Origin of the sequence: Nonomuraea sp. NPDC049695, from assembly GCF_040674955.1 — a bacterium.
Lineage (GTDB): Bacteria > Actinomycetota > Actinomycetes > Streptosporangiales > Streptosporangiaceae > Nonomuraea > Nonomuraea helvata.
Map to the genome: position 1 here is coordinate 1 of NZ_JBFANV010000034.1, position 106,482 is coordinate 106,482.

General features: G+C 69.2%; 110 protein-coding genes, 3 tRNA genes and 3 pseudogenes. 66 read left to right on the top strand and 50 right to left on the bottom strand.

The features are described from left to right. The first annotated feature begins 175 nt into the window (after positions 1-175). Both AB0J64_RS27175 and mptB read left to right on the top strand, forming a co-directional pair. Entirely contained in the window at positions 176-910 is a 735-nt protein-coding gene (locus AB0J64_RS27175) for a glycosyltransferase (protein WP_364032374.1), read from the top strand. Positions 911-1,032: 122 nt separating this feature from the next. Then, positions 1,033-2,196, top strand: a pseudogene (gene mptB / locus AB0J64_RS27180) (polyprenol phosphomannose-dependent alpha 1,6 mannosyltransferase MptB); the annotation flags it as partial. A gap of 490 nt (positions 2,197-2,686) precedes the next feature. On the opposite strand, the gene AB0J64_RS27185 reads toward mptB, so the two are convergent. After that, entirely contained in the window at positions 2,687-5,050 is a 2,364-nt protein-coding gene (locus AB0J64_RS27185) for a hypothetical protein (protein WP_364032377.1), read from the bottom strand. Positions 5,051-5,241: 191 nt separating this feature from the next. Here AB0J64_RS27185 and AB0J64_RS27190 point away from each other — a divergent pair, with 191 nt between their 5' ends. From AB0J64_RS27190 to serS, 4 genes are all read left to right on the top strand, one after another. Further along, positions 5,242-6,447 carry a glycosyltransferase 87 family protein gene (locus tag AB0J64_RS27190; RefSeq protein ID WP_364032380.1) on the top strand — a complete coding sequence of 402 codons (1,206 nt, stop codon included), beginning with the start codon at positions 5,242-5,244 and terminating at the stop codon, positions 6,445-6,447. Positions 6,448-6,469: 22 nt separating this feature from the next. After that, positions 6,470-6,889: a DUF4446 family protein gene (locus tag AB0J64_RS27195; RefSeq protein ID WP_364032383.1), complete on the top strand. Its 420-nt coding sequence runs from the start codon at positions 6,470-6,472 to the stop codon at positions 6,887-6,889. A gap of 51 nt (positions 6,890-6,940) precedes the next feature. Beyond that, positions 6,941-7,864 carry a prephenate dehydratase gene (gene pheA / locus AB0J64_RS27200; protein WP_364032386.1) on the top strand — a complete coding sequence of 308 codons (924 nt, stop codon included), beginning with the start codon at positions 6,941-6,943 and terminating at the stop codon, positions 7,862-7,864. 74 nt (positions 7,865-7,938) lie between these two features. After that, positions 7,939-9,201, top strand: a complete 1,263-nt coding sequence (serS, locus tag AB0J64_RS27205; protein WP_364032389.1) for a serine--tRNA ligase — start codon at positions 7,939-7,941, stop codon at positions 9,199-9,201. Here serS and AB0J64_RS27210 read toward each other — a convergent pair. Both AB0J64_RS27210 and AB0J64_RS27215 read right to left on the bottom strand, forming a co-directional pair. Beyond that, positions 9,165-10,523, bottom strand: coding sequence for a hypothetical protein (locus AB0J64_RS27210; protein WP_364032392.1), 1,359 nt, complete (start codon positions 10,521-10,523; stop codon positions 9,165-9,167). The genes serS and AB0J64_RS27210 overlap by 37 nt on opposite strands. Before the next feature lie 139 nt (positions 10,524-10,662). Beyond that, a complete protein-coding gene (locus AB0J64_RS27215; RefSeq protein WP_043619750.1) occupies positions 10,663-10,866 on the bottom strand; it encodes a cold-shock protein in 204 nt (67 codons plus the stop codon). A 250-nt stretch (positions 10,867-11,116) separates the two neighbouring features. On the opposite strand from AB0J64_RS27215, the gene AB0J64_RS27220 reads away from it, so the two are divergent. Then, positions 11,117-11,887 (top strand): HAD family hydrolase, encoded by a 771-nt coding sequence (locus AB0J64_RS27220; protein WP_364032395.1) that lies wholly within the window; start codon positions 11,117-11,119, stop codon positions 11,885-11,887. 72 nt (positions 11,888-11,959) lie between these two features. Here the strand turns inward: AB0J64_RS27220 and AB0J64_RS27225 are convergent, their stop codons facing one another. Continuing rightward, positions 11,960-12,475 (bottom strand): bacterial proteasome activator family protein, encoded by a 516-nt coding sequence (locus AB0J64_RS27225; protein ID WP_344999351.1) that lies wholly within the window; start codon positions 12,473-12,475, stop codon positions 11,960-11,962. A gap of 5 nt (positions 12,476-12,480) precedes the next feature. Further along, positions 12,481-13,437 (bottom strand): NAD(P)H-quinone oxidoreductase, encoded by a 957-nt coding sequence (locus AB0J64_RS27230; protein WP_364032399.1) that lies wholly within the window; start codon positions 13,435-13,437, stop codon positions 12,481-12,483. 114 nt (positions 13,438-13,551) lie between these two features. On the opposite strand from AB0J64_RS27230, the gene AB0J64_RS27235 reads away from it, so the two are divergent. After that, complete coding sequence (locus AB0J64_RS27235) at positions 13,552-15,390, top strand: AAA family ATPase (protein ID WP_364032402.1); 1,839 nt, start codon at positions 13,552-13,554, stop codon at positions 15,388-15,390. 1 nt (position 15,391) lies between these two features. Here the strand turns inward: AB0J64_RS27235 and AB0J64_RS27240 are convergent. Further along, a tRNA-Ser gene (locus tag AB0J64_RS27240) sits at positions 15,392-15,478 on the bottom strand. A gap of 51 nt (positions 15,479-15,529) precedes the next feature. Between AB0J64_RS27240 and AB0J64_RS27245 the strand changes: the two genes are divergently transcribed. After that, positions 15,530-15,856, top strand: coding sequence for an STAS domain-containing protein (locus AB0J64_RS27245; RefSeq protein WP_364032405.1), 327 nt, complete (start codon positions 15,530-15,532; stop codon positions 15,854-15,856). 14 nt (positions 15,857-15,870) lie between these two features. Here AB0J64_RS27245 and AB0J64_RS27250 read toward each other — a convergent pair whose 3' ends face one another. From AB0J64_RS27250 to AB0J64_RS27275, 6 genes are read right to left on the bottom strand one after another with little or no spacing between them, the layout of a single operon-like run. Then, positions 15,871-16,716 carry an NUDIX domain-containing protein gene (locus tag AB0J64_RS27250; protein WP_364032408.1) on the bottom strand — a complete coding sequence of 282 codons (846 nt, stop codon included), beginning with the start codon at positions 16,714-16,716 and terminating at the stop codon, positions 15,871-15,873. A 12-nt stretch (positions 16,717-16,728) separates the two neighbouring features. Beyond that, positions 16,729-17,436: a M15 family metallopeptidase gene (locus AB0J64_RS27255; protein ID WP_364032411.1), complete on the bottom strand. Its 708-nt coding sequence runs from the start codon at positions 17,434-17,436 to the stop codon at positions 16,729-16,731. A gap of 47 nt (positions 17,437-17,483) precedes the next feature. After that, a complete protein-coding gene (locus tag AB0J64_RS27260) occupies positions 17,484-17,960 on the bottom strand; it encodes a universal stress protein (RefSeq protein ID WP_364032414.1) in 477 nt (158 codons plus the stop codon). 13 nt (positions 17,961-17,973) lie between these two features. Beyond that, positions 17,974-18,210, bottom strand: a complete 237-nt coding sequence (locus AB0J64_RS27265; protein WP_364032417.1) for a hypothetical protein — start codon at positions 18,208-18,210, stop codon at positions 17,974-17,976. Then, positions 18,207-18,620, bottom strand: a complete 414-nt coding sequence (locus AB0J64_RS27270; protein ID WP_364032420.1) for a hypothetical protein — start codon at positions 18,618-18,620, stop codon at positions 18,207-18,209. Before AB0J64_RS27270 ends, AB0J64_RS27265 begins: the two co-directional genes overlap by 4 nt. Further along, a complete protein-coding gene (locus AB0J64_RS27275; protein ID WP_364032423.1) occupies positions 18,617-20,422 on the bottom strand; it encodes an MDR family MFS transporter in 1,806 nt (601 codons plus the stop codon). The genes AB0J64_RS27270 and AB0J64_RS27275 overlap by 4 nt, the downstream gene beginning before the upstream one ends. Before the next feature lie 96 nt (positions 20,423-20,518). Here AB0J64_RS27275 and AB0J64_RS27280 point away from each other — a divergent pair, with 96 nt between their 5' ends. The 3 genes from AB0J64_RS27280 (at position 20,519) to AB0J64_RS27290 (ending at position 23,632) form a co-directional block, all read left to right on the top strand. Then, the gene (locus AB0J64_RS27280; protein ID WP_364032426.1) at positions 20,519-21,088 is read left to right on the top strand and encodes a TetR family transcriptional regulator; all 570 of its coding nucleotides are present in this window, start codon (positions 20,519-20,521) and stop codon (positions 21,086-21,088) included. Between the two features lie 131 nt (positions 21,089-21,219). Beyond that, entirely contained in the window at positions 21,220-22,548 is a 1,329-nt protein-coding gene (locus tag AB0J64_RS27285; RefSeq protein ID WP_364032429.1) for a glycoside hydrolase family 6 protein, read from the top strand. 103 nt (positions 22,549-22,651) lie between these two features. Then, positions 22,652-23,632 (top strand): LLM class flavin-dependent oxidoreductase, encoded by a 981-nt coding sequence (locus AB0J64_RS27290; protein WP_364032432.1) that lies wholly within the window; start codon positions 22,652-22,654, stop codon positions 23,630-23,632. On the opposite strand, the gene AB0J64_RS27295 is transcribed toward AB0J64_RS27290, so the two are convergent. Together AB0J64_RS27295 and AB0J64_RS27300 are read right to left on the bottom strand one after the other, a co-directional pair. Continuing rightward, positions 23,633-24,070, bottom strand: a complete 438-nt coding sequence (locus AB0J64_RS27295) for a hypothetical protein (protein ID WP_364032435.1) — start codon at positions 24,068-24,070, stop codon at positions 23,633-23,635. 10 nt (positions 24,071-24,080) lie between these two features. Continuing rightward, positions 24,081-25,151, bottom strand: coding sequence for a DUF6745 domain-containing protein (locus AB0J64_RS27300; protein WP_364032437.1), 1,071 nt, complete (start codon positions 25,149-25,151; stop codon positions 24,081-24,083). A gap of 123 nt (positions 25,152-25,274) precedes the next feature. Here AB0J64_RS27300 and AB0J64_RS27305 point away from each other — a divergent pair, with 123 nt between their 5' ends. Together AB0J64_RS27305 and AB0J64_RS27310 are read left to right on the top strand one after the other, a co-directional pair. Further along, positions 25,275-25,553, top strand: coding sequence for a hypothetical protein (locus AB0J64_RS27305; protein ID WP_364032440.1), 279 nt, complete (start codon positions 25,275-25,277; stop codon positions 25,551-25,553). A gap of 96 nt (positions 25,554-25,649) precedes the next feature. Then, positions 25,650-26,090: a cell division protein CrgA gene (locus tag AB0J64_RS27310; RefSeq protein ID WP_364032443.1), complete on the top strand. Its 441-nt coding sequence runs from the start codon at positions 25,650-25,652 to the stop codon at positions 26,088-26,090. Positions 26,091-26,092: 2 nt separating this feature from the next. On the opposite strand, the gene AB0J64_RS27315 is transcribed toward AB0J64_RS27310, so the two are convergent. From AB0J64_RS27315 to rsgA, 4 genes are all read right to left on the bottom strand, one after another. Then, positions 26,093-27,715, bottom strand: a complete 1,623-nt coding sequence (locus AB0J64_RS27315) for a thiamine pyrophosphate-binding protein (protein ID WP_364032446.1) — start codon at positions 27,713-27,715, stop codon at positions 26,093-26,095. A gap of 16 nt (positions 27,716-27,731) precedes the next feature. Next, complete coding sequence (locus AB0J64_RS27320) at positions 27,732-28,820, bottom strand: FAD-dependent oxidoreductase (RefSeq protein ID WP_364032449.1); 1,089 nt, start codon at positions 28,818-28,820, stop codon at positions 27,732-27,734. A 140-nt stretch (positions 28,821-28,960) separates the two neighbouring features. Continuing rightward, entirely contained in the window at positions 28,961-29,473 is a 513-nt protein-coding gene (locus AB0J64_RS27325) for an N-acetyltransferase (protein ID WP_364032452.1), read from the bottom strand. Between the two features lie 50 nt (positions 29,474-29,523). After that, positions 29,524-30,651, bottom strand: a complete 1,128-nt coding sequence (gene rsgA, locus AB0J64_RS27330) for a ribosome small subunit-dependent GTPase A (RefSeq protein ID WP_364032455.1) — start codon at positions 30,649-30,651, stop codon at positions 29,524-29,526. Between the two features lie 365 nt (positions 30,652-31,016). Between rsgA and AB0J64_RS27335 the strand changes: the two genes are divergently transcribed. The 3 genes from AB0J64_RS27335 (at position 31,017) to AB0J64_RS27345 (ending at position 33,604) form a co-directional block, all read left to right on the top strand. After that, the gene (locus tag AB0J64_RS27335) at positions 31,017-32,417 is read left to right on the top strand and encodes an MFS transporter (RefSeq protein ID WP_364032458.1); all 1,401 of its coding nucleotides are present in this window, start codon (positions 31,017-31,019) and stop codon (positions 32,415-32,417) included. Beyond that, on the top strand, positions 32,414-32,896 hold the full coding sequence (locus tag AB0J64_RS27340; protein WP_364032461.1) for a pyridoxamine 5'-phosphate oxidase family protein: 483 nt from the start codon (positions 32,414-32,416) through the stop codon (positions 32,894-32,896). Before AB0J64_RS27335 ends, AB0J64_RS27340 begins: the two co-directional genes overlap by 4 nt. Positions 32,897-33,046: 150 nt before the next feature. Further along, positions 33,047-33,604, top strand: coding sequence for a hypothetical protein (locus AB0J64_RS27345; RefSeq protein WP_364032464.1), 558 nt, complete (start codon positions 33,047-33,049; stop codon positions 33,602-33,604). 13 nt (positions 33,605-33,617) lie between these two features. Here the strand turns inward: AB0J64_RS27345 and AB0J64_RS27350 are convergent, their stop codons facing one another. From AB0J64_RS27350 to AB0J64_RS27365, 4 genes are read right to left on the bottom strand one after another with little or no spacing between them, the layout of a single operon-like run. Next, the gene (locus AB0J64_RS27350; RefSeq protein WP_344999313.1) at positions 33,618-34,217 is read right to left on the bottom strand and encodes an ATP/GTP-binding protein; all 600 of its coding nucleotides are present in this window, start codon (positions 34,215-34,217) and stop codon (positions 33,618-33,620) included. Further along, positions 34,198-34,596, bottom strand: a complete 399-nt coding sequence (locus tag AB0J64_RS27355) for a DUF742 domain-containing protein (protein ID WP_364032466.1) — start codon at positions 34,594-34,596, stop codon at positions 34,198-34,200. Before AB0J64_RS27355 ends, AB0J64_RS27350 begins: the two co-directional genes overlap by 20 nt. Beyond that, positions 34,593-35,024, bottom strand: a complete 432-nt coding sequence (locus AB0J64_RS27360) for a roadblock/LC7 domain-containing protein (protein WP_364032674.1) — start codon at positions 35,022-35,024, stop codon at positions 34,593-34,595. Before AB0J64_RS27360 ends, AB0J64_RS27355 begins: the two co-directional genes overlap by 4 nt. After that, on the bottom strand, positions 35,024-37,327 hold the full coding sequence (locus AB0J64_RS27365) for a nitrate- and nitrite sensing domain-containing protein (protein ID WP_364032468.1): 2,304 nt from the start codon (positions 37,325-37,327) through the stop codon (positions 35,024-35,026). Before AB0J64_RS27365 ends, AB0J64_RS27360 begins: the two co-directional genes overlap by 1 nt. Before the next feature lie 296 nt (positions 37,328-37,623). Here AB0J64_RS27365 and AB0J64_RS27370 point away from each other — a divergent pair, with 296 nt between their 5' ends. From AB0J64_RS27370 to AB0J64_RS27385, 4 genes are all read left to right on the top strand, one after another. After that, on the top strand, positions 37,624-38,298 hold the full coding sequence (locus tag AB0J64_RS27370) for a hypothetical protein (RefSeq protein WP_364032470.1): 675 nt from the start codon (positions 37,624-37,626) through the stop codon (positions 38,296-38,298). Positions 38,299-38,371: 73 nt separating this feature from the next. Next, positions 38,372-39,289: a phosphotransferase gene (locus tag AB0J64_RS27375; protein ID WP_364032472.1), complete on the top strand. Its 918-nt coding sequence runs from the start codon at positions 38,372-38,374 to the stop codon at positions 39,287-39,289. 83 nt (positions 39,290-39,372) lie between these two features. Then, the gene (locus AB0J64_RS27380; RefSeq protein ID WP_364032474.1) at positions 39,373-40,398 is read left to right on the top strand and encodes an ATP-binding cassette domain-containing protein; all 1,026 of its coding nucleotides are present in this window, start codon (positions 39,373-39,375) and stop codon (positions 40,396-40,398) included. Further along, a complete protein-coding gene (locus AB0J64_RS27385; protein WP_364032476.1) occupies positions 40,395-41,231 on the top strand; it encodes an ABC transporter permease in 837 nt (278 codons plus the stop codon). The genes AB0J64_RS27380 and AB0J64_RS27385 overlap by 4 nt, the downstream gene beginning before the upstream one ends. A 1,689-nt stretch (positions 41,232-42,920) precedes the next feature. Here the strand turns inward: AB0J64_RS27385 and AB0J64_RS27390 are convergent. Beyond that, positions 42,921-44,291: pseudogene (locus AB0J64_RS27390) on the bottom strand (BTAD domain-containing putative transcriptional regulator); the annotation flags it as partial. Positions 44,292-44,661: 370 nt separating this feature from the next. Here AB0J64_RS27390 and AB0J64_RS27395 point away from each other — a divergent pair. The 6 genes from AB0J64_RS27395 to AB0J64_RS27420 all read left to right on the top strand — a co-directional run bounded on the left by AB0J64_RS27395 (position 44,662) and on the right by AB0J64_RS27420 (position 48,407). After that, entirely contained in the window at positions 44,662-45,501 is an 840-nt protein-coding gene (locus tag AB0J64_RS27395; RefSeq protein WP_364032478.1) for a helix-turn-helix domain-containing protein, read from the top strand. A 67-nt stretch (positions 45,502-45,568) separates the two neighbouring features. Beyond that, on the top strand, positions 45,569-46,150 hold the full coding sequence (locus AB0J64_RS27400; RefSeq protein ID WP_364032480.1) for a dihydrofolate reductase family protein: 582 nt from the start codon (positions 45,569-45,571) through the stop codon (positions 46,148-46,150). Positions 46,151-46,435: 285 nt separating this feature from the next. Then, a complete protein-coding gene (locus tag AB0J64_RS27405; protein WP_364032482.1) occupies positions 46,436-46,717 on the top strand; it encodes a hypothetical protein in 282 nt (93 codons plus the stop codon). 155 nt (positions 46,718-46,872) lie between these two features. Further along, the gene (locus AB0J64_RS27410; protein ID WP_364032485.1) at positions 46,873-47,337 is read left to right on the top strand and encodes a hypothetical protein; all 465 of its coding nucleotides are present in this window, start codon (positions 46,873-46,875) and stop codon (positions 47,335-47,337) included. A 186-nt stretch (positions 47,338-47,523) separates the two neighbouring features. Next, a complete protein-coding gene (locus AB0J64_RS27415) occupies positions 47,524-48,099 on the top strand; it encodes a GNAT family N-acetyltransferase (RefSeq protein WP_364032488.1) in 576 nt (191 codons plus the stop codon). Further along, positions 48,033-48,407, top strand: a complete 375-nt coding sequence (locus AB0J64_RS27420; RefSeq protein WP_364032491.1) for a tyrosine-type recombinase/integrase — start codon at positions 48,033-48,035, stop codon at positions 48,405-48,407. Before AB0J64_RS27415 ends, AB0J64_RS27420 begins: the two co-directional genes overlap by 67 nt. Before the next feature lie 285 nt (positions 48,408-48,692). Here AB0J64_RS27420 and AB0J64_RS27425 read toward each other — a convergent pair whose 3' ends face one another. After that, positions 48,693-48,959, bottom strand: a complete 267-nt coding sequence (locus AB0J64_RS27425; RefSeq protein WP_364032494.1) for a hypothetical protein — start codon at positions 48,957-48,959, stop codon at positions 48,693-48,695. Between the two features lie 340 nt (positions 48,960-49,299). Here AB0J64_RS27425 and AB0J64_RS27430 point away from each other — a divergent pair, with 340 nt between their 5' ends. The 7 genes and pseudogenes from AB0J64_RS27430 to AB0J64_RS27460 all read left to right on the top strand — a co-directional run bounded on the left by AB0J64_RS27430 (position 49,300) and on the right by AB0J64_RS27460 (position 53,438). Continuing rightward, a complete protein-coding gene (locus AB0J64_RS27430; RefSeq protein WP_364032497.1) occupies positions 49,300-49,746 on the top strand; it encodes a hypothetical protein in 447 nt (148 codons plus the stop codon). Between the two features lie 24 nt (positions 49,747-49,770). Then, a pseudogene (locus tag AB0J64_RS27435) lies at positions 49,771-49,980 on the top strand (DUF2283 domain-containing protein); the annotation flags it as partial. Positions 49,981-50,078: 98 nt separating this feature from the next. Next, positions 50,079-51,404, top strand: coding sequence for a WD40 repeat domain-containing protein (locus tag AB0J64_RS27440; RefSeq protein WP_364032499.1), 1,326 nt, complete (start codon positions 50,079-50,081; stop codon positions 51,402-51,404). A 176-nt stretch (positions 51,405-51,580) separates the two neighbouring features. Then, a complete protein-coding gene (locus AB0J64_RS27445; RefSeq protein WP_364032502.1) occupies positions 51,581-51,775 on the top strand; it encodes a hypothetical protein in 195 nt (64 codons plus the stop codon). Further along, positions 51,751-51,906, top strand: a complete 156-nt coding sequence (locus AB0J64_RS27450) for a replication initiator (protein WP_364032505.1) — start codon at positions 51,751-51,753, stop codon at positions 51,904-51,906. Before AB0J64_RS27445 ends, AB0J64_RS27450 begins: the two co-directional genes overlap by 25 nt. A 132-nt stretch (positions 51,907-52,038) precedes the next feature. After that, positions 52,039-52,224 carry a helix-turn-helix domain-containing protein gene (locus AB0J64_RS27455; RefSeq protein ID WP_237101692.1) on the top strand — a complete coding sequence of 62 codons (186 nt, stop codon included), beginning with the start codon at positions 52,039-52,041 and terminating at the stop codon, positions 52,222-52,224. Beyond that, complete coding sequence (locus AB0J64_RS27460) at positions 52,221-53,438, top strand: site-specific integrase (RefSeq protein WP_364032508.1); 1,218 nt, start codon at positions 52,221-52,223, stop codon at positions 53,436-53,438. The genes AB0J64_RS27455 and AB0J64_RS27460 overlap by 4 nt, the downstream gene beginning before the upstream one ends. A 102-nt stretch (positions 53,439-53,540) precedes the next feature. Here AB0J64_RS27460 and AB0J64_RS27465 read toward each other — a convergent pair. Further along, a tRNA-Arg gene (locus tag AB0J64_RS27465) sits at positions 53,541-53,613 on the bottom strand. A gap of 280 nt (positions 53,614-53,893) precedes the next feature. On the opposite strand from AB0J64_RS27465, the gene AB0J64_RS27470 reads away from it, so the two are divergent. The 6 genes from AB0J64_RS27470 (at position 53,894) to AB0J64_RS27495 (ending at position 58,874) form a co-directional block, all read left to right on the top strand. After that, on the top strand, positions 53,894-55,159 hold the full coding sequence (locus tag AB0J64_RS27470) for a histidine kinase (RefSeq protein WP_364032511.1): 1,266 nt from the start codon (positions 53,894-53,896) through the stop codon (positions 55,157-55,159). A 4-nt stretch (positions 55,160-55,163) separates the two neighbouring features. After that, positions 55,164-55,805 (top strand): response regulator transcription factor, encoded by a 642-nt coding sequence (locus AB0J64_RS27475; RefSeq protein WP_364032514.1) that lies wholly within the window; start codon positions 55,164-55,166, stop codon positions 55,803-55,805. 283 nt (positions 55,806-56,088) lie between these two features. After that, a complete protein-coding gene (locus AB0J64_RS27480) occupies positions 56,089-56,382 on the top strand; it encodes a hypothetical protein (RefSeq protein ID WP_364032517.1) in 294 nt (97 codons plus the stop codon). Next, positions 56,375-57,115 carry a prolipoprotein diacylglyceryl transferase family protein gene (locus AB0J64_RS27485; RefSeq protein ID WP_364032520.1) on the top strand — a complete coding sequence of 247 codons (741 nt, stop codon included), beginning with the start codon at positions 56,375-56,377 and terminating at the stop codon, positions 57,113-57,115. Before AB0J64_RS27480 ends, AB0J64_RS27485 begins: the two co-directional genes overlap by 8 nt. Continuing rightward, a complete protein-coding gene (locus AB0J64_RS27490; protein WP_364032523.1) occupies positions 57,112-58,614 on the top strand; it encodes a radical SAM protein in 1,503 nt (500 codons plus the stop codon). Before AB0J64_RS27485 ends, AB0J64_RS27490 begins: the two co-directional genes overlap by 4 nt. Then, positions 58,611-58,874: a hypothetical protein gene (locus tag AB0J64_RS27495; RefSeq protein WP_364032526.1), complete on the top strand. Its 264-nt coding sequence runs from the start codon at positions 58,611-58,613 to the stop codon at positions 58,872-58,874. Before AB0J64_RS27490 ends, AB0J64_RS27495 begins: the two co-directional genes overlap by 4 nt. Here the strand turns inward: AB0J64_RS27495 and AB0J64_RS27500 are convergent. The 3 genes from AB0J64_RS27500 to AB0J64_RS27510 are packed head-to-tail and all read right to left on the bottom strand — an operon-like array spanning position 58,864 to position 61,046. Then, positions 58,864-60,075: a hypothetical protein gene (locus AB0J64_RS27500; RefSeq protein ID WP_364032529.1), complete on the bottom strand. Its 1,212-nt coding sequence runs from the start codon at positions 60,073-60,075 to the stop codon at positions 58,864-58,866. The genes AB0J64_RS27495 and AB0J64_RS27500 overlap by 11 nt on opposite strands. Next, the gene (locus tag AB0J64_RS27505; protein WP_364032532.1) at positions 60,072-60,539 is read right to left on the bottom strand and encodes a SigE family RNA polymerase sigma factor; all 468 of its coding nucleotides are present in this window, start codon (positions 60,537-60,539) and stop codon (positions 60,072-60,074) included. Before AB0J64_RS27505 ends, AB0J64_RS27500 begins: the two co-directional genes overlap by 4 nt. Positions 60,540-60,587: 48 nt before the next feature. Further along, complete coding sequence (locus AB0J64_RS27510) at positions 60,588-61,046, bottom strand: MaoC family dehydratase (RefSeq protein ID WP_364032535.1); 459 nt, start codon at positions 61,044-61,046, stop codon at positions 60,588-60,590. A gap of 321 nt (positions 61,047-61,367) precedes the next feature. Here AB0J64_RS27510 and AB0J64_RS27515 point away from each other — a divergent pair, with 321 nt between their 5' ends. Continuing rightward, a complete protein-coding gene (locus tag AB0J64_RS27515; RefSeq protein ID WP_357614026.1) occupies positions 61,368-62,549 on the top strand; it encodes an ATP-binding protein in 1,182 nt (393 codons plus the stop codon). A 103-nt stretch (positions 62,550-62,652) separates the two neighbouring features. Here the strand turns inward: AB0J64_RS27515 and AB0J64_RS27520 are convergent, their stop codons facing one another. Both AB0J64_RS27520 and AB0J64_RS27525 read right to left on the bottom strand, forming a co-directional pair. Next, on the bottom strand, positions 62,653-63,444 hold the full coding sequence (locus AB0J64_RS27520; protein ID WP_364032542.1) for a MauE/DoxX family redox-associated membrane protein: 792 nt from the start codon (positions 63,442-63,444) through the stop codon (positions 62,653-62,655). 7 nt (positions 63,445-63,451) lie between these two features. Next, positions 63,452-64,396, bottom strand: coding sequence for a hypothetical protein (locus tag AB0J64_RS27525; protein WP_364032545.1), 945 nt, complete (start codon positions 64,394-64,396; stop codon positions 63,452-63,454). Between the two features lie 217 nt (positions 64,397-64,613). Between AB0J64_RS27525 and AB0J64_RS27530 the strand changes: the two genes are divergently transcribed. Beyond that, entirely contained in the window at positions 64,614-65,105 is a 492-nt protein-coding gene (locus AB0J64_RS27530) for a SigE family RNA polymerase sigma factor (RefSeq protein ID WP_364032548.1), read from the top strand. A gap of 5 nt (positions 65,106-65,110) precedes the next feature. On the opposite strand, the gene AB0J64_RS27535 is transcribed toward AB0J64_RS27530, so the two are convergent. After that, complete coding sequence (locus AB0J64_RS27535) at positions 65,111-65,596, bottom strand: MarR family transcriptional regulator (RefSeq protein ID WP_364032677.1); 486 nt, start codon at positions 65,594-65,596, stop codon at positions 65,111-65,113. 106 nt (positions 65,597-65,702) lie between these two features. Here AB0J64_RS27535 and AB0J64_RS27540 point away from each other — a divergent pair, with 106 nt between their 5' ends. From AB0J64_RS27540 to AB0J64_RS27550, 3 genes are all read left to right on the top strand, one after another. Continuing rightward, entirely contained in the window at positions 65,703-66,266 is a 564-nt protein-coding gene (locus tag AB0J64_RS27540; RefSeq protein WP_364032551.1) for a YceI family protein, read from the top strand. 185 nt (positions 66,267-66,451) lie between these two features. Continuing rightward, positions 66,452-66,541: transfer RNA gene (locus AB0J64_RS27545), tRNA-Ser, on the top strand. A 383-nt stretch (positions 66,542-66,924) separates the two neighbouring features. Beyond that, the gene (locus tag AB0J64_RS27550) at positions 66,925-67,689 is read left to right on the top strand and encodes an alpha/beta hydrolase (protein ID WP_364032680.1); all 765 of its coding nucleotides are present in this window, start codon (positions 66,925-66,927) and stop codon (positions 67,687-67,689) included. Positions 67,690-68,104: 415 nt separating this feature from the next. Here the strand turns inward: AB0J64_RS27550 and AB0J64_RS27555 are convergent, their stop codons facing one another. From AB0J64_RS27555 to AB0J64_RS27565, 3 genes are read right to left on the bottom strand one after another with little or no spacing between them, the layout of a single operon-like run. After that, a complete protein-coding gene (locus AB0J64_RS27555) occupies positions 68,105-70,078 on the bottom strand; it encodes a WD40 repeat domain-containing protein (protein ID WP_364032554.1) in 1,974 nt (657 codons plus the stop codon). Further along, a complete protein-coding gene (locus AB0J64_RS27560) occupies positions 70,056-70,568 on the bottom strand; it encodes a tyrosine-type recombinase/integrase (protein ID WP_364032557.1) in 513 nt (170 codons plus the stop codon). The genes AB0J64_RS27555 and AB0J64_RS27560 overlap by 23 nt, the downstream gene beginning before the upstream one ends. Beyond that, positions 70,486-70,854, bottom strand: coding sequence for a hypothetical protein (locus tag AB0J64_RS27565; RefSeq protein WP_364032560.1), 369 nt, complete (start codon positions 70,852-70,854; stop codon positions 70,486-70,488). Before AB0J64_RS27565 ends, AB0J64_RS27560 begins: the two co-directional genes overlap by 83 nt. A gap of 223 nt (positions 70,855-71,077) precedes the next feature. On the opposite strand from AB0J64_RS27565, the gene AB0J64_RS27570 reads away from it, so the two are divergent. The 3 genes from AB0J64_RS27570 (at position 71,078) to AB0J64_RS27580 (ending at position 73,295) form a co-directional block, all read left to right on the top strand. Next, positions 71,078-71,614, top strand: a complete 537-nt coding sequence (locus tag AB0J64_RS27570) for a hypothetical protein (RefSeq protein WP_364032563.1) — start codon at positions 71,078-71,080, stop codon at positions 71,612-71,614. Then, positions 71,611-72,528: an NAD(P)-dependent oxidoreductase gene (locus tag AB0J64_RS27575; protein WP_364032566.1), complete on the top strand. Its 918-nt coding sequence runs from the start codon at positions 71,611-71,613 to the stop codon at positions 72,526-72,528. The genes AB0J64_RS27570 and AB0J64_RS27575 overlap by 4 nt, the downstream gene beginning before the upstream one ends. Positions 72,529-72,626: 98 nt before the next feature. Then, complete coding sequence (locus tag AB0J64_RS27580) at positions 72,627-73,295, top strand: sensor domain-containing protein (protein ID WP_364032569.1); 669 nt, start codon at positions 72,627-72,629, stop codon at positions 73,293-73,295. 268 nt (positions 73,296-73,563) lie between these two features. Here AB0J64_RS27580 and AB0J64_RS27585 read toward each other — a convergent pair whose 3' ends face one another. From AB0J64_RS27585 to AB0J64_RS27605, 5 genes are all read right to left on the bottom strand, one after another. Beyond that, positions 73,564-73,956, bottom strand: a complete 393-nt coding sequence (locus tag AB0J64_RS27585) for a hypothetical protein (RefSeq protein ID WP_364032572.1) — start codon at positions 73,954-73,956, stop codon at positions 73,564-73,566. Between the two features lie 179 nt (positions 73,957-74,135). Continuing rightward, positions 74,136-75,542: a xylulokinase gene (gene xylB, locus AB0J64_RS27590; RefSeq protein ID WP_364032575.1), complete on the bottom strand. Its 1,407-nt coding sequence runs from the start codon at positions 75,540-75,542 to the stop codon at positions 74,136-74,138. Continuing rightward, the gene (locus AB0J64_RS27595) at positions 75,539-75,754 is read right to left on the bottom strand and encodes a hypothetical protein (protein WP_364032578.1); all 216 of its coding nucleotides are present in this window, start codon (positions 75,752-75,754) and stop codon (positions 75,539-75,541) included. The genes xylB and AB0J64_RS27595 overlap by 4 nt, the downstream gene beginning before the upstream one ends. 30 nt (positions 75,755-75,784) lie before the next feature. Further along, positions 75,785-75,973 (bottom strand): hypothetical protein, encoded by a 189-nt coding sequence (locus AB0J64_RS27600; protein ID WP_364032581.1) that lies wholly within the window; start codon positions 75,971-75,973, stop codon positions 75,785-75,787. 89 nt (positions 75,974-76,062) lie between these two features. Beyond that, positions 76,063-76,512, bottom strand: coding sequence for a MarR family transcriptional regulator (locus AB0J64_RS27605; protein ID WP_364032584.1), 450 nt, complete (start codon positions 76,510-76,512; stop codon positions 76,063-76,065). Between the two features lie 62 nt (positions 76,513-76,574). On the opposite strand from AB0J64_RS27605, the gene AB0J64_RS27610 reads away from it, so the two are divergent. Then, complete coding sequence (locus tag AB0J64_RS27610) at positions 76,575-77,084, top strand: VOC family protein (RefSeq protein ID WP_364032587.1); 510 nt, start codon at positions 76,575-76,577, stop codon at positions 77,082-77,084. A gap of 44 nt (positions 77,085-77,128) precedes the next feature. After that, positions 77,129-77,359 carry a hypothetical protein gene (locus tag AB0J64_RS27615; protein WP_364032590.1) on the top strand — a complete coding sequence of 77 codons (231 nt, stop codon included), beginning with the start codon at positions 77,129-77,131 and terminating at the stop codon, positions 77,357-77,359. A gap of 108 nt (positions 77,360-77,467) precedes the next feature. Here the strand turns inward: AB0J64_RS27615 and AB0J64_RS27620 are convergent, their stop codons facing one another. Further along, positions 77,468-78,040 carry an NAD(P)H-dependent oxidoreductase gene (locus tag AB0J64_RS27620; protein ID WP_364032593.1) on the bottom strand — a complete coding sequence of 191 codons (573 nt, stop codon included), beginning with the start codon at positions 78,038-78,040 and terminating at the stop codon, positions 77,468-77,470. Between the two features lie 83 nt (positions 78,041-78,123). On the opposite strand from AB0J64_RS27620, the gene AB0J64_RS27625 reads away from it, so the two are divergent. Further along, positions 78,124-78,456, top strand: a complete 333-nt coding sequence (locus tag AB0J64_RS27625) for a helix-turn-helix domain-containing protein (protein ID WP_364032596.1) — start codon at positions 78,124-78,126, stop codon at positions 78,454-78,456. A gap of 25 nt (positions 78,457-78,481) precedes the next feature. Here the strand turns inward: AB0J64_RS27625 and pip are convergent, their stop codons facing one another. After that, a complete protein-coding gene (gene pip / locus AB0J64_RS27630; protein WP_364032599.1) occupies positions 78,482-79,414 on the bottom strand; it encodes a prolyl aminopeptidase in 933 nt (310 codons plus the stop codon). Between the two features lie 29 nt (positions 79,415-79,443). Beyond that, the gene (locus AB0J64_RS27635) at positions 79,444-79,956 is read right to left on the bottom strand and encodes a hypothetical protein (RefSeq protein WP_364032602.1); all 513 of its coding nucleotides are present in this window, start codon (positions 79,954-79,956) and stop codon (positions 79,444-79,446) included. Positions 79,957-80,138: 182 nt separating this feature from the next. Between AB0J64_RS27635 and AB0J64_RS27640 the strand changes: the two genes are divergently transcribed. From AB0J64_RS27640 to AB0J64_RS27660, 5 genes are all read left to right on the top strand, one after another. Continuing rightward, positions 80,139-81,266 (top strand): S1 family peptidase, encoded by a 1,128-nt coding sequence (locus AB0J64_RS27640; RefSeq protein WP_364032605.1) that lies wholly within the window; start codon positions 80,139-80,141, stop codon positions 81,264-81,266. 157 nt (positions 81,267-81,423) lie between these two features. Next, positions 81,424-81,789 (top strand): VOC family protein, encoded by a 366-nt coding sequence (locus AB0J64_RS27645; RefSeq protein ID WP_364032608.1) that lies wholly within the window; start codon positions 81,424-81,426, stop codon positions 81,787-81,789. 81 nt (positions 81,790-81,870) lie between these two features. Further along, positions 81,871-82,557: a DUF998 domain-containing protein gene (locus AB0J64_RS27650; protein WP_364032611.1), complete on the top strand. Its 687-nt coding sequence runs from the start codon at positions 81,871-81,873 to the stop codon at positions 82,555-82,557. Between the two features lie 56 nt (positions 82,558-82,613). Beyond that, complete coding sequence (locus tag AB0J64_RS27655; protein WP_364032614.1) at positions 82,614-84,935, top strand: nitrate- and nitrite sensing domain-containing protein; 2,322 nt, start codon at positions 82,614-82,616, stop codon at positions 84,933-84,935. Further along, positions 84,932-85,306, top strand: coding sequence for a DUF742 domain-containing protein (locus AB0J64_RS27660; protein ID WP_364032617.1), 375 nt, complete (start codon positions 84,932-84,934; stop codon positions 85,304-85,306). Before AB0J64_RS27655 ends, AB0J64_RS27660 begins: the two co-directional genes overlap by 4 nt. Before the next feature lie 34 nt (positions 85,307-85,340). Here the strand turns inward: AB0J64_RS27660 and AB0J64_RS27665 are convergent, their stop codons facing one another. The 5 genes from AB0J64_RS27665 to AB0J64_RS27685 all read right to left on the bottom strand — a co-directional run bounded on the left by AB0J64_RS27665 (position 85,341) and on the right by AB0J64_RS27685 (position 90,542). Continuing rightward, a complete protein-coding gene (locus AB0J64_RS27665; protein WP_364032620.1) occupies positions 85,341-85,913 on the bottom strand; it encodes an ATP/GTP-binding protein in 573 nt (190 codons plus the stop codon). Beyond that, entirely contained in the window at positions 85,894-86,256 is a 363-nt protein-coding gene (locus AB0J64_RS27670) for a DUF742 domain-containing protein (RefSeq protein ID WP_364032623.1), read from the bottom strand. The genes AB0J64_RS27665 and AB0J64_RS27670 overlap by 20 nt, the downstream gene beginning before the upstream one ends. Further along, on the bottom strand, positions 86,253-86,660 hold the full coding sequence (locus AB0J64_RS27675; RefSeq protein ID WP_364032626.1) for a roadblock/LC7 domain-containing protein: 408 nt from the start codon (positions 86,658-86,660) through the stop codon (positions 86,253-86,255). The genes AB0J64_RS27670 and AB0J64_RS27675 overlap by 4 nt, the downstream gene beginning before the upstream one ends. 13 nt (positions 86,661-86,673) lie before the next feature. Beyond that, complete coding sequence (locus AB0J64_RS27680) at positions 86,674-88,836, bottom strand: nitrate- and nitrite sensing domain-containing protein (RefSeq protein ID WP_364032629.1); 2,163 nt, start codon at positions 88,834-88,836, stop codon at positions 86,674-86,676. Positions 88,837-89,012: 176 nt separating this feature from the next. Further along, complete coding sequence (locus AB0J64_RS27685; protein ID WP_364032632.1) at positions 89,013-90,542, bottom strand: hypothetical protein; 1,530 nt, start codon at positions 90,540-90,542, stop codon at positions 89,013-89,015. Positions 90,543-90,675: 133 nt separating this feature from the next. On the opposite strand from AB0J64_RS27685, the gene AB0J64_RS27690 reads away from it, so the two are divergent. From AB0J64_RS27690 to AB0J64_RS27705, 4 genes are all read left to right on the top strand, one after another. Beyond that, positions 90,676-90,876, top strand: a complete 201-nt coding sequence (locus AB0J64_RS27690; protein ID WP_364032635.1) for a hypothetical protein — start codon at positions 90,676-90,678, stop codon at positions 90,874-90,876. Between the two features lie 13 nt (positions 90,877-90,889). Next, positions 90,890-92,392 (top strand): SPFH domain-containing protein, encoded by a 1,503-nt coding sequence (locus tag AB0J64_RS27695; RefSeq protein WP_364032638.1) that lies wholly within the window; start codon positions 90,890-90,892, stop codon positions 92,390-92,392. A 79-nt stretch (positions 92,393-92,471) separates the two neighbouring features. Beyond that, complete coding sequence (locus AB0J64_RS27700) at positions 92,472-93,815, top strand: SPFH domain-containing protein (protein WP_364032641.1); 1,344 nt, start codon at positions 92,472-92,474, stop codon at positions 93,813-93,815. A 108-nt stretch (positions 93,816-93,923) separates the two neighbouring features. After that, the gene (locus AB0J64_RS27705; RefSeq protein ID WP_364032644.1) at positions 93,924-94,574 is read left to right on the top strand and encodes a hypothetical protein; all 651 of its coding nucleotides are present in this window, start codon (positions 93,924-93,926) and stop codon (positions 94,572-94,574) included. A gap of 30 nt (positions 94,575-94,604) precedes the next feature. Here the strand turns inward: AB0J64_RS27705 and AB0J64_RS27710 are convergent, their stop codons facing one another. After that, positions 94,605-96,641 carry a glycosyltransferase gene (locus AB0J64_RS27710; RefSeq protein ID WP_364032647.1) on the bottom strand — a complete coding sequence of 679 codons (2,037 nt, stop codon included), beginning with the start codon at positions 96,639-96,641 and terminating at the stop codon, positions 94,605-94,607. A 54-nt stretch (positions 96,642-96,695) separates the two neighbouring features. Continuing rightward, positions 96,696-97,826, bottom strand: coding sequence for a UDP-N-acetylglucosamine 2-epimerase (non-hydrolyzing) (gene wecB / locus AB0J64_RS27715; RefSeq protein ID WP_364032650.1), 1,131 nt, complete (start codon positions 97,824-97,826; stop codon positions 96,696-96,698). A gap of 176 nt (positions 97,827-98,002) precedes the next feature. Between wecB and AB0J64_RS27720 the strand changes: the two genes are divergently transcribed. The 5 genes from AB0J64_RS27720 (at position 98,003) to AB0J64_RS27740 (ending at position 104,566) form a co-directional block, all read left to right on the top strand. Then, complete coding sequence (locus tag AB0J64_RS27720) at positions 98,003-99,553, top strand: glycosyltransferase family 4 protein (RefSeq protein ID WP_364032653.1); 1,551 nt, start codon at positions 98,003-98,005, stop codon at positions 99,551-99,553. 118 nt (positions 99,554-99,671) lie between these two features. Further along, on the top strand, positions 99,672-100,934 hold the full coding sequence (locus AB0J64_RS27725) for a nucleotide sugar dehydrogenase (RefSeq protein ID WP_364032656.1): 1,263 nt from the start codon (positions 99,672-99,674) through the stop codon (positions 100,932-100,934). Between the two features lie 19 nt (positions 100,935-100,953). After that, on the top strand, positions 100,954-102,042 hold the full coding sequence (locus tag AB0J64_RS27730) for a glycosyltransferase (RefSeq protein ID WP_364032659.1): 1,089 nt from the start codon (positions 100,954-100,956) through the stop codon (positions 102,040-102,042). A gap of 21 nt (positions 102,043-102,063) precedes the next feature. Further along, positions 102,064-103,854, top strand: coding sequence for a DUF4434 domain-containing protein (locus AB0J64_RS27735; protein WP_364032662.1), 1,791 nt, complete (start codon positions 102,064-102,066; stop codon positions 103,852-103,854). Positions 103,855-103,900: 46 nt separating this feature from the next. Further along, positions 103,901-104,566, top strand: coding sequence for an NUDIX domain-containing protein (locus AB0J64_RS27740; RefSeq protein WP_364032665.1), 666 nt, complete (start codon positions 103,901-103,903; stop codon positions 104,564-104,566). Positions 104,567-104,722: 156 nt separating this feature from the next. Here the strand turns inward: AB0J64_RS27740 and AB0J64_RS27745 are convergent, their stop codons facing one another. Continuing rightward, positions 104,723-105,370, bottom strand: coding sequence for a GNAT family N-acetyltransferase (locus AB0J64_RS27745; RefSeq protein WP_364032668.1), 648 nt, complete (start codon positions 105,368-105,370; stop codon positions 104,723-104,725). Between the two features lie 109 nt (positions 105,371-105,479). Here AB0J64_RS27745 and AB0J64_RS27750 point away from each other — a divergent pair, with 109 nt between their 5' ends. After that, entirely contained in the window at positions 105,480-106,385 is a 906-nt protein-coding gene (locus AB0J64_RS27750) for a glycerophosphodiester phosphodiesterase family protein (RefSeq protein ID WP_364032671.1), read from the top strand. The last annotated feature ends 97 nt before the right edge of the window (positions 106,386-106,482 follow it).

The window sequence follows — 106,482 nt, forward strand, 5'->3', positions numbered from 1 at the left end:
GCCCCGACTCGGACCGGCCGAGCACGGCGTGGTAGCCGCGGGCACCGGCGCTCGGACGGGGCCGTGTTCAGGACGCCGGCTGTGGCGCTCGGAGCAGGTCGCGTTCGGGGTCGGCCATGGTGCTCGGCCCTGGTGCTCGGCTTCGGGAGGGTGTGGTGTGCGGAGGTGATGCTCGGTGAGCAGTGGCGGTGACACAGCGGTGGTCATCCCGGCCGTCAACGAAGCCGACCGCATCGCGGCCACCATCGCGGCCGCCGCGGATCTGCCCGGCGTGGATCTGGTCGTGGTCGTCGACGACGGCTCGACCGACCAGACCGGCAGGGTGGCGCGTGCGGCAGGAGCCCGCGTGGTGCGTCACAGCCGCAACAAGGGCAAGGCCGCCGCGATGGAGACAGGAGCGGAGGCGGTCCGCCTCCTTGACGAGGACCGCAGCCCTCGCCACCTGCTCTTCCTGGACGCCGACCTGGGCGCGACGGCCGCCGCCGCCGCGCCTCTCATCGAGCCCGTACGCGCGTCCAAGGCCGACATGACCGTCGCGGTCTTCACGACGAGGGTGAAGCTGGGCGGCCACGGCTTAGTCGTACGCCTGTCGAAGGAGGGCATCCGCCGCGCCACCGGCTTCGAGCCGGCGCAGCCCCTCAACGGTCAGCGCTGCCTCACCAGAGCCGCCTTCGAAGCGGCGCGCCCGCTGGCGCACGGGTTCGGGGTGGAGACGGCCATGACGATCGACCTGCTGCGCAAGAGGTTCCGGGTGGTCGAGGTCGAGGTCGAGATGGCTCACCGCGCCACGGGGACGGACTGGCGGGCACAGCTCCATCGCGCCAGACAACTTCGGGACGTGGCGCTCGCCCTGGCCACCAGAGACCCGCTTGTCGTCCAAAATCTCGACAAACTCCGCCCCAATCGCTGACCATCTCCACACCCTTCGACCGTCGATCTGATCATCCGGGCTGTGCGGCGCGGGGCCGCGGGTTATCCACAGCCACGCCTCGCCCGTCCAAGGCCGCCTGGCGAGTGTGCTGGAATTTGCCGGTGACTTCGGAGAAGCGGCACGACAAGGCACGAGGCCGGCTCGCGGGGGCGGCCACGGCGGCGATCGGCGCCTCGATCCTGCTGACGATCGCCATAGGCCTTCTGGGCCCGTCGCCGATGGTGCCCGCGCTGACCGGCCCGAGCCGGCACCCGCCGTACTCTCTGGACGTCCACCCCGAGCCCCACCTGGTGATCGCCCTCGCCGCGAGCGCGCTCATCCTGGGCGGACTCGGCCTCCTGACCGCCCTCGCCTTGATCCGCACCCCTGACCCAGGGCTGCTCGGCTCAAGGAGAGGCGTATGGGGCCATCGGCGGGTGCCCAGCGCCCGCATCCTCGTGCTCACGGGCTGTGTGACCGCCGCGATCCTCGCGTTCCTGCCTCCCTCCGGCTCCGGCGACCACCTCAACTACGCCGCCTACGGCCGCATGGTGACGCTCGGCCTGAGCCCCTACACCCATGGGGCGGTCGACCTGCCGGGCGACCCCATCGCCGACGCGGTCGAGGATCCGTGGCGTGAGGAGCCGAGCGTGTACGGCCCCGTGGCGACGGCTCTGCAAGCTGTGGCGAGCTGGATCGGCGGCGATTCGCTCCGCCTGACGATATTCGTGCTGGCCCTGTTCAACGCCGCCGCCTTCATCGTGACGGGCCTCCTCATAGATCGCTTCACCCGGGACGACCCGATCAGGCGGCTGAGGGGCGCTCTCCTGTGGACAGCCAACCCGCTCCTGCTCTACCAGCTGGTGGCGGGCATGCATGTCGACACCCTGGCCATCGCCTGCATGGTCGCCGCCCTGCTGGCCAGAAGCCGCCCCATGGGCTCCGGTCTCCTGCTGGGGCTGGGCGTGGCGATCAAGGTCAACGCCGGTCTGGTGGCGCTCGGTCCGGCCTGGGAGCTACGGCGACGACCCGGCCGCCTGGCTCTCATGGCGGCGTGTGCGCTCGTGGTGGTGGCCGCCGGGTACGCGATCGTCGGCCCGGAGGCGATCGCCCCGGTGACCCGCACCAGCAAGTCGATCTCCCACGTCTCGTTCTGGAAACTCGTCCAGGGCTGGCTCCAGGCCATCGTGGGCACCGGCAGCGCTTACCGGGCGGAGATCCAGATCGGCTCACTCCTCGTCCTCGTACTCATCGCCTGGTCCCTGCTCCGCCTGGCCTCACGACGCTCAGGTGAGCTCGCAGCGCGCGCGCCGGGCGTCGAGCCGGTCGGGGAGGGCGGCCACGCCGCTCCAGCGCTGGGACGCACCACGCGCGAGACAGGCACCGCCGCGGCGTCTGACGAGACCGGAAACCACGCAGGGGAGGTGGCCGGCGACGCGACCGCATCGAGCGAGGTGGGTCCTCATGCGGAGCGTGGTCCCGGCGATGCCGTGCAGGGCGAGGCGCGTCACCATGCGGCGGGCGGGGCAGGCGACTCCCGTGGAACCGGCGGGCTCGCGGCGCCGGTTGTCGCGGTGGGGCTGGTGGTGGCGTACCTGTTCGCCACGCCGTACATCCTGCCCTGGTACGACGGCCTGGCGCTCGGGTTGCTGGCGCTGGTGGGGGCCTCCGCGGTGGACGGGTTCGTGGTCGCGCACCTGCTGGTCCTGTCGCTCGCGTACCTGCCGGCCAGGGTGGTGGGACCGCCACAGGACCTCGACTGGCTCAGGAGCGAGCTCAGGCCTCAGCTCGCGTGGGCGCTGCTTGCTCTGACGGCGGGGCTGCTCCTGTGGGCCTGGCGAGCTGCAGGGCGCGGACGCAGGCCGCCAGCGTCAGAGGCACGCTCACCGTCAGGGCCATAGCGGGGATGGCGATGCCGGAGTCGTTCATCAGGAAGCCGACGAAGGCACAGGTGAGAGCGCCGAAAAGGCCCGCCCGGAGCGTCGGGGCCAGGTGGTACGCCTGGCTGAGCGCCGAGACGCCCCAGCGTGACGGACGGGCGAGCACCAGGAAGAGGAAGGCCAGCGCGACCAGCGAGAGGAGGGTCAGTGACCAGTTCCCTACGGTTACGCCGATCATGGCACTGAACTTGCGCCAGACCACGGTCCACGCCTGGCCGTCGATGATCTGCTGGACGAAGTTGCCCAAATGAGTCCGCTGGTCATCGGGACGCAGCCAGTCGACGACGGAGAGCGTGCCCACGAGCCCGGCCCCCACCAGACCGACGAGCAGCAGCCTCAGCAGGGACACCCGCTTGCCGGAGAGCAGCATGAGGAAGACCGCCAGGCCGATCACGAACGCCGGGACACCGCCGAAGTCCGCCCCCCACGAAGGCCACCCGTCAGCGAAGACCGCGATCCCTCCGTACACGGCGCACACCCCGACGACCACGGTCCTGGACACGCCCCGGCCGAGCAGCCACTGCGACACCCCGGCCAGCCCGAGGATGGTGCCTGTGGCGTAGACGGCGAAGGCGATGTTGCTGAATCCGTAGAACCGTCCTCCGGTCACGGGCTCGTAGCCGGTCACGGCGTTCACCTGGAGCTTGGAGCCGGTCATGACGTCGATGAGGAGAGCCAGGGAGGTCACGGCGGCGACCACGGTGAGCGGGCCCAGCACGTGGGCCCGCCAGGGGCCGGCGAAGGCCAGGGCGGTGACCAGACCGGCGATGGCCACGATCGTCACGATCACCGACAGCATCGGCACCGGCAGCGTCCACCACGGCACCAGCTGGGCCAGGAATGTGGAGACGGCGATGGAGCCGCTGACCACCGCCACGATCTGGACGGCTTTCAGGAGCTTGGAGGTCGCCGCGAAGTCGGCGGGCAAGGGAGCGTGAGTCGTTGCAGTAGCGGTGGCGGGGGGCGCTGAGCCGGCCGTTTCCGGAGCGGTGGCGGGGGGCGCTGAGCCGGTCGTTTCCGGGCTGTTCGAGGAGCGGCGGCGGCGGAGGACCAAGGCGGCGAGGGCGTAGAAGAGGAGCTGGACCGTAACCAGGACGGTGAAGAACGGGCCGCGGACCTCCCGCAGCACCTGGCTGGCCAGGTCGCCGTCCGCCAGCTCCGACACCGTGTCGGCCGGTGCGGCGGAGGCGGTGCCGTCGGGTTGCCAGGGGCGGCCCACCACCTGGCGCGGGACGGGAAGGCCGAGGAGCTGGATGGTGGTGGCGGTCAGGTCGGTGATCGTGACCAGGGCGTCCTGGCGGGTGGAGGTGGCGGTCAGATAGCCGTGGCCGTACGGCCGGCCGCTCGGGGACTTGGCGATCGCCACGTGGAGGTGGGCGTTCGGGGTCACGTCAGAGACGCCTGCCACCAGGACGGTGGTGTCGGGGGGCAGCTTGGCGAGCAGGGTGCCGATCTGCTGGTCCGCTCGGGCCGCGGCTGCCTGGCGGTCGGCGGTCGGCAGCGGGGTGGGGACGCCGTACTCGTCCAGGGGCTGCCTGGCCCAGGCGGTGGCCAGGTCGGCGGCCTCCATGATGATCAGGTTGTACGGGTTGAGGTCGCCGATGGAGTCGACAGCGTCGACGGCGGGGGCGTATTTGGCAATATTTCCGGACTTGTCGGCCGCGGCGATCGCGGCGCCCGGGCCTACGGCGGCGACCTTGCCCCCGTTGTCCGCCACCAACTGGCCCAGAGTGCCGAGCTGGGCGTCGTAGCCGGTTTCGGATTGGTACGCGGTCAGGGCCTGCCAGTTCGGGATCCTGGCGGCCTCTCCCGCGGATTGTGGGACCGGGGGCTGAGGGCAGCCCTTGCCCGCGGTGCCCGCTCGCTGGCCTGCCGAGATGGTCAGCCAGCCCGCTGTGGGGCAGGTGGTGCCGCGGTCCGGGGGCGGTACGGCACGCGTCGAGAGGGAGCCCGAGGCGCCCTGGCCGACGAGGGCCCACAGGTTGGGGGTTCGTGACGGGTCCAGGTCGCTCCATTCGAGGCCTGGCACGCCGATGAGCGCGACCCGAGCCGCCTGGGCGACCGGCTCTTTCCTGGCGACTCGCAGGGCCGCGGGGGCTGGTGCCCGGGTGTCGGTCGTAAGCCCGTGCGCGTGGAGATCAGTGCTGGTGAGAGGGGTGGCGGCGGCCGCCGATGGGAGGAGGCAGGTCGCCGCGGCCATGCTGAGAATGAGCGCGGCGAACGCCCGTCGGCTCGTCCGGGTGGCGAGGGCGCGCCTGCTTGCCCGGGTCGCGAGAGCCCGTGCGCGCGTCCGAACGTCGAGGACGTGCTCCGGCGTTGGCGCATGTGGCATGGACGGAACCCCCAGTGATTGCCCCTCGATCAATAACAGCCACGGTAACGTGCCACATCGTGACAAGTGGCGAGGTACGCGTGATGCGGCGGCAGTGGTGGGCGTGGGTGGTCGCGGGGCTCGTGGTCGCCGCGGCCGTCGTGCCCCTGGTGCACATGTGGCTCACCAATCCCGACGATCAACGCCTGGTCGACCTCGACGTTTACCGTACCGGCGGGCAGATGCTGCTCGAGGGCCGGCCGGTGTACGAGTACGTCACGCCGGCCCCGCAGCTGTTGCCGTTCACCTATCCTCCCATCGCGGCGATGATGGCCGTGGCGCTGGCCGAGATGTCCTGGGGGACGGCCCAGTGGGTGTGGACGGCCGGGATCTTCGTGGCACTGGCCGTGACCGTGGGGTTCTCGTTCAGGGAGGTCCTGCGAGGAGAGGCGCTGCGGAAGTACGTGCCGTGGGTGTTCGCGGCGCTCATGGTGGCCTGCACGTACCTGATGCCGATCAGGGACCAGGTGCGGTTCGGGCAGGTGGACATCCTGCTGGTCGCGCTCTGCGCGGCCGACTGCCTGGCGAAGAGGCCCTGGTGGCCGCGGGGGTTCCTGATCGGGTTGGCCACGGCGGTGAAGCTCACGCCGGGCGTCTTCCTGATCTACCTGCTGCTCACGCGGCAGTGGCGGACGTTCTCCATGGCGGCTTTCACGGCGGCGCTGCTGACGTTGCTGCCGTTCGCGGTCATCCCGCGGGACGCGGCCGACTTCTGGTTCTGGGCGCTGCTCGATCCCGGCCGCGTCGGCGCGAACGAGGCCACCACGAACCAGTCCATCCGCGGCATGCTGCTCCGCCTCTACCTGCCCGATCCGGCGACGTCCCTGATCTGGATCGTGGTGGTGGCCGTGGTCGCGTGGTACGGCTTCCGCGGCGCGCGGGACGCGTACCAGGCGAACGACCGGTTGACCGCGGTCGCGCTGACGGGGCTGATGGCCGTGCTGCTCTCCCCGGTCGCCTGGATCCACCACCTGGCCTGGGTGGTCGTGGTGCTCGCCGCGATCGTGGGGGACGGGCGGGACCCGGTCAGGCTGCGGGCGGCGGCGGGCGTGTGGCTCTTCTACGTCCTCCCCATCCCCTGGTGGGGGGTCTCGTTGAAGGCGGCCGACATCCCGGGGGTCAGCCTGGTGCTGGGGAAGATCGTCCAGAACGGGTTCGGGCTGGGGGCGCTGGCTCTCGTGTGGATGTTGGCGACCTGGTTGCCGAAACGGCGCGAGATCACATGACCGAACCATTACCCTCTGTCCCGTGCTCGTTACCACATGGGTGATCGTGGGCTTCATCGCCGGGGTCAGCGGCGTGTTCATCGGGTATAGGGCGCTCCGGCAGGCCAGAGCGGCCGTTGAGGACTGCCAGCGGATGCTCGCCCGGCAGATCAGCGAGGGCATGGGCGATCTCAAGGCCATCAGGGACGTGGCCGTCTGCCGGTACGACGCGCTCTCCGAGATGACCGGGCGGCTGTCGTTCTCCGTGGCGATGATCAACGGCCTCGGTGACGGCATCGTGCTGACCTCGATCAACGGGCGGAGCGAGACCCGTACGTACATCCGCCCTGTGGTCGGCGGGAAAGGGCGGGAGCCGCTGTCGCCGGAGGAGGAAGAGGCGGTGCGGGCGGCCAGGCTGGGGCTCGGGCCGATGATCGCGTCACGGGCCTCAGAGGCGCTGTAGACACACCCCGAATGGGCGCATGGGCGGTCCACCTGCGGATACTCTTGATGCATGCCCAGACTCGCCTATCTCGGACCGGAAGGCACCTTCACCGAAGAGGCCCTGCGGCTCCTCGACCCGACGGCCGAGCGTCTGCCCTGCGCGTCCGTGAGCGCCGCGCTCAACGCCGCGCGCGCCGGCGACGCCGACGGCGCCGTCGTCCCGCTGGAGAACTCCATCGAGGGCGCGATCACCTCGACGCTCGACGAGTTCGCCTGGGGCGAGCCGTTGCTGATCACGGCCGAGCTGCTGCTGCCGGTGCAGTTCTCGCTGCTGGCCCGGCCCGGCACCGGGATCCCCCAGATCAAGCGGGTCTACACGCATCCCGCGGCCATCACGCAGTGCCGCGCCTACGTCGCGCGCGAGCTGCCCGAAGCCGTCGTGGTCGCCGCCCCTTCGACCGCGGCGGCGGCGCAGGAGGTGTCGCTGCCCGGCTCGCCGTACGACGCCGCCATCGCCGCCCGCATCGCCGGGGAGCACTACGGGCTGGTGCAGCTGGCCGCCGACATCGGCGACAGGTCCGACACCGTGACCAGGTTCATCAAGGTGAGCCGGCCGGGCGGTCCGCTGCCCGAGCCGACCGGCTCCGACCGCACCACGCTGGTCGTCTTCCTCGCCGACGACCACCCGGGCGCGCTGCTGGAGATGCTGACGGAGTTCTCCGTGCGCGGGGTCAACCTGACGCGCATCGAGTCGCGGCCGACCGGTGACGGCATCGGGCGCTACTTCTTCCACTTCGACTTCGAGGGCCACATCGCCGACGCCCGGGTCGGTGAGGCCATCGCCGGGCTGCACCGCATCTGCGGCGACGTGCGCTTCCTCGGCAGCTACCCGCGGGCCGACGGGATCGCGCCGCAGATCAAGCGGGGCACGTCCGACCCTGAGTTCGCCGAGGCGGGCGACTGGCTAGCGCGCATCCGGGCAGGCCAGGTCTGAGCGGCAGGCAAGCATCCGCATGTACGCGGTAATCCGGGGGCGAGGAGCCGCCGCGCGCCGGTAGCCTTTGGCTTGTGATTGACCTGCGTACCCTTCGTGAGGATCCCGACCGGCTACGGGCGTCGCAGCGTGCCCGCGGTGAGGACGACTCCGTCGTCGACACGCTGCTCGACCTCGACGAGCGCCGCCGATCCGCGCTGACCTCGTTCGAGTCCATGCGCGCCGAGCAGAAGAGCATGGGCAAGTCGGTTTCCAAGGCGCAGGGCGAGGAGAAGGTCGCGCTGCTCCAGCGGGCCAAGGACCTCGCGAGCCAGGTCAAGGCCGCGGAGGCGGAGGCGGAGAAGCTCGGGGCCGAGCTCGACGAGCTCCTGCAGGCGGTGCCCAACATCGTCGAGGAGGGCGCGCCGGAGGGCGGCGAGGACGACTACGTCGTGCTCGAGACCCACGGTGAGCCGAGGACGTTCGACTTCGAGCCCAAGGACCACCTGGAGCTGGGCGAGGCGCTCGGCGCCATCGACATGGAGCGGGGCGCCAAGGTGTCCGGCTCGCGGTTCTTCTTCCTCAAGGGCGTCGGCGCCCGCCTGCAGCTCGGCCTGCTCAACATGGCCATGCAGCAGGCGATCGAGGCCGGGTTCACGCCGATGATCACGCCGGTGCTCGTCAAGCCGGAGACCATGCAGGGCACCGGCTTCCACGTGGCCCACGACAAGGAGATCTACCGCCTCCCCGAGGACGACCTCTACCTCGTCGGCACCTCGGAGGTGGCGCTGGCCGGATACCACGCCCAGGAGATCCTGGACGCCGGTGACCTGCCGCTGCGCTACGCGGGCTGGTCGTCGTGCTTCCGCCGCGAGGCCGGCTCGTACGGCAAGGACACCAGGGGCATCATCCGGGTCCACCAGTTCGACAAGGTCGAGATGTTCTCCTACGTGCGCCCCGAGGACGCCCACGAGGAGCACCTGCGCCTGCTCGCCTGGGAGAAGGAGATGCTGGCCAAGATCGAGGTCCCGTACCGGATCATCGACACGGCGGCGGGCGACCTCGGCATGTCGGCCGCCCGCAAGTTCGACTGCGAGGCGTGGATCCCCACCCAGGGCCGCTACCGCGAGCTGACCTCGACCTCCAACTGCACGGAGTTCCAGGCGCGCCGGCTCGCCGTCCGCTACCGCGACAAGGACGGCAAGCCGCAGCACCTGGCCACGCTCAACGGCACCCTGGCCACGACCCGCTGGATCGTCGCGATCCTGGAGAACCACCAGCAGGCCGACGGCTCCGTGGTGATTCCCGCGGCGCTGCGGCCCTACGTGGGCCTCGACGTGCTGGAGCCGTCCAAGTAGGCGCGGCGGGCGTCGTTCCTGATGAGGACGGCGCCCCCCGCCAGCACCAGGGCGGTCAGCACCACGGCCAGGACGACGGCCACCCAGTACGGGCCCGGGATGCCCGTTGACCAGCCGTAGAAGGGCGTGTAGACGCTCGCGAACACGAGCGGCGCGGACAGCACCCCGACGGCGGCGGGCACCGGCCGGGCCTGGCCGGCCGCCGCCAGCACGAGGCAGACCACGCCGCCCGCCAGGGCCGCGAGCGCGCCGACGAGGGCCAGGACGGGCGCCATGTCCATGCTCATCGACCACGTCCCCGTCCAGCCGATGAGAGCGGCGAGCACGCCCAGGGAGGCGAGCGCCGCGAAGCCCGTGTAGGCACGACTGAACTGCCGCAGCCCCGCTCCGGCGCCGCCGAACAGCATGCACGCGGCCAGGAAGAGCGCGACGTTGCGCTCCGGGGACAGGTCCACCGCGCCGATCTCGGGCGAGCCGGGCCAGCCGACCCGCCGCCACTCACCGGACACGTCGCGGATCAGGATGCCGTCCAAGCCGTTCGCGACGACCACGACGTGTCCGCCCGGACGGGCCTGCACGGCCAGCGCCATCGCGGCCCGCCCGTCCCTGCGCGAGTACCGCCGCTCGAGCCGCTCGCGGTCGCCGCCGGTCAGCGCCCACGACGGGCCCCATGTCTTGCCGCCGTCGTCGGACTGCTCGACGGCCATCCGGTTGGGCATCACCCGGTAGCACCGCGTCGCCTGCATGGGCACGCAGGCGGCGCTCTGGAGCGGCTGTCGCTCCTTCTCGTTCCAGGTGTCGCCCTCCGACCACGTGACCCCGCCGTCCTCGGAGATCCGCGCGACGCCGTCCCGTACATGGACGACGATCCGGTCACCGTCCACCTCGACGGAGCGGGCGGTGGGAGAGGGCGCGGCCGAGGTGGCGGTGACCGCCAGCACGGCCAGCGGCATCGTGACTATCACTCGCCAGCGCGAGGAGTGCGCCTGCAGGCTGTGGTGGCGGACCCACCAGGCCAGGGCGAGCGCGGGAAGGGCCAGGAGGTCCGTGGGATCGGCCAGGACGCGCGACGGGCCCGCCACGAGGGTCCAGACATGGGAGGCGAGCTGAGCGCCCGTCTCCGTGCTTTTCACGAGCGTGAAGAGCACTCCGGTCAGTACGGTGGCCGCCAGGTCGGCCCGCCGCCGGAAGAGCAGCGCCACCAGCGCGGGTGCCACGACGAGCCCCGCGACGTCACTGAGCTTGCCCGTGAGGAACCCGGGCCAGGCCTGTTTGAGCAGGTGGTCGTTGACCAAGAGCAGGAAAACCCCGGCAACGGTCACGGGGTGACATAACCAGGCGTACCTCATGTAGAGGTGGATGGCCGGGAAGCGGGGAAGGTTCGCGGCCGTGACCAACCTGGAACAAGCAAAAGACCGAGGCCCGCTGGAAGCGAACCCCGGCCTCTCTAGCTGCTACAGGTCAGATGGCTCGGACCTGAGAGGCCTGCGGCCCCTTCTGGCCCTGCGTGATCTCGAACTCGACCCGCTGGCCGTCTTCAAGGCTGCGGTAGCCGTTGCCGACGATCTCAGAGAAGTGCACGAACACGTCCGGCGCACCGCCGTCCGGGGCGATGAAGCCGAAGCCCTTCTCAGCGTTGAACCACTTGACGGTTCCCTGAGCCATAAAAGCTCTCCCTCAGGATGTGAATCTATGGGACCCACACCTCGTGGGTCCCGGTGTGTCGTACAGCAAGCACCCGGGGTGGCTCAGACAAAGTCATGCTGGTTTTCACTACGGGATCAGCTAATACAACGCCATCACATCTAACACCATTCTGGAGCGTTGGTGTTCCCGTACCTACAAAGATTTCTGTCAGACGGCATCACCGGGCAAACTGGAACCTGTTATGCAGAGCCTTCCCACACCCCGCCTAGTGGCCACCGACCTCGACGGGACCGCGTTGCGCACCGACGGAACCGTGTCTCCCCGCACGGCGGCGGCCTTCGGCAAAGTCGAGGAATCGGGAGCCATGCTCGTGTTCGTGACGGGGCGTCCGCCCCGGTGGATGGGTGAGGTCGCGGGTGCCGTACGTCACCGTGGGCTCGCAATCTGTGCGAACGGGGCACTGATCTACGATCTCCATACCGAACAGATAGTGGAATCTCACCTGATCACGGTGGACGTGCTCCAGGAAGTCGTGGATCAGCTAAGAGCGAACGTGTCCGATCTCGCATTTTCGGTCGAGTATGAAGTGGGTTTTGCGCATGAGTCCGATTTCCTGCTCGGCGGCCTGGACAAGGAGGCCCGAGCGGTACGTGTCGATTCCGTGACGATGCGTCCATGCGTGAAGCTGCTCGCCCTGCACCCCGTCATGGGTCCGGACGAGCTGCAGGCCGCCGTGCACGAGCTGGTCGGCCATCTGGTGACCGCGACCCACTCCAGCCGCAGGGGCCTGATCGAGATGAGCGCTCAGGGCGTGACGAAGGCGTCGGCCCTGGCGGCCTTCGCCGGGCAGCACGAGATCAAGCCCTCGGAGTCGATCGCGTTCGGTGACATGCCGAACGACCTGCCCATGCTGAGCTGGGCAGGCACGTCGTACGCGGTCGCGAACGCGCATCCCGACGTGCTGGCGGCGGTCGACCATGTGACCGCGGCCAACGACGAGGACGGCGTCGCCCAGGTGATCGAGCGGCTCTACCGGTAGCTGCCTGCGTCCAGCAGCTACCGGCAGCAGGCGCTTGCGCCGCTACAGACAGCCGCAGTCGGCGGCTGCCCCCTACAGGTACGGGCCCGAGCCGCCGGGCGGCCGGTGCTGGTCGTCGCCCTGCGGCACGCCGGGCAGCGCCCTGCGCATCTGCTCCAACTGGGCACGGGCGGCCATCTGCTGCGCGAACAGCGTGGTCTGGATGCCGTGGAACAACCCTTCGAGCCAGCCGACCAGCTGGGCATGCGCGATGCGCAGCTCCGCCTCGCTCGGTGGCGCGCCGTTCTCCTCCGTGAACGGCAGCGACAGGCGCTCCAACTCGTCGACCAACTCCGGTGCCAGGCCGTCCTCGAGCTCCTTGATGGAGGACTCGTGGATCTCCTTCAACCGCTTGCGGCTGGCCTCGTCGAGGGGAGCCGCCCGGACCTCGTCGAGGAGCTGCCTGATCATGCTGCCGATGCGCATCACCTTGGCGGGCTGCTCGACCAGGTTCGTGACCGATCGATCATCTTCACCGCTATCGCCCTGACCTTGGAAGTCAGGGCCCACCACCACGATGTGGGGGGTGTTGTTGTCCTCAGCATTCATAACACTCACCGTACTAGCAGGATCTTGCCGACGTGCTCTCCCGAATCCAACATTCGGTGCGCTTCAGCGGCATCCGGCATCGGCACTTCCGCGTGCACCACAGGGCGCACCGCTCCCGCGCTGACCAGGGGCCAGACGTTCTCCACGACACTACGGACGATCGCGCCCTTCTCGTCCACGGAACGCGAGCGGAGCGTCGTGCCGTGGACGGCGGCGCGCTTGGCGAGCAGCGCTCCCAGGTCGAGCTCGGCCTTGCGGCCGCCCTGCAGCCCGATGATCACCAACCGGCCGCCGGTGCGCAGCGCCCGGATGTTTCCCGCCAGGTATTTCGCCCCCATGATGTCGAGGATCACGTCGGCCTGCACCTTGTCGGCGAAGTCCTCCTCGCGGTAGTTGACGACCTCGTCCGCGCCGAGCTCCCTGACCCGCTCTCCCTTGGCCGCGCTGCCGACGGTCGCGACGACGTACGAGCCGAGCGCCTTGGCCAGCTGCACCGCGAACGTGCCGATCCCGCTCGCGCCGCCGTGCACGAGGAGCGTCTCGCCCCTGCGCAGCCGCCCGACCATGAAGACGTTGGACCACACCGTGCACGCCACCTCCGGCAGCCCGGCGGCCTCCACCAGCGGCACCCCGTCAGGCACCGGCATGACCTGCTGCCAGGGCACGGCTACGCGCTCAGCGTAACCGCCGCCTCCGAGCAGGGCGCACACCTCGTCACCCGGCTTGAAGTGCTCGACGTCCGAGCCGACCTCGGCCACCACGCCGGAGACCTCCAGCCCGGGGTAGGGCGGCGCGCCGGGCGGCGGATCGTAGAATCCCTGTCTCTGCATGACATCGGCCCGGTTGACCGCCGAGGCGGCCACGTCGATGAGCACGTCTCCGCGCTCGACACGCGGCTCCGGCACCTCGCGCCACTCCAGCACTTCGGGTCCGCCCGGCTCGGCGATCTCAATGGCTCGCATGCGAACTACGGTAGCCGGGCAAAGAAGTTGTGGGTTGCCGAGCTCCGCGGTGGCCTATGGCGTTAACCTGCAAGATGTTTGCTGCCCCTTTAGACCCACCCGAGGGGGAACACGGTGGCAAGACACGATCGAGAGGAATCGCTAGAGGAACAGCTGGCCTGGCTCGACGCGATCAAGGAGACGGAGGAGTCTCCCGTTCCTGTCAGCGCCTCGACGGCTGTTCCTGACGAGCCGATCGCCTCGCCGTACCCCCAGGACCCGTGGCGGCTGGTCCCGGCACAGCAGGACACGCCGACGCCACCGCTGTTCCGGGCGGCCGTCGACTCCGTGTACGGCGCCGAGGCGGCCGAGGATCTCCCCGACGGAGAGACCGAGGCGGCCGAGTGGCTCGGCACGGCCCGCGCGGCGACGAAGGAGCCGGCGGCGCCGAGCGTGGAGGACGATCCGTTCCACGCTCCGCTGAAGCCGTTGCCGCGCCCTGACGACACCGACACGTACACGCTGTCGTTCACCCCGCCCGAGGCCCCCGAGCAGGCCGCCGGCGAGGCGGAGGACACGTCCTGGTCGACGGTGCCCGAGTGGGCGCGCGCCCCCGAGCCGGCCCCCGAGGAGCCGGAGGCGTCCGCCGCCGAAGCCGAGGAGGAATCCGCCGAGGAGGACGACGACGAGGAAGAGGCCGCCTGGGCCGACACCTCGCCGAAGAACGAGCGCCCGCAGTGGACGGAGCCGTCCGACACCCTCCCGACGATCCAGCCTCCTCAGTGGCGTGACAGCTCCGCGGAGGACGAGCGTCCCCAGCACACCGAGCCCGAGGAACGGCACTCGTGGGCGGAGCCGACCAAGCCGTCGTGGGCGGAGCCCCTCCCACGGGAGGAACGGGAGGAGCCGGTCCACGAGCCCGAACGTCCTCAGCAGCACGAGTGGCGCCCTGCGGAGCGCGAGATCCCGCCGCCTCCCCAGCGGCACCGCCGCCCGGCCCCGATCCCGGTGTTCACCGCCCCTCCGCGGCCCCCGGTCACCGGACGCCCCACGGCGGACAGCCTGGACCCGGAGTCCCTGCTACGCGGACGGCGTAACGCCCCCTCCAAGGGCTGGCGCCGCCTCGTCTACAAGGCGTCGGGAGGCTGGATCAAGCCCGGCGAGCCCCCGGAGGCGCGTCGCCGCCGCGAACTGCTGACCAGGGCCCGCACGCCGGTCACCGCCGGTCATCACCGGGTGGCCGTGCTGAGCCTGAAGGGCGGCGTGGGCAAGACCACGACCACGGTCGGACTCGGCGCCACCCTGGCCTCGATTCGCGGCGACCGCGTCATCGCCGTGGACGCCAACCCCGACAGGGGCACCCTGTCCGACAAGCTCGTCCTGGAGACCTCGGCGACCGTGCGCGACCTGCTCAACGAGCGCGACCAGGTCAAGCGCTACGTCGACATCAGGGCGTTCACCTCACAGGCGCCCTCGCGCCTCGAGGTGCTCGCCTCCGACCGCGACCCGTCGGTCTCCGAGGCGTTCAGCGGCGCCGACTACCAGGCCGTCTCCCAGGTGCTGGAGAACTTCTACTCGATCTGCCTCACCGACTGCGGCACCGGCCTGCTCCACTCGGCGATGGGCGGCGTGCTCGGGCTGGCCGACCAGATCGTGCTGGTCAGCTCCCCGTCCGTGGACGGCGCCAGGGCTGCCTCGGCGACGCTCGACTGGCTGGAGGCGCACCACTACGCCGACCTGGTGAAGAACGCGACCGTGGTGCTGTGCAGCGTCCGGCCGCGCTCGAAGTCGGCGGTCGACGTCAAAAAGCTGGAGGCCCACTTCGCCGCCAGGTGCCGCGCGGTGATCAGGGTGCCGTACGACCCGCATCTGGAGGAGGGCGCGGAGATCGACCTCGACCGGCTAGAGGAGCCGACCAGGGACGCCTTCCTGCAGCTCGCCGCCTACGTGGGCGATGGCTTCGCACCCAAGTGAGCGGAGGGTGTGGGATTCGAACCCACGAGGCCATCGCTGACCTGGCCGCTTTCAAGGCGGCTGCACTCGTCCACTATGCGAACCCTCCTGTGCGGAAACCACGATAGCGGCTGCGGTGACAGCGGTGTACGTTCAGGAGGTGGCGGATCTCAACGTTGAGGTGGAGCGCGGCGACGCGGCGACGCTCGTCCGCCTCGACGGTGACCTCGACAAGCTCACCGCGCCGCAGCTCAAGGACTGCCTGGTCAAGCTGCTCGCCGAGGGGCGGGTGCGGGTCGTCATCGACGCCGGGCAGCTGGAGTTCTGCGATTCGAGCGGCCTGTGGGCGCTGGTGGAGCATCAGCGCCGGGTCGCCGCGCGCGCCGGCTCGTTATGCCTGGTCGGCGTGCACGGGGTGCTGCAGCGGGTGCTCGACGTGACGGGCCTCAAAGCCGCCTTCGACGACGTGCTGCGCGCGGAGCGGTGAAGGACCCGCGGGGGTCACCCGCCGAGCTGTGACAGCAGCCACTTCGGGCCGACGGTCTCGGCGCCCAGCTCGTGCACGCGCTCCCGCAGCCCGCGATCGGCGGTGACGACGAGCACGCGTTCCCACGGTTTGGCCTGCCGCACCACGTCCACGATCGCGTCGTCCCCGCTCCCCGTGGCCCCGACCACCTGGATCCCCGGCACGGCCGGCGCGCTCCTGGCCGCGCCCTCCACGACGGCGACCACGCGCGGGTACCACTGCGCCAGTACGGGATGCGTCAGGCGCAGCCTCGACACGTCTTCGAGCAGTCGCGTCGCCGCCCCGAGCCGGTCCCGCCACCAGCCGCGCTCGGCCCGCGCGCCCACGATGTTGGCCACGTCGAGCACGATGGTCTCCGGCCTGATCTCCCCTTGGATCTCGTCCCAGGTGGCGGCGAAGCCGGGATGCAGCCGCCTGTCGGAGATCTCCGGCAGCGGCAGCCAGCGCAGCTCGCTGCTCTCGCTGTTGGCGGGCACCGCGGCCAGCAGCTCGGCCGACTCGGCGATCACCGTCTCGAACGCCCACCCGCCGTGATCGTCGAGGTAGACGCCCTGCACGCGCAGCCCGTCGCCGGCGAGCGCCGCCTCTTCACGGGCTTCGCGCAGCGCGGTGGTGACGGCGTCCTCGTGGCTGTCGCGCGCCCCTCCAGGAAGCCCCCACGTGCCGCCGTGGTGACTCCACCAGGAGCGCTTCTGCATGAGCACGTACGGCACGCCGCGGTCGTCATGGTGTACGACAAGGAGCCCGGAGGCGCCGTGCAGGCCCCAGTGCCGGTGGCCCTGGGAGCACTCGGTCCAGCCGTCGCCGTCCTTAGCCGCCATGGAGTGATTCTCTCAGCCTCCACCCTTGCTGAAATGCTGCAGATCCTTGGCGCCCGACCAATACCCGCCCCACTCCCAGCCGACCTGAGAGAAGGCCTTTACCACCTTGTCACCAGGATTTATTACGCCCTTCCCTTTCATGGGGCGCTTTGTGAACTTCTTGGACGCTTTGTGCGCCGTTTCGCCACTTGCAGTGATGTATGGGTTAATGAGCGGATTGACGTCTATCGCTTCCCCGTACGCGTGCTTGGACCAGTGACTTGACCCCGTCGCCTGGCGGCAGTTGAACGCCGATGTGTTGTTGGCCTCGATGGAGGCGAAGTCGTCGGCCTTGTACGCGTCCACCAGCTTCATCTGCTGGATCGGCCAGCGCCAGCCGTACAGCTTCCTGAAGACCGTCACGATGTCGTCGGTGACCGTCTTCCGCACCACCAGCTCGCCGGTGTGCGGCTTGTTGTCGAAGCCCCAGTACGTCATCGTGATCAGCCGCAGGTCGCGGTAGCTGACCGGGCAGCCGGGACGCCACGAGTACGGCAGGCGGTCGCGGGAGACCTGCGAGACCTTGGCCTTGAACGCCGGCGGAGCCGTCGAGCTGGGCGTGGGTGTGGGCGTGGCCGACTCGGCAGGCTGTTGCGCGGGCGCGGGCACCGTCGATGAGGAGCCGGTGGTGGCAGGCGCCCGCGTCCCGCACGAAACGGAGGCGAGCACCACGAACGCCATGGCGGCGGCACGTTTCATCTCGCCACAATATGCGACGTTCAAGCAGCTCAAGGTACTATCAGCACGGTATGGCGAGCCCTTTTCGCCAGCCCGACCGCCACCGAGCCGTTCCACCTGGAGCGCGAGCGCCCCACCACGATGGCGTCGGCCATGTACGCGCTGGCCAGCGTCTCCAGCTCGCGCGCCGCGTCACCGCGCAGGCTGACGAACTGCCACGGCACGCCCGAGCCCTTCAGCTCGTCCCGCAGGTCCTCGCTCAGGTCGCCCGCCGAGTCGGGGATGATCGGCGACCCGGCGAAGAACCACAGGGCGGCGCTGTTGAGCGATTCCACGAAGGCGACGAGCAGGGCGGCGTGGTCTCTCCGGGCGAGCCCGGCCGCGTACGCGAGCGCGTTGCGGCTCGGGCCCGATCCGTCGAAGCCCACCACGAGCAGGCCGGCGCCGTCCTTGCCGATCTCGAACTCTCCCGCGGGGAGCCTGCCGGTCAGAGGCTCCCGTCCGGGGTCTGTGTCACCGCCGAACACGGCATGTCCCGCGTCAGACGTCTGAATGCTTACCGCGGCGGGCCAGCTCGCGCAGGGCGTCGGCCGCGTAGATCACCAGGGACACGAACGAGATCCCGGCGAGCGCGCCGCCGAGCCACAGGTCGTTGATCGTCGCGTCCACGTAGGGGGCGCCCCTGCCCTGATAGCCCACCGCGAACGGCGCGGCGACCAGCCACAGGCCGCCCAGGAACAGCAGGACGAGGGCGGAGACGCCCAGCTTTGCCTTCATCGGTTCTCCTCCACTCCGACCAGGGGAGCCTTGCCGTTGCGGCGGTGCTCACCCGAGTTGTTGAGGTCCTCGCGCAGCGCCTCGACGAGCGGCGCCAGCAGGGTCGCCAGCTCGGCGGACGACGCCTGGGGCGCCGCCGGCACGGGCTCGGGCTCCGGCTCGGGCCGGCGCTGACGTACGACCACCAGGCCCCGTGCCACGAGCTCCTCGTAGATCGCCGCCACGAAGCAGATCGCGCCGATCAGCCCCACGACGGCCACGCCCAGGCCGCTGAAGAACTCCGACTGGGTGGCGTTCGTCCAGTCGGCGTCCTCCGGCTGGGTGCCGAGCGCGAAGGGGGCGATCATCAGCCACAGCCCGGCCAGCACGGCCAGGGCAGCCGCGACGGTGCCCACGAACTTGCGAATCATTGTGAGATTCCTCCTGTTACGAGGTCTTTCTGTGGGGGCGTGGCCTGGGCGATCAGGGCGCGCGAGGTGGGTCGCAGCACGCTGTTCGCGACCGACCTGGCCCGCTCGCGTTCGGTTCGGCCGTCCGGCGGCGCCATCTTGGCGACCGCGCTGAGCAGCGCGGAGCGTTCGCCGTTGGTGCGCTCGACGCGCTGGGCGATCAGCTCGAGCAGCAGCCCGGCGAGGACGAGGTCGTCCTTGCTGAGCGGCTTCGGCGCCGCGGGCGGCGTCGAGCTGCCGCGCAGCGGCAGCTCCTTGAGGAAGATCGTGGCCACGAACCCGATCAGCGCGATGGGCACGCCCACCAGGAACACCGTTTCCAGGCCACGCGTGAACGCCTCCAGCACGATGTTCTTGATCGGCTCGGGCAGGTGCTGGATGGCTCCCGGGCTGCCGAGCTTGACGTTCCCGCCGCCGGGCAGCGCGATGTGCGCGGCCCTGAGCATGTCGGCCATCTCGTCCTTGAGGCGGTTCGTCAGGATCGCGCCGAACGCCGCCACACCGACGGCGCCACCCAGCGAGCGGAAGAACGACACGCCGGACGTGGTCGAGGCCATGTCACGTAGCTCCGAGCCGTTCTGGGCGGCCAGGATGAGCATCTGCATGGACAGGCCGAGCCCGATGCCCAGCACCGCCACGTCGAAGCCGATGAGCCACTCGCTCGAGTCGACGTGGAGCTTGGAGAGCATGAACAGCCCGACGGCGACGATCAGCAGGCCTGCGACCGGGAAGATCTTCCACTTGCCCGTCTGCGTGACGATCTTCCCGGAGATCACGCCGGCCAGGAACAGCGCCACCACCATGGGCAGCGTCATCAGGCCGGACTTGGTCGGGCTGAGACCCTTGACGATCTGCAGGTACTGCGGCAGGTAGATCATCGCGCCGAACATCGCCATGCCGACGAACAGCGAGGCGAGGCTGGTGAGCACGAACGTGCGGTTGCGGAACAGGCGCGGCGGCAGGATCGGGTTACGCGCGGTCCGCTCCGACACCACCGCCAGGGCCAGCATGAGCAGGCAGAGCGCCGCCAGGAAGTACGTCCAGAACGAGTTCCACTCGAACTCCACGCCGCCCAGCGTCAGCAGCAGCATGAGCGAGCTCGCGCTGGCCGTGATCGTGGTCGCGCCCCAGATGTCGATGGAGGTGCTCCGCTTGACCTTCGGCAGCTTCAGCACCTTCTGGATCACGATGAAGGCCACCACCGCGAAGGGCACCACGACGTAGAAGCACGAGCGCCAGCCCAGCCAGTCGGTGTCCACCAGGAACCCGCCGAGCAGCGGACCCGCGACCGTGGAGATCCCGAAGACCGCACCCATGTAGCCCGAGTAACGTCCGCGCTCGCGGGGCGAGACGATGTCCCCCAGGATCACCTGCGCGAGTGCCGACAAACCACCCACGCCAAGGCCCTGTACGGCCCGCGCCGCGATGAGCTGCCCGATGTCCTGGGAGAGACCGGCCACCAGCGAGGCCGCCACGAACAGCCCCAGGGCCGTCTGGAAGAGGAGCTTGCGCCCGAACAGGTCGGACAGCTTGCCCCACAACGGCGTGGAGACCGTCATCGTCAGCATGGTCGCCGAGGCGACCCATGAGTACTGGTCCTGACCGCCCAGTTCCCCCACGATCGTCGGCAGCGCCGTGCCCACCACCGAAGTCGAGATCATCGACGTGAGCATCGCGAGCATGAGCCCGGACATGACCTCGAGGATCTCGCGGTGGGTGTACTGCCGCCTCGCGGGGGGTGCGGCCTCAGCCTGCGCAACCACTACACCACATCCCCTTACTACAGCTTTACTCCACGTGAGTATACGCGCGTTTACTAGCCGCGCGGCAAGTGGGGGTCCGTTGAGTAGAGTGCGAGCATGGACGCCCAGGTGACGGACGCCCGGCCACGCGGCCGCGAGGCCACTCGCGAGAGGATCTTGCGTGCGGCCCGCACGCTGTTCGGGGAGCATGGATACGAGCGGGTGACCGTTCGGATGATCGCGGCGGCCGCGGACGCCAACATCGCCCTGGTCGGGCGCTACTTCGGTTCCAAGGCCGGCCTCTTCGGCGCGGTTCTGGACGGTGAGCCGGCCTTCAGCGACCTGTTCGCCGGCGCCCCCGAGAGCCTGCCGCGGCGGCTGGCCGAATACGCGGCCGAGCGCATGGAGCACCCGCCGGAGAGCCCGATCCTGCGCACGCTGGAGCGCTCGGCGGGCCACCCCGAGGTTCAGGCGGTGGCCCGGGAGCGCCTGCTCACTGCCGTGCTCAACCCGTTGGAGGAGCGTCTGGGAGGCCCGGACGCGCACGCCAGGGCCCGCATGGCCACGGCGGTCCTCCTCGGAGTCGGCGCCATGCGCCGCCGCATCGGCCCCGAGACGCCCACCCCGGCCGACGTCGACCGCCTGACCGCGGTCTTCGAGGCCTGCTTGAAAGTTTCACCTTCCTAGGTAGCCCTGGCCTGGGGGATGCCGCGCGCAGCGGTCGGATGTCTTTCGGCGGGCCGGCACGGCTACCTACCATCCAAATACCGGGTGGGAGCGCTCCCACAGCTTTCCGCATGACGGATGGAGTGAATTTCATGTCTCGCAGAAGGCCCGTGTTGGCGGTGCTCCTCGCGGCGGCCGCCATGGCCGTGGCGGGGTCGGTCGTCCTCTCCTCGACCACCACCGCCGCGGCCGCCGACTCCGCTTTCTATGTTGATCCGCAGACCAACGCGGCCAAGTGGGTCGCCGCGAACCCCAACGACAGCCGTACCGCGGTGATCAGGGACCGGATCGCCGCCGTGCCCCAGGGCCGGTGGTTCGCCTCGTACAACCCCTCCACCGTGCGCAGCCAGGTCGACGCGTACGTCGGCGCGGCCGCCGCGGCAGGCAAGATCCCCATTATGGCCGTGTACGAGATGCCGAACCGCGACTGCGGCGGCGCGAGCGCGGGCGGCGCGCCGGACCACGCGTCGTACCGGGCCTGGATCGACCAGATCGCGGCCGGTCTCGGCGGCCGGCCCGCCACGATCGTGCTGGAGCCGGACGCGCTGGCCATCATGACGAACTGCATGAGCTCCGCGCAGCAGGCCGAGGTCAAGGCGTCCATGGCCTACGCCGGCAAGAAGCTCAAGGGGACGTCGTCGCAGGTCAAGGTGTACTTCGACATCGGCCACGACGCGTGGCTGTCCCCCTCGGAGGCCGCCTCCAGGCTGGTCGGGGCCGACGTGGCCAACAGCGCCGACGGCATCGCGCTCAACACCTCCAATTACCGCTCCACTCCCGGACTGGTGTCGTACGCGAAGAGCGTCATCGCGGCGACCGGCGTGTCCAGGCTGAAGGCGGTCATCGACACCAGCCGCAACGGCAACGGGCCGCAGGGCAGCGAGTGGTGCGACCCGGCGGGCCGCGCGACGGGCAGCTGGAGCACCACCAACACGGGTGACGCGGCGATCGACGCCTTCCTCTGGGTCAAGCCTCCGGGCGAGTCCGACGGGTGCATCGCGGCGGCCGGGCAGTTCGTGCCGCAGCGGGCGTACGACCTGGCCATGGCCGCCCCGCAGCCCACCGTGACTCCCACCGTGACCCCGACGGTCACCCCCACAGTGACCCCCACAACGGGTCCCGGAGGCTGCACGGCCACCTACAAGGTGACGGGCCAGTGGCAGGGAGGCTTCCAGGGTGAGGTCACCGTGAAGGCCGGCTCGTCCGCCATCTCCGGCTGGAAGGTCGGCTGGACGTTCCCCAACGGCCAGACGATCACTCAGCTCTGGAACGGCACCCTGGCGGGCGGCAACCCCGTCACCGTCACGAACGCCGGCCACAACGGCAGTCTCGCTGCCGGCGCCACCACCACGTTCGGCTTCCTGGGCAACTGGACCGGCCAGAACGGCACACCCGCTCCGGTGACCTGCACGGCCTCCTGAGCACCCGGTGGGCCCCGGTCAAGGGGCCCACCGGCGAAATAACGGCGCCTTCTCGGCTGTTGCACAGTGCCAGGTCGACACCCTCGGGGAAAGGCGCGTACTCATGGCACTGCCGCTGTCCATCCTTGATCTGGCGGTCATCGGTGAGGAGGAGACGGCGGCCGATAGCCTTGCCGCCAGCGTGGCCCTCGCCCAGCGCGCCGAGGAGCTGGGCTACCGGCGGGTCTGGTACGCCGAGCACCACAACATGCCGAGCATCGCCTCCTCGGCGACCAGCGTGCTCATCGCCCACGTCGCCGCCCACACCCGGACGATCCGCCTCGGGGCGGGCGGCGTCATGCTCCCGAACCACTCCCCGCTCACCATCGCCGAGCAGTTCGGCACCCTCGAAACCCTGCATCCCGGACGCATCGACCTCGGCCTCGGCCGGGCGCCGGGCAGCGACCAGCAGACCATGCGCGCCCTGCGGCGCACCCCGTCGTCCGCCGACTCGTTCCCGGAGGACGTTCTGGAGCTGCAGGGTTACCTCAGGGGCGAGTCCCGCATCCCGGGTGTGGACGCCACGCCGGGCAAGGGCACGGACGTGCCGCTGTACATCCTCGGCTCCTCGCTGTTCGGGGCCCAGCTCGCCGCCGCACTGGGGCTCCCGTACGCGTTCGCCTCCCACTTCGCGCCCACCGCGCTGGAGGAGGCCGTGGCGCTCTACCGGCGCGACTTCAAGCCGTCGGTGCAGCTCGACCGGCCGTACGTCATCGCCGCGCTCAACGTGATCGCGGCGGAGACGTCGGAGGAGGCGCAGGAGCAGTTCCTGGCCTCGAAGCGGCTGAGGGTGAGCAGGTTCCTGGGGCGGGGGCGCACGTTCACGCCGGAGGAGGCCGACATGATCCTCGATTCCCCGGCGGGGCGGCAGATCGTGCAGATGGCCAAATACTCGGCGGTCGGCGATCCGGCCGAGGTCAAGGACTATGTCGGCCGGTTCGCCGAGCACGCCGGGGCCGACGAGCTGATCGTGGCCTTCTCCGCGCCTGACAGGAAGGCGGGGCTGCGCTCGGCCGAGCTGCTGGCGGAGGCGCACGGGCTCTGATCAGTCCGCCACGAGGCGGCTCCGGTGGCCCTCGTGCTCGCGCTGCCGCCGCACGACGTACGCGCCCGGCGCGCAGCCCGTACCTCCATGCTCGGGATGCAGCAGGTAGACGGCGGCCGACGCCTCGAACATGCCGATCGCCAGCCCGTCCGAGTCCGACACCTGAGTCGTCCAGATGCAGGTGCCCGGGTCGGCGACGAGCGTGTGAGGGTTGCCGCCGGCCGCGCCGCGCAGGAGCTCGACGCCCTCCGGGGGGACGGGCTGCCAGCGGGCGTCGCGCCAGGTCCGTACGGATGCGGTGACGACGGAGCGGGGGATCACGATGAGGTCGCCCTGGGCCTGGAGGCCGTCGACGACGGGGATGCGCGCCGACTGCTCGAGATGGTCGAGCACGGCGAGTCCGGTCTGCTGGGTCAGGGTGGCGAGAGTCACAGTCATGGTGTTCACCTCAGGTTCGGCGGAGAAGTCGGGAGTACTGCGCGGCGGACAGCCCGTAGGTCCAGCCGGCGGCGTCGATCGGGTCGTGGAGGAAGGCCGGCACGGTCAGCCCGTACCGCCGGCGGCGTCCGTCGCGCTCGACGGACCCGTTGACCGCGAGGAGCACTCTGGTGCCCCTGCGCATGTCGTAGAGGCGCAGCTCGGAGCCGGGATTGCCGGGGTCGGGCGCGGAGGCGACGAGCCGGAGCCCGGCCTGCTCGATGTAGGCGGCCCAGCCGAGGCGCTCGATGGCGCACCGCCTGACCTCCACGTTGGCCTCGTCCGCGATGCGCCGGACGTCCGGATCCGTGATCACCCAGGGCGGCACCTGCGTGCCGTGCCAGGAGTGCAGGTCCCAGCCGTCCGCGTAGCGCACCGCCGGGCCGTCGGCGCAGTGCAGCCGCACCTCGCCGGCCTCGCCCCACATCTCGGTGTGCACGGTGACCGGCCGCTCGGAGACGACGCAGACGCTTTCCCTGGGCCACCACCAGCCACACGATGCGGCGGCGGTCGCCCAGAGCCCGAGCCGCTCCAGTTGCGGGCCGGTGAAAGCGACACCGGCCACCCGCCGCAGGGCGTCGTAGCGGGCGATCCAGGCAATGTGCTGGTGCCAGTACAAGCTCTCATGGAGCGGCCCGGTGTGTGCCGCCCGCAGCGGTGGGACGAGGGTGGCGGAGATCGAGCGGTTCAGCGGAAACTGAACCTGCTGCTGGATGAGCCGGTCGATGGGCTGTCGCGCCGGTCGGATCCGCGCGTCGAGCTCCCTGAACAGCTCCCGCACCAGCGCCTCGAACCGGCCGCGCGCCGGCCATGCGGCCATGCGCTCGACTGATTCGCGGGTCTGTGCCCCTGGCGGGACGGTCGACAGGGCGGCGGCGGGTGACGCGACCCAGTGGAAGCGGGGTGGAGGGAGCCCGATCAGGCGGTACAGGCCCGAGATGGCGGCCTCTGCGGCCGGACGGTCGGCGGGCAGCGTCGAAAGCGCCTGGCCCAGCCATTGCTCGCGGATGATGGCAGCTTCCCGCTGCACCGGATCGCTCACCGGATCAGGGTGGCGTCGTCCTTTCTCACGATCATGTGAAAGATGGTGACAGAACGGCGCCGCGGATGTCCAGTCGGCGCAAGGCACTTCACGGCTCTTGAACCATCGCGCCACAATGAACCCATGTCCGGCTTCGAACGGCTCACCATCGAGGAAGCGCGTACGCTCACCCGTTCCGAGCTGCTGCCGAGGATCGAGCAGGAGCAGAAATACTGGTACGAGCGCATCCGCCGCAGCCGGATGCAGCCGGGGGACGACGAGGCGTTCAAGACCTTCAACAAGATCCTTCATGCCGCCGCCGACCTCGACCGCACCCGCGCCGACACGGAGGCCCTGCTCCAGAGCAGGCCCCTCGACAAGGACTACTGGCGCACCCCGCTGGGGGAGCTGGGCGTGCTCTGAGCGGGGGAATACTTCCCGCCACGGTCATTTCCTGGAACGCTACGAGGCGCGCCCTTGGCACGATCGGTGTCGGGCGGTGGATGGGGGCTCTTATGGATGCACGGATTGAGCTCGCCGGCGGGGACGAGGTCGCGGAGTCGGCCTCGTTATGGAAATGGCTGTGACGCCTGGGACGAATTGGCCGCAGCACTCACGGAGACCTATGCGGAAAGCGGCACGAGTGCGCTGAGCCGCGTGGTCGGGCGTAGCATCGGCGCGGACATTCGTCCTGATCAGGAGCGCACACCTGCGCAAGAGGGGCCTGCGGAGGTGGGAAGAACTCACCCGGCAGACCGTCATTTCACCGTCAGTCCGCGGCGCCGGTCACGGTTCTGGCTCGGCACCCTCATGTGGATCACCGGCATTGTCTGGGCCGCCATTTACTACCTTGCGCCAGGCGAAGGCCCGTTAGGGGCGTTCGGGAACCTGAACCTTCTGGTGGGTTTCGTACTCGTGGTCCTCGGCTTGAGCCTGGCGGTACGACGCCCATCAGAGTGAGCTCACGTGAGCTCGGCCGGGAGGCCGTGCGGATCGACCTTCGCGACGATCAGGGCCGGGGCGTTTGACGCCTTCGCCGTACCCAGCGCCTGATCGAAGGCCGCCGGGGTGTTGACCGACTGGGCGGACTGCACGCCGAGCCCGTTCGCGAATTTGACGAAGTCCCACCGATTGAGCACCACGTACGGCTTCGGCTGCGCGCTCGGATCGCCGAAATACGCGTCGTCGATGAGGAACTGCTCGAAGGCGTAGATGCCGTTGTCGACGACCACGACGACCGGGTTGCGGGCGTATCGCGCGAGAGTGGAGAGCGCCTGCGCGGTCATGTGGAAACCGCCGTCGCCGCAGATGACCAGGGGTCGCCTGCTCGACCCGAACGACGCGCCGACCGCGGCGGCCACGGAATGCCCGATCGAGGCCCACACGGCGCCGCACAGGAACGAGTCGCGCCCTTTCACCGGCAGGTTCGCGGCCGAGGCGACGCCCAGGAAAGTGTCGGGGACCACGAGCCAGGAATCGTCCAGCGCGGCGCCTATGCGCTCGAAAACCTGGCGGTAGGTCAACGGGCCCGCGGCCGGCGCTGGAGCGGGCGGATCCACCGCGGCGGGCACCGGTTTCGGTGGCGCTTTCGCCGCCTCGGTGACGAGCGCCGACACAAGAGCGCCGATCTCCGCGCTCTGCTTGGGGCCGCCCTTGATCTTCACCTTGCCGTCATAGGCCGAGACGATGCGGTTGCCGCCGGTCGTCACCAGCGTGGCGTAGTTGCTGGGAAACACGCAGCCGAGCATCACGAGCAGATCGGCGTGCTCGACGGCGTTCGTGGCGGCAGGGGTGGAATGCGGCGGGGCATAGACCCCGACCCAGCCGTTGCCCTGCTCGGGCAGCGCCGACTTGGCGAGCAGCGCGGTCGACCAGCGGACGCCCAGCTTGGCGAGCAATTCGGCCACCTTGCCGGCGAGCCCGTAACGCTGGATCTCGGTGCCGACGAGAATGACCGGCGACGTCGCGGCGCGGATCAGCCCGACGATCGTGGCCGCGAGTTGCTGCTCCGTGCCCGCCGCCGGAATGGCGAGCGGCAGCGGCCCGGCCGGCATCGGGCAGGCCAGATTCCAGATGTCCCTGTTGATCTCGACATAGACCGGCCGCTTCTTCCTGATCGCGGTCGCGATCGCGCTGTCCACCACGGCCGGCACTTCCGACGCCTTTCCGGCACGCGCCGCGCTCGCGGTGACGAGCTTGTACGCGGCCAGGTCCGTGTCGGGCTGCCCGGTCGAATGCGAGAACAGGACGTCGAAGTCCTTCAAGTTGTTGAGGTTGCCGGTGTTCGGGCCGCCATTGAGGACGACGACCGGGCTGCGCTCGACAAAGGCGCCGGCAATCGCGTTGATCATGCTCAACATGCCGACCCCGTTGGCGACCGCCACGGCGCCCAGGCCTTTCATCCGCGCGTACCCGTCGGCCGCGTAACCGGCCTCCAGATCGCTCGCGGTGACGACCGGTCTGATGCCATGGGGACCGACCGCGTCGAACAGCGGCGCGCAGAAGGCGGCCGGCACGCCGAAAAGCGTGTTGACCTGCTGCTGGCTCAGCCGCGTCAGGATGTAGTCGGCGACGGTGAAGGCCATGTCCACAGACCCCGGATCAGACGCGGACCGGCATCGCCGGATCGACCATTGCCGCGTTGCGCGGGTGGTGAATGTGGATGACCGGCATCGGCCTGGGCGCCGCCTTGCCGAAGAGCGCGGCCATGTGCTTGACCAGGCCCTTGCACACTGCCTTGTCGAACAGTTCGTTGTTCACACCCTCTTCGAAGGTGCCGCCGATGACGACATGATCGGCGCGGGGGAACATGTAGCCGTCCTGGCCGTACAGATATTGCAGGTCGGGCTGGGCCGGCAGCATCGCGAGCTGCCCCTTGATGGGGACCATCTTCGAGTCGTTCCACAGCGCCTTGGCGCCGAGCCCCGTGCAGTTGACGATGAGCTTCTGCGTCAGCGACGTGAACACGTGGTGCTTGCTCGTGAAGTTGCGATGCACGAACATGACGCCGCGTGCCTTCAGGTCGCTTTCCAGCCGCGGGAGGAAGATCGGCGGCTCCACCAGCAACGTCTGATACTTGAACCCGGACCTGGGTGGCCCTTCGAACGGCAGGTGCGCCAGCGGGACGCGAGCCGGCAGCAGCCCCGGCACGAGCTGCTCCACGACGTCGAGATTGGGTGACGGCTTGGGCGTGAAATTGGGGCGCTCGGATACGCCGAACCCATGGCCGATGCTGTTCTTGAAGGTCGTGTAGGACGTCTTGAGTATGTCCTTGAGCTCGTTCTCCTTGCCCTCGTACGTGACGACGGACACGGCCCAGTGGCCGCCCGCCTTGAACGACGTCGTCTGGACCGGGTCGCGGTCCGAATAGATCGTGACCCTGAGGCCGAGGTCGAGCAGCAAGGTGGCGGCGGTCATCCCCATGACCCCGGCGCCGAGCACCGCGACCTCCGTGTCATGCGACACGGCGATGCGCTTCTGGACCATCTCCTTGACCTTGGCGGCACAGCCCCAGCTCAACGTGATGCCGCAGCCGCCGTGGCCGTAATTGTGCACGACGAACCTGCCGGAATCGGTCTCGGCGTCGAGCCGGAAGGAACCGGTACGGTACGGCCTGACCCCGGCGAGACATGCCCCGGGCGCATTCGGGTCGAAGGTGAAGTCAGGCGTCGGCAGATTGGCGGATGCCATTTTCCATCCCTCAGATCAGGTCGCGGCTCGGGAGAAGCGTGCACCCGCATGCTTACCCATGGTCATGGATGATGAACACGATGTAGTCGCCGTACGGCGGGCGCCTTTGTGGCAGGCGCCCACCGCATGGGCTGACGGGATCAGACCCCGAAGGCGGCCGGATAGCGGATCGTGCCGGACGGCACGGGCCGGGCAGGGTCGAAGACGAGCGCCATCATGTACTTGTCCTCGACGTCGAAGGGCGGCCGGATGGCGTGGCGCGAGGCCGGCGTGAAGCCGAAACGCGGATAGTACTCGGCGTGGCCGAGCACGAGGACCAGGTTCTCACCCTGCCGCCGGGCGGCGTCCAGGGAGGCGCGGATGGCCGCCGAACCGGCGCCACGACGCTGGTGCTCGGGCCGTACGGCGCAGGGGCCCAGGGTGAGGGCGGGGAGGCCGTCGACGTGGCAGCGCGTGAGCAGCGCGAACCCGGCGACGGCGCCGTCGGGCTCGTGCGCGATCCACGACAGACCGGGCAGCCAGGCCGCCGGGTCGGCGCGCAGCGCCTCCACCAGGTCGGCCTCGTGCGAGGTGGGGAAGGCGGCGAGGTTGACCTCCCGGATCTGGTCACGGTCGGCGTCGGTCTCGGTACGGGTGATCCAAGGGGTGGTCATGACGGTGCGGGAGTCCTTTTCTACGGTCGTGTCCGGGTCGCGGTGCGCGTTCACAGCTGCTGGTCCCGGAACCTGTAGGTGGCGCGGAGATGGCTGGTGATGGATTTCTGCCGGTTCACGCGCTCGTCGCGCAGCCGGGCGTCGGTGCGCGAAGCCTGCCAGGCGGTCTCGCGCTGGAGCTTGCGGTAGCTGTCCAGACGGCGTCCGGCCAGCTCACCTGCCCGGATGGCGGCCTGTACGGCGCAGTCGGGCTCGGTGCCGTGAGCGCAGTCGCCGAAGCGGCAGCCTTCGGCGAGCTGTTCGATCTCGGCGAAGACCTGCTCCAGGCTGTCTGCGGCGTCATGGAGGCTGATCGCGCGCAGGCCCGGAGTGTCGATGAGCACACCGCCGCCGGGCAGGCGGACCAGCTCGCGGCGGACGGTGGTGTGCCGGCCCTTGCCGTCCTGCTCCCGCACCGTGCCGGTGTCCAGCAGTTCCGCACCGAGCAGGGCGTTGCCGAGTGTGGACTTGGCCGCGCCGGAGGGTCCGAGCAGAACCGTGGTGCCATCGCCCAGCAGCGCCGTCAGGACGTCGATGTTGTGGCCGGTGGCGGCGCTGGTGGCCACGATGCCGACGCCGGGCGCGAGCGCGCCGACCTCGGCATGCGTGGCGACGGCATCGGCGTACGTGGTGCCGGCATCGGCGTGCGCGGCATCGGCATCGGCGTCGGCCGCCAGATCGGCCTTGGTCAGGACGATCAGCGGCTGCGCGCCGCTGCTCCAGGCGAGGGCGATGAAGCGCTCCAGGCGGGCGGCGTTCAGAGGGGCGGCCAGGGAGACCGCAATGACGACCGTGTCGATGTTGGCGGCCAGCACCTGTCCGTGGGAGGTGCGTGACGCCGACGAGCGCACGATCGCGCTGTGCCGGGGGAGCACGGCCACCAGTTCGGGGTCTCGGCCGGGGCGCAGCGCCGCCCAGTCGCCGGTGCACGGCGCGGCCAGAGGATCGGCGGCATGCGGCACCGGCACGGAGGCCCGGACCGGGCCGTGCTCGGTGATCGCGTCACACGAGCCTCGATGTACGCGCATGATCCGGGCGGGTGTCAGGCCGGCCCTGCGGTGGTCGGCGAAGACGTCGTCGAGTGCCGGCGTCCACCCGTACTGGGACAGATTTGAGGAATCCGTAAAGGAAGGTTTCAACGTGAGACACCTTGCGGGAAGGGACCCCGGCAGGACTCAGGCGTCATCCACTCCGCGAGCCGGACGGCTCATGACGGGAGGGCAGAAGTCGGTCAGACCGGGGCCCGGGACGTGAGGATTGTCCGGGCGCTGCGCAGGGCAGCGGTGGTCTTCACCGCGGTCATCAAACCTCACCTCCCTTCATCCCGTGTCCAACATCAACGTTCGGCACCCTAGCACCGCTTGCCGCCCACCGCTGCGTACGGCCTTGGTCGTCCACGGTTCCTGCGCGGTAACTCGGTGCCTTTGAAGTGCCGTCTTCCCTGGTCGCCGACGGTCACGCAAGATTCCTCTGTTACCAAAAAGAACTATGGGAGAGGTTTCCTGTGTCCACCACCGTTCAATCACCGCCGCCGCCATTGCGCCTGACGCCGCGGGCCTGGGGAATGCTGCTCGTCCTGTGCGGGGCGATCTTCCTGGAGGGCATCAACGTCGCCATGCTCAACGTGGCGCTGCCCGCCATCCGGGCCGACCTCGGCCTGTCCACCGGGGAGCTGCAGTGGGTGATCAGTGCCTACGTCCTGGGCTATGGCGGGTTCATGCTGGTCGGGGGTAGGGCCGCTGACCTGTTCGGCCGCCGCCGCATGTTCCTGGTCTGGCTGGCGATCTTCCTCGTCGTCTCCGCACTGGGCGGGATGGCCGGCGAGGGCTGGATGCTCATCGCCGCCCGCTTCGTGGCGGGCGTCGCCGCCGCGGTCATGACGCCGGCCGGGCTGTCGATCATCACCACCAGCTTCGAGGAAGGGCCGCAGCGCAACCAGGCGCTGCTGGTCTACTCCGGTACCGCGGCGGGCGGCTTCTCGCTCGGCCTGGTGCTGGGTGGGCTGCTGGCGGCCGCGAACTGGCGGCTGGTGCTGTTCGCGCCCGCCGTACTGGCCCTGATCATCCTGCTCCTGGCGCTGCCGCTGATCCCCGCCACCCCGACGGAACGTTCCGGCGATCGGCGGGTGGACGGGCTCGGAGCGGTCACCATCACCGCCGCCATCATGCTGCTGGTGCTCGGCGTCGAGCGGGCCGCCCATGCGGGTGCGGGATGGACCTCCGCCATCATCGCCGCGGGGCTCGTCCTCGTCGCCCTGTTCGTCGTGATCGAGCGCAGGTCCGCCGCTCCGCTCGTACGGCTGGGCATCCTGCGCTCCGGGCCACTGGTGCGGGCCAACCTGGCGGGCCTGCTGTTCTCCGGCGCCTTCTTCGGGTTCCAGTTCATCGCGGTGCTGTACCTGCAGGAGCTGCGCGGCTGGAGCTCGCTGCAGACCAGCCTGGCCATGCTGGCCATCGGCGCGGACGCCGTCCTCGCCCCCACCCTCACGCCCCGGCTGGTCAACCGCTACGGCAACCCGAAGGTCATCCTGGCCGGGCTGCTGCTTGCCGTACTGTCCTATGTTCTGTTTCTCCCCATCGGCCTGGACACCGTCTACCTCGCCATGTTCCCCACCATGATCATTCTTGGGGTGGCGTTCGCCCTCGCGTACGGGCCGCTGACCATCGTCGCCACCGACGGCGTGGAGGAGAGCGAGCAGGGACTGGCCGGTGGGCTGCTGTACACCTCCTTCCAGTTCGGCGCCGCGCTCGGGCTCGCCGCCAGCACCGCCGTCATCGTCGCCACCACATCGGACGGCAGCGCGGGCGATGTGCTCAGCGGCTATCGCGCCGCCCTGGCCGTACCCATCGCCGCCGCCGCCCTGGCCGCCGTGGTCAGCGCCTTCGGCCTGAGGAGGGGGCGATGACCCTGACGGTGACCTCCTTCGCGGAGATCGAGAGCGAGTTCAACGCCTTCGTCGGCGCTATCGCGTACGCCACCATGGTCACCGTCGACGCCGAGCACCGCCCCCGTACCCGCGTCCTCATCCCTGTCTGGGAAGCCGTGGACGGGCAGCCGCGCGGCTGGCTGGCCACGTACAAGACCGCGGTCAAGGCGGCCCACCTCGCGGCCAACCCGCACACCTCCTTCTCCTACTGGAAACCGGGCAACAACTCGGTCGCCATCGAGGCCGTGGCCACCTGGGTCGAGGAACCGGATGCCAAGCAGTACGTCTGGGACCTCTACCGCGCCACCAGCCCGCGTGGGGCCGGCTACGACCTCGGCAACTTCTGGCGATCGCCCGCCGATCCCAAGCTGCACGTCCTTCGCCTCGACCCCTGGCGCATCCAGGTGATCCGCGGCATGGACCTGCGCGGCCGCATCTGGACGGCGCCAGAGACGTGACGTCGGTCCCACGGGGCGAACGGCCCTGCCGCCCACCGGCAGGGCCGCTGCCCGGTGGCGGAGGCGCGCATGGGGACCAGGTCACCAAGATTTCGGACTTCGAGCGCGCAAGTCCTGTTCCGCCGGCGGCCCACCGGCAAATCTTGGTTCATGACACAGACTTCCGCGCCTTCGGGCGTACTGCCGGCTGCCGCCCATCGCTGGCCCACCCTGCTCGGGCTGGGCTTCGCCGCCCTCACCCTCCTCGACATGGAGAACGGTCGCAGCCTGGCGTTCGTCGTCTTCCTGGCAGCGCTCATCTACCTCGGTACGGCGGTGCTCGGCAAGCCTGGCACGGTCTGGGTCCTCTTCATCAGCAGCACCGTGGCGTGGGTGGTGCTGGACAAGCTCGAGATCGACGCCTGGCCCGCTCTGGTCGGCGGCGCGATCTCGCTCATCGTCCTCGGACTGGTGGGCGGGCTGTTACGCAAGCCGGTGCTGACGGCGGCACAGGTTCCGGCCATGCTGGTCTTCGGCGGGGCGGCGCTGCTGGCGCTCACCCTGTCGCCCCAGGCCGGCGGCTTCCTGGTGGCGGCGGCGCTGATCGGCCACGGCGTACAGGACGTGCTTGTCTGGCGGGCCAAGCAGGTGGTGGCGCGATCGATGGCCGAGTTCTGCATGGTCCTCGACTTCATCCTCGGCGTGGGCATCGTGGTGCTGAGCCTGTGAGCTGGTGGCCTGGTCAGGCCACGGGGTGCGGTGTGACGCGGGACCGGGCCGCCATCAGGTGGTCGATGAGTGCCAGCAGCACATCGCGGCCCGCCGCCCGGTCGCGGGCGTCACAGAGCACGAGCGGCACTTGCGGATCGAGATCGAGCGCCCTGCGGATCTCCTCCTGCGTCCGGTCCCTGACGCCATGGAAGCAGTTGACGCCGACGACGAAGGGGATGCCGCGGCTCTCGAAGAAGTCGATCGACGCGAAGCTCACATCCAGCCGGCGGGTGTCGACCAGGACGACCGCGCCCATCGCTCCTTGGACAAGGTCGTTCCACATGAACCAGAAGCGTTCCTGCCCGGGGGTGCCGAACAGGTAGAGCACGAGTTCGCTGTTGATGGTAATTCGTCCGAAGTCCAGCGCGACGGTGGTGGTGGACTTGCCGCTCAGCCCTTCCAGATCATCGACGCCGACGCTGGCATGGGTCAGGTACTCCTCCGTACGCAGCGGGGCGACCTCGCTCACCGCACCCACCAGGGTGGTCTTCCCGACGCCGAAACCACCGGCGATAAGGATCTTCACTGCCAAGGGAGCAGTGTCCCCGTGGTCAGAGCTTGCGTAATCCATCCCTCACCGCCTCAAGGATTGACATGTCAGGAAAGCCGCCGGCCTGTGCGAAGGCCAACGGTGGCCGGGCCCGCATCTGACCGGCCTCGATCAGATCGCCGATGAGGATCTTGGTCACTGACACCGGGAGGTTCAGTGCGGAGGCGACTTCGGCCACTGCCAGCGGCCGCTTGCACAGGGCGAGGATGCTGCGGTGCTCCGGCTGCATTCTCCTCAGATCGCGTCCGGTTGCCGAAGAGACCTCGGAGATCGCCGTCACCAGAGTGATCAGCGTCAGGTCGTCCCGCTCGGAGGTGGTGCGCCCGCCGGTGATCGTATAGGGGCGGACAAGAGGCTCGTCGGCGTCATCGTCGTCGAAGCCCTCCGTCCAGTGTCTCATTCGTGTCTCCCCGCATCATCGGCCTGCGGCGAACGCGCATCGGTGCCCAGCTTCTGACCGACCTGCTGGATCAGGGTGTCCATCGCGACGGCCATCAGTTCGGCGTCAACCTCCTGGGACGCGACCACGGCCAGATGGGTGCCGCGGCCCGCAGCTGTGACGAACAGCCACAGGTCGGCCATTTCGATGATGACTTGGTGGACCGGTCCGCCGCTGAAGAGCTGTCCGACGCCGCGAGCCAGGCTCTGCTGGCCGGTGGCGATCGCGGCGAGGCGTTCGGCGTCCGAGCGTTCGATGGTCTGGGACCGGCTGATCACCAGGCCGTCGTCGGACAGCACGATGGCGTGCCGGGCGCCCGCGACCTGATCGACCAGACCGTCCAGGAGCCAGTCCAGGTCTCTGTTGGTGGCGGTGGTTCGCTGCGTCATCATCGTTCTTCCGTCGTAGGGGAGCTGGGCTCTGAGGATGCGTTCGGCCGGGACTGCAAGGCGTCGTCACCGGTCCGGCGCCTGCGGGACTGCCTCTGGAACGCGCCGATCGTGGCACTGGATCGGCTGGGCTGATCACGTACGACCCGGGTCTCCTGGTCGGTCCGTTCATCCCTGGCCGCCGGGACCTTGAGCTCGGTGACCAGGTTGGCCTGGCGTACCCGCTGGGGCAGCGGTCGGCGGTTGGACGACGGGGGTGCGTCGCCCCGGTTGCGTGCTCCGCCGGGTGCTGTCAGGTCTGCCAGCGCGCGTCCCCTGGAGCGGGTCGGCAACTGCGCGTCCTCGTGGAGCGGGTGGCTTTCCCGCGCGTGAGGCTGTGGATCGGCGGCATCCTGGGGGACCTCGTCGGGGAGTGCGGCCGGCTCCGGTACCGCTTGGGGGCGGTCGACCACCAGCGGTTCCGGGAGCAGCACGATGACACGGGTGCCACCGAAGGCCGACGACCGCAGTTCCACCTGGAGGCCCAGGCTCGCGGAGAGCCGGGCGACCACGTACAGGCCGAGCCGTACATCGTCGGCGTGTGTCATCACATCGAGCTGCGGCGGCGACTGCATCAGGGCGTTGGCGGCGGCGTACTGCTCGGGTTCCATGCCCAGGCCGCGGTCCTCGATCTCCACGGCGACGCCCCGGCTGACCGGTGCGGCCCGCACCTCGACGGGGGTCAGCGGCTTGGAGAAGGTCGTGGCGTTCTCCATGAGTTCCGCCAGAACGTGGACCAGCGGTCCCACCGCGCGCTCGGCTATCCAGGACTCGCCCTCGACGTCGATCGTGATCCGCCGGTAGTCCTGGACCTCGCCCTGCGCGGCGCGCAGTACATCGAGCAGGTGTACTGGCTTCCGCCAGCGGCGCTGCGGCTGCCCGCCGCCGAGGATCACCAGGTTCTCCTCGTAGCGGCGCAGCCGAGCAGTGAGGTGGTCCAGGTCGAACAGGCCCTCCAGCACCTCCGGGTCCTCGTGCTTGCGTTCCAGTTCGTCCAGTTTCTTCAGCTGAAGGCCGATGAGAATCTGGGTACGGCGCGCGATGCGCTGGAGCATGCGTTGGAAGCCACGGTGCTGTTCGGCCTGCCGCACGGCAGTGAGGACAGCGCTGCGGCTGGCCAGGTTGAGGGCCTGCCCGAGCTCGCCGAGCTCGTCGGGGGTGGGCTCGACCATGTGTACTTCCGCGTCCACGTCGACGTCCTCGCCGCGCTCCAGGCGGGCGACCACCTTGGGCAGCCGCTCCTGGAGCTCCTGGGCATCTTCGCGCAGGTGGAGGATACGCCGGCGAAGAATGGCGGTGAGGCGCCAGCTGGTGAAGAACACCAGGCCCAAGGCGAGCAGGCCCACGGTGCTGACGCTGATGAAGATCGTGAAGAGCATGCCGGTGTGGCTGTAGCCGATCTTGCTGACGTTCTCCAGCCGGAGGCGGAGGAGCTGCATCACCTGCCCGGAGACCGCGTCCACCGAGGAGCGCCACACGGTGCCGGCCTCGGGGAGCGTCACCTGGTTGCTCTCGGAGGTGACCAGCCGCCCTTCCAGGGCGGTCATGGTCTCCCACGCCTTGCTGGCCGTCAGCGTCCGGTACTTGGTCTCGTTGTCCGTGAGACTGGGGACCACCCGGGACTGCAGGAGGTGCTTCCTGGTGCCGATGGCGTCGGTGACGAGGCCGTACTCGTCTCTTGTCAGGCGCCCCGTCTGCCAGCCACGGGCCAGAACGGCGTCCTCGCGGCCGATCATGTCGACGACCCAGAAAAGGTCGACCAGGGTCTGTGCCTTGGTGTTCACCTCACCGTGCTCGGTGTGGCTGAGGACGGTCAACACGCCGAGGTCCGACTCAAGGACGTCGCTGTAGTAGTCGAACGCCTTCTGCGGGTTGGACCAACCGGCGTCCACCGCTCCGCGCTGCTGATCGAGGAGGCCGAGGCTGCGTTCGGTCCGGGCGATGGCGTCGGTGAGCCCTTCCTGTCCGTTGGCGACGTCCAGGGCAACCAGGGGACGGAAGGCGCCCACGGCCTGGTCGGTCACCGCGCGCTGCTTGGCAAGCTTGTCGCGGGAGGCGCCGCGGGGATTTGCCTGTACCTCCGCGGTGAGCCGTCGCTCCTGGTCAAGGCTGAAGAACAGGTTGGCCGCAGGTCTGCCGACCGTATTGGTGGCCAGATCCATCTGGGCCTTCTCCGCCCGCCACTGGGTGGCCAGCTGGTACATGCCCGAAGCCAACAGCGGGGTGAAGGTCATGCTCGGCACGAACACGACAATGAGCAGCACGGTACGCAATGGCAGTCGGCGGACACCGGCCAGTCGCCGCGGCTCGCCGCTGGTTGACCCCGATAACCCGCTCCCGTCGCCCACGGTCCCCGCTCGCCGTCGCCCGAACCTGCCCACTCCAGCCACGCGCGGGACACTCTCCTCACCGATTGGTGCGTCCATGACGACAATCACCCAAGTAGGCGATTGGTGCCCGATAGTAGCCATACAGCAGGTGAGTCGAAAGCCCCCACTCCGACGGCCCACCGGGCGGAGGTCTCGACACGGCTCCAGCCGGGCAGGCGAGACTGGCAGGCATGACAGTCCTGAATCAACCTGACCCCGCTGATCTCATCCGCCGGCTTGCGCATGTCCGCTGGATCGCAGGAGGCACCGGCGCGGGCAAGAGCACCCTCGCCCGGGTCCTGGCCGAACGCCATGACGTGTTCGTATATGACGGCGATCTGGCCGAACGTCGCCATGTCCAGCGGTGCACCCCACAGCAACATCCCTATATGTGCGCACTGCTGCAAACACCCCTGGAACAGAGATGGACGGGCCGCACGCCGGAAGAGATCTTTCAGGGCATGCCCAGTCTGCATGGCGAGACATTCGGATTCGTCATCGAAGACCTGCTCGACCTGCCGACCGACCGGCCGGTGCTGGTCGATGACTTCCGTATCCTGCCTGCGGACCTCGCGCCCTTGCTGACGTGGCCCGAGCAGGCCGTGTTTCTGCTGCCGACCCCCGATTTCCGTCGCCATGCATTGGGAACCAGATTCGCTGACATTGCGCGAGCGCGAGCCAACTGGGGAAACAGCGACCACACCGAGGCGATGGCGAATCGGCTGGCCCGCGACGAACTCTGGGATGGAGAGGTACGACGCCAAGCTCTCAAGGTGGACTTGCCGATCCTGGATGTCGATGGCTCGAAGGACGTCGCCGAGTCGGCCGACGAACTGGCTGCGAGGTTTCTCCTGGCCGGCAACTGACCGTGCACACTCGCCAGGCCTCCTGGAAAAAGGGGGAGACGGGTCCCGGCCGTCCGTGTCAGCATGCTCGATCGTGTTGGAGTACGAGACGAACGACGAGGCATTGGCCGCCATCGCCGGCCTGCACGGGATCACCGCCGAGCAGGTGCGGCCCCTCCCGCAGGGGGTGGCCAACCACGTCTTCCTTCTCGGAGACGACCTGGTCCTGCGCATCCCACGGAGCAAGCAGTTCCTCCCGGACCTGGCCAAGGAGGTCGCAGTAATCCCCGCCGCCCTGCACGCAGGTGTGCGGACGCCGGAAGTCGTCGCCTTCGACGACACCTGTTCGGTGGTGGACGTTCCTTACATGGTGCTCGCCCGAGCGCATGGGGTAGATCTCGCCAGCCTCGACCTTCCTCCCGCCACCGCCGACCGCGTCTTCCACCAGGTGGGGCGGGAACTGGCCCAACTGCACCGGCTGACCCCGGCCACCGCACCTGACCTCCATGCCGTCCCCGTGGAGGACGGCACCGCAGACCCCTGGGCACTCACCGACCACCTTCTCGTGGCCGGCTGGATCGACGCCGAGGCCGCCCGCTGGCTCACCGGCTGGTTCGACCGGCTCTCGGCGCATCTCCCTGCGGATCCGCCCTCGGTCCTGGTGCACGGCGACATCGCTCCGCAGAACCTCCTGGTCTCCCCGGAAACAGGCCGGCTCAACGGGATCGTCGATTGGGGCGATGCCCAATGGGCCGACCCTGCTGTCGACTTCGCCAAGGTGCCCCTGACCGGCATCCCGGCCATGCTCGACGGCTACCGACAGGAAACCGGCGAGGAAAGCTGGGAAGCCCGCGTCTTGTGGTTCCACCTCACCTGGGCACTCGGACGCCTGGCAGACCCCGTCCCGCACCCGGGCGAACGCCACTGGACCGCCCCTCCAGCCGGCCGACTCCTGGGCCTGCTCCGCTTCTTCGCCTCAACCCCACCGGCCCCCTGGGCTGATCTGGCCTGATTTCGCGGTGTCAGTTCTCACCGAGGCAACCGGTGAAACCTGGTCGAGGGTGCCGTGAAACCGACACCGCCGAGAGTGAAGCCATGAGCATCACAGAACTCGGACGTACCGGGGGCGGCCCGGCCCCCGACGGGGGCGCCGATCTGGCCGTACGTGCGGAAGGGCTTGCCAAGACGTTCGGCGAGCACCGCGCCGTCGACGGGATCGACCTGCACGTACGCCCCGGAGAGATCTTCGGCGTCCTCGGCCCGAACGGCGCCGGCAAGACCACCACACTACGGATGCTGGCCACCCTGTTGACGATCGACGCGGGCCGTGCCGAGATCTTCGGGGTCGACGTGGCCGGCAACCCGCACGTGATCCGCCAGCTGGTCGGCGTCACCGGACAGTACGCGTCGGTCGACGAGAACCTGACCGCCCGCGAGAACCTCTGGCTCTTCAGCCGCCTGCAGGGCATCGCCGGGCCGCGTGCCCGGCGCATCGCCGGCGAGCTGCTGGGCCAATTCGGCCTGGAGGAGGCCGCCGACAAACCGATCGCGCAGTTCTCCGGCGGCATGCGCCGGCGTCTCGACCTGGCGGCCAGCCTGATCACCAGGCCACCGCTGATCTTCCTCGACGAACCGACCACCGGTCTCGACCCGCGCACGCGCGGCCAGATGTGGGACACCATCCGCGGTCTGGTCGCCGACGGCTGCACGGTGCTGCTGACCACGCAATATCTGGACGAGGCCGACCAGCTCGCCGACCGCGTCGCCGTCATCGACCACGGCCGCAAAGTCGCCGAGGGCACCCCCGACGAGTTGAAGACCGCGGTCGGCAACTCCACCCTCCAGTTGCTGCTCGCCGAGCCGGACGAGGTGCCCGCCGCCGTGGAGGTCGTGCGGCGTGTCCTCGGCTCCGACCCGGTACTCAGCCCGGAGCAGGGCCGCCTCAACGTGGCCCTCGACCAGGCCGACCTGGCCGCCGACGTACTGATCGCGCTGCGCAACGCCGGGGTGTCGATCTCCTCGGTGAGCGTGGCCAAGCCCAGCCTGGACGAGGTGTTCCTCGCCCTCACCGGCCACGAGACGGACGGGGACGACGAAACCGGTACGGAGGAGAACCGATGAGCACCATGATCGCATCCGCCCGCGAGGCGGTCCGGGCCGCCGACCGCGTGGCGGCCGCCAAGCGGCGCGTCTCCATGGGGGAGACGCTCGGCCAGACCCTGACGATGGCGTGGCGGGCGCTCAAGAAGATGCGTCGCAACCCGGAGCAGTTCTTCGACGTGGCGCTGCAGCCCATCCTGTTCACCGCGATGTTCGCCTTCATCTTCGGCGGCGCCATCACCGGTGACGTGGAGAGCTACCTCCCCCTGATGGTCCCCGGCATCCTCGCCCAGACCGTGTTGACGACGTGCATGGCCACGGGCACGCAACTACGCGAGGACATGGAGAAGGGCGTCTTCGACCGGTTCAAGTCGTTGCCGATCGCCCGGATCGCGCCGCTCGCCGGCCCGATGGTGGCCGACCTGCTGCGCTACACGATCGCGGCTACTCTGACCTTCGGCATGGGCCTGGTGATGGGCTACCGTCCGGGTGGCGGTGCGGGCGGCGTGCTCGCCGCGATCCTGCTGGCGATCTGCACGGGCTGGTCGCTGGCGTGGGTCTTCACGTGGGTCGGCACGATCGCCCGAAGTGCCCAGGCCGTGCAGGGCATCTCTATGATGATCTTGTTCCCGCTGACGTTCCTGTCGAACGCGTTCGTCCCCGTCGAGACCCTGCCCGGCTGGCTGGCCGCGTTCGTCCGGATCAACCCGGTCTCACACCTGGTCACGGCCGCCCGCGACCTTGCCAACAGCGCCCTTGTCAGCGGAGAGGTGGCCTGGACGCTCCTGGCGTGCCTGATCGTCATCGCGATCTTCGCGCCGCTGTCGGTACGCAGCTACAAGCGGCACATGTGAGATCTGCCCGTCACGGCCGGAGACCTGCTCGACGAGACCGCACGCCTCGTCCAGCAGGTCGGGGCCGCGTCGATCGCCGTACTCGGCCCGTACTGCGGCGATCATCCCGGGCGCGGCCCGCTCCGCGTACGGTTCGATCCGCTCGAAGGTCATGCTGGGCATGCTGCTGTTGTACGCGAACCGCTCGGCCAGCACCAGCAACCCGATCGCGTCGCGGGGGGCCATGGCTTCCCGCAGCAGCCCCCAGGCGCCGAGCGCGAAGAGCATCGATCCGCACATCGGGTAGTCGAGGACGGGGTTCTCCACGGCCAGCAGGTCGTAGCCCCGGGCGGTGGAGAACAGCTCCTCGCCGTACGGGACGTCTTCCGGCGGGGCGTGGTAGGCGTACGCCGTCAGGGTGACCGACTCCGCGATGATCGTCCACGGCGTGAACTGCGCGTCCGGCACCCCGGGCAGGCGCAGGTCCCGCGCCCGCTGGACGGCCAGGCGGTATTCCGCGAGCGCGGCGGCCGTCTCGCCGCGGGCGAGGGCGAGCTCGGCCGCGCACAACGAGACGATCGCCTCCCCGCCGAGCACCGCCTCGTTGTCGTTGATCCGGGTGATCTCGGCCAGCTCGGCCTCCGCGGTGCCGAGGTCGCCGTCGGCGAGCGCGGAGATCAGCAGCACCGCGCGGAGCTGGGTCTCGTCCTCGGTGGCGCCGAGCCGGCTCAGCACCGGGATGGCGGTCCGCGCGTGTCCGACCGCCCGCCGGCGGTCGCCGAGCTGCATGACCAGGTGGGCCAGCGAGGCGTGCATGATCGCGGCGAACCATGGCCCGTCGTCCTCGCGGAGCATCGCCAGGGTCCGCTCGGCGGCCTCGATCGACCCGGTCGCGTCTCCCGCGTTCTCCAAGACATGGACGCTCATCTGCGTCGCCGCGAAGGCCACGTCACGGTCGGCGCTCCGGCGCAACTCCACCAGCCGGCGGCGCACGTCGGCGCCGTCGGCCACGTTGCACGCGAGCATCACCGCGGCCATCGCCGCTATGCGGGGATCCGTCCTGTCACTGGTGGGCAGCGTACGGAGGAGGTCGCGCAGCGGATCGTCGTAGCGGTCGGTGAAGGTCATGACGTTCACGAGCATGATCAGCATGGCGGCCCTGGTCACCTCGACGAGGTAAGGCGGCGGCGCCCAGCCGCTGATCACCTGTGTGATCGCGTCCCGGTGAACGAGGATCCGGAAGTGGTCGCCGCGGATCGACCACAGCGCGCCGACGCCGGCCAGCAACTGGACCGTCGTGACGGGATCGGGCTCGGCGAGAGCCTGCCGGAGCAGATCTGCGAGGTTGCTCTCCTCGGCGCGCAACGCGTCGGCCGCCGCGAACTGCTCCGAGCCGACCAGCTGGAGGGCATGTTCGAGGGCGTACGCCGTCGCCCAGGCCCGCTGCGCAGCCCGAGCGGGCGCCTCCTCGCCGGCCTCCTTCAACCGCATCCGCCCGAATTCCCTGACGGTCTCCAGCATCCGGTAGCGGAGGCCGTACGTCGTCTCGCGGACGCTCAGCATCGACTGCTCGGTCAGCGCGTCCACGGCGTGCAGGGCGTCCGGGCCGAGTACGTGCTCGGCCGCGGTCAGCGTGAAACCGTCGCCGAACAGCGACAACCACCGCAACGCCTGCCGTTCCGGCTCGTCCAGGAGATTCCACGACCAGTCGATGACCGCGAGCAGCGTCTGGTGCCGGTCGGGGGCCGTACGGTTCCCGCCGCGCAGCAGGGCGAACCGGTCCGCCAGGCGTCGCGCGATCTCCTCCACCGACATCACCCGTACCTTGGCCGCGGCCAGCTCGATCGCGAGCGGCAGCCCGTCGAGGCGGGCGACGATCTCCTCGACCGCTCCCTCGTCGATCCGCACACCCGGGCGGGCGGCCGTGGCGCGCTGGCGGAACAACTCCACCGCGTCGTCTGTGGGCAGCTCGCCGAGCAGGTAGACGCGTTCGGCGGGGATCGACAAGGGGGCGCGCGAGGTGATGAGCACCCGCAGGTCACGGGTCGTCACGGTCAGGAACGCCACCAGATCGGCGACGGCCTCGATCACCTGCTCGCAGTTGTCCAGGATCAGCAGTGCCGGAGCCTGGTCGAGATGCTGGGCGATCCGGGCGCGAACATCGGAGCGCTGCTCGGCGGTCAGGGCACGACGCCCGCTGACCGAGTCCCGAACTCCGAGCGCCGAGCCCACCTCGCCCACCACGCCCTCCGGCGAGGACACTCCGACGAGCTCAATGAAGTGAGCGACGGGCTGCGCGGCGTTCCTGCCGATGACATGGGCCAGCCGCGTCTTGCCCAGCCCACCAGGGCCGATGATGGAGACCACCCGGTGGGTCTGCAACAGGGCGTGCACCGCACGGATGTCGCCGTCGCGGCCGAGCAGCGAGGAACCGTCGAACAGGATGCCCGCACGCACCGGCCGATCCGCGACGAGGAGTTCGGCGTACACGCGGGCGAGCCCAGGCCCTGGTCCGGTGCCGAGCCGCGCGGCCAGGCGCGCGCGATACCGCTCGTAGCGCTCCAGAGCGGCGGCGGCACCTCGTACGGCGGCCTCGCTGCGCAGCAGGCACGCGAGCAGTTCCTCGTCGTGCGGCCGATCGGCCACGGCCTCCTCCAGCAGCGGCAGCGCGCCCTCGTGAGCGCCGCTCCGGCCCCGCGCGATCGCCGCCACGCGTCGCGCCTCGGCCACCCACCCTGCGGCGACGCCCCTCAGCTCAGCGAGTGCGCCCGTGGCACCATCCAAATCGCCGGCCACCAGCCCCATGGCCTCTTCGGCGCGGCGACGCGCGAGCACCATGTCGTCCTCGCCCAGTGCGGCCCGCGCCTGCTCCACCAGCTCGCCGAGCAGCAGCGCGTCCACCTGGCCGGCGGACAGCCCGAGCCGGTAACCACGCGGGATCCGTACCGCGACGTCGGCGCACGTCGCCGCCCTGGTCCGCGAGACGACCACCTGCAGCGCCTTCGTCGGATTGGCCGGCGCTCCGTCGGGCCACAACTCCTCGACCAGGCGCTCGTCACTGACCCCTGCACGCCCGTGCATGGCGAGCACGGCCAGCAGGGTCTGCGCGCGATCGCCGACCACGCGCACACCCCGCCAGTGGACGCCGTCGAGCAGGACCAGTGCGGGGGACACACCCTCAGCTTACGGACGAGTCACATGGCAGGAGCGTGACTGCGACGAGTATCTCGACGAGTGGATCGAGGCTCAGGCGCGCTGTCGCATGCCCGGCCGCACGATCTCGGGCACACCCTCACGACCATGCTCCTCTTGCCGGGCGCTGCTGGTGCGGCTGCTGACGGCAATTTCGAGGAGGCCGCGGCCGGGCGCAAGGAGAAGCGACCGCAGTTCCGCGACTGACGGCGTACGACGATCTGGCGGCCCAGCCCGTGCATCGGCAATGCTGTGACGCGTGGAGTACGTGTCCAGAGTGCCGCGACCGCCGCTGGACGGGTTGATCGACGACCTCTACTACCTGGAGGGCGCGCCGCCGTACCCCCGGCTGACGCTGCCGCCGATGCCGTCGGCGGTGCTCATCCTCAACCTCGGGGCGCCATTCCGCATCCGCGCCGGCACCGACATCGAGACGGCCGAGTACGCCGACGGCTGCGTGGTCACCACATCCACCCGCGCCTTCGAGTTCGGCTACCCGCCGGAGACCCGGTCAGTCGGCGTGCACTTCAAGCCGTGGGGGCTGGCGCCGTTCCTGCCGATGCCTGCGGCCGAGCTGTGCGACCGGCCGGTGACGGTGGAGCAGGTCTGGAGCCGCCCCACCATTGCTGAGCTGCGGGACCGGCTGGCCACGGCGGCCGGGCCGCACGAGATGCTGACGCTGCTCGAGAACGAGCTGATGCGACGGCTCTGCGGGACCGCCGGCCTGGGGCTGGTCCGCCACACCAGCAGCGTCATCGCAGCGGCCAACGGTGCGGTGGCGATCGGCGACCTGAGTGTGGCGGCGGGCGTCAGCAGCACCCATCTGGCACAGCGGTTCAAGGAGCTCATCGGCGTCACGCCGAAGCGGCTCGCCCGCACCTACCGCTTCGCCGCCACAGTGCTCGCGATCGACCCCGCCGGACCGGTCGACTGGGCCGACCTCGCCGGTCGCGCCGGCTACTTCGACCAGGCCCACTTCGGCCACGAGTTCCGGACGTTCACGGGGCTTACGCCGACCCGGTACGTCGACGTCCGGCGGCGGTTCCTGCGCGAACATCCCGGCCATGCGCTCGACGTCGGGCCGCTGCCGGCCGATTGATTTCTTACAAGAGCCGGCAACTTCCGACACACCAGAATGGGCACTTCTTAAGCAAAGGGAGAGCCTCATGGGCAAGGTGGTCATGTACAGCACGGTGTCGGTGGACGGCTTCGTCGCGGACGAGAACGATCAGGTCGGACCGCTGTTCGACTGGATGTCCAGCGGTGACGTCCCCTTGGACGAGACCGGGGAGGCGAAGGTGTCCCAGGCGTCCTACGACTACACCCGGGCGTACTGGGACCAGATCGGAGTGACGATCGTCGGCCGCCGCGTCTTCGACATGACGGACGGCTGGGGCGGCACGCCACCGGGTGGGATCGACCACATGGTCGTCGTGTCCCACCGGCCGATGCCCGAAGGCTGGCACCCCGAGGCGCCGTTCCACTTCATTGACGGCATAGAGGCCGCCATGGCCAAGGCACAGGAGCTTGCGGGCGACCGCACGGTCGAGGTCGCCGCCGGCGACGTCGGCGGCCAGATGCTGGCCGCAGGGCTCGTCGACGAGGTCGCCATGGACGTCGCGCCCGTGGTGTTCGGGTCTGGCAAGCGCTACTTCGGGTCGGTCGACGCACAGCACCTGTTGGAGGATCCTGACGTGGTGATCCAGGGCAACCGGGTGCTCCACCTGCGCTATCGGGTGCGCCGATGACCGACTGAGAGCGTACGAGAAGAAGCTCGCACCGCACTGCCGGCGGGCTGACGATCGCGACCGAACTTCCGACAGCGGTCTCGATCACGCCGATGCGCTGAGGGGCCAGCGATCTTCCGCCTCGGTGGCGGCGGCGTTGTCGTGCGCGCAGCCGACTCGGCCATCGACTGCATCACGCCCATGGTTGACGGCCTCCGCAGCGTTCGGGTCTTTCGCGGGTCAAGCCTGGAGGAGACTGTGAGGGCCGAGCCGACCTCCAGGAGGCTGCACATGCGGAGGAACCGCGTGAGCGAACACGACTGCGTGCGTCCCCCGTCCGAAACCGCTACGACGTGGAGCTGCCCTGACTGCGGCATGGTCTGGGAAGCGCTCCCGCAACAGCCGCTCACCCACGTCGAATCCCAGCCGGCCAAGACCAGGCTGGACAAGAATGCGGTGGCCCTCATCATGGTTGTGGCTGCCGTACCGCTGGCGTCCTACGCCCAAGAACCCGCCCTCATCGCCGCGATCTGCGCTGTCGGGCTGGTCGGCGTCGTCTGGTGGTTCTGGTTGACCTTCCGGAAGTGATGCGTGGCCCTCTTGCGGCGAAACGGGATCTATCCGGTTGGCTCGATCATCCAGGAACACGCCAGACGGCATGAGCGCCTGGACCGCGAACCAAGTAGCTCAGCGCAGCGTCCTACCTACCGTTCGTGCTCGCGAGCTCTTGGAGGAACGCTCCAATGCCCAGAACCACAACCACCTCACGCGGCCAAGCCCGGGGATGCGCCGGCCTCGTTGTAGGTTTCCTCCTCATCGCGGGCGGCTGCAACGCCATCTTCGGCAGCGACGACACCGTCGCGCCTCCCGTTGCCCATACCCCGGCCCCGATCCCGTCGTACACACCGTGGACGCCAGAGGCGTCGACACCGAAACCAGCCGCCGACCTTGACGACGACGGTGCAACAGACGTCCACGACAACGACGATGACGACGGGGCGAACCTCCTCCGCGACATCGATGACCACGATCCCGGCAAAGGCGGGCGACCCAAGCCGAAGAAGGCCCGTGAGCCACGTCCTCGACCCGAACCGGAACCTGTCCAGGTCGGCAACGTGCGCCCGGGCGGCTTCTGCGGCACGCCCGGTGCGGTCGGCACCTCCCGAGGCCGCACCTACGTGTGCCGCGGCGGGCACTGGCGTCGCTAGGACATCTCAAGAAACGGAACCATGGGGTTGCCACCAGGACTTTGAGCTGCTGACGCGCGAACCGACGATCCATGTTCATGGCAACGGCGAGCGCGCCGTCCGCTTGGAAGTCGGAGAGCCCATCAGCCGTTGTTCGGTGCTGCTGCCGTTAACGTTGCCGTCAGTCCTGAGCTCTACGATCTGTTCATGAGCGACTTGGGCCCGACAGGCGTAGAGCTGACGACCGAACGGCTGGTGCTGCGGCCCCCGACCGAAGCCGATGTTGATGCGATCTTCGCGATTCACAAGGACCCCCAAACCAGCCTGCACAATCCATCCGATGCGCTAACCCAGCTTGACGAGGCAGAACAGCTCTATCAACGCTGGAACCACCAATGGCAGAGCTGTGGATACGGGTACTGGGTCGTCCAACGCCACGGCAGTGCCCAGCAACTGGGCTTCTGCGGAATCAAGCCCATGGAACTGCACGACATGAAGGTCCTCAACCTCTTCTACCGCTTCGCCGTCTCAGCATGGGGCCGCGGCTACGCCAGTGAGGCCGCGACTGCGGTCACCACCTGGGCGTCCAAAGCCGTCCCCGACCTTCCGCTGATCGCCCGCGTCAGGCCGGCCAACGTCGCCTCCCAACGCGTGGCGGTCCATGCCGGCCTGTCTCGGGCCGAACACCTCGACGAAAATGGAGAGGACGGCCTCGATTGGATCTACGCGGCGAACCTGCCGGGCCTAGCAGATCAGCCGCGAAACCCGGTGGGCCAGGGCTGAGGAACGAAGCCACGGACCGTCGATCGCCCCGAACACGTATGGCGACCGGCCATGCAGGGGCGATCGTAGGACTCGGGCACTGGCACCCGCACGAGCTTCGCCACTCCGGCGCGTCGCTGATGCTCGCGCAGGGCACACCTCTGCACGTCGTTTCTGAAGTCCTCGGCCACGCCAGCGTCGCGATCACGAAGGATGTCTACGGTCACCTTCTGGAGGACGACAAGCGCGCGGCGACTGAGGCGATTTTCGGCGCTCTCCTGGGAGAACTCCGCCCGGTGGCTCCCAAAGAGGCCGAAGAGACCGGATGATCTCTGTAACGACAAAGGCCCGTCCCAGTGTTTCGCCTGGTGACGGGCCTTTCTGCTGTGCGCGGCCGAAGGTACTCGAAACCCCAACCTTCTGATCCGTAGGGAACGGCAGGTGCCGCGTTCGCACGCTGGTGCCCTGCTGAGGCGGTGGATATGGGTCGATGCGATGAGATTGCGTGAGGCGGTGTTGCTGTACGCGCTGCTGTACAGCACTCTGCCGATGCGCCTCAGCGCTGTTGCCCCCAGCACGCGCAGGAGAAGAGCCGCGCTGGCCTTCCCACGTTCTCAGCTGGCAACGGACGGATGTTGGGCTGTCGCAAGGTCGTCGGCGAGGTCCTCTACGGAAAGGTCAGCGTTCAGCACGGTAACCACCGCCTGCGTAAGCGGACGGAGGACGTAGACGTGTCGCACCGCATCGAGATCCACAGGTACCTCGTAGTAGTCTTCCGCGAACCGCCGGAACGCCTCCGGAGACGGATCGAAGAGCCGGGCGAACAGATATGCCGCTCCATCGGGATCGCTCACGTCGTCCGGGTAGTCGATCTCACCCACCCGCCAGCAGTCATCACCGGCCTCCCGCCACAGGCAAGCGGTCACGACCGGCCACCGAGGAGACTGAATGTGGGTACCTTTCGCCGGCCTGGTGGCTGCTGGCGGCTTCTGGTCCACGAGTGGCTGGGCAAGCGGTCCAGCACCGACGGGACCGCCCACGACGTGTCCAGCCGTGATGGACGTCTGTCGCTTTCGACGATGACCGTGTAGCTGCCTTCGCCGGGCGCGTAGAAGACGTCCCCGATCCAGGCCACGGTGTAGGTGTACCGACCAGGCACCGTCGGCGTGTCGGTGAAGCCGAAACGAGCCGTGAGCGGATGGCGCCAGCGGCGGCAGCGACGTGCTGGTCGTGACGCCGTCACGATCGGTGATGGCCCTTTGCACCGTGAAGGACGTCCAGTCATCGAAGTCGGGGATATGCGGCGTGACTCCGGCTATCACGGTCCCGCTGACCTGCAACTCCTGGGCCGGCGTGCCGGAATGCGCTGCCAAGCTGGGGATCGTCGCCCCGTCGCCGCCGCGCTTCTCCCGGCGTGACGGAGGAGACTGTGAAGGGCAGACCGACCTACTGACGGAGGACGCTGTGACCAGGGTGTGGATGACCGAAGCAGGAGACCGCTACCACGCGTCCCGAGACTGCCTTGGGCTCCAGGCCGGGCAGCAAGGCGGCGAGGCCCAGGGCTACAAACTGCGCGAGATCGTCGAGATGGACCTCAATGCCGCCAGCGCGGCAGGTAAGACCGCGTGCGGCACATGCGGAGGGACAACCGTGACCCTGAAACGCTAGGCCGGCGAGTGGACCTACGCCCCTGAGGCGGGAGCCGCCTACGTCTACCTGAATGGCCCGGGCGGAGGAGGCGAAGCCGCCCTCACGCACGAGCTGGACGCCGTGGTCAACCTCGACTACGACACCGCCGGCCGTGTCGTCGGCATCGAGATCCTCGCGAAGTGGCAGAACGGCGGCCAACTACGGGACGTGTCCAGTGGCGGACATGGCGAAGTAGAGACTTCCATCCACTAGATCACGATAGCGGGGCACAGCTATGGTGCGAACACAAGTTCCATAACTGCGAACCCGGGAGCCCCCCTGTGCCCTTCCCCTCACGGCTAGCACGATCCTTGCGCGGACTGGCCACCTTAGGCACTACTCTCACCCTGGCCATCGGCATCACGCTCTCCCAGGCGACCACCGCCACAGCGGCCGACTCGCTGACCGACTTAGGCGGCGACATCCCCTACGGATGGGGGGACACCGCTGTCGCAGCCGGCAAGGTGTTCATCGGCATGGAAGACCGGATCGTCGTCACAGACACTCAAGGCGCCGTCACCGCAACCATGACCGGCGTGTCTGACGTGACCTCGCTCGTCGCCGCACCCGACGGCAGCCGCGTGTACGCGGCTCTCCGCTACGAGCACCAGGTCGTCGAAATCAGCCCCGCCGACCTGTCCATCGTCCGCCGGTTCGACCTGTCCGCATACGCGTGCCCGTCGCGCCTGGCACTGTCCGGGCAATGGCTGTGGGTCTCCTACAGTTGCGCGCACTACCCGACAGACGGCGTCATCAGCTTGGATCTCGCGGCATCAACGCCTCAGCCTGTCCGCCTGCCGCTCGACATCTTCGAAGATGTCGAGCTGTCCGCGGCAGGGAACACGCTCCTCGTGAGGAACGACAAGCTCCTGCGGGTCTACGACATTCAGGGCGGCGTCGGCACCCTGCGCGGCACCATCGACGCAGACGATTACAACGTCTACACGTGGCTGGACGCCGTTGTCACCCCGGACGGGTCGACGGCTATCGTCTCCCCCGGATACTCCGGCAATGATTTCGACGCCTGGGACTTGACGACCCTGACGCGGATCCGCTCCTACGGCACAGGGAGTCACCAGCTGTCCGTGGCCGTCAGCCCAGACGGCACGCGCGTCGCTGCCTCCGCCAGTGCCGGCCAGTACCAGACCCCGCTGCTTGTGGTGTTCGACTTCAACACGGGCGTAAAAATGGAGACCGTCGCGCAGCCGTCCGCCCTTCAACTGCTTCCGCCCAGCCTTTCCTTCTCCGGTACGGAACTGTTCGCCGTCGCCGAGGGGTATCCTAACGTCCGCCACTACTACCTGTGGCGACTGCACGGCGCCACGCTCCCGCCGTGCAAGATGACCTTGACAGGGCCGGACACGTCAGGGCGATTCAAGAAGACCACTTTCACCGGCCAGCTCACCCGGCCGGACGGCACCACGCCTGGCGCGCAGACGGTCACGGTCAGCCGCCGCTCGTGGGGCGAAAACAACTTCGAGCCGCTGCCGGACGTCACCACGAACGCTGACGGCACCTTCACCTTCACCAACGTCCCCGGGGTCGAGACACAGTGGACCTACAAGGTCTACTACGACAACACCGCAGACAGCCGAAGCTGCAGCGCGTCCAAGGTGGTGGAAGTCTCCGGGTGGTGAACAATAGCTCTCGGTTAGCCTGAGACGCGAAAAGCGGCTCTCCGCCCCAACGGAGAGCCGCTTCGACCCCACCACCCTCACCAGGACCCACGCGCATCAGGTCTCCCGCAAGCGTACTGCTCACAGGGGGACAAAGTGGCTCTGTGGACTGCCCAGTCAGCGTCTGCGACCGAACCATGCCCGGCTCTGCCCGCATCTGCGGAACCTGCGATAGCGAACTCTCACGCGAACTCCGCAGCATTCCGGACCTGTTCGAGGACCTGAACCTGGCCATCTCCCGCCAATCCCGCATGGGTGCCGGCGCGGTCGGCGCATCCAACCCCTCGATGATCTGGACGCACTACCTGTGCGCGAGCACGCCCGCCGGCTGATCGCCGCCTGCATGCGCCTGGGCAGCCACCCCGGCCTGGCGGACCTCCGGCTCACCCACTGGGCTCACATGCTCGGCTTCCGCGGCCACTTCTCCACCAAGAGCCGCCACCGGACGACTCCCGCTCTTTGACGAGGACACAGTTCTGGTCATCGCCCACTGGCAGTACGCCGGACATGGGCTATCCGCCGGTGATCAGCTTCTCGCCGCTGCTCTGACAGGAACGCCGTTGGCCATGGCCCTGCACACGGCAGCGAGTCGCCCATGACCCGACTCCTCCTCACCGTGCCGGAAGCCGCAGAAGCCCTGGCCATCTCCCGCAGCAAGCTCTACCAACTGCTCGCCACCGGCGCTGTCGACTCCATCCGCATTGACGGCTCCCGCCGCATCCCCGTCTCCGCCCTCACCGACTACATCACCCACCTGACCAGGAAGGAGATCGCCGTATGACCAAGACACTCGTCGGCACCCCGGACGAGCAACCGCGCAAGAAGAAGACACCCAAACTGCGCGACGGCGTCATGAAGCGCGGCACCACCTGGTCATACGTGATCAGAGTCCGCGACCCCGAAACGGGGGAGAGCAAGCCTCGATGGGTGGGCGGCTTCGTCACCGAGGACGACGCCAAGGCCGCCCGCGATGAAGCACGGGTCAAGGCCCGCCGCGGTGAGTACGTCGACCGCAACACCATCACGGTCCGCGAGTATCTCGACGAGTGGATCGAGGCTCACGCGGTCGAGATCAAGCCCAAGACGCTCGCCGACTACCGGCACATGATCAACCGGTACATCAAGCCCAACATCGGCACCCTGCGACTGCAGGCCGTTCGGGCGTCCACGATCACGAAGCTGTACCGGGACCTCATGGCCGGCGGCGGCAAGAATGGACGACCCCTGTCCTCTCGCACGGTCGACTACGTCCACGCCATCCTCCGGAAGGCTTTCCGCGACGCGGTGAACGTCGACGAGTTGCTCTCGTCCAGCCCGGTCGAGAAGGCAAAGCGTCCCCGCCGAGAGATCAGGGAACCGGGCACCGTCTGGACCACGGAACAGCTCAAGGCGTTCCTCCGGTACTCCCGCGATCATCGTCTCTGGTCCATCTTCCACCTGGCGGCCTACACCGGCGCACGTCGTGGCGAGCTCCTCCACCTCCGGTGGTCGGACGCGGACCTCGACGCCAAGCAGTTCGTCATCAGAGGCTCGGCGTCCTTCATCGACGGCGCGCGCATTGAGGGGACCACCAAGAGCGGCAGGAAACGCATCGTCAGCCTCGACGACGGCACCATCGCCGTCCTGCGCAACCAGCACAAGATGCAGGCCGCCGACAAGCTCAAGGTCGGCCCGGAGTGGCGAGGTGGTGGCGACTACGTGTTCACGACCGGCTGGGGTGAGCCCGTCCACCCGGACACGCTCAGCTCGCTGTTCCCGATCCTGATCAAGCGCCACAACGAGGCATACCCGGACCACCCGCTACCGCATGCCCGGCTGCACGATCTCCGGCACATCCACGCGACCACGCTTCTCCTGGCGGGTGTGCCCGTCCACGTCGTCGGGGCCCGTCTCGGGCATGCAGACCCTTCGATCACGCTCCGCGTGTACGCCCACGTGATCCGTGCGGCGGAGGCGTCGGCGGCGGATGTCTTCGCCCAGGCGATGGGGGAGTAGCGGCCCTGCTGTTAGCGAAGATGTAAGCAAGATCCCGAGATTGTCCTGACAAGCACGAAGGCCCGCTCCAGGTTTTCCCTGGTGGCGGGCCTTTCTGCTGTGCGCGGCCGGAGGTACTCGAAACCCCAACCTTCTGATCCGTAGTCAGATGCTCTATCCATTGAGCTACGGCCGCTCGCTGCGTAAGCAAGCATAGCGGGTTCTGGCGAGTGCCTCGAACCAGATATCCCAAGTCCACCCCTTGCCCGCGTGGCCGAAGGGCTGGGGATCGGCGGTCAGGGGCGTCCTGAGCAGGCCGGATGTGGAGCCGGCGGAGGGTCTGGGTGCTGGTGTGTGGGAGTGCGCAGGGGCGTGGCGGTCCGGATTCGGCGGGCTGTGGATACATCGAAGGGTGTATCCACAGGCGGGTCCCTCGCAGGAGGGAAGTGGCCGCGTGGGGTGGTGAGATGGGGGGCATGAAGCGGGAGGCGCTGGGAGCCGGGGCGGCCTTCGCGGTGGGCGTGGTGCTCATCGTGGGTGGGGCGGCTCTGGAACGTGGGGTGCCCACCTGGGTCCTGTGTGTGCCGCTGGCGATCTCCTGTGCCGGGGTTCTGGTGCGGCAGCGGGCGCCGCTGGCCTCGCTGGGGCTGGGGGTTGTCGCGGTCGCGATCGACGCCGTTGTGGGGCCGTCCTTGGCGACGGTCCTGGTTTTCACCGACAACCTTTACGCTGCCGCGCTTTACGGGCCGGCGCGGTTTGCCCGGTGGTTGCTCTTCATCACCGCTGCGCTCGCGGTGGGGGCCGGGGCCGTGGCCGGGTTCCTGGAGGAGAACTGGTGGATGCTCGCCGTCATGGGGGTGCAGGCGGGGCTGGTGCTGGTCACTCCCGTTACCACCGCGATCGTTCTGCGGGAGCAGCGGGATCGGGCGGCGGCGGAGCGGGTACGCGCCGAGCAGGTGGCTCATCTGGCCGAGCTCGATCGGCAGGCGGCGGTCGCGGGCGAGCGCACGCGGATGGCGCGGGAGCTGCACGACATGATCGCGAACCATTTCAGCGCCATCGCCATTCAGTCCACTGCCGCGCTGTCCCGTAAGGACCTGGATTCGGCCACGGTCCGGAGAGTCATGGAGTCCGTACGGGAGAACAGCGTGAAAGGGCTGGCCGAGATGCGAGCCATGATCGGGCTGCTGCGGCAGGACGGCGACGATTTCGCGGAAGCCACTCGGCCGCGGCTGGCCGATGCGGGAAGTCTGGTGGAGAGGGTGGCGCGGGCCGGGTTGGTCGTCGAATTGCGGGTTCAGGGGGAGGTTCGGGAATTGCCGGCCTCTGTTGATCTCGCCGGATACCGGATCGTGCAGGAGGCTCTCACCAACGCGCTCAAGCATGGCGGCTCGCCTGTTCGGGCCCTTATTTCTTACGAGGCGGGGCAGGTCCTGGTGAGTGTCGAGAACGTGGTCGGCGGGCGTGGGACGCGGTTGCCCGGTGCGGGGGCCGGGCTGATCGGGATGCGGGAGCGGGCCTTGCTGGTCGGCGGTTCTTTCGAGGCTGGGTTGTCGGGGGAAGGTGATTTGTGGCGGGTGGAGGCAGCCTTCCCCACTGCTGATGATCAAGGACCACCCGCTGTCGATGAACTGGGCGTGCTCTTCCGATTTGGTGCGGATCCCTCTCCGCGGGACCTGGGTTCAGGTTCTCATGGGGAACCCGTCCCATCTGTTCTGGAAGTACGGGCGGAGGAGGCGTGAGGTGATGACCATCAAGGTGTTGGTGGCTGACGATCATGCGGCTGTCCGCGCGGGGATCGTGCTGATTCTGGGCGGCGTCCGCGATATCGAGGTGGTCGGCGAGGCCGCGGATGGAGAGCAGGCCGTGGCCATGGCCCGGGAGATGCGGCCCGACGTGGTGTTGATGGATGTACGCATGCCGCGGCTCGACGGCATTTCCGCCACCCGGGAGCTGGCGGGCATCAGTGATGTGCTGATCCTCACCACGTTCGACCTCGATGAATATGTTTTCGGAGCGCTCCGGGCGGGAGCCGCCGGATTCTTGCTGAAGAACACGGACGCCGACTCGCTGGTCGAGGCCGTGCGGTTGGTGGCGCGCGGCGACGGGCTGATCTCTCCCGGGGTCACCCGGAAATTGATCTCGGCCTTTGCCGGTCAGGCGCCGCGCCGGGAGCCTGCGGCCGATCCAGGGAGCTTGACGCCCCGGGAACGGGAGGTGCTGGCGTGCATCGGGAGAGGGCTGTCCAACGCTGAAATCGCCAGAGAGCTGGATATGGCGGAGGCCACGACGAAGACGCATGTCAGTCGGGTGTTGAACAAGCTGGGGTTGAAGAGCCGGGTGCAGGCGGCGATTTACTACTCGGGAGAAAGGGGCCTGGAGGCTTAATCTGGGCGTTGTGAGCACGCCGTCGCCCCCGCCGCCAGAAGAGCCCACACCGCGTCAGGAAGGCTCGTCTGAAGAACAGGCGGGGCAGCCGGGTTGGGTGCCGCCATCTCAAATGCCGCCGCCTCAGGTGCCGCCGTCTCAGGGCCCGCCATCCCAGGGCCCGCCATCCCAGGGCCCGCCATCCCAGGGCCCGCCGCCTCCAATGCCGCCCTATGGTCAGCCGCCCCAGTACGGCCAGCCGCCCTATGGCTCGCCGCCTCCATCCACGGGCACCTCCACCGGCGTGCTGATCGCATTGATCTTCGCCGGTCTGGCCATCTACAGCGTCCTCAACGTCGTCATCGGCGTCCTCGTGTTCATCGCCGCGGGCTCCGGGGGTGCCGGCGTCACCCCTTACCTGATCACCGGCACGGTCCTGCTCGCCCTCATCGGCCTCGGCGCGGGCATCGGCCTGCTCTTCGTACGCAGGCAGCCGTGGACCAAGGGCATCGGCCTCGGCCTCATGATCGGGTGGGCACTCTGGTCCATCGTGTCCGCCGGCTACTGCACAGGGCTCAACCCGGGTCTGTATGGCTGACATGCCCTACCACGAGATCTTCGTCGGTCTCGGCGTGCTCGTGGCCTCCGTCGTCTTCGTACGGGAGGCGAGGACGAGAGGCGCGCTCAACGAGCAGTCGCTGACGGCGGTCGCCGGCGCCCTGGTCGGAGGAGCGGTCGGGATGCGGCTGGCGGGCTGGCTCGAGACGCTCGACCTGCAGGACCTCTGGCTGTACGGCTCCCGCAGCATCCTCGGCGGCCTGACCGGCGCGTACGTGGGCGTTCTGATAGCCAAGAGGATCATCGGCTACAAGGAGCGGACCGGCGACCTGTTCGCCCCGGCCGTGGCGCTCGGCATGGCGGTCGGCAGGATCGGCTGCCACCTGACGGAGGCACCCGGCCGGCCGACCGATCTGCCGTGGGGAGTGCACGCGCCCCCGACCACCCCCGAATGCCCTGGCTGCCTCACCGGCCAGGCCATGCACCCGTCGTTCGTCTACGAGATCGTCTTCCAGCTGGCGGCGTTCGCCGCGCTCCTGTGGGCACGCAAGCGGCTGACCCAGCCGGGCGAGCTGTTCACGCTCTACCTGGCCGCGTACGCTGCCTTCCGCTTCCTCGTCGAGTTCACCAGGGCGAACGAGACGGTCTGGCTCGACCTGACCAGGCCCCAGTGGTTCCTGATCCCGAGCCTGCTGCTGCTCGCGCTCAGGCTCGGGTACGGCTGGCGGCGCGGCTACTACGATCCCCTTTTCGAGCGAAAGGTCATGACATGAGCGCAGGCATGGGTCTGCGGGGCGACCGCATCCACAGGTACGTCAACGCGTTCTGCCCGCACTGCCACGGCCAGGACCTCGACAAGGTCGAACGGCTGAGCGGCTATCTGGCCGAACGCGACGGCAAGGTGTGGCTGGAGCGCGGCTGCCGCGAGCACGGCCTAATCAGGACGTTGTACGACGAAGACCCAGAAATCCTGAAATATCTCGAAGAGTGGACCGCCCCGACGAAGCAGCACGTACCCGATATTTCCGGGAACTTCCGTCCGATCCCCTCCGCCTACCTCCACGGCCTCCCCGAGATGCAGACCCAGCACACCTGCATCCTCCTGGAGGACATCGCCGAAGCCTGCAACCTACGCTGCCCCACCTGCTTCGCCGACAGCTCCCCTGACCTGACCGGCATCGTCCCCGTACACGACATCCTCGCGAACGTCGACCAGCGCCTCCAAAGGGAGAACGGCAAGCTCGACGTCCTCATGCTGAGCGGCGGCGAGCCCACGCTCCACCCCGAGCTCAAAACCCTCCTCACCGAGCTCGAGGCACGGCCGATCACCCGCATCCTGATCAACACCAACGGCGTGCTCATAGCCAGGGACGACTCCCTCCTCGACCTCCTCACGGAACACAGGGAGCGAGTGGAGATCTACCTCCAGTACGACGGCCCGTCGGCCGAGGCCTCGAAGCACCACAGGGGAGGCGACCTCACCCGTACCAAGGCCCAGGCGATCAGCAGGCTGTCCGAGCGTGAGATCTTCACGACGCTGGTCATGACCGCCGCGCTGGGGGTCAACGACGGCGAGATCGGCGAGGTCGTACGGCTCGCCCTCGACACCCCGTACGTCGGAGGAGTGTCGATCCAGCCCCAGTTCGCGTCGGGCAGATCGGCCGCCATCGACCCCATGGACAGGCTCACCCACACCGGCGTGCTCAAGCGCCTCGGCCCCCAGACCGAAGGCCTGGTGACCTGGCGCGACCTGACCGCCCTGCCCTGCTCCCACCCGCACTGCTGCTCGGTCGGGTACCTCCTCCGCGACGACTCGAGCAGGTGGCGCTCGCTCACGGCGCTGATCGGGCACGACCGCCTCAAGGAGAACCTCGGCCTGGTCTCCAACCGCATCGCCGACACCGAGCTCCCGCGCGAGCTGCGCCTGGCCGTACAGGAGTCCCTGCTCGGCCTGCTGTCGGAGCAGTCGTCACTGTCGCATCCCCAGATCGGCGAGGTGTGGCGGACCATCTGCGAGAACTGCGACCTCGGCATGTCCACCCTGCTCGCCCTGACGGTCAGGCGGAAGAAGCTGCGCAGGATGCTGGGGGAGCGGGTGGTGCGCATCACGGTCAAGCCGTTCATGGACATCTCGACCATGATCGAGGAGCGGCTCACGCAGTGCTGCGTGCACGTGGGGACGCGGGCCGAACAGGACCAGTGCGCGCCGTTCTGCGCCGTGCAGGCCTGGCCGCAGCTCTCCAGGCAGCGGCTGTCGGTGGTGGCGTCGTGACGGCGCCACGATCCGCTCCGGCCACCGGCGGACCGCCGTACGATCCGCTCCGGTTGTGCGTGTACGCGACCGTCGCGCTGCTGGCCTGGCTGCTCGGGCCGTGGGCGGTGCTGGGGTTCGCGGCGCTGGGGTTCGCCGGTTACTGGAAGGCGCGGCGAGCCGGGCTGACCCGGAGCAAGTGCCTGCTCAGGGACACCCGGCTCGTCCTGGCCTACCTCGGGCTCATCGCCGTCGTGGCGGTCGTGGCGATCATCGTGTGACGGCCAGGAGGTTCAGGACGGTCCACTCCTTGGCGTTCTCGCGGTGTTGCGCGTCCGAGGGCCAGAAGAGGGTCGTGGAGGGGGCGGAGGACAGGAGGCCGTCCATCACGGTCAGGCCCTGCGTGCCGGGAATCCGCTCGCCGAGCCCTGCCGTTTCCCCGGTGGACAGGTCGTACAGCACGCCGAGCGGGGCCCCGCGCTGATCTTTGCCCGCGCCCGCGAGGGCGAGCGCATACCGGTCTCCCACCAGCAAGCGCGGCGAATACGGCTTCAGTTCGGCCGGCAGGATCTTCCGTCCGGTCCCGTCCACGCGCTGCACGAACATCCGGCCCTTCAGATCGCCGGCGCACCACCGGGACGAACACCGCACGACCCGGCCCTTCTCCGGCAACCGCACGTCAAAGGACTGCCTGGTCTCGAGGTTGACGACCCGGTTCTGGTTGCTGATCAGCGCCTTACCGTCGTAGCCGGCCGCCCAGGGCCAGGCGATCAGGTGGAGCCCGTCGCTGCCGGTCAGCCGCGACGGAGCTCCGCCGGTCAGCGGAGCCCGGTAGACGCCGCCACCGTCCTTGAGCGACCAGACGAGGGAGTCGTCCGTGAGGCCGACGCTGTCCACATTCGCGGTGGTCTGCGCGACATGCACGGCCGTGCCGCCCGCGCGCGGCATGATCCAGAAGTGCGTGGGCTTGCCGTACGCCGGGCCGTACCAGGCGAAGTACCGAGAGCCCACCGCCAGGCCCGCCGGGCCGGTCATCTTCTTGATCCCGGGAACCTGGCCGAGCACGCGAGTTGTCTTGCGCATCATGTCGTAGACCTCCAGCCGTGAGGGCTGACCGAGGTCCGGGGCGTTCGTGAACAGCAGCACCTCGGTGGCGCTCAGCGCGGTCACCGGCTGAATCGTCGCGCCCTCGGCGGTTCTCGCCGGCACCTTGGCGATGGCGTTCGGCCACAGCTCGGCAGCCGGCTTGTACCGCGGCGCCGAAGGCGTCACGGCCGGCTGGGCCCTCTGGTCCTCGCCGGACAGCGCCGCCGTCGTCCCGCCCGCCACCGCCACCACCGCGGCCGCCGCGAGCAGCACCCGCACCCGCTGCCTGGTACGGCGTACGCGCCGCCGCGCGGCCACCCCCGCCACGAGATCGAGCCGCTCCACCCGGTCCGCAGCCGTCCGCAGGGTCCTGATCAGGTCCTGTTCGCCTCTCATCGTGCCTCCTGCAGCACTCGCTTGATGCGGAGCTTGTCCAGGGCACGGGCCGCCTGGCTGCGTACGGTTCCACGAGAGATGCCGAGAATGTCGGCGATCTCCTGGTCCGACAGGTCCTCGTAGTAACGCAGCACGAGTACGGCCCGCTGCTTGCGGGGCAGCTCCTGGAGTTCGGACCACAGGTCGGCGTCGCCGTACCGGTCGGGCTCGCCGTGCTCCGGTACGTCGGCGACCAGGTTCTCCCTGCGCCGCCTGCGCCACGACTTGATGTGGAGCCTGACCATGGTCGTGCGCACGTACCCCTCGGGGTCGTCCTTGTTGCGCACGCGGGACCAGGCGTCGCCGAGGCGGGTCAGCGCCTCCTGTACGAGATCGGCCGCGTCCTCGGAATTACCGGACAGCACGTAGCCGTACCGGAGGAGCGCGTCGCCCCGGGCTCGGACGAACTCGTCGAAGTCTTCCACGAACCCAGGGATCGACGAGGGCGCGTTACTGTTGCACGTGAAACCTGGTTATTCGGCGGGGACGTACAGGCTGAGCGTCTCGGCGATGCAGGCCGGCCGCTTCTCGCCCTCCACCTCGATCGACATCTTCAGGCTGGACAGGTAGCCGGCCGGCGTGCCCTTGACGTCGAGCAGTTCGCCCACGGCCCTGATCCGGGCGCCGACGGGGATCGGCCTGGGGAAGCGGACCTTGTTGAGGCCGTAGTTGACCCCCATCGCGATGCTCTCGACCTTGACCATCTCGAACATGAACGACGGCAGCAGTGACAGGCTCAGGTAGCCGTGGGCGATCGTGCCCCCGAACGGCCCCTCCTTGGCCCGCTCCACGTCAACGTGGATCCACTGGTGGTCGTCCGTGGCGTCGGCGAAGAGGTTGACCTGTTCCTGGGTGACGGTGCGCCACTCGGTCGGGCCGAACTTCTCGCCGACGGCCGCCTTGAGCTCCTGAACATTCGCGAAGGTCCGCATGGATCCGAACGCTATTGCGCGGGCGGGACGGCTGCCAAGTTCGGTGGCCGCGCGCCGCGCGCGTGGAAGTGGCCTTCGAACCCCGCAACGCCGAGTGGCTCGGCAATGCTCGCCCTGTTGCGAAGATCTTTACTCGAAACCATCGCATAGGTGTTCGAGTCCGCGCTACAGTTCTAGGTACCGCAATCGAACAAGGGTTCGGCCTGGTGAGAGGGGGTGTGTCCGATGACGGTGCTCGCGCCCGCCCGCGCTCGGACACGCCGTAGCACTTTCTTCCCAAATCTAAGACGGCCGCTATATCCGGCAATAAAGTCCGAGAGCGTGGACCCTGTGCGAAACCCCTACGCCCCCGGCGCCGGGCAACGTCCCCCGGAGCTCGCCGGGCGCGACCGTGAGCTGCAGCAGTTCGAGGTCGTGCTGGAGCGGGTGGCCCGTGGCCGTCCCGAGCGCAGCATGGTCGTCACCGGCCTGCGGGGCGTCGGCAAGACCGTCCTGCTCAACACGTTCAAGTCCATGGCCATGCAGCGGCTGTGGGGCACGGGCAAGATCGAGGCCCGGCCCGACCAGTCGATCAGGCGTCCCGTGGCGGCCGCGCTGCACATGGCCATCCGCGAGCTGGCCCCACGCCACCGCGCTCCCGAGCGCATCGAGGAGTTCCTGGGGGTGCTGAAGGCGTTCGCCATGCGCGATCCGGCGGCGGCCAAGGGCACCTCGCACTGGTCGCCCGGCATCGAGGTGCCCGCCAGCCGCGGGCGCGCCGACTCCGGCGACCTGGAGATCGACCTCACCGAGCTTTTCGTCGACGCGGCGGGCGTGGCCACCGACCTGGCGGTGGGCATCGCCCTGTTCATCGACGAGATGCAGGACGTGCAGCCCGCCGACGTCTCCGCGCTCTGCGCCGCCTGCCACGAGCTGTCACAGTCGGGCGGGCCGCTGATCGTGGTGGGCGCCGGGCTGCCGCACCTGCCGAGCGTGCTGTCGGCCAGCAAGAGCTATTCCGAACGGCTCTTCCGCTACGCGCGCATCGACAAGCTCGACCGGGAGGCGGCCGATCTCGCGCTGATCCTTCCGGCGCGTGAGGAAGAGGTGGAGTTCACCCAGGAGGCCCTCGACGCCCTCTACGAGGCGGCCGACGGCTATCCCTACTTCGTGCAGGCGTACGGCAAGGTCGCCTGGGACCTCGCCCCGCGCAGCCCGATCACCCTCGACGACGTCAAGGTCTCCGCGCCGGAGGCCGAGGAGGAGCTCGCGGTCGGGTTCTTCGGCAGCCGCTACGAGCGGGCCACCCCGGCCGAGCGCGACTACATGCACGCCATGGCCCAGATCGGCGACGAGCCGGTCGCCACCGCGGAGGTGGCCGACGCCCTTGGGCGAAAGCCGTCCAGCCTCTCGCCCGCCCGTGACAGCCTCATCAAGAAAGGGCTCATCTACAGTGCCGAGCGCGGCCTGATCGCGTTCACGGTGCCGCACTTCGGGAAGTTCCTGCGCGCTCAGCCGGTCTGAGCGGCGCCCCTAGACCTCTATTGGGCTGTCTAGTGGGGAAGCTAGACAGCCCAATAGAGCAATATCGGCATGCCTGTCGAGCGGAATCTAACGCTCTATAGCGTCAGGCCGATACCTGCGTATATTCCGGCAGAGATCCGCTGCCTGCACTGCTGACCACGGCCATTCGCACCGCCGGGCGCCGGCCGCTGAGGTAGACGGCGAAGACGACGTCGTCCTGGTCGTGGTTCTGGAAGGCGAAGAAGCGCCAGCACAGCTCGCGCCAGGTGTCGTACGGCTCGGCCGAGGTCAGTTCGCCCTCGTGGGCCCGCCATGTGCCGCTCGCCTTGAGGCGCGCGAGGGTGGCCGACTCGGCCGGGCCGCGGCGCTGCTCGCAGGGGGCGCGGAACCGTACGCGGTCGATCAGCTCCTCGATCTCGGGGGAGAGGACCGCGAGCACGACGACCCCCGCGGCCGTCAGCCAGGACAGGTGCGTCACGGCCAGCCATCCCGGCACCGGCGCCCACACCGACAATCCCGCCATTCCGGTCAGCGCGAGTGTCCTGCCGATCGAGCGCAGTCCGACGGGCGCGGCGCTCACCTCGCCGAAGCAGCCGCAGCCCGCGTCCGGCCGCCGCCTGCGCAGCTCCAGCAGCACGTACGTGGACAGGGCGAAGAAGGCGACCGTACCCCACCGGAAGATCGGATGCGTGGTGACCAGCAGCCCCACGGCCAGCACCACCTCGCCGCCCGCGCAGACCAGCAGCGCGGCGGCCTGCAGGCGGCCCGGCACGAGGACCGCGGGCCCCAGCCTGGACAGCGCGCCGGGCTCACCTCCGGAGCGCACGGTGCTCACCTTGGCCACCATGCCCGCGAGAAGCAGCACGATCAGAAGCGGCAGCTGCGATCCGAGCACGCCCGTGTCACCCCAATCCGATCTGAGCGTTGAAGCACCCTTTGACCAAGTCGCCGCCGAGCTCCACGTAGGAGAACGGCGACAGTTCCACGATCCTCCCGCGCGGCGAGGTGTCACATTCGACGCAGCGGTCGCAGAAACGCCCGGCCACGCATCCGCACGCCACCACGGGCACGTTGGCGTTCCGCTGTGAGCACAAGTTCCTGACCTGCAGCAACGACCCCACCGCGAGGTACGGCAGGCCGGTGCACGACACCCCGGCATCCGGGCAGCCGGTGTCCTGCCGCTCCAGCATCGGGTACGCGGCGCCGCGCTCTTCCTGGTCGAACGTGTCCGACCAGGTGGCCGGGCCCGAGATGCGGGACTGCAGCCCGGCGTAGGCGGGCGGCGGGGCGGGGACGGCGCGGGCCGGGTAGGGAGGCTGCGAGGTCGCCGGCAGCAGGGCCAGGCTCGCCCCCTGCTGCCTGATGCCGATCGCGTCGAACAGGTACCCGGGCTCGAACATGGGATGCCGCACCTGCAGCCGCCCCGACGCCCGGTAGGGAATGGTGATCGTCCGGTGGCCGCGGTGGGGGCCGCAGTCCAGCTCGACCGTCAGGTCCCTGCGTCCGCTGATCGACTGGATCGTCCCGGTGATGCGGGTGGTGTCGGCCCAGATCCGCTCGACGACGCGCCCGGCGCGGGTCCGCATCGTGACCATGGAGCCCGCGGCGAGGTCGGCGGGCGCGACGTCCTGCCCGTGCCAGGCGGTGGCCCAGGGGGCGATCACGAGCCGCTCCTCGGTGCCCGCGGGGGTCTCGATGATGATCAGGTGCGGGCTGATGTCCATGATCTCGCCGGCGACGGCCCGGATGGGCTCTCCGTCGTCCGGATCGGGGCCGGGGACTCCGGACTCGCGGCCGAGCGCGGCCGCGGCGAGCACTCTGCGGCGATCAACGCTCGGATACCCCATCGGCCCCTCCTTCGTCGGGTACTAGATTCACACGACTTGGGGGTGGCTCACACCGTACCGGCGCAGACGGGAGCAAAATACGCATCCCCGGGGAAGTGAGTTGACATCCGGCGACGAACAAACCGCCACCGACCTTGACCGACCTTTATCGTTGGCAGACCGAAACCTGAATTCTGGTTCAGGCTTAATAGGGCATCAGGCTGCGATTCTGGCGACGATGCAGACCACCGGCTGGGAAGACGAGTTCCGCGAGTACGTCAGGGCGCGCGGTCCCGCCCTGCTGCGCGCCGCCCATCAGCTCACCGGGCATCCGCTGGACGCGGAGGACCTGCTGCAGAACGCGCTGACCAAGACGTACCTGGCCTGGAACCGGATCGAGGACCGGGGGGCGCTCGACGGCTATGTGCGGCGGGCCATGGTGAACATCAACATCTCGCAGTGGCGGCGGCGCAAGCTGGAGGAGTACCCGTCGGACGAGCTGCCCGAGACGTGCACCTCTTCGGAGGAGCCGCACGGGGATGTGCACGAGCAGCTGGAGCAGGCCCTGGGCGAGCTGCCGGAGCGGATGAGGGCGGCGATCGTGCTGCGGTACTACGAGGACATGACGGAGCCGGAGATCGCCAGGACGCTGGGGATCAGCGTGGGCACGGTCAAGAGCACGGTGTCGCGGGCCATGGCCAAGCTCAGGAACGCGCTGGGGCGCCGCTGAGACCGTTATGCGCGTTCTGTCTCGTACGTGTCATGCGCGCCGGCCGTGGCGCATGGCCGTACGACGTCCCTGATCTTCCTCAGCGTGGTCAGGAACGTCTCCAGCTCGCCCTCGCCCAGCAGCCCGGTGAACCACTCTTCGATGTCCTTCAGGTGCTGCGGCAGCACGGACTCCAGCCGCTTGCGCCCGGCGTCGGTGAGCACGGCGTAGGAGGCCCGCCGGTCGCTGGAGCAGGCCGCCCTGGCCACCAGCCCTTCCCGTTCGAGCCGGTCGACGACCCTGGTCACCCCGCTCGTCGACAACTCGGTCTGCGCGGCCAGATCGCTCATCCGCAGCCGCTGCCCCGGCGAGCGGGCCAGCCTGATGACGGTCTCGAAATCGACCTCGGACAACCCTGCGGCGCTGAGCGCCGGCTGGAGCCTGGCCATCAGTCCGGCGTGCGTCTCCGCCAGCAGTCCAACGGCCGTCAAGCGCGGGTCGTCAAAATCCATCACATCCATAGAGTAGCGGACGATAGTTGACGCGAGGAATATTCCTCGTGTAGAAATTTGTTGCCGCAGACATCCGCACCGCAACTACCCCTCTGAGGAGAACCCCATGACCACCCGCACCTGGGAGTCCCTGACCATCCCCGCCGCCGGGACCTACAACCTGGACGTTGCCCACAGCCGCATCGGTTTCGTGGTCAAGCACATGATGGTCAGCAAGGTACGCGGTCACTTCGGCACCTTCAGCGGCTCGGTCACGATCGCCGAGAACCCGCTCGAGTCCACCGCCGAGCTCACCATCGACGCCGGCAGCATCGACACGGGCATGCCCGACCGCGACGGTCACCTGCGCAGCGAGGACTTCCTGTCCGCCGAGAAGTTCCCGCAGATCACCTTCAGGAACGCCCGCGTGGTCAGCCACTCGGACGACGAGTTCACCGTCGTCGGCGACCTGACCATCCGCGACGTGACCAAGCAGGTCGAGCTCAAGGTCGAGTACGGAGGCGCCGGCACCAACCCGTGGGGTGGCTCGGTCTGGGGCTACTCGATCTCCGCGGAGATCGACCGCGAGGAGTTCGGCCTGACCTGGAACCAGGCCCTGGAGACCGGCGGCGTCCTGGTGGGCAAGAAGATCAAGATCGAGATCGAGGGCGAGGCGAACCCGGCCGCGTAGCCTGGCGTCGTCGATGTTCGATGTACGTTATCCACAGCCTTGAAGCCCGTCCACGCTCTGGGCGGGCTTCATCCACAGGTAGTTACCCACAGGCTGTTGATAACTCTTGGTGAAAGGCGCGGGAGCAATCACTTTGCCGCCTCGCCAGAAGGCCGGTACGCTGTGCTGAGCCGCGATGGCTTCCGGGAGGATTCGCCTAGTCAGGTCTATGGCGCCGCACTGCTAATGCGGTTTGGGTTTACCGCCCATCCGGGGTTCAAATCCCCGATCCTCCGCAGGCGAGAGGCCCTCTCCCCAGTTTTGGGGAGAGGGCCTTTTTGATCTCTGTGGGCGTCAGGGTTGCAGTTTGGGTTGCAGTTGGCCTCAGGGCGATCCCCAGAGGGCCGCGGCCATGCGGCGATGCCCGCGCCGGCGTCCCCGCGCCGCGCTGCGGCCTGAGGGCTGGTCACGGCGCGGGCGCCGCGCGGGGCATCGCCGCACGCCCGCCACGCCGCAACCCAACAAACGTGCCGACCATCGCCACGCCGCCGCATGACTCCAGGACGCTCACTCCGAACTCAATCGTCAACAATAGTTGACGGCAACATGCCGGTCAATCTAAGTTGACGCCATGGGAAGGGATGAGAAGCCCGGAAACAACGATGTACCGACGCCGGTGATGGTCGATGTAGGTGATCACGCGCTATGCGCACAAGTCCGAGGGAAAGGCCCCACAGCGGTTCTCGACTGCGGCGGCTCAGGGCAGGGCGTGGGCGTCTGGGGGGAAGAATTGGAGCGCGCGTTGGCCGAGCGTGTCACTGTGGTGACTTACGATCGGGCCGGCGTCGGCCGCTCCGGTGGATCCCAGGCCCGTACCGTCACCGAGATGGCCGACGACCTGCGTCGGCTTCTTCGCGCCCTGCACCTCGAACTGCCAGCGGTATTCGTGGGCTGGTCCTACGGTGGGCTCGTCACTCAGCTTTATGCCGCCCGCCATCCCGGTGACGTCGCGGGGCTGGTCTTCGTGGATCCGACCGCCAGCGGAACCCCGCCGGGCTCGGCACTCGTACGCGACCTGTCGTTCCTCCTAGCCCCACGGCTGCTGCGCCTGCGTGCGATGTTCGGCGGCACCCACGCGCGGCCACTGCGCGAACTGGCCGTGACCTTGACCGGGATGCAGAACGCCATGCGCGAGGTCGCCCAGGCGCGTCAGGAGAGCGGGTTGCCACCTGTGCCTATCCGTGTGATCACGGCAGGCAGGCGGCCGCGGATGCCCAAAGCGCATCTGGAGCATCTGAACGCCGACCATCGCGCTCTGGCCGGCCAGTCCCCGCACGGGCAGGTGATGGTCGCCGAGCGTGCCAGTCACCAGGTTCCACTTGAGCAACCCGAGATCATCATTCAGGCGGTTGAGGAGGTGTTGGGGCTGCCGCCAACATCGTAGGAAGACCTGAACGGGTGAGTCGCTGAGATTTCCGATGCTCCCCCTACGATCGCCATGCCTGGTTGGTCGCCGTAGGTTCACATCCCCGATCCGCCGCAGGCGGAGGGCCCTCTCCTTTGATCGGGAGGGCCTTTTTTCAAGGGCGTCATAGTTGCAACGGCTAGGGATTCTCCAGAGGGTGGAGACGAGCGTCGTGCACTCGGACGTTCCCGACGCCAGCCTGCTGGAGGATGGCCTTCCAGCGCTTCCAGTGCCCAGTCTGCATGTTGAACGCGGCCGATTTCGCCGCGTACTGGGAATCGCAGGGCGGATTGCGCGGTGGAGCGATTCAACGACGCCCGGACCTGTGGTTGATCTTTATCTTCTCAGGATGGTGGCTGCCGGTTCTCTACAGTCCTGTCGAACCATGCCATGGTCAGTTCGATCGGGTTGCGGTGAGTACGGCGATGTCACGGTCGAAGCAGACGATGATGTGGCCTTGTGGGGTGGCAGCGACGGCATTGACCAAGTCGGGGAATTCGATGTCAGGGCTGATCTTGTCGAAGGTGGTGAGGCTCCATGCCGCTACCGTTCTGTGGCTGGCGGCAACTGCGATGGGGTGGCCGTCGACCGTGGTGGCGGCGAGTGCGCCCACGGTTCCCGTGGAAAGTTGGCCGATCTGCTGAGCGGTGGCGACGTCCCATACCTTCATCGGTGGGTCGCGCCAGTCGTCGTTCGTGGTGATGGCGATGGGTCGTCCGTCCACGATGGTGGCGGCCACCAGGCGTACCGGTTTGCCGTTGCTTCCGGTGGTCTGGAGTCCGGTGTCGCGGTTGTTGGTGAGGTCACGGACCCGGAAGCCGCCGCCCCACCGTCCGAGGAGGGCGACGGGCTGGTCGTCGAGCGTGGTGGTGGCGAGGTCGTATACCCATCGATGGTCGCTCTTGCGGGGGTTGCCGGTCTCCTCGCCGGTGCGGAGATCCCATACTCGGATGGTCTTGTCGTCGCCGGCGGTGATGGCCCGGGGTGGGTCGTCCGTGTTGTCGGCCGCGACGGCGGTTATCGGGCGGCGGTGGGTCGTCAACGGCGCTCCGGCCGCTTTCCCCAGTGTGAGGTCCCAGAGTCGGACATTGCCGTCCTTGCCTCCGGTGATCGCCATCGCGCGACCGTCCACTTGGGTCGCGGCCACAGCAGTGACGGCGCCGGTGTTGTCCGTGAGTGGCCGGCACACCTGATCGCCGGTGTCCAGATCCCATACTCGTACGGTTTCGTCATCGCTGCAGGTGACCGCCACCGGTCGGCCGGCCACTGAGGTGGTGGCCACCGCCGTGATCGCGGCGTCGTGGCGAACTGGTTTGTCGGCCGGTTCGCCGACGACCAGGTCGGACACGCGGACCGACCCGCCGTCGCAACTCGACACCACCACCTGCCGGCCATCCACCATTGCTGTCGCCACCGCATGCACCGTGCGGGGATGCTGAGGGAACAGCTCACCGATCAGCTCGGCCGTTTTCAGATCCCACACCTGGATAGTCGGCTCGTTGGAGTTGCAGGTGATCGCCACCAGTCGGCCGTGCACAACCGTGGCCGTCACGGCCTCCAGGTCCGCAGATCGGGGGAGGCCAGCGACCGGAAGCCCGGTGGCCAGGTCCGACACGAGTGTGGTCGCCTGGTAGCCACCAGAGACGACCACCAGATGGTCGGCAGCCAGCTCCGCGACCGCGACCGCGCCCACGTGTCCCCTGTGGCCAGTGAACGGGCTGCCCACCGGATCACCGGTATCCAGGTCCCATACCCGGACCGTTCGGTCGCCGCCCGTGACAGCCACCCAGCGGCCGTCCAGCACCGCGGTCGCCACCGCGTACACCGGGCCGGTGTGGCCGCGGAACGGTGCCATCACCTCCTGCCGCGTTTCCAGGTCCCATACCCGTACCGTCGTGTCGTAGCAACCGGTCACCACCACCTGGCGGCCATGGCGTTCCGCGATCGCGAGGGCCTCCACACTGCCAGCCTGAAGGTGGAACGGCTCACCCACCGGCCTACCGGACGCGAGTTCCCACACCCGTACGGTGTCGTCGTCACCACCGCTGACCACAACAGGGCGACCGTCCAGAACGGACATCGCCAGCGCCCTCACCGCGTTCGTGTGACCAGCCCATGGGGCGCTGACCCGCTCGCCGGTTGACAGATCCCATATCCGGATCGTTCGGTCGCCGCCTCCGGTGACCGCTACGGCACGGCCGTCGAAGACCGTGGTCGTCACCGCCGCCACCCAATTGGTGTGGCCGTCGGTGGTGCCTAACGGCGGGCATGACGTCACGCCCTTCGGCAGCAGACTGGTCCAAGTCTGCTGCACACGCCAGGCGGCAGGACGAATATCCGGGACCTCATGGCGGGACAGCGACGACATGCCGGGCATAGTAGTTGCCGGCACCGGGACGCGTCTCCAAGAAACCCGGGGTGGTTGCCCTCCCTGGTGGCGGTGCGTGGCCGGAGCCGGCGGGGCCGCGTGGACAACGTGGGACGGTCCTTCCTGAGCGCCTAATCCCCCAGGGGGCCTCGTCCATACGCTCGCCGGCGTGCTTCATCTGGAGAGTGGCCACATGGGCGTAGCGCTCTGTGGTGGTCACGCGGGTATGGCAGAGGATCTCTTGAACGACACGGATGTGGACGCCTTCCTCGATGAGGAAGAACGCTGCGGTGTGGCGCCGTTCTGCGGCCTGGGCCTTCTTGCGGGTGCGTAGGAGAGCCAAGAGCCGCGTGCAATTCCGTTCGCACTGGTGGAAAAGACCGTGCGGTCGCCGCGAACGCTCATTCTTAACGACAAGCGTTGCAATCGTCGCACAGGGTTTTGATCCAGTAGCGCTCCCTGGCCTGGCCGGGATTGCCGCAGTACTCACAGATCCCGGCCGACTCCTGTTCGGCGGCGCGTACGAGGAGCGTCGCCGCGTCGTCCTCCTGCTTGTAGCGGTCCGCCTCGTGTGGTTCGGGCCACATGTCGCCACCCTCGTGCAGGTGGCGCAGCAGGCCGGTGAGGAGATAGATGCGCAAGGTGCCGTACTTCTCCTTGACCTGCTGGACCCTGTAGCCAGGGCTTACGGCCAGCAGTTCCTCATGCAGGCGTAGCAGCAGCGGATGCCAGCCCGAGCCGACGCCGTCAAGGTGGGCGGGGATCTGTTCCGACATGGCTTCATGATGTGATGCTGCGGGGTCGCGTCAAGAGGCTGGACGTCCCGGGGCGACCTGGGCCGCGCGGATGAGCCATCTGCCGGCCGTCAGCACCCTGCCCTCCGTGCCGCTCGGCTCATCCCCGTTGGGCTTGAAAGACGCTCTCCACAGGATCGTTCAACGTCTCCGCGGGAATGATGGTCCGGCCCACCAGGCCGGCTGCCAGGCGGCGGCGGAAGTCATGAGTGTGCCCGTCGTCAGTGCCCACGCCGGTCGCGACGTCTCTGATGTTGAGCACCTCTTCGCGGGCGCGGAACTGCTGGATACGCCGTCTGACCTCGTCGGCGTCGTCCAAGCGCTCGACGAAGTCGACGGGACGGTCGCTGCGCTGCTCTTCGGCGAGGTCACGGACGAGGTCCCAGGCGCCACTGAGCCGGTGTACGTCGTGCGTGACCTGCTCCATGCGTCGCCGGATCAGCAGCTCGACGGCCACGGCCGGTGGGACGGAGCGTTCCAGATCGGCATTGGCGCCGGGCTGCTGCTCGCGCTGGTCGTCTCCGACGGGCTGGTGGTGGCGCTGGGTACGTTCGCCGTGGCCAGCGGCCTGCACACGCTCACCCATTTCCTGGATCGGCACATTGGCGGCCACGGCAGTGACGTGCCGCTGCTCGGCGTCTTCACCGTGATCGCGATCGCCGCCATCTGGGCGATGTCACGTTTGCCGGGCCCCGGCTCGTCTGGACATCGACACCTGAGCGGAAAGAGGAGGCAGTCATGAAGGTTGTGATCGCCGGTGCGACAGGAGCGATCGGTCGCCCCCTGGTCGCGGCGCTGCGCGAGGCCGGCCACGAGGTGCTGGCGCTGACCCGGGACGTTCGTGCGTCGGTTCCCGGCGCCAGGACCGTGGTGGCCGACGTGCTGGACCGAGACGGTCTGCTGCGGGCCGTGGACGGCCTGAGCGCCGACGCAGTGATCCACCAGCTGACCGCCCTCAGCAAGCCTCCGGCCAAGTACGCGGACATGGCGATGACCAACACCCTTCGCACCATCGGCACCACGCACCTGCTGCAGGTCGCCCGGGCGGTGGGGGCGCGCCGATTCATCACCCAGTCGATGGTGCCCGGCTACGGCTACATCGATCACGGGCAGCGGCCGTTGACCGAGAAGGACCCGTTCGGCGAGGCGCGTGGCACGAAGGCCGACCCGATCGTGGCGGCCATGCGCTCCACCGAGCAGCAGGCGTTCAACGCTGAGGGGATCGACGGCATCGCCCTGCGCTACGGCGCGTTCTACGGCTTGTCCGGGTCGGAGGGGCTCGTGACGGCACTGCGGGCAGGCAGGCTGCCGGTGCCGCGTGACGGAGGGGGGACCATGTCGTGGATCCACCTCGCCGACGCCGCTGCCGCCACCGTCGCGGCCCTGGAGAAGGGTACGGGCGGGCAGGCGTACAACATCGTCGACGACGACCCGATCACCTGGGGAGAGATGATCATCGAGCATGCGCGCGCCGCCGGCACCAAGCCGCCCCGCGCGCTGCCCAACTGGATGATAAGGATCGCCGCGCCGTACTTCGCCAAGCTGATGATCGACACCTCCATGCGCGTGTCGAACGCCAAGGCCAAGGCCAAGCTCGGCTGGACGCCCAGCCTGCCCGGCTACCGGGAGGGCATCCGTCGCGACATCACCGCCTGAAGGACGGTGCCGCCTCGGCATAGGTAGGGCTGTCCCTACCACGTACAGGCCCGTACACAGGGTCGATGGCCGCGGCCCCGGCTCGTAGCGTTTTCCCCATGAGAGCCCTCCAGCGCCGTCTCGCCACCGACACCCGCTACACGTTGCTCGGCCTCCCGCTGGCCGTCGCCTCGTTCGCCGTCACCGTCGTCGGGGTCTCGGCGGGCCTCGGCAGCGCCGTCGCCTTCGTCGGCCTGCCCGTGCTCGCCGCGACCGCCGCCGCCTCCCGCCACCTCGCCGACCTCGAGCGCGTCGCTCTCCCTGGCGTGCTCGGCCACCCGGTCGCCCGCCCGCCGTACGCGCCCGCCCCCGAGGGAGCGGGCTGGTTCCGCCGCGCGATGAACCCGTTGACCAGCGGCCAGGCGTGGATGGACCTGCTGTACGGGATCATCGCGTTCCCGTTCTCGTTGGTCGCCTTCGTGCTCACCACGGTGTGGTGGGCCGGGGCCCTCGCCGGTCTCACCTTCCCCATCTACGGCTGGGTCATCGCCCGGATCCCCGGTGCCGAGCATGGGGTGGTGCTCCAGTGGCTGGGGCTGCCCGAGACCCCCACGATGTTCGTGGTCGCCAACACGGCCGTGGGCGTCCTGTTCGCGCTGACCCTGGTGCCGGTGGTCCGGATGGCCGCCCTGCTCAAGGCGGGCGTGGCGCAGGTCATGCTCACCCGCGCCGCCTATGTCACGGAGCGGCCCGCCGTGAACACGGAGTCGGCGTGGCTCGCCGGATGACGATACGTCCCTTGCCCATGGTCGCCTCTGCCCCCGCCAGCCGGGGCAAGGCGGCCATCGTCATGTTCCCCGGTTGAGGTTTCCCTACGGACAGCCCTTGAGGATCGGCACCCCGGTGTGGCGTCACCGACTTCGCCGGTCCCCCGGGGACACGATGAATCACACCTGGGAGACCGGCCGGCGGCACACCAGCCGCCGCGGCACCGGTATCCGGCACCATGAAGCGGTGGCCTGGTCGTACGCCTCACGGCTCGCGAGAGCCCGGCGGTCAGGGGGTGGTGTCCACCGAGGACAACGCGGTGAGGACCCGGTGCCGTAACAACTCGTACTGCTCACGACACCGACGGGGTGCATCCGGCGGCCGATGCTGTACGCGACCATGTACGACGACTTCGCCGGGACGGAATTGATCGGACGTGAAGTCGACCTCGGTACCGTCAGGCAGTCGATTCCAGTAGTGGTTCCAGACCTTGACTCCATCGACATGAACCTCGCCAAGGATCAGATCTCCCCCGAGCAAGTCCTGAACTACCAGTGCCGTCGTCCCGCACTGCCCCCTCGCTGGGTTGTCGGGCCGCCAGTGCTCCTGGTTGACGGGATCGCAGGTGTCAGACCCCCAGGCGGCGCGCAGCAACGGTCGTAACAGTTCCACCTTCAGCATCCCGAGAGTGTCGCAAACAGGTGCGACAATCTACGGCGCAACTCCGGCACCGCACCCACAGGTTTGAAGACAGGCTCTGCTACCGGCGACCGCCACTGCTGACGTCCCCCGGCACCGGCCGTCACCCGGCTCCCGCCCCTCCGGGGAGGGGCGGGAAGCACTCGTCTACGGCGTCACTGTCAGTCGAGGATGTGGGAGGTGGCGCGGGCGTAGCGGTCGCGGATCGAGGGGATCGCGTCCCCCTCGTACGTCTCCGTCTCCTCCGACCGCCAGTCCGGCGAAGTGACGACCAGGGTGGCGGCCTGGTGGGCGGCGCCGTTGGCGACGTACTCGGCCGGCGGCGGCACCGTGATCGGGACACCGAAGACCGTGGGAGCGATGCGGCGGACCGCCTCAGAACGGGCCGCGCCGCCGATCAGCAGCACCCGCTCGGGCTTCATGCTCAGCGCGTCGAGGGCGTCGGCGAGGCCGCACAGCATGCCCTCGATGGCCGCCCGGGCCAGGTGGGCGGGTGTGGAGGTGGCCAGGGTCAGCCCGTGGATGGAGCCCGTCGCGGTGGGGCGGTTGGGGGTGCGCTCGCCCTCCAGGTACGGCACGAGCGTCAGCCCGTCCGACCCCGGCGGCGCCTGGAGCGCGAGGTCGCTCAGCTCGTCCAGGCTTACCCCGGCGATGCGGGCGGCGGCGTCCATGACGCGGGCGGCGTTGAGCGTGCAGACAAGGGGAAGGAAGTGGCCCGTGGCGTCGGCGAAGCCGGCGACCGCGCCGGTGGGGTCGGCGCGGGGCGACTCCGCGACCGCGAACGCGGTGCCGGAGGTGCCCAGCGACACCACGACGTCACCTGGCCGGGCGCCCACGCCGAGCGCGGCCGCCATGTTGTCGCCCGTCCCCGGCGCGATCATGACCGCGCCGCCCTCGAAGGCCGCCTCTGTCGGACCCAGCACCCGGGGGAGCACAGGGACCGCTCCGAACGCCAGCTTCAGCAGGTCCGTACGGTACGCCCCCGTCGCCGGTGACCAGTAGCCCGTCCCCGAGGCGTCCCCCCGGTCCGTGGTGAGCTGGTCGATCGGCGGCACAGGGGCGTCAAGGGAGAAGTCTCCCGAGGCGATCGCGCCGGCCAGACGCCACGTGAGCCAGTCGTGCGGCAGGCAGACGGCGGCGGTACGGGCGGCGCTGTCGGGCTCGTTCTCGGCCAGCCAGCGCAGCTTGGTCACCGTGAACGAGGCGACCGGCACCGACCCCACCGCGGAGGCCCACGCCTCCGGCCCGCCCAGCTCCGCGACCAGGTCGGTGGCGGCCCGGGCGGAGCGGGTGTCGTTCCACAGCAGGGCGTCACGTACGACATTTCCGGACTCGTCCAGGCAGACCATGCCGTGCTGCTGCCCCGCCACGCTGATGGCCTGCACATCGGAGAGCCCACCGGCCTCCTCGATGGCCCGCAGCAGCGCGGCCCACCAGTGCGACGGATGCACCTCCGTGCCGTTGGGATGCGGCGCGCGGCCCTGCCGCACCAGCGCGCCCGTCTCCGCGTCACGAATGACGACCTTGCAACTTTGCGTCGAGGAATCGACCCCAGCGACCAGCGTCACCCACGAACTCCTAACAAGTGCTCCAGCGCAAGCTGGTTGAGATGCGTGAAATGGTATCCGCGCGCGGCGGCCACCTCCGGACCGAAGTCGTGGGAGGTCAGATCGGCCGGCGTCTCGCCGCGGTTGAGCGTGGGCACTTTCAGCCCGGTCTCGGCAAGCGCTTTCCCGAAGGCCGCGATCGCACGGTCGCGATGGGACTGGGCGGCGAGCATGTCTCCGATGCTCCCCTGGCGATCAGCTCTTCACAAGCCCGAGGGGTCGCGCCCGACGCTGATCTCCTCGGCGATCTTGCGGATCTCCGCCACCTCGAGGCCGGGCGCCTTGGGGAGGTGGCGCATCAGCGCCTCCATCACCACGGGCACGGGCTGGCCGGCGAACCGCCCGGCAATGCCGTGGACCGCCCTGAACAGCGCCTCTTCGGTGTCGTGCATCGGCCTCTCCTTCGTCGGGTACCCGGAGAACGGTACGGCCTCCACCCGACAGATTTCTCGCTCCCTCTCCCCGCGTGTCCCGCAGAAGATCACGCCTCCAGGGTCCTGCGGACCGCGACGCAGATCTCGTCGAGCTGTCGTACCTGCTCGGGCGTCAGCGCGTCGAACAGGCTCCGCCGTACCTCCTCCACATGCCCCGGCGCGGCGGCGGCCAGCGCGGCGAACCCGTCGTCCGTGAGCACGGCGAGATTGCCGCGCCGGTCGGCGGGGCAGCGCTCGCGGCGGACCCACCCGCGCTCCTCCAGGCGGGCGACGGCGTGCGAGAGACGGCTCTGGGAGCTCTGCGCCCTGGCGGCCAGCTCGCTCATCCGCATCGAGCGTCCGGGCGTCTCGGAGAGCGCCACGAGGATCATGTAGTACGTGTGCGGCATGCTCGCGTCCCGCTGGAGCTGGCGGTCGAGCGCCTCGTCGATGAGCTGGGTCGCCGCCAGGAAGTTCCGCCAGGTGTGCTGTTCGTCCGCATCCAGCCATCTCGTCATGCGGTCAATTTAGTTGAACTCTCATATACTTGGCATCGGACTCGGCAGAAAGGGGAAAAGCCATGCCTGTCCAGCGGCTCAACCACGCGGTCCTTTACGTCCGTGACGTGGAACGCAGCGTCGCCTTCTACCGCGAGGCCCTCGGCTTCGAGGTCGTGATGGGCATGCGAGGCGCGGCCTTCCTGCAGGCTGCCGGCTCGACGAACGACCACGACCTGGGCCTGTTCGAGATCGGCGCGAACGCGGGCCCCTCGCCGGCCGGGCGCACGTCGGTCGGCCTCTACCACCTGGCGTGGGAGGTCGACACCCTCGACGAGCTGGAGCGCGTCGCGGTCAAGCTGACCGAGCTGGGCGCGCTGGTGGGCGCATCCGACCACGGCACGACGAAGGCGCTGTACGCCAAGGACCCGGACGGGCTGGAGTTCGAGGTGTCGTGGCTGGTGCCGGCCTCGCTGCTCACCGACGAGATCCTCGCCTCGCGTGCCGGCATCCGCCCGCTTGACCTGAGCGCCGAAAAGGAGAGGTTCGGCGGGCAGACCCGTGGCGGGGTGGGGGTCTCGATCCCGGTCTGAAGTACCGTGGGTTGTATACGGCCCTTCTTCCACGGAGAACGGTCATGCCAAGCGATCCTGACCACGTGCTCGACGCCATCGACGGCGTCGTCGACGAGTGGGAGACGCTGAGCGCGGACGCCATGCGCTGGGCGCCTCCCGAGGACAAGAGTCCCGACTTCATGGCCGAGATGACGGAGATCTTCGGTCCGCTGGTCAACGCCTTCGCGCAGGCGTTGCGGCCCGTCAGCGACGCGTTCGAGCGGGTGCTGCACACCTTTGACGAGGACGACTAGCCGGTGGTGCGGCGCCGCGGCGTCCGGCTCGGCGTCCCGCGACGGCGTCCCGCGACGGCGTGCCGGCAGCGGCACACCCACTGCCGGCGCCACGCCCCGCCCCGCAGCTCAGCCCTGACGTATCGGGCGCAGCGCGCCGGCCAGCCTGGCCAGCTCCCCGAGCATGTCGTCGGCCGCGGACTCCATGACGTCGTTGGCGTGCACCTTGCCGTCCTCGCCGATGAACTGCGTGTGGAACGGGATGTTCACCGCCTCCAGCACCGGGACCATCTTCAGCGTGCTGACGACCTGGCGCAGGCTGTTCGTGGCGCGGGTGCCTCCGGAGACCCCTCCGTAGCTGACGAACCCGGCCGGCTTGTGGTGCCACTCGTGGTGCAGGTAGTCGAGCGCGTTCTTCAGCACGGCGTTGAAGCTGTGGTTGTACTCGGGCGTCACGAACACGAACGCGTCGCCCCTGTCGATGGTGGCGCTCCACTCCTTGGTGTGGGCGTTCACGTACTGCCTGAGCCTGGGGTGGTTGGGCTCGTCCATGAACGGCAGCCCGACCTCGGCCAGGTCGATCAGCTCCACCTCGAAGAGGCCGGAGTCCACGGCCCTGCCGTGGAACCAGTCGGCGATGGGACGGCCGGCGCGGCCCGGGCGGGTGCTGGCGACGATGATCTGCAGGACGGGCTTGCTCATCTTTCAACTCCTGTGCTCAGTCAGACAGCCTACTCAACATTATTGAGTTGCTTTACATTCCTTAGCAAGTTAAGATCTTCAGTGTGAGCTTGAACTCGGTGTGCACCCGCTTCCACATCGCCTTGGAGCTGATCGGCGCCCGGTGGTCCGGAGCGGTGATTCACATGATCTTCAAGGGCGCCCATCGCTACGCCGACCTCAAATCGGCCATTCCCGGCATCAACGACACGATGCTGGCCCGGCGGCTGCGCGAGCTCGAGGCCGCCGGGCTCATCGAGCGCCGCGTGCTGGCCACGTCGCCCGTACGGGTCGAATACCACCTGACCGAGATGGGGCAGGAGCTGCGGCCCGTGCTGGACGAGCTGGTGACATGGGCGCACAAGTGGATCCCGCTGCCGGAGGCCAAGTCCGCTTAGCCGTCCGGTCCGTCAGGGCGGGACGCTAGGTCCGGTCGGCCAGCCTGTCGGTCACGGCCGCGAGCGTGTCCGCCATCCCCGGGCCGTGGCCGGCGTCGTCGAGCACGATCAGCTCGCAGCCCGGCCACGCCCGCGACAGCTTCCACGCGGTCTCCAGCGCCGTGCTCACGTCCAGCCGCCCGTGTACGAGCACCCCTGGCACGTGCCCCAGCTTCGCCACGCCTCGCAGCAGCTCGTCGTCCCCCAGCCAGGCGGCGTGCCGCCAGTAGTGGGTGACCAGGCGCGCGAAGGTCACGCGGAAGTCCCGGTCGTCATAGCTCGGGTCGCGCTCGAGTCCTGGGAGCAGCCGTACGTGCCGGTCCTCCCACTCGCACCAGTCGACGGCCGCCTTCTCGCGCACCGCGAGATCCGGATGCTCCATCAGCCTGGCGTAGGCGTCGGCCAGGTTCCCGTCCCTGTCCTGCTCGGGCACGCCGTCCCTGAACCGCTCCCACTCCTCGGGGAAGACCCGGCCCATCTCGCGGGTGATCCACTCCACCTCGCGCCTGGTGGTGGTGCCGACCCCGAACAGCACGACCTCGGAGACCCGCTCCGGGTGCCGTACGGCGTACGCGAGCCCCAGCGTCGCCCCCCACGACCCGCCGAACACCATCCACTTGCCGATCCCCAGGTGCTCCCGCAGCAGCTCCATGTCCGCGATCAGGTGATGCGTGGTGTTGGCGTCCAGGCTCACCGCCCAGTCGCTGACGCCCGGCGTGCTTCTGCCGCATCCGCGCTGGTCGAAGAGGACGACCTGGTACCTGTCGAGGTCGAACCTCCGGTACCAGCCCGGCCCCGCGCCGGAGCCGGGCCCGCCGTGCACGACCACGGCCGGCTTGCCCGCCGGATTGCCCGCCACCTCCCAGTACACGAGGTTGCCGTCGCCGACGTCGAGCATCCCTTTGTCGTACGCATGCATGTGCTCACCCTTCCGATCTAACAGTGCTGTTACATTAGCTGCTGTGATCGTTCCGAGCGGCGGGACGGGATCCTCTTGGGCAGGGGCGGCGGCTTCGGGGCCTCCTGTGGCTCGGGCGCCGGCGGGTCGGTCTTCCTGGCGCTCCGCCAGCGTGAGGGGAAGACGGAGGCGGCGAGCAGGATGCACCCCGTGGGCAGCGACCAGGTGTAGAGCAGGGACATGTAGCCCTCGAGGAACTCGCTCGGCACCAGGTCGAATCCCATCCGGTGGTCACCGCCCAGGGCGATGCGCACCAGGGCCGCCCCGATGAATCCGGTGAAGGCGAGGCCCGGCAGCAGCGAGGCGAGTGGCGAGACTCTCGACCCCGCGAGGGCTCCGATCAGGATCAAGGTGCCGACGAACACGGCCATCACGACCCAGTCGACGGTCATGCGCGCCGTGCCGCCGAAGCGCTCGAACCCGACGATGAAGCCGGCCGCGATCAGTGGAGTGGCCAGCAGTCCCGCGCCGGCGCCGAGCAGGTGACGAACACCATTACGCACAGAGAACACCTCCAGCCACGCGACCCTACCGACCCACCCCGCCGATCACCTTTTAGGCGGTAAATCAGCGGCCCGCCCCATGTCCGAAAAGCCCCCATAACACCGAAATAGAGGCTCTTTGGCATGCTGGCAGAAGCCGTACCAAACGTTAGCTTGACAGCACCCCCACCCGAGGAGTGCACATGTCGAGTAAGCGCTGTGCGCTGGTGGGCGGCGTCATCCTCGCCGCCTGCCTGGCCACCCCCATCAGCTCCGCAGCAGCTGATCAGGCGCCTCAATCCGCCTCCCCAACCCCGCCTCCTGCCGTGGTCGACGCGCTGGAGCGCGACCTCGGCCTCTCCGAGCAGCAGGCACTCATCCGGCTGGCCAACGAGGAACGCGCCGCGGCCACGGACGCCACGCTGACCGCCCAGCTCGGCGCGTCGTACGGCGGCGCCTGGCTGAACGACGACGCCTCCAAGCTCCTGGTCGCCACCACCGACCCCAGCACCACCGCCACGATCGAGTCGCACGGCGCGCAGCCCGTCGTGGTCGCGCGTTCGCTCGCCCAGCTCGACGCGATCATGCAGCAGGTCGACCGGGCCCCGAGGCGCGTCAAGGCCGCGGCCGCGCTCTGGTACGTGGACGTGAAGACCAACAGCGTCTCCATCCAGGCGCCCACCACCGAGGCCGCCGAGGCCCTGGTCACGGCCGCGGGCGTGGATCGCGGCGCGGTCAGTGTGTCGGTGACCGCCGAGCGGCCCGTGCCGCTCATCAACATCATCGGCGGCGCCCCGTACTACATCGGCTCCAGCCGCTGCAGCGTCGGCTTCTCCGTCACCAAGGGCAGCACGCCGGGCTTCGTCACCGCCGGGCACTGCCGCCTGGCCGGCAGCACGACCAGCAACCCGACGGGCACCTTCCAGGGCGCGTCCTTCCCGGGCAACGACTACGCCTGGGTCGCCGCCCCCGGCAACACCCCGCAGCCGTGGGTACGCGGCTCCGGCGGCGCGAACGTGATCGTCCGCGGCTCCACCCAGGCCGCGGTGGGCTCGTCCATCTGCCGCTCCGGTTCGACCACCGGCTGGCACTGCGGCACCATCCAGCAGCACAACGCCACGGTCACGTACCCGCAGGGCACCGTCAGCGGCCTGACCCGCACCAACGTGTGCGCCGAGCCGGGCGACTCGGGCGGCTCGTTCATCTCGGGCAGCCAGGCCCAGGGCATGACCTCGGGCGGCTCGGGCAACTGCTCCAGCGGCGGTACGACGTACTACCAGCCCGTCAATGAGGCCTTGAGCGCGTACGGCCTCACGCTCAAGACCGGCTGAGCCCCCCGTCGGCTCCGCTGACCGAAACCCCGCGCCGCGTGCCCAGGCCGAACTGGGCACGCGGCGCGGCATTTTTTCTGCCCCGCTCGCCGATGAGTTTTCGCGCCTCGCCCGGTCTGTCCCTGTGGAAGGGATTCGGACCCACCAGTGAGGAATCATGTTCGAGAACACGAAGGCGTTCAGCGGGTTCGCGGTGAACGACATCGCGGCGGCGAAGCAGTTCTACGGCGAGACGCTGGGACTGCGCGTCTCGGAAGAGCACGGGATGCTCACCCTGCACATCGCGGGCGGCAGGGACATCCTCGTCTACCCGAAGGAGCAGCACACCCCGGCCACGTTCACGATCCTCAACTTCCCGGTCGAGGACATCGACAAGGCCGTGGACGAGCTGACGGAGCGGGGCGTGCGCTTCGAGCGCTACGAGGGCTTCCCGCAGGATGACAGGGGCATCCTCCGCGAGGGACCGCCCATCGCCTGGTTCACGGACCCGGCGGGGAACGTCCTGTCGGTCGTCCAGCAGTAGAGGCGAAGTCAGGGTCGGGTCAGGGACGGCTCGGGATGGAGCCGGATGTGGGGTGAGGGTCGCGGGCGGGAGAGTGGGCCCATGACCGCAGTACAGAGGCTCTACCCCCTGATCGCCTGTGCCTCCATCCTGATCTCGGTGGTCGCCGTGGTGGTCGGGCAGTTCGGGCCCGACCCCTACCTCGACCCCCTCAATGTCACCGTCAGCGAATACGCCGTGTCCGACCGCGGGGGCGTCACGGAGATCGCCATGGCGGTGCTGGGGATCGGGTCGCTGGCGCTCCTGGCGGGGCTGCGGTCGGCGGGGGCGCCGGTGCGGGGGATGCCTGAGTGGTTGCTCGGGGTGTGGTCGGGAGCGCTCGTGGTGGCGGCCCTGGTCCCGACCACGCCCCTTGGGGCGGATCTCGATCTGGCGGCGCAGGTTCACCGGTACGTGTCCGTAGCGGCGTTCGTCAGCCTGCCCGCCGCCGGGGCTTTGCTGGTGCCCAGGCTCGGCTCAGACGGCCGCTGGCGGCCTGTGGCGCGGGTGGTGGAGTGGGTGACCCTCGCCGGGGGGTTCGGGCTGCTGGCGATCACGTACGTGGCCATGCCGGGGGACCGGGTGCTGATCGGGCTCGTCGAGCGGTTGCTGCTCGGGGCCGAGGTGAGCTTGCTGGCCGTGCTCGCCGTCTGGCTGACCCGGCTGGCATGGCGTTCGAGCGGCGGCCCGAGCAGCGCACGAAGCACGAATTTCCCCGCATATCACGAAATTATCGCGAGTCGATCTTAAAACCACCCGTTTCGGTGCTATTCTCTCCCGCGATCTTCTATCCGGGAGCAGGTGTCATGGCATCGGGCAGATCCATCAGATTCAAGATCTCGACGCTGCTCGTCATCCCCTTGATCTCCCTGATCGCGCTCTGGGGCTTCGCCGCGAGCACCACGTGGGGAGAGGCGCTCAGTCTGCTCAAGGTCGAGACGATCTGGACGGGCGTGATCAACAACGCCGACGGCCTGATCGGCAACCTCCAGACCGAGCGGCTGGCCTCCGCCGAGCAGCTGGCGGGCACGGTCACGGCTCCTGACGCGCTGAGCAAGGCCAGGGCCAAGGTCGACAACAACAGGAAGAAGCTGCGCGAGCAGGCGATGAGCGCGGACGTGCAGTCGGCGCTCACGCAGGACATGAAGACGCAGCTCCAGTCGGTGTTCGAGGCGATCGACCGGATCCCGGACATCCGCCGCAAGGTGGACGACCGCAAGTTGGCACCAGGCGCCCTCGTCACCGAGTACGCGAAGGTCTCCGACGAGATCCACCTGCTCTACTCCCGGCTGACGGTCAGCACCGACCTCGAGCTGGCGCTCCAGGTGCAGGGTCTGATCGCCGCCGACGAGGTGCGCGAGCTCCTGAGCCGGGAGCACGCGCTGATCGTGGCCTCGAACGGCCGGCTGACCATGATGTCCGACCTCCACCTGCTGGCGGGCCTCGACAGCACCAGGACGTACCTGTTCCCCAAGGCGCTGGCCAACCTCGACACCGACCTGCGGGCCCCGTTCGAGAAGCTCTACTACTCCCCGCGTTACAACACCATGGAGAACCTGCTGGAGAGCTACATCTCCGGCCAGCCGGTGGACGTCGAGCTCTGGCGGGGCGTGGCGGACGCGGTGCAGAAGGAGTACAGAGAGGCCGTCTGGCGCACCGGCGACAAGCTGCTGGCCAGGATGGAGCCCGCGGGCGTGGGCATCGTGGTGCGCGCCGCCGTCGCGGGCGCGCTCGGCCTGATCGCGGTCGTGTTCTCCATCTTCATCTCGATCAGGGTCGGCCGCAGGCTCACCCGGGAGCTGGGGGGACTGCGCCGTACCGCGTTGGACCTGGCCGAGATCAGGCTGCCCAACGTCGTGGCGAAGCTGCGCAAGGGCGAGAGCGTGGACATCGCCACCGAGGCGCCGCCCATCACGGTCGACAAGAACGCGACCAGCGAGGTCAGCGACCTGGCCGCGGCGTTCGACAGCGTGCAGGGCACGGCCGTGGACGCGGCCGTCGAGCAGGCCAGGCTGCGCGAGGGCGTGTCCGAGGCGCTGCGTAACCTCGCCAGGCGCAGCCAGTCGCTGCTCCAGCGCCAGCTCAAGATGCTGGACGAGATGCAGCGCCAGACGGAGGAGCCGGAGGCGCTGGAGCGGCTGTTCCGGCTCGACCACCTGACCACGCGCATGCGCCGCCACGCCGAGGGCCTGGTGCTGCTGTCGGGCGGCTCCGCGGGCCGCAGGTGGCGCGGCGTCATCTCGGTCGAGGACGTGCTGAGCGGCGCGGCGGCCCAGGTCGAGGAGTACACCCGGGTACGCGTCTACCCGATGTCCGAGTGCGGTGTCTCGGGCGCGGCGGTGGCCGACCTGATGCACCTGTTCGCCGAGCTCATCGAGAATGCCGCCTCCTTCTCCTCGCCCAGCAACGAGGTCTCCGTACGCGGCGAGATCGTCGGCAGGGGCTTCGCCGTCGAGATCGAGGACCGCGGCCTGGGCATGGACGAGGCCACCCGTAGGGCCATCAACGACCGCCTGGCCAGCCCGCCGGACTTCGACCCCTCGCAGACGGAGCGGCTCGGCTTCGCGGTGGTCGCCATGCTCGCGGCCAGGCACGGCGTCCGGGTGACGCTCAAGCCCTCGCCGTACGGCGGCACCACCGCCATCGTGCTCCTGCCGGGTTCGCTGGTCGAGCCCATGCCGACCCAGGCCCCGGTGCAGCCGATCGAGTTCGAGTCCGTCTCCGTGTCGGTCGTACGGTCCGAGCCCACGGGGCCCCACGAGCTGCCGCGCCGCGTCCGTACCAGCAAGCGCGGCGGCGGCCAGGCGCCGAGCGGGCTGCCGCAACCGTCTCAGCAGGAGCCGCAGCAACTGCCGCAGCAGCTGCGCCAGGAGCAGGAGGAGTCGGGGCTGCCCCGCCGCCATCGGCAGCGGGAGACGGGCCTGCCGCAGCGCGATCGGCAGACCGGGCTGCCGCAGCGTGACCGGCCGGTCGGCCTGCCGCAGCGGCTCAAGCAGGCGCCGCCGCCCCCCGCGTCGCCGGCCCCGGAGCGCTCGCCGGAGGAGGCCAGGGCGCTGCTCTCCTCGCTCCAGTCAGGCTGGCAGCGCGGGCGGCAGGACAGTGAGCAGGATGGGGGATCTCAGTCGTGAGCGAGCACGAGTGGGTCGACGAGGAGGCAGGGCCAGTCGTACGGCCGTACGCGGTCGCCCGCGGGCGCACCAAGGCCACCTCCTCCTCGGTGCTCGACCTGCTGGCGACCGTCGTCTCGACAGGGTCGCCCGTCCCGGCCAAGGCCGAGCTCACCGCACAGCACCGGCGGCTGCTGAGCGCCGTGAGCGGCCAGACCAGGCCCGTCGCCGAGGTGGCCTCGGATCTGGGCCTGCCGGTCGCCGTCGCGCGGGTGCTCATGGGGGACCTGCTCGAGCACGGCCTGATCACGGTACGTCCGCCGCGCGACGAGGCCACCACCGCCACGGAGAGCCTGCTCCGAGAGGTGATCAACGGCCTGAGGGCGCTCTAGGCGGCCGCCCGGTCGGCCGGCTCGCAGGAGGCCGCTAGTTCGCCGAGGTCAGCGTGCGCAGGGAGTGCTCGACCAGGGTGATCATGACTTCCTTGGCGGACGCGCGCCGCCGCACGTCGCACAGCATGATCGGCACGTCGTCGTCCAGGTCCAGCGCCACGCGCACGTCGTCCACGCTGTGGCTGGCGGCCCCGTCGAAGCAGTTGACCGCGACCACGAACGGCGTGCCGCGCTGCTCGAAGTAGTCGAGGGACGGGAAGCAGTCGGTCAGCCGCCGCGTGTCCGCGATCACGACCGCGCCCAGCGCGCCGTGGGACAGCTCGTCCCACATGAACCAGAACCGCTCCTGTCCGGGTGTCCCGAACAGGTACACGACCAGCCCGTCGCGGATGGTGATGCGACCGAAGTCCATCGCCACGGTCGTGGTGTTCTTGGCCTCCACGCCATCGAGGTCGTCGACCCCGATACCGCGGTCGGAGAGCACCTCCTCCGTGCGCAGCGGCTTGATCTCGCTGATCGACCCGACCAGGGTGGTCTTGCCGACGCCGAACCCTCCCGCGATGAGAATCTTCAGCGCGACGGGGTCCTCAGAGAGCACGGAGTCCATTGATCACTTCCTTGAGAATGCGCTCATTCGACCGCGACCCTCCGGCGGAGGGCGACGTCACCGAGATGAGGCCGTGGTCACGCAGGTCGCCCAGCAGGACCCGGACGACGCCGACGGGCAGGTCGAGCTCGACGGCCAGGTCGGCCACCGAGATCGGGTCACGGGCTGCCCGCAGGATCAGTTGTTGCTCAGGACCGAGCTCGCCGGGCGGGTCGCCGATGGCGCGCACGGATGCCACGAGGTCGAACGCGTCCCCTGACGAGCGCGTGCGACCCCGGATGAGAGCATAGGGCCGGACGACGGGCCCCGCCTCCTCATCGAACCACTGCGGGCCATGGCTCATGACGCTCCAGCGCGCGGATTGGTGGTGATGTGCTGGCCCACCCGCTTGACCAGCATCGCCATCTCGTAGGCGATGTGGCCGACGTCCACGTTCGCATCGGCGATCACGGCCAGACACGTGCCCTGTCCCGCAGCGGTGACGAACAGGAACGCCGACTCCATCTCCACAATGGTCTGGCGCACGTCGCCGCCGCCGAAATGGCGTCCGGTGCCACGGGCCAGGCTCTGGAACCCGGCCGCCACAGCCGACAGATGCTCGGCGTCCTCCCGGGACAACCCCTGGGAGTAACCCACAGCCAGACCGTCGGTCGACAAGAGGACAGCCTGGCGCACGGCGGCGACCCGGGTGGTCAGGTCGTCCAGCAGCCAGTTCAGTTCACCGGTGTTGGTGCTCGGCGCAGTCATGTATCCCCCTTACTCATGGCCCCTCCTCAGAGGCTTCTTCTCGGGCGCGTTGGGTTCCCCGCTGGAAGGCGGAGAACAAGTCCCTGACCTCGTCGGGAGAGCGTTCCGGCCGCGGCTCCTGCTCGGCGGGCCGCTCCTGCACACGCGACTCCGGCTCGCCGGGCTGCTCCTTGAGCTGAGGCGCCAGGTTGGCCTGGCGCACCCGCCTGGGCAGCCCCGCGTGGGTGCCCGAGGTCACCACGGCGAGCGCCTTCTTGCGCGTACGGCTCGGCAGGTCGGCCTTGCCGTCACCCGCGCCCAGCGCCGCCTGCTCGGTCACCATCGAACGCGGCACGAGCACGACGGCCGCGGTGCCACCGAAGGGCGAACGCCGCAGCAGCACCTTGATCCCGTGCCGCTCCGACAGCGCGGCCACCACGAACAGGCCCAGCCTGTCGCTGTCGGCCAGATCGAACTCCGGCGGCGCGGCGAGCAGCGCGTTGAACGCGGCGTACTCGCCGGTCGACAGCCCGAGCCCTCTGTCCTCGATCTCGATGACGAACCCGTTGCTCACCAGGTCGCCGCGCACCTGGACGGTGGTGTCGGGCGGCGAGTAGATGGTGGCGTTCTCGACGAGCTCGGCCAGCAGGTGGGTGATGTCGGCCGCGGCCGTGCCGTCGACCGCGCCGGCCGGCATGTCGTCGACGTTCACCCTGGTGTAGTCCTCGACCTCCGCGATGGAGGCCCGGACGATGTCGATCATGGGCACCGGTTTGCGCCACGCCCGCCCGGGCGCGGCCCCGGAGAGGATCATCAGGCTCTCCGCGTGCCGGCGCATGCGGGTGGTCAGGTGGTCGAGCCGGAAGAGCTCCTCCAGCCGGTCAGGGTCGTGCGTACGCCGCTGCATGCCGTCCAGCAGCGCGAGCTGGCGGTGCAGCAGGCCCTGCTTGCGCCGGGCGAGATTGAGGAAGACCTGGCCGACCCCGTGGCGCAGGGCGGCCTGGCCGACCGCCGCCGTCACGGCGGTGCGCTGCACGGAGCCGAAGGCCCTGGCCACGTCGGTGATCTCAGCGGAACCGCTCACCTTGATCGCCTTGGCCTCCTTCTTCACGTCGACGTCCTCGCCCCGGCGCAGCCGCTCCACGATGTCGGGCAGGCGCGCCTGCGACAGCTCGACGGCGGCGGAACGGAGCCCGGCCAGCTCTCCGGCCAGGCGACGACCGAACCGTACAGAGATGATGATCGACGCGAGCACCGCGATCAAGCCGAGGCCGCCCGCGATGGAGATCTCGACGACAGTGCCGGTGGCGGCAGCGGACGCGCGTGCGGCCAGGGTGTCCGCCGAGGAGGAGCCGAGCCGGTCGAGCCGGGTCGTGAGCCTGTCGATCGTCTGGTTCCAGCCGTCGGAGCTGATCGGCGGGGCGCCGGTCCTCGTGATCCGCGCCTCCATGGTGGCGAAGGTGAGGAACGGCTCGGTGGCGAAGACCTCCTCGTACGGCTTGCGCAGCTGCACGTCGAGCCCGGCGAGGCCGCGCGCGTGCAGGAACTTCCTGGAGGCCGCGTACTCGGTGAAGGCGGCCGCCTCCGGCTGGGTGAGCCGGTGGTCGGCCATCGCGCCGACGATGAGCGCGCGCTCCCTGGCGATGTACTCCCTGGCCATGCCCATGGCCTGCAGCGAGGAGGCCTGCTGGAAGATCGCCAGGTCGGAGACGGAGACGAGGTGGTCGTAGAGGGTGAAGATCGCATCGAGGATGCGGTTGTACTCGTCGAGACCGGCGAGGCGGGAGCCGAGGCCGCCGTCGATGTCGGCCCTGATCGGCCCGAGCCGGTCGAGGGCGGAGTCAAGGGAGTCGATGGGCGGGCGCAGCTCGTCGCTGACCGCGCTGCCGGCCTCCATGACGGCCAGCTTGAAGTCGGTGACGGACCTGTCGGTGCGGGCGCGCTGGGAGCTGAGGGCCGTGGTGAGCTTACGCGTAGTGAGCGTCTCGGCGGAGCGCACCCGCTCGTTCTGCAGCTGTAGTCCCAGGTCGGTGGAGGTGAGGCCGATCGTCCGGTAGAGGGTGTTGGCGCGGAGCAGTGACTGGGCGTCGCCCATGGTGAGGTTGAGGACGAAACCCCAGAGCGCGCTCAGAGACAGGAGCGGTAGCAGCAGCAATAAGAAGATCTTGAACCGAATAGACCGGTTACGCGTGCTCATGTCCCAACCTCAAGTCCGGGGCATTTCCACACCTTGTGTAAATACACCTCCGGAAGATCGCATAGGAGACTAGCATCGTTTATGGTTCCGGCGCAGTGGGAGGAACACGTTCATTACCGTGATTATTGGGACAAGATCGTGCAGTCCGGACGATCCGCGCCATAGCACAAGTGGCGCTACCAGCGAGATCGCGCTCTCACGGCCTCACCGGCCAGCTCCTCCACGGCGCGCACGGCAGCCGTGACGGCGCCGCCAGGTCCGGGCTCCGAGTCGGAGCCCGCGATGGCGATCCGGCCGAACCGCCTGCGCGCCGCGTCCGCCGGGAACGGCCCGTCCGGATAGAACGCGTGCCAGGGCCGGCAGTACTCGGGCGCCCTCCCGTGGCCCCAGCGGTCGACCGTGATCGCCTCGATGTCCCTGGCCGGGTCGAAGCCGCCGGGGCCCAGCAGCCGGCCGAGCTGGTCGCGTACGGTCTGCTCCAGCCGGCTGAACGGAGTCCTGAACAGCTCCTGCCTGCCCGCCACCGAGCCCCGGTCGGGCCCCAGCTCCGAGCGGCAGGGCGTGGCCAGCAGGCGCACCTCTGACGGCGGCTCCAGCTCGGACAGACACCAGTACGCACCGGTCCAGCGGACCCGGCGGACGCCGACCCGCCGCCAGGCCCCGGGGTCGCGCACGCGTACCGTGGCGTGCAGCAGCGGCACCCTGACGGCCAGGCTCAGCGCCCGCCGCTGGTCACGGGGCAGGTCGGGCACGAGGTACGGGATGACCGCGCTCCAGCAGGCCAGGATCACCGCCCCGGCCTCGACGGTCATGACCCGGTGGCCGTCGAAGTAGCCCACGGTCGCAGAAGAGGCGCCGTCGCGTACGCACACGACCGGGCTGGACGGGCGGAACAGCACGCGGCCGTCCAGCGGCAGGGGGACGGCCTCGGCCGGACCCTCCTTCACGGTGGGTGAGTTGAAGCGCGACGGCTTGTCCCGGTCGAGCCCCAGCCCGCCGAACCCGGGAAAGCCGGTGCCCCAGGCGTCGATCGCCCCGAACGCCCGGGTGTCGTACCCCCACGCCCGGCACGACATGGTCCGGCAGAACCGCTCGACGTCGGGGTGCGCCCCGCACACCTCCAAGAGGAACCGCGAGTAGGTCAGCCCGGCCAGCCGCTCGTGTTTCTCCTCCGCCGAGAGGCCGGGGAACCAGTCGGGCGGATCATGCTGGAGCACGAGCAGGTCCTGCCGGGCCCGTTCGGCGAGCGGCAGCCGGGCGATCCAGCCGGGGGCGAACGTGACCAGCGTGTCGGACCCGAAGGTCTCCCGGTCGCACATCACGCCGTCCTCCTGCGGCCCGAAGCGGGCGGGGCGGGAGAACGAGATCCCGTCGTGGTTGTCGAGGACGAGGACGCTGTCGTGCGGACGCCGCCGCAGCCATTCGCGTGCCGCGCTCGCCCCGCTCGTGCCGCCGCCGACCACGGCCAGGTCGTAGCTCTCGCCGGTCGGCTCCGGCGGGCCCGCGTGCTGCCAGAAACGCCCGTCCCGCAGCGCGTGCGGCACGCTGAGCGCCCCGGCAGCACCGCCGCGCACGGTGAACGGCTCGGGTGGGTACGCGGTTCCACGAGCGCTCTCGGTCGCCACGAACCCCAGGGCCATCCCGTCGAAGAAGTCGCGGCGGGAAATGGGATGGTTCATCACGAGGTCTCGCGGGGTGGCGCTCATGGCGCGATCATCAGCAGACCGGCGAAAAGCCGGGCGAGCGACGCGCAGCGCGCCGGGAAACATTTTGCGCGGGCTATTACCGCGAATGCCCGTTTGGAGTAGCGTCCGGAATATCGCGAGCGGGGGGAGTCCGGTGGTCGGCAAGCAGGGCAGGGTCACGGGGAGGATCGGCCCAGGGCTCGTCGGCGAGGTCATGATCCCGGTCAGGGGCGGCGTGGAGGCGTTCTACGCCCATCCCAGCGTGTCCGACGAGGAGTTCGGCATCGGATCCATCGTGGTCGTCGTCGAGTACTTCCCCCCGCGGACGGTCTACGTGGCCAGAGCACTCGTCTGAGGGAGGCCCTCCGATGTCCCCCGAGCTCTACATCGCCGCCGCCGGCGTCGCCGTCGCGGTTGTCGTCATCATCCTGCTGTTCAAGGCCGTGTGGCGGGTCGCGGAGCCCAACGAGGCCCTGATCATCTCCGGGCTGGGCGCCCGCCGCCGGGGCGATGGCGTGGACAGCCTGGGCTTCAAGATCATTACTGGCAAGGGCACGGCGGTGCTGCCGGGGTTCCAGGCGGCCAGGCGGCTGCGGCTGGACACCAGGGCCGCCAACCTCCAGGTCTCGTGTGTCACCCAGCAGGGCATCCCCGTGCACATCCGCGGCGTGGTGATCTACAAGGTCGGCGACGACCTGTCCTCCATCGCCAACGCCGCCCGCCGCTTCCTCGACCAGCAGGACTTCATGACGAGCGCGATCCACGAGCTGTTCACCGGCCACCTGCGCTCGATCATCGGCAACCTCACCATCGAGGACCTCATACTCAACCGCGAGCGCCTGACCAGCGAGACCAGGGCGTCGGCCGCCGACGAGATGAGCAAGCTCGGCCTGATCGTGGACTCGCTGCAGATCCAGGAGATCGACGACGAGACCGGCTACATCGACAACCTCGGCAAGCCGCACGCCGCCAAGGTCGCCGCCACCGCCCGCATCGCCCAGGCCCAGCGCGACCAGGAGGCCACCGAGGCCGAGCAGATCGCCGCCGCGAACATGGCCGCCGCCCGCCGGGACTCCCGCATCAAGGAGGCCGCCTACCAGGCCGAGATCGACCAGGCCATGGCCACCGCCCGCCAGGCGGGGCCGCTGTCGGAGGCGACCGCCCGCCAGGAGGTGGTCGTCCAGGAGACCAAGGCCGCCGAGCTGGAGGCCCAGCTCGCCGAGCAGCGGCTCCAGTCGCAGGTGCGCAAGCCCGCCGACGCCAAGGCGTACGAGACCGTCACGCTCTCCCAGGCCGAGCGGGACGCCCGCATCGCGCAGGCGCAGGCCGAGGCGAAGGAGACCGAGCTGCGCGCCGCCGCGCAGGCCTCCCAGGTCAAGCTGGCCGCCGCGGCCGACGCCGAGTCGGTACGGCTGCGCGGAGAGGCCGCGGGAGCCGCCACGAAGATCGCCGGTGAGGCGGAGGCCCAGGCCGCGCAGGCCCGCGGTCTGGCCCAGGCGGAGGCGGCCAAGGCGCTGGGCCTGGCCGAGGCGGAGGCGTCGCAGGCCAAGGGCCTGGCGGAGGCCCAGGCGATCAGGGCGCGCGCCCAGGCGCTGAAGGACAACCAGGAGGCGGTCATCGCCCAGCAGCTCGCCGAGCGCTGGCCGGAGGTCGTGGAGGCGGGCGCGAAGGCGTTCGGGAACGTGGACCACATGGTGGTGCTGAACGGCGCCCAGGGCGTCGAGGAGCTCCTGGCCAAGGCCCTGACGCTCGGCGGCGCCGGCATGGGCCTGGCCAGGGCGCTGCTCAACGGCGGCGCTCCGAACGGCGTCACTCCCAACGGCGTCACTCCCAACGGGTCGGAGCCGGAGATCTCTGGCAAAGCGCCCTGAGCGGGAGTACCGTCAAATCAGGGCGAGCCGGGAAGTCTGGTCGGCAACGGATACGACCACGTCTTCCTCGGAGTAGGTCATGGACTTAGTGCTCGCAGGCATCATCGCCGCAATCGCCCTCGTCTGCGTCGTGGCGTTCAAGCTGGTCTGGCGGGTCGCGGAGCCGAACGAGGCGATCCTCATCTCGGGCCTCGGCGCGCGGGGCAGGGAGACGCTCGGCTTCAAGATCGTCACGGGGAAGGGCGCGCTGGTCGTCCCGGGGTTCCAGACCGCGCGCCGCATGTCGCTCGACAGCCGCGTCTCGCAGCTGGAGGTCCACTGCGTGACCAAGCAGGGCATCCCGGTGCACGTACGGGGTGTGGTGATCTACAAGGTGGGCGACGACTTCGTCTCCATCGCCAACGCCGCCCGCCGCTTCCTCGACCAGCAGAAGACCGTGGACGAGAAGACGCACCAGCTCTTCTCCGGCCACCTGCGCTCGATCATCGGCAACCTCACGGTCGAGGACCTGATCGTCAACCGCGACGCGCTCACCAATGAGATCCGCACGTCGTCGGCCGACGAGATGAGCAAGCTCGGCCTGAACGTGGACTCCCTGCAGATCCAGGAGATCGAGGACGCCACCGGCTACATCACCAACCTCGGCCGCCCGCACGCGGCCGCCGTGGCCTCGCAGGCCAGGATCGCCGAGGCGCACAGCGACCAGGAGGCCAACGCCGCCGAGCAGCAGGCCGCCATCAAGAAGGCCGCCGCGATCCGCGAGGCCCGCATCCAGCAGGCCGGGTACCAGGCAGAGGTCGACCGGGCGGCGGCCGCGGCCAAGCAGGCGGGTCCGCTGGCCGAGGCCACCGCCCGGCAGGAGGTCGTGGTCCAGCAGACGACCGCCGCCGAGCGGGAGGCCGTGCTCGCGGAGAAGCGGCTGGAGGGCGAGGTGCGCAGGCCCGCGGACGCCAAGGCGTACGAGCAGGTCACGCTGGCGGAGGCGGCGCGGCGCGCGGCGGTCGCCCAGGCGCAGGCCGAGGCCGAGAGCATCAGGCTGCGCGGCGAGGCGGAGTCGGAGGCGACCCGGCTGCGCGGCATGGCCGAGGCGGACGCGGCCAGGGCCAAGGGGCTGGCGCAGGCGGAGGCCATCAAGGCGCGCGCGGAGGCGCTGGCGAGCAACCAGGAGGCGGTTGTCGCGCAGCAACTCGCCGAGCGCTGGCCGGAAATCGTCGAGGCGGGCTCGAAGGCGTTCGGAAACGTCGATCACATGGTGGTGCTGAACGGCGCGCAGGGCGTCGAGGAAATGCTCGCCAAGGCGCTCACGCTCGGCGGCACCGGGTTGGGCCTGGCCAGGGCCCTGCTCAACGGCGGCACGCCAAGCGGAACGCCAAACGGCGCGGAACCGGAAATCGTTCGTAAAACCACTGAATCCCGCGAATAGCGACGTTACCTGTTTCCTTACTCTTCACTTCCTCTAGCGTTTTTGGAAATGCCGTTAGAGTGATTTGGAGAGCCCATGCTGAAGGCCATTTCCGGCATATTCCTGAGTATGGTGGCAATTGCCGGATGTTCCGGCGGCGACACGACCCCGTCGGCCGTTCCGACGGGGACGCGGCTGCCCGGCCCGCAGGCGTCCGCCGACACGGCCAGGCTCCGCGACGCCCTGCTGCCGGTGCCCAAGGGCATGCACGTCGCGTACGGCCCCGAGCTGGGCGCGTTCGGCTCGCTCAAGGCCACCCAGCTGGGTCTGGAGGCGATGCGCCAGGCGAAGCTGCAGCGGCCCGAGTGCGCGGGGGCGGCCCAGCTCGACGCCGCCAAGCCCGACGTCGCCCAGGCGCCGGCGGCGGTGATCTCCTTCGCCGCCGACCGTGGCTCCATCACGCAGGCCGTCGTGTCGCTGCCCTCCGCGGCCTTCCCCGCGCCGCTGCCGCAGCAGTGCGCCTCGTACACCGCGGAGGTCGAAGGCACGAAGGTGGCCTACAGGACGCGCACGCTGGCCATGCCGGCCAGGGGGGACCAGTCGCGGGCGTACCTCACCACAGCGGCGGGCGGCAAGAAGAACGCGCAGATCGGGTCCGTCATGATCAGGCGGGGGACGTTGGTCATGAGCATGCTCGTGGTCGGGCAGCGGGTGAAGCCGCAGGGGCTGTTCGAGCTGGCCCGCCTCGCCGACCAGAACCTCGCCCAGGTCACCCACTGACCCCGGCCCGTTCGGGGCGGGGTTGGGCCGTCAGATGAGGACGTGGTCGTCGGGGCGGCCCACGAAGGAGAACTGCGCGTTGCGGGTCAGCTTGATGTGGTCCGCCTGCCAGGTGTGCATCGAGGTGTCCGCACTGCGCCAGTAGACGAAGTTGAACCGGTCCGCCGAGTAGATCTTGACGGAGTCCTCCTTCAGCCGCCGCACCAGATGGGTGTCCTCGCCGCGGGTGATGTCGGCGAAGCCGTACGAGCGGAACATGTCGGCCTTGCCGAGGAACGTGCCGCCCTGGACCAGGAACGAGTAGCGGTGCTCCAGCCCGGGCAGCCGCAGCATCGTGGTGTTGCGGCCCTCGAAGTACGCGTAGTGCGCCCCCTTGCCGACCAGCTCCGCGTCCGAGTAGTCGAACGCGCGTACCAGGTCCGACAGGTAATGGTCGCCGTACAGGTTGTCGTCGTCCATCTTCGCGATCAGGTCGCCCTCGGCGGCGGCGATGCCCATGTTCATGCACGCGCCGAGCGACTGCGACGCGTCGGCGGGCAGGACCACGACGTCCGTGATCCCCGCCATGCGGGCCTTGTCGGCGACCACCACCGGGTCGATGTCCAGCCCGTGCAGCACCATGACGAGCTGGAGCGGCCGGTGGATCTGGCGGGCCACCGAGGAGATGGCGTGCTCGATCTGGGAGGCGCGGTTGGTGGGCAGGACGACCGAGATCGAGCGCGACCGGGGCGTCGCCCGGTGCCCGAGGTTCTGCAGGATCTGGTCCACCCGGTGCGAGAACAGGTGCTTGTCGAAGACCTCGCGCATCGCCAGGTGGCCCATCCTGGCCCGCAGCTCGGGGCTGTTGATCAGGTGCAGCACCTGGTTGTACGACTCGACCGGCTCCCGCGCGATGGGGATGAGGTCGCCGAAGGTCTCCTCGACGGCCCGCGACCACCCCGACACGACCGGCGTGGCGCAGGCGGACAGCTCGAAGACCCGGCGGGCGCACATGGTCGGCGAGTCGAGCACCGAGTTGACGTTGAGGAAGACCTTGTACATCCGGTACGCGGCCAGCATCTGGTCGTACGGGAGCTCGCCCACGATGTGCGGCCGGTACTTCTCCGGCCAGGCGTACTTCTCGTCCACCTCGCCGTTGCGCGCGAAGATGTGCAGACCGAGCTCCCTGACGGGGTCGAGCACGGTCTCCATCTGCTCGCGCCGCTCGGGATGCTTGTCGCGGAAGTACATCCCGGCGAAGACCACGTCGTGCAGGCGGCCCTGCCGCTGCTGGATCGGGTTGTGCACGCGGGGCTGGGCCGCGAACTGCAGCACATCAACCCGATCGTGTCCCAAAATCTCCCGATATTTCGGCAGCATGTCACCGTCGCAGGTGAACACGTAGTCGAACAGCTTGGCCGTGTCGATGAAGAAGTCGAAGTTCGGCGGGTCCTCCTTGTTCCAGAAGACCGTCGGGATGCCCTCCTGCCTGCACCAGGCCACCAGGTCGCGCAGCGGCTCCTTGGGCGCGTTGGTGCCGGTCATCTGGTAGCGCCAGCGCCCCTGGTTCCCGTGCCACGCCGACTCGCAGAACAGCAGGTCGGGCCGCTTCTCGGCGAAGATCTCCGGCCAGTCCTTGAGCCCGAACTCGATCTGGTCCCACTCGTACTTGAAGGCCATCCTGGAGAAGTCGTCCAGGATCACCGCGACCTTCAGGTCCGGCCTGTTGACCGGCCCCTTCGGCCACTTCACCGCCGGCACCTCGACCAGCGGCGGCCGGTGGTTGGCCGTCTCGATCGCCTCGGTGACCGGGGTGGGCGGCTTGGGCGCCTTCTCCTTCGACCGGACCGCCTGGACGATCTTCCCCGGGCTCTTCGAGCCCAGGGCCTCGCCCAGCTTGAACGTCCGCTTCGCCTGCGTGGCCTCCAGCTTCCAGGTCGCGTACGCGGCCTTCGCCTCGGCGATCTCCAGCCGCCTCCGGAGCTCCCTGACCTCGGCCTCGAACCGCTCGACGAGCTTGCGCTCCTCGGGCAGCCAGTTGACGGGGCCGAGCCGCTGGTACGTGGGCTCTTCGGGGGTTTCGGCCATGGTGATACGCCTATCGCTTAGCGGAGGTTTGTCATGTTACGGCGGATACGGCCGCTATTCGGGGCGTTTGGCCTGAGAGGCAGGGGCGAGGTTGTCGCCCTTCAGCCAGGCGGAGATCACCTTCGCGACCCGCGGCCCGGCCTGGCCGTCCCAGAGCACCGGCAGCTCGCCGGCCGGCGTGGCGGCGCCGTCCGCCAGCGCCTTCTCCGCGGCGGCAGGCAGGAGAGCGGGCGTGACCAGCCGGTTCGTGCCGTGCGTGATGGTGATCGGCCGCTCGGTGTTGGGGCGCAGGGTCAGGCAGGGGACGCCCAGCACGGTCGTCTCCTCCTGAACGCCGCCGGAGTCCGTGACGACCAGGGCGGCGCCGCGTACGAGTGAGAGAAAGTCCACATAGCCCAGCGGGTCGACCACCTTGATCGTCTCGCTGTCGACCAGACCCGCGGCGGCCAGGCGCGCCTTGCCTCGCGGGTGGATCGGCACCACGACCGGGATCTGCCGCGAGACCTCCAGCACGGCGTCGACCAGCTCCTTGGCGGCCTCCGGAGTGTCCACGTTCGCGGGCCTGTGCAGGGTCGCGACGGCATAACGGGCCGGTATGCCCAGCCGCTCGACCACGGGGGCCGGGTCCAGCGACGGCAGCGCCGCGTACAGGCTGTCGATCATGGGGTTGCCCACCAGGTGCACCTTGGACGCGGGCACGCCCTCGTTCGCCAGGTAGGACAGCGCCTCGGGCGAGGTGGCGAAGAGCAGGTCGGCCAGCGCGTCGGTGACGACCCGGTTGACCTCCTCCGGCATGCCCCGGTCGAACGAGCGCAGCCCCGCCTCCACGTGCGCGGTCCTGACGCCCAGCTTGGCGCAGACCAGGATCGCGGCCAGCGTCGAGTTCACGTCGCCGTAGACCACGACCAGGTCGGGGTCCTGCTCCTGGACGACCTCCTCCAGGCCGACGAGCAGCGCCGCGGTCTGCTTGGCGTGCGTGCCCGAGCCGACCCCCAGGTTCGCCACGGGCTCAGGCAGTCCGAGATCGGCGAAGAAGACGTCCGACATCAGCGCGTCATAGTGCTGACCAGTGTGGATGATGCCCTGCCGCACGCCGAGTTCACCGAGTGCCCGCACCACCGGGGCCGCTTTCACGAAATTGGGACGAGCACCCAATACGTGCAGGACCAGGGGGTTCTCCCTCATTGACCTCGCCTTTCATAGCGGAAGGGGAAAAACGTTGCCTATGGTACGGTCACGGCGTGGCATCCGACGCCAGTCGTCAAGACTCCTCAAAGGTTTCCGCGAAGTCCGCCCGTGCCGGCGTCGGTGGACTTCTCAAAGGCTTCGTTCAGCACCCGATCATCGTCTCCCGCGTCGTCGTGACGAAGGTCAAATCCGACCCGGTCCGCGTGGCACAGGCCGCGGCCGACGCGCTTCCGCCCCGGCTGCGCCCCGTCGTGGGCAGCGTGGCCTGGCCGGCCGCGCGGCGGGCCAGGCGCGTGGTGCGCAAGTTCGGCATGCGCGTGGTCAAGGGTCCGTGGAACGAGGCCAAGGAGCTGTGGAACGCCGGCCGGGTGAGCGAGGCCGCCGCGGTGCTCGAAGCCCACACCAAGTACCCGTTCGTCAAGCGCAGGGCGGCCTACTACCGGGGTGAGCTGGCCGCGATCAGCCCCGACCCCATCCCGCCCGGGCCCAAGGTGGCCATCACGGAGCGCGTCAAGGGGCGGGTGCTGCACCTGGTCACGAACGCGCTGCCGTACACGCAGGCCGGGTACACCGTCCGCACCCACCGCATCGTCACCTCGCAGCAGGCCGCCGGGCTCGACCCGCACGTGGCCTCGAGCTGGGGCTGGCCGATGTTCCAGGGGCACGCGGACGCGTCGCCGTTCGAGGAGATCGACGGCATCCCCTACTACCGGCTGCTGCCGGACGGGCACGGCGAGATGCCGTTCGAGATGCGCGGGCGCATGGTCAAGGGCGCCGACGCCGTCACGAAGCTAGTCGAACAGCTCAGGCCGCAGGTCCTGCACGCCGCCACCGACCATCGCAACGGCTCCGTGGCGCACGCCGTGCGCGACAGGACGGGCACGCCGTTCGTCTACGAGGTACGCGGCTTCCTGGAGGAGACCTGGGCCTCCCGCGACCCGATCCGCGTGGGCAGCGAGCGGCACGTGCTCCAGCGCGAGCGCGAGGCGTTCCTCATGCGCGCGGCCGACGCCGTGGTCACGCTGGCCGAGACCATGGCCACGGAGATCGTCGAGCGTGGGGTGCCCCGGGAGCGGATCCACCTGGCGCCCAACGCCGTGGACGACTCGCTGCTGACCGCGCACTACGACGGGGCGTCGTTCAGGGACGCGTACGGCATCGCGCCGAACGAGATCGTCGTCGGCTCCGTGTCCAGCATCGTGGCCTACGAGGGGTTCGCCACCCTGCTGCGGGCCGCCGCGCTGCTGCGTGACGACCGCACGCCCGTGCGGGTGCTCATCGTGGGCGACGGCGCCGAGCGCGACAACCTCCTGGAGCTGGTCGAGGAGCTGGGCCTCGAGGACGCCGTCCTGCCGGGCCGGGTCGGCCCCGATGAGGCGCTGCAGGCGCAGGACGCGATCGACATCTTCGCCTGCCCGCGCGAGGATCTTCGGGTATGCCGACTTGTTACGCCATTGAAACCCGTCGAGGCGATGGCGCTCGGCAAGCCGGTCGTGCTCAGCGATCTGCCCGCCCTGTCCGAGCTCGTCGGCTCCGACGGCGCCGGTCTCCTTGTGGCGCCGGGCGATCCGGCCGCGCTCGCCAAGGCCATCGCCGGGCTCCGGGAGGACCCCTCCCGGCGTGCCGAGATGGGTGAGGCAGGACGGGAGGAAGTGGCGGCGAAGCGGACTTGGAGCCGCGTTGCCGAGACTTACCGTGCTCTATACCGCTCTCTTACCGAATGATGACCTTCATGTTCGCTGTCACTTACGACGGGTTCGGTCGCATTAGGCGTGAGCTAGGTGGACTTGAGATAACCTTTGCGACCATGAAGTGTTGTTTCCGGCTCTCTAAGGCACTGCTGTGACAGAAATCGACTTGGCTGTCATCGGCCTCGGCTACGTCGGCATGCCCCTCGCCAAGGAGGCAGTCAACGCCGGCCTGCGGGTCGTCGGCGTGGACGTCGACCCCGCCAAGGTCGACGCGCTCAACGCCGGGCAGTCCTACATCGATGACCTGACCGACGCCGACCTCGAGCACATGCTGGCCAACGGGTTCAGCGCCACGCTCGACGAGACCGTGCTGGCCAGAAGCAACACGATCGTCATCTGCGTGCCGACCCCGCTGGACGAGGACCACCGCCCGGACCTGTCCGCCGTGGAGGGCGCCACCAGGACCGTCGCCCGCAACCTGAGCAAGGGCACGCTCGTCGTGCTCGAGTCCACCACCTGGCCCGGCACCACCGACGAGGTGGCCAGGCCGCTGCTGGAGACCTCGGGGCTCGTCGCGGGCGAGGACTTCCACCTCGCCTTCTCGCCTGAGCGCATCGACCCGGGCAACCCCAAGTTCGGGCTGCGGAACACGCCCAAGGTCGTGGGCGGCTACACGGCGACCTGCCGTGACCGCGCCACGGGGTTCTACGGGCAGTTCATCGAGCAGGTGGTGCCGGTCAGCGGCACCCGCGAGGCCGAGATGGCCAAGCTGCTCGAGAACACCTACCGGCACGTCAACATCGCGCTCGTCAACGAGATGGCGATCTTCTGCGACGAGCTCGGGATCGACCTGTGGGAGTCGATCGAGGCCGCGGCGACCAAGCCGTTCGGCTTCCAGAAGTTCCTGCCCGGTCCCGGTGTCGGCGGGCACTGCATTCCCGTCGACCCGTCGTACCTGTCGTACACGGTGCGCAAGCTCGGCTACCCGTTCAGGTTCGTGGAGCTGGCGCAGGAGATCAACGAGCGGATGCCGTCGTACGTGGTGGCCCGCGTCCAGCGTCTGCTCAACAGGCATAAGAAGGCCGTGAACGGCGCCAGAGTCGTTATGCTCGGCGTCACCTACAAACCGGACATCGCCGACGAGCGTGAGACCCCGGCGCTCCCTGTGGCGCGTGCGCTGCTGGAGCTGGGCGCCGAGCTGTCGTTCGCGGACCCGTACGTCAAGGAGTGGTCGGTAGACGGCACCGCGGTGCCGCGTGAGGAGGATCTGGCCGAGGCCGTGATCAACGCGGACGTGACGCTGCTCCTGCAGCAGCACGCCGCATTCGACCTCGACATGGTCGAGGCGAAGGCCAAGCTCGTGCTCGACACCCGCGGTGTGCTCACCGAGGGTGAACGCGTCGAGCGGCTGTAGCGACGGAGGGCTGCGCGCAGTGCACGTGCTCGTCATGACGGTGGTGCATAACCCCGAGGACGCTCGAATTCTGCACAGGCAGATTCGTGCCCTTGTGGATGCCGGTCATGAGGTCACGTATGCCGCCTCATTCACCGCGCACGGCGTCGTACCGCGACCGTGGGTAACCGGCGTGGACCTCCCTCGCGCCGCGCAGCGCAAGCGGATGGCGGCCGTGTGGGCCGCCCGGCGGCTGTTCAAGCGCATGCGCGACAAGGTCGACCTCGTCCTCATCCACGACCCCGAGCTGCTGTTCGCCGTCTGGGGCGTGCGCAACAGGCCGCCCGTGGTGTGGGACGTGCACGAGGACACGCCCGCCACGCTCTCGCTCAAGCCGTGGCTGCCCGCGCCGTTACGGCCTCCCGTGCGCTTCTTCGCCCGCATGCTGGAGGGCACCGCGGAGCGCCGCATGCACCTGCTGCTGGCCGAGACCGCATACGCGGGCCGGTTCAAGGACGCCCACCTGATCGTCCCCAACGAGACGTGGGTGCCCGACACCGTGACACCTCCGGGCGACGACCGGGTGGTCTACCTCGGCTGGCTGTCCAGGGCCCGGGGCGTGTACGAGGCCATCGAGGTGGCGCGGCTGCTGCAGCCGTACCGCGTGGCCGTGGAGCTGATCGGGTACGCCGACCCGCAGAGCCGTCCCCTGCTCAACCAGGCCGTCACCGAAGGCGTGCTGGAGTGGCGCGACTTCATGCCCAACGACGAGGCGCTCAAGCGGCTCGACGGGGCGCTGGCCGGGCTGTCGCTGCTGCACGACGAGCCCAACTACCGCCACTCGATGCCCACGAAGATCGTGGAGTACATGGCGCACGGCATCCCCGTCATCACGACCCCGTCGCCGCGCGCCGTCGAGCTGGTGGAGCGCTATGACAGCGGCGTCGTGGTGCCCTGGGAGGACCCCAAGGCCGTCGCCCAGGCGGTGCTGACCCTGCGCGACGACGTACGCGAGCGGCGGGCCCAGGGCGCGCGCGGCTACGCGGCCGCCCGCGCGAACCACCACTGGCCCAACTCGGCCAAGCGCTTCGTGGCCCAGCTGGAGTCCTGGGCCGGGGTCAAGCAGTAATCCATCGAGGGCGGTCTGAACGTGCGCTGGCTCTTCGTGGTCGCTGGCCTGGCCATCCTGGCCGTGGTCGCCACGGTGATCATCATTCTGCCGTCCTCTTCGGACAAGCCTCCGGTCGCGGCTTCGCAGAAGCCCAAGCCGTCGCACACCGTGCCGACGCCGAAGGTGACGAAGTTCACCGACCCCTGTGGAACGTTCGAGACCAAGGAGCGGGCCCCGTACGCCGTGACCGGCTACTGGATCATGCCCAAGTCGAACCCCTGCACCTGGCGCACCCAGCTGAAGGAGATCCACGACGTCGGCGGCGACACGGTCATCAGGATCGGCTACGGCCTGCAGTTCCGCACCGTCTCGGAGTCGGGCGAGATCCTGACCAGGGACGGGGAGGTCGACTCGCTCTACAAGGCGTGCCAGGAGGACGGGCTGACCTGCCACGACGCGGCCGAGCGCGACCTGCTCGCGGCCAACCCGGGCAACAGGGTCGGCCGCACGTACGTCTACCGCACGGACGAGTCGTTCGGCCCCAACCTGTTCCGCTGCCCCCAGATGGAGCACTCCGTCAAGGCGGGCAACCGGATCTACTACCGGCTCCTCACGCAGCCGGACGGCTCTGACGACGCCACGTGCGACTTCTCCGGCAAGGCCACCTCGTACGACATGATCCTGGTGGCCGGGTCGGACAAGGACAGCCTGAACGAGCTGCTCGACCTGGGCGATCAGTTCGGCATCCAGATCTATCCGGCGCTGCCGCTGGCGCCGCGCGACCCGAACATGCAGACCAGGGCGTACAAGAAGCACCTGGGCGCGCTGACCACGCTGACGCGGCGCATCGTGCAGGACTACGGCGCGCGCTTCGCCGACCGGACGTCGCTGGGGGGCGTCTACCAGCCGTTCGAGGTGCAGATGTCCGCCACCCTGGCCACGAACCCGACGCTGGAGGTCTACGCCGACCAGCACACGATCGTCGAGCAGGAGCTCGGGGGCAAGCCCATCCTGATCAGCCCCTACATGGACGCGCGCAAGCGGGTGCCCTTCGGCCAGACGCCCAGCCAGGTGGCCGAGGCGTTCAAGGCGCTGGCCAAGACGGGGGTCGGCATCATCGCGCCGCAGGACAGCCGGGGGACCGGCAAGGTGGGGCTGTTCTGGCCGGACCAGCGCGACGACGAGGTGGACGAGCGGCTGCGGTCGATGGTGGGGGAGTCGACGTACGGGACGGCGTACCACGGCTCCACGCGCGACTACTACCGCGAGATGTCGGTGGCCCGCGAGGAGATGGTCAACGCCGGCTACAAGGTGGACCTGTGGGCGAACGTGGAGGCGTTCGAGCCGTCGGGCAAGGAGCCGTGCGCCGCGCAGGGCACCCGGGGCAAGACGGACAAGAAGCGCCTGGACCAGGCCGTCACGATGGCGGGTCGGTATGTACAGAAAGTCGTCTCCTACATGTGGAGCGACTTCATGACATGTGGCAACCCCTCCCTCGAGAAGGAGGTCACCGCCGACTGGCGGCGCCCGATCGCGGTGGACGCCATCAGGCGGCCCCGTGACATCCAGGACGGGGTGGAGGTGCGCGGCTACAACCTCAAGGACGGCACCGTCACCATCACGTGGTCCGGGGGCACCAAGGACCTGGTGGTGTCCGCGGTGGGGTGGCTGGACGAGCAGCGGCTCGAGGACCTTCCCGAGGGGATGGTCACGGCCTGGGTGCCGTTCGACTGGACGCAGGTGCCCGCGGGCGAGTGGGTCAAGATCTCCGTGAAGGGGCCGACGGGTCAGGAGACGACGGAGCCGTTACACGTACGCGTCCTCACGTGACGGCTCGCGTACATGGGTGCCCAAAACTGCGTGTAACGTGCCGTGCATGGTCCCGAGCGTCCCGGTCAGCGTCGACCTGGTCGTGCTCACCGTCAGAAACCAGGCACTGAGCGCTCTGGTGTGGCGCCGTGACAACCCGCCGTTCCTCCGCCGCTGGTCCCTGCCGGGCGGCTTCATCCAGCTGGACGAGGACCTCCCCGCCGCCGCCCAGCGCATCCTCGCGGAGCGAGCCGGCCTCCCGGGCGCGCCGGTCCACCTGGAGCAGCTCCAGACGTACGGCTACCCGGACCGCGACCCCCGCCAGCGCGTCCTGAGCGTCGCCTACCTGGGCCTGGCTCCCGACCTCCCGGCCTCGGAGAAGGCCCACATGAGCTGGCAGCCGGTCGACTCACTCGCGGTCATGGCCTTCGACCACCGGCGCATCATGCAGGACGGCGTGGAGCGGGCCAGGGCCAAGCTGGAGTACACCCCGCTGGGGGCGGCCTTCTGCCCGCCGGCGTTCACGGTGGCGGACCTGCGGCGCGTCTACGAGATCGTCTGGGGTCGCCCGCTGGACCCGCGTAACTTCCACAGGAAGGTCACCAAGGCGGAGGGCTTCCTGGTGGAGACGGGCGGCACGACGACCCGTGACGGCGGCCGCCCGGCCAAGCTCTTCCGCCGCGGCCCCGCCGAGCTCCTCCACCCCCCGATGCTCCGCAGCCTCAAGGAGTGACTCGTTCAAGGGGCCTCGCCCGCGCACCTTCCCCACCCCGTCCAGGTGGCCGCGCTCGTGCGGTCCTCCGGCCGTCCGAGGGGCCGCGCCCGCGCACCTTCCTCTCCCCCTCCAAGGGACCTCAGCCCCGTACGGGCCGCGGGCCGCGCTGGAGGGTCAGGGGTTCAGGACGGCGGCCGTCATCGGGGTGTGCAGGGTCCAGCCGAGGGTCTCGTAGAGGGCCTGGCCCTCCGCCGTGGCCACCAGCACGCCCGTGCGCGCCCCCAGCGAGGCGGCCGTGGACGCCAGGGTCTGCATGACCACCGTGCCGAGCCCGCGGCGGCGGTGGTTGCCCGCCGTCTCCACCTGGTCCACGACGGCCGTGCGGCCCGCCAGCGCGAACTGCCCCCTGGCGGCGACCTCGCCCGCCGCCGTCAGCAGGCGGGCCGCCGTGACGCCGGCCCGGGTGGTGACGGCCAGCGTGTAGCCGGAGGGAACGAGGGGCGTCCTGCGGGTCAGTGACACCGTCATCATGAACTCCGGATCCTGCACCACCCACCGCTCCGGCAGGAGCGGGGCGACGGCGGAGGCGGTGGCGCAGAGCTTCAGCCACGTGCCCGGCGTGGTGATGGTCCTGGTCAGATGGTGGAGGATCCCAGGGGTCGGGGCGGTGACGATGTGGCGGGAGACGTGGCCGGGGAGGCCCACGTCCACCCGCAGGCCCCACGGCTCGACCACGGGACGAGGGGCGTTGCGGGAGATCACCCAGCCGTCCACCCAGGCCCGGACTGTGGCGGGATGGGCAGTTTTGAGAACCTCCGTCATGGAGCCCAGCTTATGGTCTGCCTCTGACAGACGACCGGGGCGTAGCAGGATAAAAAGGACACGGCGTGGCATCGCCGAGTCGTGACCCGCGCCAGGTAGGGTCCCCGTTGTGCGCGTTGAAATACATGGTCACCGGGGAGCTCGGGGCCTCTGGCCGGAGAACACCCTGCCGGGAATGAGCCGCACGATGGAGCTCGGCGTCCACGCGCTCGAGCTCGACGTCGCCCTCACCGCCGATCGCCGCCTCGTGCTCACGCACGATCTGACGGTCTCCGCCGTGACGAGCGCCGACCGGCGGCCGCTCAAGGCGGACGATCCGCTCTTCCCGTACGTCGGCAAGCCGATCAACGCTCTCACGCTGGCGCAGCTGCGCACGCTCGACGTGGGCGTACGGCTGCCGCGCCACCCCGACGACCCGTTCGCGCTGACCCAGGTCCCCATGCCGGAGACCAGGATGCCGACGCTCGGCGCCGTGCTGGGGCTGGTGAACGCCTACGAGGCGGAGGGCGTGCGACTGCACGTCGAGCTGAAGTCCGATCCCACCAGGCCGGAGCTGACGCCCGATCCCGAGCTCTTCACCGAGCTGGTCGTCGAGGAGCTCGACCGGCACGGCAGGCTCGGCAACGCGGCCGTCCTCAGCTTCGACTGGCGGATCCTCTCCCATGCCGCCCGGCTCGCCCCGGACACGCGGCGGTTCGCGCTGATCGAGCTGGACACCCTGCACTGGCACGACGACCTCGGCGACGACATACCGGCCGCTGCCCGCGACGCCGGGGCCACCACGCTCTCGCCCGAGCACATCATGGTGAACGAGGCGTTGATGGCCCAGGCGAACGCCGCCGGGCTCGACGTGGCGGTCTGGACCGTCAACGAGACGGCCTTGGCCGCGCGGATGCTGGACCTGGGGGTGGCCGGGATCGTCACCGACTACCCCGACCGGATGCGGGAGCTCTGGCGGGAGCGGGGGCTGGAGCTGCCCGAGCCCGTGGGCCCGCTCAAGCCGGTGGGGGTCTAGAGCCAACGCCGTTCAGTTAAGAGTTAGGGCTGTTCGTCAAAGCCGGTGAACAAAGCAGCGGAGCCGCTGTAGAAGAGGTGTGTCACTCCAAGACATC

Bases quoted from the DNA above. Each gene is read 5' to 3' on its own strand.
- AB0J64_RS27185 (WP_364032377.1), bottom strand. From the start codon at position 5,050: ATGGCCGCGGCGACCTGCCTCCTCCCATCGGCGGCCGCCGCCACCCCT.
- pheA (WP_364032386.1), top strand. From the start codon at position 6,941: ATGCCCAGACTCGCCTATCTCGGACCGGAAGGCACCTTCACCGAAGAG.
- AB0J64_RS27215 (WP_043619750.1), bottom strand. From the start codon at position 10,866: ATGGCTCAGGGAACCGTCAAGTGGTTCAACGCTGAGAAGGGCTTCGGC.
- AB0J64_RS27225 (WP_344999351.1), bottom strand. From the start codon at position 12,475: ATGAATGCTGAGGACAACAACACCCCCCACATCGTGGTGGTGGGCCCT.
- AB0J64_RS27230 (WP_364032399.1), bottom strand. From the start codon at position 13,437: ATGCGAGCCATTGAGATCGCCGAGCCGGGCGGACCCGAAGTGCTGGAG.
- AB0J64_RS27250 (WP_364032408.1), bottom strand. From the start codon at position 16,716: ATGGCGGCTAAGGACGGCGACGGCTGGACCGAGTGCTCCCAGGGCCAC.
- AB0J64_RS27255 (WP_364032411.1), bottom strand. From the start codon at position 17,436: ATGGCGTTCGTGGTGCTCGCCTCCGTTTCGTGCGGGACGCGGGCGCCT.
- AB0J64_RS27265 (WP_364032417.1), bottom strand. From the start codon at position 18,210: ATGAAGGCAAAGCTGGGCGTCTCCGCCCTCGTCCTGCTGTTCCTGGGC.
- AB0J64_RS27270 (WP_364032420.1), bottom strand. From the start codon at position 18,620: ATGATTCGCAAGTTCGTGGGCACCGTCGCGGCTGCCCTGGCCGTGCTG.
- AB0J64_RS27280 (WP_364032426.1), top strand. From the start codon at position 20,519: ATGGACGCCCAGGTGACGGACGCCCGGCCACGCGGCCGCGAGGCCACT.
- AB0J64_RS27285 (WP_364032429.1), top strand. From the start codon at position 21,220: ATGTCTCGCAGAAGGCCCGTGTTGGCGGTGCTCCTCGCGGCGGCCGCC.
- AB0J64_RS27290 (WP_364032432.1), top strand. From the start codon at position 22,652: ATGGCACTGCCGCTGTCCATCCTTGATCTGGCGGTCATCGGTGAGGAG.
- AB0J64_RS27295 (WP_364032435.1), bottom strand. From the start codon at position 24,070: ATGACTGTGACTCTCGCCACCCTGACCCAGCAGACCGGACTCGCCGTG.
- AB0J64_RS27305 (WP_364032440.1), top strand. From the start codon at position 25,275: ATGTCCGGCTTCGAACGGCTCACCATCGAGGAAGCGCGTACGCTCACC.
- AB0J64_RS27310 (WP_364032443.1), top strand. From the start codon at position 25,650: ATGCACGGATTGAGCTCGCCGGCGGGGACGAGGTCGCGGAGTCGGCCT.
- AB0J64_RS27315 (WP_364032446.1), bottom strand. From the start codon at position 27,715: ATGGCCTTCACCGTCGCCGACTACATCCTGACGCGGCTGAGCCAGCAG.
- AB0J64_RS27320 (WP_364032449.1), bottom strand. From the start codon at position 28,820: ATGGCATCCGCCAATCTGCCGACGCCTGACTTCACCTTCGACCCGAAT.
- AB0J64_RS27325 (WP_364032452.1), bottom strand. From the start codon at position 29,473: ATGACCACCCCTTGGATCACCCGTACCGAGACCGACGCCGACCGTGAC.
- AB0J64_RS27340 (WP_364032461.1), top strand. From the start codon at position 32,414: ATGACCCTGACGGTGACCTCCTTCGCGGAGATCGAGAGCGAGTTCAAC.
- AB0J64_RS27345 (WP_364032464.1), top strand. From the start codon at position 33,047: ATGACACAGACTTCCGCGCCTTCGGGCGTACTGCCGGCTGCCGCCCAT.
- AB0J64_RS27350 (WP_344999313.1), bottom strand. From the start codon at position 34,217: ATGGATTACGCAAGCTCTGACCACGGGGACACTGCTCCCTTGGCAGTG.
- AB0J64_RS27355 (WP_364032466.1), bottom strand. From the start codon at position 34,596: ATGAGACACTGGACGGAGGGCTTCGACGACGATGACGCCGACGAGCCT.
- AB0J64_RS27360 (WP_364032674.1), bottom strand. From the start codon at position 35,024: ATGACGCAGCGAACCACCGCCACCAACAGAGACCTGGACTGGCTCCTG.
- AB0J64_RS27370 (WP_364032470.1), top strand. From the start codon at position 37,624: ATGACAGTCCTGAATCAACCTGACCCCGCTGATCTCATCCGCCGGCTT.
- AB0J64_RS27380 (WP_364032474.1), top strand. From the start codon at position 39,373: ATGAGCATCACAGAACTCGGACGTACCGGGGGCGGCCCGGCCCCCGAC.
- AB0J64_RS27385 (WP_364032476.1), top strand. From the start codon at position 40,395: ATGAGCACCATGATCGCATCCGCCCGCGAGGCGGTCCGGGCCGCCGAC.
- AB0J64_RS27400 (WP_364032480.1), top strand. From the start codon at position 45,569: ATGGGCAAGGTGGTCATGTACAGCACGGTGTCGGTGGACGGCTTCGTC.
- AB0J64_RS27410 (WP_364032485.1), top strand. From the start codon at position 46,873: ATGCCCAGAACCACAACCACCTCACGCGGCCAAGCCCGGGGATGCGCC.
- AB0J64_RS27415 (WP_364032488.1), top strand. From the start codon at position 47,524: ATGAGCGACTTGGGCCCGACAGGCGTAGAGCTGACGACCGAACGGCTG.
- AB0J64_RS27445 (WP_364032502.1), top strand. From the start codon at position 51,581: ATGCCCGGCTCTGCCCGCATCTGCGGAACCTGCGATAGCGAACTCTCA.
- AB0J64_RS27455 (WP_237101692.1), top strand. From the start codon at position 52,039: ATGACCCGACTCCTCCTCACCGTGCCGGAAGCCGCAGAAGCCCTGGCC.
- AB0J64_RS27460 (WP_364032508.1), top strand. From the start codon at position 52,221: ATGACCAAGACACTCGTCGGCACCCCGGACGAGCAACCGCGCAAGAAG.
- AB0J64_RS27470 (WP_364032511.1), top strand. From the start codon at position 53,894: ATGAAGCGGGAGGCGCTGGGAGCCGGGGCGGCCTTCGCGGTGGGCGTG.
- AB0J64_RS27475 (WP_364032514.1), top strand. From the start codon at position 55,164: ATGACCATCAAGGTGTTGGTGGCTGACGATCATGCGGCTGTCCGCGCG.
- AB0J64_RS27485 (WP_364032520.1), top strand. From the start codon at position 56,375: ATGGCTGACATGCCCTACCACGAGATCTTCGTCGGTCTCGGCGTGCTC.
- AB0J64_RS27490 (WP_364032523.1), top strand. From the start codon at position 57,112: ATGAGCGCAGGCATGGGTCTGCGGGGCGACCGCATCCACAGGTACGTC.
- AB0J64_RS27500 (WP_364032529.1), bottom strand. From the start codon at position 60,075: ATGAGAGGCGAACAGGACCTGATCAGGACCCTGCGGACGGCTGCGGAC.
- AB0J64_RS27510 (WP_364032535.1), bottom strand. From the start codon at position 61,046: ATGCGGACCTTCGCGAATGTTCAGGAGCTCAAGGCGGCCGTCGGCGAG.
- AB0J64_RS27525 (WP_364032545.1), bottom strand. From the start codon at position 64,396: ATGGGGTATCCGAGCGTTGATCGCCGCAGAGTGCTCGCCGCGGCCGCG.
- AB0J64_RS27530 (WP_364032548.1), top strand. From the start codon at position 64,614: ATGCAGACCACCGGCTGGGAAGACGAGTTCCGCGAGTACGTCAGGGCG.
- AB0J64_RS27535 (WP_364032677.1), bottom strand. From the start codon at position 65,596: ATGGATTTTGACGACCCGCGCTTGACGGCCGTTGGACTGCTGGCGGAG.
- AB0J64_RS27540 (WP_364032551.1), top strand. From the start codon at position 65,703: ATGACCACCCGCACCTGGGAGTCCCTGACCATCCCCGCCGCCGGGACC.
- AB0J64_RS27550 (WP_364032680.1), top strand. From the start codon at position 66,925: ATGGTCGATGTAGGTGATCACGCGCTATGCGCACAAGTCCGAGGGAAA.
- AB0J64_RS27555 (WP_364032554.1), bottom strand. From the start codon at position 70,078: ATGTCGTCGCTGTCCCGCCATGAGGTCCCGGATATTCGTCCTGCCGCC.
- AB0J64_RS27565 (WP_364032560.1), bottom strand. From the start codon at position 70,854: ATGTCGGAACAGATCCCCGCCCACCTTGACGGCGTCGGCTCGGGCTGG.
- AB0J64_RS27570 (WP_364032563.1), top strand. From the start codon at position 71,078: ATGAGTGTGCCCGTCGTCAGTGCCCACGCCGGTCGCGACGTCTCTGAT.
- AB0J64_RS27575 (WP_364032566.1), top strand. From the start codon at position 71,611: ATGAAGGTTGTGATCGCCGGTGCGACAGGAGCGATCGGTCGCCCCCTG.
- AB0J64_RS27580 (WP_364032569.1), top strand. From the start codon at position 72,627: ATGAGAGCCCTCCAGCGCCGTCTCGCCACCGACACCCGCTACACGTTG.
- AB0J64_RS27585 (WP_364032572.1), bottom strand. From the start codon at position 73,956: ATGCTGAAGGTGGAACTGTTACGACCGTTGCTGCGCGCCGCCTGGGGG.
- AB0J64_RS27595 (WP_364032578.1), bottom strand. From the start codon at position 75,754: ATGCTCGCCGCCCAGTCCCATCGCGACCGTGCGATCGCGGCCTTCGGG.
- AB0J64_RS27600 (WP_364032581.1), bottom strand. From the start codon at position 75,973: ATGCACGACACCGAAGAGGCGCTGTTCAGGGCGGTCCACGGCATTGCC.
- AB0J64_RS27605 (WP_364032584.1), bottom strand. From the start codon at position 76,512: ATGACGAGATGGCTGGATGCGGACGAACAGCACACCTGGCGGAACTTC.
- AB0J64_RS27610 (WP_364032587.1), top strand. From the start codon at position 76,575: ATGCCTGTCCAGCGGCTCAACCACGCGGTCCTTTACGTCCGTGACGTG.
- AB0J64_RS27615 (WP_364032590.1), top strand. From the start codon at position 77,129: ATGCCAAGCGATCCTGACCACGTGCTCGACGCCATCGACGGCGTCGTC.
- AB0J64_RS27620 (WP_364032593.1), bottom strand. From the start codon at position 78,040: ATGAGCAAGCCCGTCCTGCAGATCATCGTCGCCAGCACCCGCCCGGGC.
- pip (WP_364032599.1), bottom strand. From the start codon at position 79,414: ATGCATGCGTACGACAAAGGGATGCTCGACGTCGGCGACGGCAACCTC.
- AB0J64_RS27640 (WP_364032605.1), top strand. From the start codon at position 80,139: ATGTCGAGTAAGCGCTGTGCGCTGGTGGGCGGCGTCATCCTCGCCGCC.
- AB0J64_RS27645 (WP_364032608.1), top strand. From the start codon at position 81,424: ATGTTCGAGAACACGAAGGCGTTCAGCGGGTTCGCGGTGAACGACATC.
- AB0J64_RS27650 (WP_364032611.1), top strand. From the start codon at position 81,871: ATGACCGCAGTACAGAGGCTCTACCCCCTGATCGCCTGTGCCTCCATC.
- AB0J64_RS27655 (WP_364032614.1), top strand. From the start codon at position 82,614: ATGGCATCGGGCAGATCCATCAGATTCAAGATCTCGACGCTGCTCGTC.
- AB0J64_RS27665 (WP_364032620.1), bottom strand. From the start codon at position 85,913: ATGGACTCCGTGCTCTCTGAGGACCCCGTCGCGCTGAAGATTCTCATC.
- AB0J64_RS27670 (WP_364032623.1), bottom strand. From the start codon at position 86,256: ATGAGCCATGGCCCGCAGTGGTTCGATGAGGAGGCGGGGCCCGTCGTC.
- AB0J64_RS27675 (WP_364032626.1), bottom strand. From the start codon at position 86,660: ATGACTGCGCCGAGCACCAACACCGGTGAACTGAACTGGCTGCTGGAC.
- AB0J64_RS27680 (WP_364032629.1), bottom strand. From the start codon at position 88,836: ATGAGCACGCGTAACCGGTCTATTCGGTTCAAGATCTTCTTATTGCTG.
- AB0J64_RS27685 (WP_364032632.1), bottom strand. From the start codon at position 90,542: ATGAGCGCCACCCCGCGAGACCTCGTGATGAACCATCCCATTTCCCGC.
- AB0J64_RS27695 (WP_364032638.1), top strand. From the start codon at position 90,890: ATGTCCCCCGAGCTCTACATCGCCGCCGCCGGCGTCGCCGTCGCGGTT.
- AB0J64_RS27700 (WP_364032641.1), top strand. From the start codon at position 92,472: ATGGACTTAGTGCTCGCAGGCATCATCGCCGCAATCGCCCTCGTCTGC.
- AB0J64_RS27705 (WP_364032644.1), top strand. From the start codon at position 93,924: ATGGTGGCAATTGCCGGATGTTCCGGCGGCGACACGACCCCGTCGGCC.
- AB0J64_RS27710 (WP_364032647.1), bottom strand. From the start codon at position 96,641: ATGGCCGAAACCCCCGAAGAGCCCACGTACCAGCGGCTCGGCCCCGTC.
- wecB (WP_364032650.1), bottom strand. From the start codon at position 97,826: ATGAGGGAGAACCCCCTGGTCCTGCACGTATTGGGTGCTCGTCCCAAT.
- AB0J64_RS27740 (WP_364032665.1), top strand. From the start codon at position 103,901: ATGGTCCCGAGCGTCCCGGTCAGCGTCGACCTGGTCGTGCTCACCGTC.
- AB0J64_RS27745 (WP_364032668.1), bottom strand. From the start codon at position 105,370: ATGACGGAGGTTCTCAAAACTGCCCATCCCGCCACAGTCCGGGCCTGG.